This window comes from Microcoleus sp. BR0-C5, assembly GCF_036705045.1.
GTDB lineage: Bacteria > Cyanobacteriota > Cyanobacteriia > Cyanobacteriales > Microcoleaceae > Microcoleus.
In genome coordinates, this window is the sequence record NZ_JAUBTR010000014.1 from 1 (window position 1) to 115343 (window position 115343).

A 115343-nucleotide genomic window follows, 5' to 3' on the forward strand; every position below is an offset into this window, starting at 1 on the left:
GCAATATACACAGTTCATGGCTCTGTAACCTAAAGGACACAAACATTATACCAATCACGGTGATTCAGGGCAGTGCCCGAAGACCACACCAATTAAATTAAGTTCTAGTGGGGACTCGATTCGGGAAGTAATTATCAATTAATATCAAATCCGTTAGCATCGGAATAGTAAATTCGAGTTCACTGTTGACGGTTGACAGTGAACAGTCAACCGTCAACCGTCAACCGTCAACATTATTCCGGTGTAACCGGAAATGATATAAGATTAGCTATTTCTGTTTCATTTTTTTGAGGAACTCTTCTTTCTTATAAAAACTGGCATATCACCACAACTCCAGAAGACTTAACCTTCTTTGTGACATCCGTTATATCAGAAGAAAGCGAATCCGTTGGCGAACTTGCTTCTTCAACATCTGCTATATCCTTGAGGGTTGCAGGTTCGGGATGCTAAAATCGAGCCGTACCATTGATCTATTGGTATTTGCTTTCCGATCCGAAATCCTAAGTTTTCAATAATTTGTCGGGTTTCCGCGTGAGTGTGACCAGACCACAAGTGATATTCTAAAGAAAGGTTTTCCACAAGTTGCCAAGTATCTCGCTCTTCAAATAACAGCCATCCTGCAGCTTCGCAGTCTACTTTGGCTAAATCGACGCTACCATCAATTCGCTCGATCGCCCTGCGAAATGATACCATTGGTATTTCGCCGCTTTCGCTAACTGTCGATCGGGTTTTTCCCGAAACTTCCCGAATGTCGAGGACTACTTTACCATCTCGGTCTCCTACTGCTTCCAGAAAATAGGTAAAATTTGCGATTTGAGATTGATGTTTGAGGTAATTTTCCAGGTGGGGATTAGCTTCGTAGGCGTGAATCACGGCTTGGGGAAATCAGTTCCTCGCAGCAATCGGAAATAACCCGACATTGGCTCCAACATCAATAATTGTCATCAGGGATTCAGATAATTGCTCGACTCCGTAGCAGTCGTCTAAAAGCACTTCTATAAATTCTCCGTCTATGCCTTTCTCTGAAGGCACGTTTACTTGATGCAGTTTTCCTGGCAAAATTAATTGTTTTGGTAATTTGAAATTAGCAACTCTGTTAAATTTAATTCCTAACTTTTTGGCTCGAATTTGGCGCTGCACGAGTTGCTGAAGTTTATGGACAAGCATAGGGAGAGATGAGATTTTTTTTAATTTTAAAATAACGTTAGATGATGGAAAAGCCTCTAGGTAATAATTTACATTTTTACCGCTTGTAAATCGAGTTGAATTCTGCTGCAAATTTAACCTGAAAGCGAGAGTTTTAGTCAACAAATCCGGCTGATTACGAGTTTGTTGAGAATGAGCTATATCTCATTACATAGAGTTATTTTTGGGTTCATAAGAAGAGTAAATTGAGAGTAAATATGCTTGAATATATGTCAAAAGGCGCTTCAAAACACGGAATGGAAAAATGTTAGAGTTCGAGGGACTGCTCCCAACAATTGAAGAGTTAGCTAAAGCGCCGAAATCCCCACACTATACCTGTAATCAGGTTAGTGTGGGATGAATAGGCGGGTCAAGGTAGGTACGGAGTTGACCAATTAATTTTCTTCGTCACAGATCAATTTATCAACAAATTCTCTGAGACGTTCAGGCCAGTCGGGAACAGCCTTAAGTTTCTCTTTTTGTCCTTCGTAACCTTTGAATCCGATCGTTTCCTTGTCTAGAGGGCGTTTGAGCCGTTTCTTGGCGCCGAATGTATTATTTTTCTGGAATGGCATTGACACGCGAGTTGACAGTAAGTTAACTTACATATAGCATAATAAACAAAGTCTAGGGAATGAGAACCTCTTACCAGTATCGATTACGTCCAACAAAGTTACAAGCCATTGAGATTGACAGATGGCTGTCAATGATGTGTAGCCAGTATAACTATTTGTTGGCGGATAGGTTTAACTGGTATGAGCAAAACCGTTCTCCCATCAATGCTTGTCCTGTGGTTTGCCACTTACCCCAAATGCGGGACAATCCAGATTACTACAGTCAGAAGAAGACCTTACCTCAACTCAAAAAAACTCATCCTTGGTATTGTAAAACTTCATTGAGTTTATAAGCAATTATAAACAATAATGGTATTATGTTGTAAGTGTTGAATAAGGAATACGCACAGCCTGAAGAACGCAAGTCTCAAATGCAACTAACACAGAGGCACATCATTAAATCAACGTCACACCGTTTCGCCCAAATAGACGAACTAGCTTTCAAGTCCAAAAACCTCTACAATGCCGCCAATTACGTCATTCGTCAGAGCTTTATTTATGGATGGGGTTATGTCAACTACAACGAATTGAACCGATTGATGAAGTCTCATGAAGCATACAAGGATTTGCCTGCTAAAGTAAGCCAGCAACTTTTGATGGTGTTAGACAAAAATTGGAAATCGTTTTTTGAAGCCGTTAAAGCTTACAAAGTTGATTCTTCAAAATTCACGGGTAGCCCAACACTGCCGAAGTACAAAGATAAAGTTAAAGGGCGAAACCTTCTCGTTTACACGATTCAAGCGATTAGCAGCAAACAGTTGAAGAAAGGAATTATCAAGCTTTCCGGCACTGAACTTTCAATTAAAACCAAACTAAATCCCAACCAGATTTGTCAAGTTAGACTGGTTCCGAAATGTGATTCCTATGTAATTGAGGTGATTTATGATGAGCCGGATCCCACCGTCAATAACGCTACTTCTATAGCTAGTATTGATTTGGGACTGGATAATTTAGTGGCGTTAACTTCAAATCAGCCGGGATTTATCCCTTTGTTGATTAACGGGCGACCATTAAAATCGATTAACCAGTTCTATAACAAACGCAAATCCCGATTACAATCCCAGTTAAAAGGGCATCGTCAAACCTCACCCAGGATGCAGCGCTTAACTCGCTGTCGCCATCAAAAACTTGATAATTACTTACATCATGCTAGCCGTCTAATTATTAACCTTTTGCTCACCAAGCAGATTGGGACGCTAGTAATTGGCAAGAACGCGCAGTGGAAAACAGAAATCGAGTTAGGGAAGCAAACCAATCAAAACTTTGTTAGTATTCCTCACTCTCGATTAATTGAAATGTTGGAGTACAAAGCTCGGTTGGCGGGAATCACAGTAATTGTGCAGGAAGAATCCTACACATCCCGCTCCAGTTTTTTAGGTTTAGACCCCATTCCTGTTTATGGAAAAACAGAAAAAGAGCCTGTGTTTACTGGTAAGCGGATTAAGCGGGGTTTGTACAAAACGTCGAGTGGTCAGCTAATTAATTCCGATGTGAATGCAGCGTACAATATCCTCAGAAAAGCAATCCCAAATGCGTTCAGCTTTCTTGATAGGGAGCTGCGTAGTTGGGCCAATGCGGGTCGATCCGCTCAAAGTAAAAGTGAAGGGGGAGGGACTTAAAGCCTCCCATGTCTATAAATGACTATACTTTTGCCAGCTATGTCACCACCTGCTTATACGTCCGGTGAGGCTGGCCACCACCGCCACTAACTCGGCAGCATCTACGGGTTTGGTCAAATGCATCTGAAAACCTGCTAATAGTGCCTGCTGACGATCGTCATTCCGGGCATAAGCCGTCAGCGCGATTGCCGGTAGCCTACCGCCCCGCAGCGCTTCAAGTTGACGCAACTTGCGGATCAGGGAGTAGCCATCCTCATCCGGCATCCCAATATCGCTCACTAAAACATCGGGGGTGCGATCGGTTGCGGTTTCGATAATAGTCAAAGCCTCCTTTACCGAAGCTACAGCCATGACATGAGCACCATACTTTTCGAGAATCGTGCTCAGCAACTCTAGCGCGTCAGCCTCGTCCTCTACCACTAAGATTTGTAAGCCTTCAAGGGTCAGCGAGGCCTGCAACCTCCCATTCGCCTCGACTAGCGAGTTTAATGGCTCTGGATCGCTGGGTGGTAGATGGATAATCATCACCGGCAGTTTGACTGTAAAGGTCGTCCCCTGTCCTACCCCTGGACTGACTACCGTTACAGTCCCGCCATGTAATTCTACTAATTGACGCACAATGGCTAACCCTAAACCCAACCCCCCATAACTGCGAGTAGTCGTGCTGTCGTGCTGGCTGAAGCGATCGAAGACAAACGGTAGAAAGTCCGAGCTGATGCCTGCCCCAGTGTCGCTGACAGTAATTTCCACATGGGAATTAACCCGCTGCAAACGAATCTGGACTCGCCCGTCTTTAGGCGTAAATTTGAGGGCGTTAGAAAGTAGATTCCACACAACTTGCTGCAACCTATCGGCATCACCCAAGAGCGGGCCAACTTCAGAATCGAGCACGCTTTGCAGGCGAATTGACTTTGCCTCAGCCGCCAAGTTTACAGACTCAATCGCCGATTCAATCACCGGCACGAGGTTGACAGCACGGACTTGGAGGCGCAGTTTACCCGTGATGATGCGAGAAACATCGAGGATGTCTTCGATGAGCTGGGCTTGAGACTTCGCGTTTCGCTCGATCGTCTCCAAAGCCCTCGCCACCTTATCCTCACTCAGGGTTCGCTGCCGTAACATCGTTGACCATCCTAAGATGGCGTTGAGAGGAGTTCTGAGTTCATGAGAAAGAATCGAGAGAAACTCATCCTTGGCACGGTTGGCTGCCTCTGCCTCTGCCCGAATTATTTGTTCGCGCATCAATAATTCGTCTTTGGTGCGATTAGACGCTTCCAATTGGGCGGTGCGTTCCTGCACCCGTTGCTCTAGCTCGACATTAATCGCCTGGATACGGCGGCGACTCTCCTCTAGTTCCTGGTTTGTAAGGGCGAGTTGGGCTGGACTGGGCGAATCGAGTGCCACTGGAATTAAGGGAATCAGTAAAAAGGTGAACGTATAGAAAGACCAAGCACCAGTGACTGCTTTGATCAGTCCTGAAACCCAGTAGATAGGGTTCCAAAGTGTCACTACTTCCATCAGGTGGGTTGTGCCACATAGGGCAAAAATAAAAAAGAAACCCACCAGCAGCATCACCGTCTGGGCAGGCAGATCCTTACGCTGATTCGTAAAGTAAACAATGGCAAACGCCACCGAGTAATAAGCGAGGACAGTCACTGCATCTGACGTTATGTGCAGCCAGACCAACCCGGGTTTCCAGAGGTAACAATGCCCGTGAGGAATAAAATTAGTTGAAAAGAAGGTACTCAAGAGGTCAGGCATATTAGTTTACGGCATTGTCAAGTTAATTTAGGGTGTCTCATCAATTCAACCTGATGACTGCAGCAGCGAGAAGAATCGCACGCCGGAAAGTTCACCGTCTGGCGGGTGATAGCGCGTCGCGATTGCCCGATACTGCTTGATCTTGGCGAAAAATTTCTCCATCAAATGACGGGCTTTGTACAATTCCGTATCATAAATTCCCAGGGTCTTGCGGTGGCGAGGTGAAATTACCAGAAAGAATTGGTTTAAAGCCCCAAGCCTGATCGGGAAAAATTAAAAGAAGACTATTCATTACTCCAATCCTCTTCCTTCCAGGTAGAGGTCGCCCTCTTGCGGTCAACTGTCAACTGTCAACTGTCAACTGTCAACTGAAAGCGCTCTTCTCCTCGGCATTGAGGGGGTATATCACACCCCGATCTGGATCATAGCCCTTGTTAGCCAGCAGTGTATTCGCCACCAGCAACGGCTGCAGTTGGTCGGATACTTCTGGCGTCACCAGCTTGTCCGGGGGTGAGGTGAAACTCCAACGGATTGCCCAACGCATCCATGCGCTCGCATGAATCTTGTTACTCAATCCCCATTTGCTGTGTCCCATTGCTTCATCTCTAGGTTCCTCAAAAAGCTCAGCAAAAAGATGTTTCTTTCAAGTGGGAAAATGCCTGAATTAAAACTAACTGTACCGCTGGGGAAATAGAGAGTAAATCTGCTTTAATATATGTCAAAATTCGCTCCTAAAAACGAAATTCAAAAATGTTAGAGTTCGATCGCCTGTTCCAAACAATCGAAGAATTAGTAATGCTGCACTCACCCAGCGGTGCGGAATCGGAAATTAACCAGCGGTTGATGGAAAAATTCGCCGCCCTGGGAGTGAATGCTTGGATCGATCGCGCGGACAATGCGATCGCCCTAATTAAGGGTCGCAATCCCGAAAAGTCGATCGCCATTACCGCCCACAAAGACGAAATTGGCGCCCTAGTTAAAACAATAGGCGAGAGTGGCCGGGTGGAAGTCCGCAGATTGGGCGGCGCATTTCCTTGGGTTTACGGGGAAGGCGTGGTGGATTTGCTCGGAGACAAGCAAACAATTAGCGGCATTCTCAGCTTCGGTTCCCGCCATGTTTCTCACGAATCTCCTCAGAAAGCTCAGCAGGAAGATGTTTCTTTAAAGTGGGAAAATGCCTGGATCGAAACTAAGTGTACCGCCGAGGAATTAGCCGAGGCCGGAATTCGACCGGGCACGCGGATGGTGGTGGGAAAGCACCGCAAGCGCCCGCTGCGGTTGAAGGATTGGATCGCGAGCTACACTCTGGACAACAAGGCTTCAGTGGCGATTTTGCTGGCTCTGGCGGAATGTTTGAAAGAGCCTGCGGTGAATGTTTATTTGGTAGCGTCGGCGAAGGAGGAGGTTGGGGCGATCGGAGCTTTGTATTTCACCCAGCGCCAGCCGTTGGATGCGCTGATCGCTTTGGAAATTTGCCCTCTGGCACCGGAATACCCGATTCGTGACAGCGAAAACCCGGTTTTGCTGGTTCAGGACGGCTACGGAGTCTACGATGAAGGATTGAACGCCCAATTGCGCGCAGCAGCCACAGCAGCCGATGTAGAGGTGCAGTTGGCGGTAATTAGCGGTTTTGGGAGCGATGCTTCGATCGCCATGAAGTTCGGCCACGTAGCCCGCGCCGCTTGTTTGGCTTTCCCCACCCAGAACACCCACGGCTTTGAAATTGCTCATCTCGGGGCGATCGGCAATTGCGCCGCCATCCTCAAAGCCTACTGTGACGAGCTTTGGGACGAGTAGAAAAAAAAGTTTCGCAAAGTAGTTGACAGATTGGGAAAGATTAGTTAAGGTAATAAAGGTGCGGAACACAAGCAAACGCAACGACGCGCCCCCATCGTCTAGAGGCCTAGGACACATCCCTTTCACGGATGCGACGGGGATTCGAATTCCCCTGGGGGTATTGAAAATTTAACTCTGATATCAAAGTGATATCTAGTATGTAGGGTGGGCATTTTGCCCGCCCTTATTGCTTTAGGACTTACGCACGGGTAGCCAGAAACCGGTTTTTTGCTCAGAAGACGGGTGAGAACCCGCAGCAACCGGCTTTATTTAGTTTGGTTCCTGGTGCATCGTTGAGCGATTTACCCCGGATTATTGAGCGGATACATAGGCTCAATATAGTTGAACACTTAGACAGCCAATAGCAGCAAAGCGGAGTGCGATGTACATACCTGTTACTTTCGACGGCGGCATCCAAAGGAACGAAGCAGTAGAAATAAAAGTCAGAAACTTTAAAGACTTAAACTTACAGGAAAGACATATTGAAGAGTTCTTACGCAAAAACATTAATTTGCTCTTTGGGGATGACCAAACTCTTCTAGTTGTAGGTCAACAAGTTCGTAATGCGAGTAACGGGATTAGCGACCTGACTGCCATTGATGCAGATGGCAATATTGTTCTAATCGAGATTAAACGCGACGTACAAGACATCAAAGCCAGAAAAGAACCTTTTGAATTTCAAGCTATCAGGTATGCCGCGAGTTATGCCAAAATTTCTACACCTGAATCCCTTGTAGAGTTGGTCTATAGTTCGTATATCGAGATCCACAAATATGAGTATGAATTAGGTGATTTGACCTCTAGTGAAAAAGCGAGACGAGAGTTGAATAAATTCTTGTCAAGCAATGACGCACTCAAAACCTTTAACAAAAAACAACGAATAATACTTATAGCCTCATCCTTTGATGAGCAAACCCTTTCTGCTGTTGCTTGGTTGATTGCAAATGGGGTAGACGCAATCTGTCTTAATATCACTCCTGTTTTTATGGGAGAGCAAGGTTTTTTGAGGATTGAGAAAATTTTGCCTCCGGCACAACTGGATGATTTTTACGTGGGTTTAGCCGGAGAAGGTTCTACAATCAAGGAAGAAATTATATCCACTGATTCTGGCTTTAATAGAACTTGGCTACCTCGAATGGACAAGTTGTTTGAATGGGAATTAATCAAAGCTGGGGATAGCATTGAAATTAAAGAGTTTGAAAGCTCTGAAGCTATAATAATTGATGATACATTGGTCAGATTTAATGGGGAAGAAATCTCCTATAATAATTGGGGAAAGAAAGTTACTGGTTGGTCTTCTATAAATATTTATGAATGGGCAGTGCTTAGTTCGACTAATAGAACCTTACATGAACTAAGGAAGGAAAAAATGGCAGAGTTGGAAGCCAAAGGCAGTCCATGGGAAGAATGAGACTAGCGGTTGTAGAGCTATTTGCTTTCTTAAAGCAGCTCAAGGCTTTTTTCGGATATTGCAGTCGATAGAACGGACACGAGATCAGACTATTAATTAGATTAACAGCTTAAGGTGCGCCGCAGCGCACCCTAAAGAATTAGATCGCAGCTATCAATTCTGCGACTTCAGCAACGGTTCAATCTGCTGCCTTTGAAACTGCAATTCATCCGCCAAAGGCTGGTAAATTTCCCGATCGCCCGATTCATTGCAATAATCCCACAAACCATTGTAACAGTGCCTGTCGTCATCCCAACCCGGATGGTTAACAATCGGATACAAGCAGATTCCCTCTATCGGAACTCCTGCTTTCATCGCCGCCATTACCTCAGTGCACACATAATTAAACCAGACAGGTCTAAAATCGTCTTCAGTGCCTGTTTCTGCTACGAATAAGGGGCGGCCGTAGCGCTCAAACACTTCTTGCAGCAGTTCGCGAAACGGGCGGTACAGCGGATCTGTGTATTTCATCGGCTCTTCATTATGAATCCACTGATTGCGATCGTAATAATTTACCCCAATAATATCGAGATATTTTTCCTTACCGCCGAGCTCTGGGCGAAAACGTCCAGCCAACATATCCCAAGCTTGATATTGAGATAAGCGATAACCTTCCGCCGCGTCCCGATCCTCCGGTTTATCAGGATCGGCAATAATGTTAATTGTGGGATCGATTTGAACGATGCGGGTGCTGGGATTGACTTCCCAAACTGATTCTATCGCTGCGATCGCAGCTTTGATTAACTGGATTTTGAGCTCGTCTCCCCGCCCTTTTGCAAACGGATTGATGTAGGCGACATCGCCGCCTGCCCAAGCAATAAATGAAATTTCATTAACAGGTGTCACGAAAGGTGTTTGATCGGTTTCCTCAGTTAGCACTTCCATAAAAGCGCGCACCATGTTTGCAAACCTGGACACAAATTCGGGACTGAAAATATCAATATCGTCGGGCCAGCCGTAGTGAAACAAATCCCAAATTACCTGCATCTTCATGTCGCGGGCGGCACGAATGATGGGCAGGGAACTGGAAAAATCGTATTTTCCGGGCGACTGTTCAATTAAGTGCCAGCGGAGGCCTTCGCGGACTGTGTAAATGCCTTGCTGCTGCAAGCGTTGGTAGTCTGCTGCTGCAAATTTATCGTGACCGGTGGCGGCTGTGACATCGAGGCGTTTTCCAGATTGCACTCTGTGGGTGGAACATTCAAATCCGCCCATGAAAAAACTTTGAAACATCAATCGAATGGGTAATGGGTAATGGGGCATCGGGCATTGGGCATCGGGCATCGGGCATTGGGCATTGGGCATTGGGCATTGGGCATCGGGCATTAGGAATTTAGAAATTGGTAATTGTTAGCAATTAACTAATAACTAATAACTAATAACTAATAACCGATGCCCCATGCCCGATGCCCCATGCCTCATTCCCAATTAACACTGAGTAATAGCTTGGGGCTGTGAACTTTCTTCGGGAATATCCCAGCCGAGAGTTGCCGCAGCCATCACCTCTAGGGGAAACTTGGGAGTGCGATCGGCATACAGCAAACCGTTAGCTTCTTGGAAAGTATCGGTTAACTGCGTGTAACAAAATCCGCTGAACATTTCCACTCGGTTTACCACCTTCAACAGCGCGGTGTAGCGCTTTTGCAGTTCCTTCGTGTCCGACGCGCGCACGTAGCCCCAAACTCTGTAAAAATCAGGGTTTTCGCGACCGGCGCAGGCGATACCACCGAATTCTGTCAGCATCATCGGCTGTCCTTGGTGCGGGTGGCCGTCGAGGGTGAGGATGCGCCCTCCCGGACGCCCGCGATCGAACAAATCGGCTAGCTGGACTTCGGGCCCGTAGCGCTTGGCTAGGGTTTGCGGATTGTTGTCGTAGTCGTGAATCGCCAGGATGTCGGTATCGATGCTTTCCCAGCCGTCGTTACCGATGACGGGGCGAGTCGGATCGAGGGTTTTTGTCAAGAAATACAGCGCTTGCACGTAGTTGCGGTGGGCTGCGGCTTCGACTAAATTCGGAACTCCCCAAGATTCGTTGAACGGCACCCAGACTACGATACAGGGGTGGCTGGCGTCGCGGTCGATGACTTCCGTCCACTCCCGCGTCAGCCGTTGCACGGCTTTGGGAGTGAAGCGGTAGGCGCTGGGCATTTCTTCCCAAACTAGGAGCCCCAGCACGTCAGCCCAGTACAAAAATCGGGGGTCTTCGATTTTTTGGTGCTTGCGGACGCCGTTGAAACCCATTGCTTTGACTAATTCGACATCCTGCCGCAAAGCTTCGTCTGAAGGGGCAGTCATCATGGTGTCTGGCCAGTAACCTTGGTCGAGCACCAGTCGCAAATAGTAGGGGCGGCCGTTTAGCATGAAGCGATCGCGCTGGATGCTGACCGTCCGCATCGCGGTATAAGATTTAACCTCGTCGAGCAATTTGCCGTCCGCCCACAACTGTACTTGAGCGTTGATTAATGTCGGTTTTTCGGGACTCCACAGCAATTCGTTGCGGTAGTCATCGATACCAGGGTCTGAGAGGGCGATGCGGCGGTGGATTTCGCCGTTGATGACTTCGTAGGTGTCGTTGACCAGCAGCATACAGCCGATCGACAGTTTAACTTTAATCTGGATTCCCGACTGGCGATCGCCCGCGACAAACGCTTCAAAACCGATTTCCCAGCGTTCAAACTGGGGAGTCCAGCGGATGCGCTCGATATAAGTGTGAGGCACCAATTCTACCCAGACTGTCTGCCAAATGCCTGTCGTGCGCGGATACCAAATACTGTGCGGCTCTATTTGCCAGTCTTGCTTGCCGCGCGGTTGCTCCAAATCTTGCGGGTCGTCCTGGGCCCAGACTGTCACCCGCTGCGGCCCGTTGAGGTTCACAAGTGCTGTAATGTCTGCGGTGAAAGGAGTGTGTCCGCCTTCGTGTTCGATGACAAACTGACCGTTCACCCAGACGCGGGCGCGGTAGTCTACGGCCCCAAAGTGGAGGAGAACTCTGCCTTCTGTGTGGGGTACGTCAAATTCGCGTTCATACCAGCAGTTGGCGTGAAAATTCGTGTCGCCGATCCCGCTTTTTGCCGATTCTGGAGCAAACGGCACTTCTATAGTGTGAGTCCACTCAGAGATATCGATCGGCTGCACGCAGTGGCCTGCGTCATCGTAAGCAAATCTCCACTGACCGTTGAGACAAATCCAGTTGCTCCGGCGCAATTGGGGGCGCGGATAACCTGTTTTCCGTCCTTGAACTGTCACCTTACTATCAAGAGTTGCAGACTCTTCTATTTCACAATTTTCTAGTTCTCTACCTAACCAACTCATCGGCACATCTACCCAAAGTTATATTTATAGGTTAGCTACAATTACCCCGACTTTGACAAGTTTTTTGCTGATTAATTTGCAAAAGTTCTGCACCTTAAAACAGCCTCATCAGAAGGCTCTCTTGTGCTGAACTCATTAATCAGAAGAAAGAAGAAAAAACCAGGAAGATTTTTCCTATACCCCCCTCTCCCCCTCTCCCCCTCTCCCTCTAGCTAGCAAGACTTTGCAAACCTCCTAATGGTTCAGTTAGCTCACTTGTGAGAGAAAATTCTTCGGCAAACGGCAAACAATGAAATATTTGCTGTAGTCCCGTGAGTTCAAATAGAATTCTAACTTGTTCGCTCATGGCAGAGATCAAAAGTATACATTGGCTGTCTCTAACTAATTTCACGATCGCGACTATAGCCATTAACTCGGGATTTTTCAGGAAATTTATTTTAGAGAAATCCAGCATAATAATTTTGCCACCGCTGGCGATTAGGCGCTGTATTTCTTTCTGAAACTGAGCAAATTGAGAATTTTCCAAAACCTCATGAGACAAAACAATTTTCACTAGAACGTTCATTTTTACCTCAATGCTTGTTTGAATTATTAAATAACTTATGATGAAAACCGAGTAAGGTGCTCCGTCGGCACCTTACCTTTTTACCCGTAACTCGCAGCTTCCAGCTACTTGGTAGCAGATTTGCCGTTGCCGTTGCCGTTGCCGTTTTTGACAGCAGCGACTTCTAGAGAAGCTGCGCCGGGGCGATGGGCAACTCCATTGGAGGAGCTGACATTAGAGGCAGAAGCGTTAACATTTTCTACCAATTCAATCACCGGCTTGGTAGTAATTTGTGTGTAAGTTGTCAGAGCTTGAGCGACCACTTGATCCATGTTGTAATACCTGTAAGTCGCCAGCCTTCCCACGAAAGAAACTCCCGGAGTTGCATCAGCCAAAGCCTTATATTTCTTGTAAATTTCGGCATTTTCTGGACGTGGAACCGGGTAGTAAGGGTCTCCCTCCGCTTGGGGATATTCGTAGACAATGCTAGTTTTTAGATGCTCTTGTCCGGTGAGGTATTTAAACTCGGTGCAGCGAGTATATAAATGCTCGTTGGGGTAATTTACCACCGGTGCTTCTTGGTGTACGGGTACGTTCAGTGTTTCGTGCTTGAATTCCAAGGAACGGTAAGGCAGTTTGCCGTAGCAATAATTGAAATAGGAATCGACTGGCCCGGTGTAAATCATTTCTCCGTAAGGGATAAAACCCTCAATCTCTCGGTAGTCGGTATTCAGCATCACCTTAATGTTTGGGTGAGAGAGCATCTTTTCAAACATCCGAGTGTAGCCGTGCAGCGGCATTGCTTGATAGGTATCGGTAAAATAGCGATCGTCCCGGTTAATGCGAGTGGGAACGCGCGCAATCACTGACTTGTCGAGTTCTGAGGGGTCCATTCCCCACTGTTTGCGGGTGTAGTTACGGAAGAATTTCTCGTAAAGTTCGCGGCCGACTTTGCTGACAACTACATCTTCAGAAGTGCGAATGTAATCTTTTGGTTCTGCTACTTTCGCGAAGAAATCTTCTACTTCAAATGAGGTGAGATTCAGTCCGTAAAGTTTGTTTACGGTGTTGAGATTGATCGGAATTGGCAGCAGTTGACCGTCAACACTGGCGAGGACGCGGTGTTCGTAGGGTCGCCACTCGGTGAACCGCGAAAGATACTCGAAAACTTGGCGCGAATTGGTGTGAAAAATGTGGGGGCCGTATTTGTGTACGAGGATGCCATGATTGTCGTAGTGATCGTATGCGTTACCGCCGATGTGGTTGCGGGTATCAATTATCAGGACTGTTTTTCCGGCTTCATTTGCTAGTCTTTCGGCAATGACGCTACCTGCAAATCCGGCTCCGACGATTAAATAGTCAAACATTGAAACACCTCTAATTGTGGGTAAGGGTAAGGGTAAGGAATAATGGGTAATTGGACATAAAGCGAGGAGTGTTGAGTGTTAATTTTTGAATCCGTAACGTGTAACTCTTTAACTTCAACCTCAACATTCCTAACTTAAAACTTTCATCCTGCCTTCGGCTTTCTGCTTTTTATCGTCGATCGCACTTTCGATCAACGCCAGCATTTCGCCCCAGGTATTGTCCCAAGAATTGTCTGCTAAAAAGGCGTCTACTTCGCTCAGCCACTTCGTGCGAACGTCCGAACTTTCGCTGAGGATTTCTTCACCACAAGCAACGAATTCTTCAGAATTGCTAGCAATCCTAACCAAGCCGTTTTCTCCGTAGGGCCGCACCACGTCGCGGATAGGAGTAGAAATCACCGGTTTGCCGGCAGCGAGGTATTCTGGAGTTTTCGTGGGACTAATAAACTTAGTCGATTCGTTAATCGCAAAAGGCAGCGTGGCGATATCCCACCCGCCAAGATACGCTGGCAGTTCTTGATAAGATTTGCCACCGAGATAGTGGATATTTGGGTGAGTTGGCAGAGTTGCCGGATCGATTTTCACCACCGGGCCAATGATGACTAAATGCCAGTCCGGCTTTGCTTGGGCCATGCCCGCTAGCAGTTCGATATCCATGCGTTCGTCTATGACGCCATAAAATCCCAAACGCGGGTGAGGAATGTCTTTTTGATCCGCTGGTTCTTCTGAAAGATTCCTGGCTGTCGCAAAGTGTTCTTTTTCGATGCTGCTGGGGAAGGGGTGAATGTTTGGGTGCTGGTGCTGTTTGGCTTCGTAAAGGTTGTGTCCCCCGGTAAATACTACGCTAGCGCGCTTTAATAATTGGTTTTCATTTGCTTTTAAATCCGGGTGCGCGCCTTGGAATGCTGACAGTTCATCCATGCAGTCGTAGACTACAGCTAGCGGCTTTAAGTGGCTTGTGAAACTGACAGCCATTGGTGTGTAATACCAGAGGATGTACTGGCTAATGTCTGCAGCTCTAAACAAATCATCTAGCATGGCCTGCTGAGCAGTTTGTGCTGTTGCTTCGCTGGTTCCTTCGCTCAGGTGCGGTACTATTACCCAGACTCCGCTTTCGTGGATGCTGACATCAAGCCACCAATCTGTAGCCGCGGTAAACACAGGTTCTTCTACAAAGAATACGCGACGAGTTTTGGCACAGCGACTCAAGAGATGTTGCGGACGCTGATAGACAAAATTCCACCGCAAATGAGACACGCAAACTAAATCTGGTGCATCTAAAGCATCAGTTGTTGATAAGTTGGCGCGCAATGCGGCCGAGGGTGCGAATTGAGAGGGCGATTTTGCTGGATCTATAGAGGTAAATCGGATCTCCCATGCTGAATTTTTATTGCTATAATTATTGTTTACTGAGTTTTCTGGGGGCGACATATTAGCCTCTGAAATTTGTCAACGAAAATTTGTCAGTTAAAATCCGTCAGTAGGATATATTTCTCAGCAGTGTCTTACTGAAAGTCGCAAGCATCGATCAGAGAGACTTTATTGACGAGCAAGCGCCGCATTCATTAAACCAAACAAACAAAATGTTTAGCAGCGGAAAAATAGACTTATCTGCTTTTTTCAAAAGTGAAAGTTGGAGATAAGTTAATATGGTTAGACTTGCTATTGTTGTTAAATGTAACCCAGTTTTTCTGTGATTACTTCTATCTGAAGGATGAGTTTTATCTCAGAACGCGCTTAGCTTGCATACTGGGTTCAAAAGCCGTTAAAATGCCGATCGAACTTGTGAAATCACTCTTAACTGGCAGGTACGGGGTGAAAAAAGAGCGAGTTTTATTGCATTATTTGGAGATGATAGAAAATTTGCCATCAAGCTTATGTTGCTTTTTGATTTGACAAACCTTGCTGTGTTTTAACTCATCCGATCGCTAACTTGGTAAATTTGTATCCTAATATACCAAGTCGCGCTAGGGATTTCTGACTTCCGATAGATTAATAATTGACAGTTTATTGAGTGAGGTTAAACTCACCGAAAAGTACCTGTCTCAACAATACCACAGAAACTAGGCAACCACAACGATAAACCTAAGATTTTGGGCGAGTCTGTGGGAAGAAACCAAGATGATGACATTTGCGCTGTGGGCGTCAGTTTAACCTCGCGCCCACAGCACAAATGTCAATCATCCCTCTAAGGGCGGGTTCGCCGATATCTGCAATCAAAGGCAAAATATCTACCTAAATCCGCGACTAGAAAATAGCAGCAACTTTAGAGTCGGCGGCTGTCAATTTTGGCGATTCCTCCTCCAAAGGCAAAATCTTGCACCATCGAACTCTTTAAGAAATCGTGGGGGAAACCCAATTCAATAGCGCTTACTTTGTCTAACTGCTGCATTTGTTCGGGAGTTAATTCAAACTCCAAACAAGCGAGATTTTCCTGAAGTTGCGAGAGTTTGCGCGAACCCACAATCGGAATAACTTCGACTGGCTGTTGGATCAGCCAATTTAGGGCTACTTGAGAAGCAGGTTTGCCAATTTCGGCGGCTATTTTGCTAACTTCGTCAGCAATTTTGAGATCTCGTTCGTTAATTTTGCCCGATTCAGGTGAATTAAGCCGTTTAGCTTCGCTGGCGGTTTCTGAAGTGTTATATTTTCCAGTCAGCAAGCCGGCTGCTAAGGGGCTCCAAGCTGTGACGCTAATATCAAAGGCTTTTGCCATCGGTAGCAAATCCCGTTCGGGAGTTCGCTCTTTTAAGGAGTATTCTATTTGTAGGCCGATAAATGGTGTCCAACCGCGCAGGTGGGCGATCGTATTTGCTTGAGAAATAATCCAAGCCGGCGTATCGGAAATGCCGATGTAAAGAACTTTGCCGGCGCGTACCAAATCGTCAAAAGCGCGCATTACTTCTTCGACGGGTGTGGTAAAATCCCAAGCGTGCAGCCACAGCAAATCTATGTATTCAACTTGCAGCCGCTTCAAACTTGCTTCTACTGCTTGTACCATATTTTTGCGGTGGTTGCCGAAACCGTTGATTTCGCCATTCTTCATGTTGAGGCTATACTTAGTGGCAACTACCCATTTTTCGCGATCGGCTGCGATGAACTCACCGACATATTTTTCGCTAGTACCGTTGGTGTAGAGATTCGCGGTATCAATGAAATTGCCGCCCGCTTCTGCAAAGGCGTCGAACATTTTCCGACTTTCGTCGTAGGAACTCCCCCAACCCCACTCTTCGCCAAAAGTCATGGTTCCGAGGCAGATTTCGGAAACGCGAAGTCCGCTGTGACCTAGTAGTTTGTATCTCATGTCACCCGTCCGTTAGTTAATGGTTGTTAACAGTTTAGATCGGGATTTCCCAAACTGTTGCTCTCAGTCGGGGTGGCGGGTTTTTGTGATGTGTTAGCGCTGCGCTGGATGTTAAATGTTTGGCCAAGTTAATCAAAATGCCCTAGCAGGGGTGATGCTGTCTCGCCCCTGCGTTTACTTTCAACACCCTGCTGGGGCGAGCTTTTTACTAATGTATTGAGGATTACACTGCTCAACTAAAATACAGTAAAAGTGGAGAAGTTAAGTCTACCTTTAGATAGGTATTTTATGAAAGGAGTTAAATAAAAAAATCCTATGTTAATAATCAGAAAACCAGACAGAACTAGAGAAAAAATTAATGTAGCTAAATTAACTTTTTAGCGTTATAGTGATTTATAGATTACACAAACTAGGTGACTCACTTGGCTGATATCGTTGATACCGCCGTTTCGGCAGGCTCTTTTACAACCCTAGTTGCTGCCGTCCAAGCCGCTGGTTTAGTAGATACTCTCAAAGGCGCTGGCCCCTTCACAGTTTTCGCGCCTACTGACGAAGCTTTTGCTAAGCTTCCCGCAGGTACTGTAGAAGCACTGCTTAAGGACATTCCTAAGCTCACAAAAATCCTGACTTATCATGTCGTTTCTGGCAAAGTTCTTGCCGCTGATGTGGTGAAGCTAAAATCTGCCAAGACAGTGGAAGGTTCAGAAGTTAAAATTGATGCTTCCAATGGCGTCAAAATTAACGATTCTACCGTTACAACAGCCGATGTTGCTGCTGATAATGGTGTCATCCACATTATTGATTCAGTCTTGCTTCCTGCGTAAGCACAGACTTAGATAGCACAATACTATCTTGAGGGCGGTGGCTGTTGTTAGCCACCGCCCTGTTTTCGTTGATAGTTGAGATTTAAATATTTTACGCAGCTCGATCATTAAAATTATTATAGAGTAGCGGGAATTGGGCGATCGCACTCAGCTTGATTCTGCCCCAAATTTGTCGCTGCTGGATTTACCGGGAAAACTGGTTGCAGCCTAAGTGCGACATATACTCAGGACCAATAATTTATCAAAAAAATAAAAAAGTGCGATCGACCGCGTTAGCAATTGCCGATAATTAGCGGCCCACTTATTTTGCACTCTGGGGCTGATTCCCGGTTGATGCGTAGATATCATGCCACCAAACCCAACATTTATCAGAGAAACTGGGTTGACGAGGCCTTGTCCTAATTAAGATACAATAAGAACCACAAAGAAAGTGCGATCGACATTATTTGACAGTTAAGCTATGCAATCTACAACTCAGTCCGAGACAGAACTGGCGATGGACGTTCCCAAACACGGCTTACCCGTTACAATCATTACAGGATTTCTCGGCAGCGGCAAAACAACCCTGCTCAACCACATCCTGACCAACCAGCAGGGTTTGAAAACAGCAGTTTTGGTAAATGAATTTGGCGAAATCGGCATCGACAACGAACTGATTGTCACCACCGACGACAACATGGTTGAGCTGAACAACGGCTGCATCTGCTGCACAATTAATGAAGATTTAGTTAATGCAGTTTACAAAGTTCTGGAACGTCAAGAAAATCTCGATTATCTGGTAGTCGAAACAACCGGACTCGCCGACCCGCTGCCAGTAGCGATGACTTTTTTAGGCACAGAACTGCGCGACCTGACTCGTCTCGATTCGATAGTTACATTAGTAGACGCAGCTAACTACAGCTTAGATTTGTTCAACTCTCAAGCAGCTTACAGTCAAATAGCTTACGGCGATATAATTATCCTCAACAAAACTGATTTGGTTGAAGAAGCAGATTTAGATTTGTTGGAAGTTAAGATTCGGGATGTCAAAGAAGGTGCTCGAATTCTGCGAACAGTAAAATCGCAAGTTCCCCTACCCCTAGTCCTCAGCGTCGGATTGTTTGAATCGGACAAATATTTCCAATCTGAAGAAACTCCTAGCAGTCACGAACATCACGACCACGAACATCACGAACATCACGACCACGAACATCACGAACATCACGAACATCACGACCATCACGACCACAGCCATCACGACCATCACGGTCACGACCATCACGGTCACGACCACTCCGACCATTTAGAAAATGACGGATTTACCTCAATTTCTTTCCAGAGTGACAAGCCGTTTTCTCTGAGAAAATTTCAATATTTCTTAGACAAACAACTGCCAACAAATGTGTTTCGCGCCAAAGGAATTATGTGGTTTGAAGAAAGTCCCAAACGGCATATTTTTCACTTGAGCGGGAAGCGATTTACGATGGATGACGACGAGTGGAAAGGCGATCGCAAAAACCAGCTTGTTCTCATCGGTCAGGGTTTGGATACTGAGACTTTGCGATCGCAACTCGAAAACTGTCTTTGTATGCCTTCAATCAATCGCGGCAAAGGTTTTGGGAAAAACTAAAGGTTGAAAATTAAACAGAACACACATACGCTGGCTAGAAACCCGGTTTTTTCGTCGAGACTTCGCGGTTAAAACCAAGATTTATCCGAGAAACCGGGTTTCTTTTCATAATTCCTCTTAAAAAGGGAAGTTATAGCAATCCTAAATGATTTGCGTAATTATTGTAGGGGCAATCCGACCCCTACTCCCCGTGGTTGCCCCGATAGATAGGGGGTAGGCACGGGGAGTAGGGGTAGCACTACCCCTACAAATTTATCTGAATGATTTAGGATTGCTATAACCTTTTGATTTTTAGTTTTAAATTTAAGCATTTCTAATTTTCCATGCGAGTCATCATCCAGCGAGTCAAATCATCTCAAGTCGAAATAGACGATCGAATTATTGGCAAAATTGGCCGCGGACTTAACTTGCTTGTAGGTATTGCAGACACCGACACCGAAGCAGAACTCGATTGGATGGCTCGCAAATGCCTAGAATTGCGTTTGTTTCCCGACTCGGCCACGGATACCGGGCGCTGGAACAAGTCGGTACAAGACATCGGCGGCGAGTTGCTGGTTGTCAGTCAGTTTACGCTCTATGGGGACTGCCGCAAAGGTCGGCGGCCTTCCTTTGACCGAGCAGCGGCTCCTGAAAGAGCCGAAATTTTTTATGATAAATTTGTCGAAAAGTTGCGCCAGAGCGGCTTAAAAGTCGAAACAGGCTTGTTTGGAGCGATGATGCAAGTCTCGATCGAGAATGACGGGCCCGTGACTTTGGTATTAGAGAAAGAATCAGGGTGAATTGTTGGCAAACAAAGCTCTCTGTGCTTCTTTCTGATTCCTTCTTCCTTCTTGGATAAGATCAAATTTCCAAATTAACCGGGTTTCCTAACTGCTGTTGCGTAGCTTCTGAAGACATTGCAGTTAGCTACACTCTGCCAAGTCTCGATTCCACAATCTCTAACGGCCAAAACCCCCTCAAATAGCCAGTTATTAGATTGTCCACTCAGCGGCCTCGCAGCACCCTCAGTTTTCCTGGCGATCGCCCCACGCACATAACAGCTCAGAATGCTTGTAAAGTAAGGCTTTAACGGCAATAAAACCAATCTTCCACAGCCAGCGATTAGAATCAGATTCAGCAGCCAAAAACTGTTGCATGAGAGAGTGGAACACTGGCATAACTACGGTTATCTCTACTTCCGTAACATTCAATGTATAGAGAGTTGAATCAGCACAGCAAGCGAAACCGCCAGCAACTGCCGCCTCACTCTCTAACAAATGTCCTCGCACACCCGCTGTGCCCTACCACCAGATAAACGCCATGACTGTCAAAGCTGCCACCAACACCGTCAACTGCAACACCGCTTCTGACCTCAACAGCATTCCAGAACAAACCGCCGAAATCAATTCTCTTCCAAGCATCGATATCCTCGCTTTGGCTAACTTCGCCCTCAAAGAATTGCAAGCGGAAATGAAAACTTCCAGCCGCAGCGCTCAAGCAGTGGCGATGCGGATTGCTAAGGAAGTCGAACGGATTTGCCAAAAAAGCGATCGCATCCAAATTTCCGGCGAAGTTGAAGCTTGGCAAATCACCTTGGCTGAGCACCGGTTGCAAAAAACCCTGCAATACTACCGCCTCGGTTCCAAACAAGGCCGCGTCGAACTGCACTCTCACCTCGCGGCCATGATTTACCGCCATGTTGCTTCTTTCCGATCGAACTTGAACTTCCAAGCTCGCTACAACATGATTGAAGACTTTTTGCAAGGCTTTTACATCGAATCTTTGCGAGCTTTCCGCCGCGAACACCAACTCGATGTTACCTACCAGCCCCGCACGCAGCTAGAATTGGCTGAGTACATGGCTTTCACCGAACACTACGCCAAGCGCCAAATTGGCTTACCGGGCCGCAACCGCCAACGCCTGATCGTGTTGCGTGCTCAAGGATTTGCCAAGGGCCAGCCTCCCGAAACTGCGATCGACATTGAAATGGCTGTAGAATCGGGCAAGGGAGAAGATGCGGAAATTTACAGCCGCTCTCCGGCGCTGCAACAAGTGCGCGAGCAAATGGTATCGGAAACTGTCGATCCGGCTGATGCTGTGCTGCGCGATCGAGTAGTCTCGGAATTGATCGCCTATCTGGAAGCGCAAAATCAGCCAGAATGCGTGAATTACTTAACTTTAAAATTGCAAGACCTTTCGGCTTCGGAAATTGACCGCGTGCTCGGTTTGTCTTCCCGCCAGCGCGACTACTTGCAACAACGTTTCAAGTACCACGTCGAAAAATTTGCCCGCACTCAAAATTGGAAACTCGTGCACGAATGGCTGGGTGCTGATGTGGATCAAAAGCTGGGAATGACTTCCGACAAATGGGAAGCGTTTCGCGCTCAACTGTCGCCGGAAATGCAGCAACTGTTAGAAATGAAGCGGAATCAAGAAAGCGACAAGGCGATCGCCACCGCCCTCAAATGCACTCCCAAACAAGTCCAAAAACGCTGGGCGCAACTGTTGGAGCTGGCTAGCCAGACTCGCAACAGCAGCCAAGCTTAACTGGTACTCAAATATGAATGCAACTGTTTTCTTGAGACTGGAAAATGCGATCGGGTGCGGCATCTACACTGGACTGCCCGCCCCGGCGTCCGCTCTCAACTCAACAAGGGCTGCTACTAAATTATCGCCGCTTTTTGGCAAATTCAATTTATTAAAACAACATTACTTTTTTTAATATCTTTCCTTCCCTGGTTAGGCCGGGGAATTTGTTTTTATTAGTCATTAGTCATCAGTCATCAGTAATGAGGGGTCTGAATTGAGATTACAATCCCCCTGTTGCAGCAACAAGTCAAGCTGCTCCCAGTCCAGTGCCGGCAAAACAACGTCGAATAGCTAGGAATCGTTTGGTATTTCCCCTCGCCTCGACTATTTTGATGCAGCCGTTATTACCAGTATTATCGCGGTAGGCTTAGTCTACGCCTGCTAAAAGTGCTCCACCAACAACCGTAACAACTGCAAGTGCACCTTCTGGGAGTGCGGCATCAGAAGTTGTCAAATCCTATTATAAAGATGCCGACAAAATTCTTAAAGATGTGGTTGATGAAGTGGCCGCAGCGACAAAAGCAAATATCCCGGTCAACTATCTAGACCCCAGAGTTCTTAATCCAACCGAGTTGCTCAGTTGGGGGAGTGCTACGGCGCTAATTCATCAAGCTTTGGTTTATCAAGGTCAAGTCGAACCGCTGCCTAATAATGAGGAAGCTACGAAATATCTTGCTGGTAGTGCTGCTAAGCTGTCGCGCATTTAAATTGCATATTGAGGGCGGGCGGGACGCCCAACCCCTACTCCCCACAAGACTTTAATTTTTTTTGACATACAATTTAAAGGCAGAACAGCTTAACAGGAAGAATAGATTTTTGAAGCAGTATCAATCCTAAAAGCGATCGCATCTACATACTGATTTTCCACCATCAACTTTTTGTCAGGGCTGGCACTACTTTTTCGCCAAACACCTCAATAAACTGCTCTTGCGATCGGTTAACATTGTGCAAAATTAGTTGATCGAACCCCAATTCAATATCTTTTTGCAACCACTCAATATGCTGCTCTTGGTCGGCCGAGATGCGGACGTGTTGATATAACTCCTCTGGTTGCACAAACTCCCCGGCGGCATCAAATTGAGCCGGTGTTATCAGTTCTGTCAGCATTTTGCTTTTGAAGATGTTACTACGCCATTGATGATGAGCGCCTTGTAGTGCTTTCTCTGCATTACTGTCATAGGAAAGCTGCACTTTCAAAATCATTGGTTTCCCTTCTCCGCCACCGCGCCGAAACGCATCGACGACTTTTTTTAACTTTTCAGGTGGGCGAGAAGTAGTAATTAATCCATCGGCCCAACTGCCCAACCATTCTGCGGTTTCTGGGGTAACTGCGGCGCCGATAATTAATGGGAGAATTTCCGGGCGGGTATAGAGTTTTGCATCTTCTACGCACACTAAACCGCGATGGGTGACGGTTTCTCCTGCCCAAAGGGCGCGGATAATATCGACACATTCTTTGAGGCGCGCGTTGCGATCGCTTTTAGTAAGCCACTTATCCCCAGTAATATGTTCGTTCAACGCTTGACCGCTGCCAACCGTGAGCCAAAAACGATTGGGAAACATTTCTGCCAACGTTGCCGCAGCTTGGGCAATAATAGCCGGATGATACCGCTGTCCGGGAGCGCAAACCACTCGATAGGAAAGCGTCGGCGTTGCTTGCATTGCTGCACCCAACCAAGACCAAGCAAAACCACTTTGTCCTTGCGCTTCACTCCAAGGATGAAAGTGATCGGAAGAAAGGGCAAGGGTAAAGCCAGCTTGTTCTGCCATTTGGACATATTTCAGCAGTTCGCTGGGCTTAAACTGTTCGTGGGAAGCATGATAACCAATTTGTGCCATAAGTTTTTAGGAGTTTTGAGTTGAGTAGGGGCGGTGCGACCCCTACTCCCCGTGCCCGCCCTGAGTGTTGAGTTAAAATATCCAGAATTAAAAGCAGGTGATTTAATCAAAATGCCTTGTAAAAGTTATGACTTTTGAGTTAGAGAAGTAAAAAATATCTTGTACTCAAAATTCATAACTTTCTGCATAACGGGCAAGCTTATGAACCGAAAATTCGCCGATAGCGAGCTTCAATTACCGAGTAGATGCCATAGGCAATTAAACCCAAAGGTACTAGAGCCAAAATCACTGGACTAAAAGGCTGTTGTGCCACAATTCCCAACACATCGCCCAATCCTTTCGTTTGACTGGCATCCGATAGCCTTGCTGCTTGAATTAAGAAAAAACCGATTATAACGAAAACAACTCCACGGGCAGCAATTCCGAATCGACCCAACCGTGTCGCCCAATTTTGCTCGGTTTGGCTCATTTCATTTAGCTTGAAATGGCGGCGAAATTTGGCTTTATATGCTTGGTAGAAATAAGAAAAACCGACACCAATAACAATTGAGCCTGCCAATCCTACCAGCCATTCTCCAAACGGTTGCGCTAAAATTTGGGCTGTCAAATCTTCGGTTGTATCGCTCTTACCACCGCCCGAACCCATTATCAGTTTTACAGCCGTTAAAGCTAAACCTGCGTAAGCTAAAGCACTTAAGGCGTAGCCAATGCGTTGGGCAATTCGCTTGGCATCCATTTTCTGTCCTTGGTGTTCTGGGTCGAGAATTGCCTGAACGATACGCAAAAGGGCATAACCAATAATGCCAATTGTTACAAGAAATAGCAGAAATTTACCGAACGGTTGGTTAACAATTGCTGATAATGCACCGCTAGTATCTGTTGTCCTGCCGCCCATACTAAAGGCTGCTTGTGCTGCTAGAAAACCGACAATAAAGTAAACTAAGCCTTTGGAAGCATATCCCAATCTTGCCAGTCGCTCAAACCAGGGATGAGAAGCTGCCTGTCCAATTGAGTGTTTAATGCTGTCGGTGGGTGAGTTGTCCCGTTTCATATTTTTTGACAATTTAGTTGTTAACGACTGCTGCCATACCCAATAGTGCATTCCTGTCCAGCTAACTGAGTTCTTAAACAGATAATTTATGTGATTATTTATTAACTTAAAGATTAGCTTGTTTAGATTTTTTTTAAATCTGTCTTGAGCGGGAGTGTCATCGGTTGATTGAGTAATAAATTTCACATTTATTGGGCTTGACAAATATAGCTTTAGAGGCTATGAGATGGCTTCCATGATGGAGGAGTCTGCCAGCGGTATAGTAGATTTTTGATTAAATTTTATTTAACCAAAGTTAGAATAACAATTAGAATTGGCGACCCTAAAAATAATGTCAAAAAAAATCATAATGCTATCAAGAGCTAAGGTGTAAACGGAAAGCAAAAATACCTGCTTTTTCATAATGATATATCTGACAAATCTGCAATAACTGCCCTAACTAGCTTATGGAAGTTGCAAGAATGGATGCGCCCCAGTGCAGCTGTTGGGAATCAAGCATCGATCGCCAATAGTGCGATCGCACTTAACTCAAAGCTTTATCATAAATTTTTCCTCAATCATCTTCCATCAGGAGGATATTTTCTTATGGCATCAGACAGATGGCAAGGTTGGGCTAGTTAGATTAAATAGAGATTGAAGCAGCTTTTGAGATGGTAAACAGAAACAATAGACGTTTTGCCTAAGTCGATTTTTAAGACTATAAATTCCCATTGTCGCCAGAAGTTGATTGTTCAGAACCGGGAGGATTTTAGGAAAATCAAATCAACCACAACGGCAGTTGCTGTGTTGAGTTCAACCTTTTATTTACCGGAAATTGCGGAATTTGGTTCCCAAACATCCGGCATCCTGTCCTGCCCTTAACTGACTTTTCAGGAAAACTCTAATAGCTAACCACAAGGCGATCGCTTGCGACAGGAAGACAAGCAGAACCTATTTCTTACGTCGTTTGCTTTCACGATCAATTCAGCAATAAGGTGTATATAATGAATCAACTGAATCAACCAGAATCCTTGCCGCAACCGCTGACCCAAAGCGAATTCGTCGCAACTTTTCGCTTGTTTAGTAGATTTAGCTTCTGGATACAGTTATTCTTTGGTGCTGTTTCCGGCATTGTTTTATTATTTGCTATGTTGGGTCGCAACATGAGCGAACAAACTAATAATGCAGGTATTGGTTTCGGGGTATTTTTAGCAATAATTGGCCTGTTATTGCTGTGCTTTAGAATTTTTTGGGATTTTCGCTATAGGCTTTTAGGGCGACTTTTGCACGCCGAAAATTCCCAGGTATATCCCAGCAAAGAACATATTACTCACACCTTACGGATTGGATTAGTTTCTAGTTTGGTGGGGGTATTAATCGCGTTTGTCGCTTCTGAAGAAACAGTTGCTGTAGTGCTAGCGAAAACTCTTAGTCAGCCCCAAGCGATGGCAGCTTATGCGCCAGAAAATGTGATTCGTTCCCTAGATATTTTTGTGACGATGGCAAATGTCAATCTGATTGGCGCTCACTTTTTTGGAGCTGTTACTTCTCTTGGGTTACTCAATTGGGTAGAGGATTAGTTGGCAGCAGTGGCGATCGCTAAAGGCAAACACAACTCCTATGCCATCACGACTGACAAGGGCTGACCGATTTAACTAAGGTTGGTGGCGAAAGCACTGTCTTGGCGAAAGAGAGCGAAGACAGTGCAGCTACAAGCTAAACAAGGTGGCTATTAGGATGAACATCTAATCGGAAATTGGTAGCGATCGCTCCTGCTAATGGTAGTTAGCCTAATCAACCGTTTTTTTTTCGTAATTAATTTATTATATTGAGAGATATTTCATCTATTTTTAGATTGATAGATTTTGAATCAGGACAAACAAACAAAACTTAGGTTCATATTCCGAAAGATGAGCTATAGCCGTAGCATTCAGATTTCTAAATAACCCTGTTACCGGGTTTCTTAACACAGCCATGTTACACAGTTTCTCTATTAAGAAATAGACTGTTATGAAAGACCTCTGGTATAAAAACGCAATTGTTTACTCCCTCGATGTTGAAACCTTCATGGACTCGGACGGCAATGGTGTCGGCGACTTTCAGGGACTTATCAACCGCCTAGACTATTTATCCGCCCTAGGAATTACTTGTTTGTGGTTGCTGCCGTTTTATCCTTCCCCTAACCGGGACAATGGCTACGACGTGATGGATTACTACAACATTGATCCGCGACTGGGAACCCTGGGAGATTTTGTCGAGTTCATGCACCAAGCAAAGGAACGAGGAATTCGCGTGCTGATCGATCTGGTAGTAAATCATACGTCGAATCAGCATCCTTGGTTTGTTGCATCCAAAAGCGATAAAAACTCCAAGTATCGCGATTACTACGTCTGGTCAGAAAATCCACCCAAAACCGATCCAGAACAACTGATATTTCCCGATGTCGAGGACAGTATTTGGGAGTACGACGAACAAGCAAACGCTTACTATTTGCATCACTTCTATAAAGAACAGCCAGATTTAAATATTGCCAATCCGGCGGTACGAGAAGAAATCTGCAAAATTATGGGTTTCTGGCTAGAACTGGGTGTGTCTGGATTTCGCATTGATGCTGTTCCGTTTTTAATTAAAGGAATTGGCATCGAAGGTGCAGACCCCGAAAAGCTGCGAGGTTTCTTGGAAGAAATGAGAGAGTTTGTGTCATCGCGTCAGGGTGATGCAGTGTTGCTGGCCGAAGCAAATGTCGATCGCGATCAAATTCCTGTCTACTTTGCTAAGGGCGACAGAATGCACATCCTGTTCAACTTTTTGCTGAACCAGCATCTGTTTTTGGCCCTGGCGCGCCAAGAATCCACAGCATTGCGCGATGGACTAAAAACCTTACCGGATATTCCTGATATTTGTCAGTGGCTTAATTTTGTGCGCCACCATGATGAACTGACGCTAGACCGCATTACTTCATCGGAACGAGAGGAAATTTTTGCAGCATTTGCGCCTGATGAAACGATGCAAATTTTCGGGCGGGGGATTCGTCGTCGCTTACCACCGATGATGGGAGGATCTCGCCGCCGGATTGAACTAATCTACAGTTTGCTGTTCACCCTGCCTGGTACACCCATGCTGCGCTATGGCGAAGAAATTGGCATGGGCGATGACCTTTCGCTGGAAGGTCGAGACAGCGTTCGCACGGTGATGCAATGGTCAGATGCACCGAATGGTGGCTTCTCGACGGCTGCAACTGATGCCCTTGCCAGACCTGCGATCACGATCGGAGAATACGGTTACAAACAAGTCAATGTCGTCGCAGCGCAGCGCGATCCTGCCTCATTAATTAACTGGATGGAACGTGCAATCAGCATCCGCAAGCAATGTCCTGAGTTGGGTAGGGGCAAGTGGCAAATTCTGGAAACCGACTCTCCCTCGGTTTTAGCCCACTGCTGCGACTGGCAAGGCAGGAGGGTGATTGCTGTCCACAATCTAGCCGACAAAGCTTGTACCGCTACGCTGAAATCTCACGAATACACCCCTCTGTTCGATTTATTTGGCGATCGGCTTTATGAATCTCTCGATGCCGACTCACCCTCTATTCCCTTAGAACCCTACGGCTATCGCTGGTTTCGAGCCAATCGCATCCAGGGGTAAAAAAGTTAATGTTGATGGCAGAACTAGCGACTTGGGCTCTTAGGAATGTACTTAGCACTATCCTTGTCTGGAAGCGGTTCTATCTGACCTTGATTGACCAAAGCTTGATGAATTAGGGCAGTAGCACTACCCCGACTCAGCAACTCGTTGGGATTAAGAAGTCTGGGATCTGGATAGTTGACCACTATCTTTGCCTTTGTAGCTGCTGCCACTGGCTCAACCGCCTCTTTAGGAATTTTCCCGGCATCTTTATAATACGAATTGAGAAAATCTAATGCCGAATTTTTAGCAGGCGCAGTTGCAGCTTTTGTCGTTGTTGGTGGAACAGCCTTAGCCGATTTAGGTGCGGGCGCAGCCGCTGGCTGCTGCCTTGCCACTACAGGTAATAACGGCTGCATCAAAACAGTCGCTGCGAGGGGAAATGCCAAACGGTTCCTAGCCCTTCGACGTTGATTTACTGGAGTTGGCCTTGCTGGAGTTGCAGCAGCTTGATCATTTTTGACAACAGGGGGATTAAAATCCATATTTAAACCCCTCATTAACACAACTAATGCTTGTGCCTTAGTCAATGGCTGCTTCGGACGAAACTCCTTTCCGGGAAAATCATTCATAAATCCCGCTTCATAAGCTTCTTGAATTGGAGTTTCTGCCCAGTAGTTTTTAGGCACATCCTTAAAGTAACTTCCACTCGGTATCTTTCTAACGCTGGCTCGATTAAAAGCTTGGCGGATCATCGCCGAAAATTCATCCCGATCCACAGCCTGTTTTGGTCTAAAAGTTCCGTTTACATATCCGGTAACAATGTCTTTTTCAGCTAAGGACTGAATAAACGGACGCGCCCAGTAATTCTGCGGTACATCAGGAAATTTCGATTTAGCTTGTTGAGCAGCAACTTCCTGGGAACTTAGCACAAAGCCAGTGCCACTGACACTAATGGCTAGAGCTAAAAAGGCTACGCTGATTGACGGTAAATGCCTGCGATTAGACATGAGAAATCTCCTCCTAATTTTTTCATTTTTAACGAGACTATTTTGCTGATTTAAAGCGGATTACGTTTTTTTCGATCCGATTCCCATTCTGTTTTTACATCTAACTCTTCACGACGTACTGTGTCTGTTGCCTCAACCGTATCTTGCTCAAGGTTGTTTCCTGTAGTATCTACATCAAGCTTTGCACCTACTTTAGATAGATATCAGTTCTAATACTTCCTTCTTATGAAGGATTCAGCACATTGAAAATCATCAAGATAGCGATATTTTTTTATATTTTTCTATCTTTAGGTAGATGAATTTAGCTCTCCCGTACTAAAGGTGATAAATTTATCTAATCCTTCGTAGGTTGGGTTGAGCCAACCTACAACCTTTAGGCCAAAAGCTCTCACAAGGATTTCTCAGGTTTTATTATCACCTCAACTACGGGACATCCTACAACAACTACGGGAGATCCTACAAAATTAAGGACATCTCCAGTAGCGGCTGGGGTTTTTTCTGAATGAAATTTCGATTTATAAGCGCAATTACTACTTTTGATCATTAAAATAATCAAATTAAAAAATATTATGCCCCTCGGTAGATATTCTAGTAATACTTATTAAGTAAAATTAAGTTACCATCAACGGAAAACAAGCAACAACGTAACGCAGGGGTTAATCTTTTATGACTTATCCAGATCGATCGGGCAGTCAACTCACTGAGCCTACAATCGTCAATCCGCTGGTGGATTACCACGACCAAGTGAGGTGGGGGCCAATTTTGGCAGGAATTGCGATCGCTCTGGGCACTCAACTAATTTTAAGCGCTTTGGCAATGGCGATCGGATTAAGCGTCGGTGCAACAGGGGCGGATGCAGGTTCCGTTGGTATTGGGGTCGTAATTTGGTCGATTATCAGTTTGCTGATTTCCCTATTTTTGGGCGGTTGGGTGATGGCTCAAAGCTGCGGCCCTATGACCAAGAAAACAGCATTTTTGAATGCAGCAATTCTTTGGGGAACTACATTAGCACTTAGTGCTTGGTTATTAGGAAGCGGGATATCGGGTGCTGTTGGTGCTGCCGCTGCTAATGCTGGAGAAATTGCCAATCAAGTACAACAACAGGGCGGCGTTAATATACCCAATCAAGCGCCGAATGTAGACCCAAATCAAGTTCGCGATATAGCTGGTAATACAGCTAAAGCTACTTGGTCATTTCTACTTGGCTCTTTGCTGAGTTTGGCAGCGGCAATGATTGGTGCTGCTCTTGGCGCTCGCAAACCTCGCGTTTATGCTTGATTAGCGATGAGAAAACCTGAAAGTTTAACAACCACAGGAGCGAGTCGAATTATTTTATTATACCATTGGGATAATGATTCATTATTTCTTGGAGAAGATGAACGAGCTAAAAACCTTTTCTAAGGTTTTGGCAGAGAGATTTAAAAGGAGATAAAGCGATGCAATAGCAGAGGATAGGGCAAAAATATACAAGGTTAACAAGTTCGATCTTGTTAACGGCAACGGTTTTAGTGGCTCCCTCGTTCGCCGCTGATACAAAAAAACACAGATTCAAGGTGAATCTTTACTAGCGCAAGCTTCAGATAGCTGTCGCCAGGTTATTGCGAGGAATGGCCTTAATGTTCGGCGACAAGCGACGGCTAACAGCGAAGCGGTTGGCATCATCGATTCCGCACGAAATGTGACGATTCAAAGTCTTGATGAGAATGGCTGGATACCAATTACAGCCCCGCTATAGCAATCCGATCTGAGTCTCACAACACAACGCCATCTTGTCTTCCTAGACTTCTTGTATAGCAAGACTTTCAGATTTTCCCTATCTAGAAAATCACTTAGGATTGCTATAGAAGGCTACGTATTGTAGTTAATTCAAAAAACAGTGATGGATGACCAATCAAACCTAAAAAAAGAAACTAATTCACAGCAAAAGTCTGGTTTGTTAAATTTCATTGCCGAGACAACAGAATCTGCACTGAATACAGGCAAAACGGTTGTTGACACAGCAATTAATTGGGGGGAAGCTGCTGCTAAACAAACTTATCGATTGATTGGACAAGCGACGCAAGGAACCGGAGATGCGGTAACTTATGTTGGCAATCTTCCCTTTGTTAAACAAGTGGCAGGGGTACTCAGACTTGATTGGTTAGTTGGGGTCAGCGATCGCATCGACTTAGCCAAAGCCGAAGCTCAAGTCAAGGAACTCCAACAAAAGTATCCCAATGAATATCCCAGCGAAATTGCCCATCGCATTATGGTGGAAAAAGCGCTCCGCGCCGGTGGTGTCGGATTTGCTAGCAGCATTTTACCCGGTGTCGCGGCTGCACTGCTGGCGATCGATTTAGCCGCAACTACTGCGATTCAAACCGAAATGGTTTATGAAATTGCCGCCGCTTATGGGATGGATTTGCAACAGCCAGCCCGAAAAGGCGAGGTTTTGGCTATTTTTGGGTTAGCGCTAGGCGGTAGCAACGCCATGAGAGCTGGTTTGGGCTTTTTACGCAACGTACCGCTGGCTGGCGCGATGATTGGTGCGAGTACGAATGCTACGATGCTGTACGCGCTGGGATATGCGGCGCGCGAGTTTTACGAAGCCAAAGTGAGGGAAGAGACTGAAGAACCTGGAACCGAAACGCTGCAAGCGATTCAGCAACAAAGCGAGAAATATCTTGATGTGGCGATCGCCCAGCAAGCGGGCATGGATCAAATTATGGTTCACATGATTTTGGCAAGTTATCCCAACAAAAACTGGGAAGATATTCTGCCAGAATTGAAGGCATTGCAATTAAATGCCGATTCTCTCAAAAGGATTGCTGCTAACATCAAGTCTCCTAAACCATTGGGTGCATTGTTAGAGCAACTTAACCCCGACTTTGCAGTACCGCTATTAGCTCAATGCCGTCGCATTGCCGAAAGTAGCGGAGAGGTTTCCGAAGCAGAACAGAAGGTGCTTGATGCGATCGCACAAAAACTCAACGGTCAAGATGTGGCTTCGATATCCACTTAAAAAAAATTGTTGGTGGGTTAGCTTTCTGCATAACGCACTATCCCCAATATTTACTGTAGCTGTGTAAATCTTAAATTAGCCTCACGTTACAGTAATCTACAGCCTTCAGATAGAGTTTGACATGGCTAATTTTAATACTATCAATAATGACTGATGCAAGAGGAAGTTTTATGACAGCAGAAATATCCGGAGTCTGGGATAAGATTCAGAGCATGCTCAATGACTTCATTGTCCTGCTGCCTAATATGGTACTAGCGTTCATTGTTTTTGCAATCTTTTTCTTTGTTGGGAGGTCAATTAAGAGATCGGTCAGGCGGCTTACCCGCAACCACCGACAATCCCGGAATTTGGGACTGGTGTTAGGAAGGTTAGCGCAGGGTATTACTGTTCTGATTGGTCTGTTTATTGCCTTGTCGATTGTAATTCCCACATTTAAAGCAGGCGATTTGGTGCAACTCCTAGGAATTAGCGGGGTAGCGATTGGTTTTGCCTTTCGCGATATCTTACAAAACTTCCTAGCTGGTATCCTAATTCTTTTGACGGAACCGTTCCAAATCGATGACCAGATTGTGTTTAAAAACTTTGAGGGAACGGTAGAAAGTATTGAAACTCGCGCTACAACAATCCGAACCTATGATGGTCGCCGGATTGTAATTCCCAATGCCGAATTGTTCATTAATTCTGTTACTGTGAATACCGCCTTTGATAAACGCCGGATGGAATACGATGTTGGCATCGGCTACGGCGATGATATTCAGCGAGCCAAGCAGTTAATGATGGAAGCCCTGCACAGTGTGGAAGAGGTTTTGAAAGACCCTGCTCCTGACGTGCTGCTGATGGAACTTGCAGGAAGTAGCGTCAATATCCGCGCTCGATGGTGGATTGCTCCGCCGCGACGAATGGACGATCTGCGATCGCGGGACAAGGTACTTTCTGCGATTAAGGAAAAGCTGACTGCCAATGGCATCGACTTGCCCTTTCCTACGCAGCAAATTTTGTTTCACGACCAAACCGAAGAGACGGATGGCGATCGCAAACGTCAACGGGAAGGATGGCCCGCTGGTAATCGCGAAGTTCCCACACCCCGCAGCATCAGCGGTTCTCTGCGACAACTAATTGAACAGCGATCGCAACAAGACGGCAACGGACAATCTTAACCCCACTCCAACTCATGAAAAATGTCAAGTTAAGCAAACTTTGGGACTCGCTGCACTCTAGCTACTGGTTTATCCCAACGTTGATGGCGGTGGGGTCGATTATTTTAGCGATCGCAATGCTGGCACTTGACCGCGCGGGTAATATACCAAACTGGAGGTGGATTTACACGGGTGGAGCCGATGGTGCGCGAGCGGTTCTTTCATCGGTTGCCGGTTCAATGATCAGCGTTGTTGCTACAGCTTTTTCTATTACTATTGTGGCGCTTCAGTTGGCGAGCTCAAATTTTGGTCCCCGATTGCTGCGTAATTTTATGCAGGATACGGGCAATCAAATCGTCCTTGGCACTTTCATTGCCACGTTTATTTACTGTTTACTCGTCCTGCGAACCATTCATGAAGAAGGAGACGGATACAGTTTCTTTGTACCCCAACTCTCGGTTACAGTTGGTACCGGATTGGCAATTGCCAGTATCGGCGTACTGATTTACTTTATCCATCACGCATCAACCATTATTCAAGCGTCCCATGTAATTACTCAGGTTAGTGGCGATTTAGACCAAGCTCTAGATCGTCTGTTTCCCGAAAAAATCGGAGAAGGTAAGGCGAACAACTCGCGACCGGTGGTAGAAATTCCTGCAAATTTTGACTCGGAAACAAGTCCAATCAAAGCCACTGGCGAGGGCTATTTGCAAGCAATCGATGACGACGAATTAATGAAAATTGCCCGTCAGTACAATCTGCTTGTACATCTTACAACTCGACCGGGAAAGTTTATCGTCAAGGGCAGCGATTTAGCGATGGTTTTCCCGGAAAAACAGGTGAATCAAAGCCTGAAACAACAGATTAACGATGCTTTTATTCTGGGCAAAGAACGGACTGAATATCAAGATGTAGAATTTCCGATCGATCAGTTAGTTGAAATCGCCTTGCGTGCGATTTCTCCTGGTATCAACGATCCGTTTACTGCGATTCGGTGTATCGATCGACTCAGCGCCGGATTATCCCGCCTCGCTCAAAGGGATTTTCCCTCGCCGTATCGCTACGACGATGAACAAAATTTGCGCGTCATTATTAAAGGAGTGACGTTTGAAGGGTTAGTCGATGCTGCCTTTAACCAAATTCGCCAGTACAGTAAATCAGATGTGGCGGTAACAATTCGCTTATTGGAAGCTATAGATTGCATCGCCACTTACACCCACAATTCCAAACAACGAGAAGCTTTACGCCGTCAGGCGGAGATGATTTTAAATAGTAGCCGCGAACAAATCTCTCAGGAGCAAGACCAGAAAGATGTCCAAGAGCAGTATTACCAAGTCATCAAAGCTTTAGGACAGGATTAATTTTGTTGAGCAGAGTTATGGTAATAACAGCAGCTTTGCGATCGGCTCCTAATACTTTAGGTTTAACTGCGCTGATTGCCATTAGTTTAGCGCTGACACATTTATTTTCCGGCAAGTTGCGGTTTGCTCCTATTCCTCGCAGTGGCTGGCTTTCAGCGGCGAGTGGGGTTTCGGTAGCTTATGTTTTTGTGCATATTTTACCGGAATTAAATCTGCACCAAGCGGTATTAGAGCAAGTAGAAGCAGGAGTTATTTCCTATCTAGAACACCACGTTTATTTAATAGCTTTGTTAGGATTGACTGTATTTTACGGCTTGGAGCAAATTGCAAATTTATCTCGTCAGCGTGGCGAAGAGGATGTGACCAGTCCTGGTGTTTTTTGGTTGCACATTGGCTCTTTTGCAATCTACAACGCTCTGATTGGCTATCTGCTGGTGCATCGGGAAGAACCGGGTATTACCAATCTGCTGTTGTTTTCTTGTGCAATGGGACTGCACTTTGCAGTGAACGACTCTGGTTTGCGGGAACACCACAAGCATATTTACGATCGCATCGGACGCTGGATACTAGCAGCAGCTATTATTGTGGGGTGGGTGTTGGGTAGCGCTACTGAAATTGGAAAAACTACGATCGCAGTTTTATTTGCTTTTTTAGCCGGAGGAATTGTTCTCAACGTCCTCAAAGAAGAATTGCCAGAAGAACGAGAAAGTCGGTTTTGGGCATTTGCTCTTGGTGCTGGAATTTACACCGCTCTTTTATTGGCGTAGACGGGCATAAAAAATTTTCCTCTGAGGTAGGGCTGATGTTTCCAGTGTGGTTGCAGGCAGGATTTTGGGGTTTAGTGGGGGGTTCGGCGCTGCTACTGGGAGCGGCGGTGGGTTACTTTGTGAGCATTCCTCAGCGGGCGATCGCAACAATTATGGCTTTTGGCGCTGGTGTGCTGATTTCAGCGCTATCCTTTGAACTGATGGATGAAGCTTACAAGCGCGGCGGTTTCGACTCTACGGCGATCGGCTTTTTGGGGGGCGCTGCTGTCTACACAGCCGCCAATTGGTTTTTGAGTCAACAGGGAGCAAAACACCGCAAGCGATCGGGCGCTTTGCACCCAGCTAAAACAGAGTCAGGCGATGGCGGATTAGCCATCGCCCTCGGCGCGCTGTTAGACGGGATACCGGAGTCGATCGTCGTTGGTGTCAGCATGATTTCTGGAGGCGCTGTCAGTTGGGTGACAGTAGCGGCAATTTTCCTCTCCAATATTCCCGAAGGGCTCTCTAGCGCCGCCGGCATGAAAAAAGCAGGGAGATCGATCGGTTATGTTTTTGGAGTTTGGGGCGCGATCGCAGTTATTTCCGGTATAGCAGCATTGTTAGGATATACGCTTTTTAGCCACTTTTCTGTGGAAGTAATAGCCGCAACTACCGCCGTAGCAGCAGGGGGTATTTTAGCCATGATCTCAGATACTATGATTCCCGAAGCATTCGAGGAAACTCACGATTTTGCTGGACTAATTACTGTCTGCGGATTTTTAGCTGCTTTTGTACTCAGCAAGTTAGCAGAAAGATAATTGATAATTAGTCCTCAGTCTTAACTAATATATAATTGGTAATTGCTGAGAGTTATAGTGTTTTGGATATAGACACAGAGGAATTTGATATGTTGCCAAGCTGTATCTGGACATAAAAAAGTTTATAATTAACATGAAAGGCCGCAGCCTGTCAAGAGGTGTTGGAAGATTTATGTGTGTCAACTTAGGGCATATCCTGCATGAAAGCTACGAAATTATCGCTTTGTTGGGAGAGGGAGGGTTTGCTAGAACCTACACGGCTGTACAAATAAACAAACCTAATAATCCTCTGTGCGTTGTTAAGGAAATTCCTTTTCCCCCATCGAACGATCCGCGCGTCTTGGAGAGGGCAAGGCAGCGATTTGAAAGGGAGGCTAGCGCTTTGTGCCGTCTCGGCAACAACTCGCGCATTCCCGAATTATTCGATCGCTTTGAAGAAAACGATTATTTTTACTTAGTACAAGAATACGTTAAAGGACACCCGCTTATTCAAGAACTCGCTCCAGGCGATCGGTGGAATGAGAAAAAAACTGTTGCTTTGTTGCGGGAAGTTCTGGAAATATTAAAATCGGTTCACCAAGAAAAAATTATTCACCGCGATATTACACCTTCTAACTTAATTCGGCGCGAAACAGATAAACAAATTGTTTTAATTGATTTTGGGGCGGTCAAAGAAATCAGCACTTTTACCTCTAACTCTACAGGTGAAATATTCACATCGCAGGCGATCGGCACCAGCGGTTATATGCCTGCCGAACAATACAAGCCGCAGTCTCTCCCGCAACCCTACAACGACATTTACGCTCTCGGAATCATCGCCATCCAAGCTCTCACCGGGCAACGTCCCACCACTCTACCGCAAGACCCCGAAACTGGTGAAATTGTCTGGGATTACTCGACGCCCGATCGCCCTGCAGTACAAGTTAGCGACAAGCTCAAGAATATTTTAACCAAGATGGTGCGTTTCCACTTTCAAGACCGCTACCAATCTGTTGATGAAGTTTTGCAAGATTTGGATTTGTCGATCGTCCCAGGGCCCCAGGTACCCAAAACTTCGCGGAAGTTGCGATCGGGCTTTCGCTGGCTACTCTTAGGGGTTGCGGGAATTGCGGCTTTTGGGGCAATCGTACTTTTAATCCCCAGAATTTCCCCGCTAATCCCCAGAATTTCCCCGCAACCAACGCTGGCTACACCCTCCGCAGATGGTGTAAGTTCCGGCGAAAAACTCCTCGTGCAAACCTCCGCCTTGTGGTCAAAACAAAGGGGAATTAATGAGTTTGCCGATTCTAATTATCCCGAAGCTTTAAAATTGCTCAAACAGTCCTGGCGGGAAGACCGCAGAGATCCAGAAACTTTAATTTACATCAACAATGCTTTACTGAAGGCAATCAATGCAGAATATTATACGATCGCAATTGTTGTCCCTATCCGCCGCAATCAGGACGGCAGCATCCTCAACGCAAATTTAGCCGAAGAACTGCTCCGCGGCATTGCTCAAGCTCAAACCGAAGTTAATTTAGGTCTTCTGGCTGCAAATGAGAACAATAAAGATTTTCCCGGTCAAGGCTTTCTCGAACCAAAAGCTCTTAAAGGAAAAGGTCTCAAGGTCATCATTGCTGATGATGGCAATATCAAATCCTACGCGGTTCAAAGGGCTAATTATCTGGCCGCTCAGCCCGATATTCTAGCAGTTATCGGACACTACACCAGCGACATGACTGTGGAAACAGTAGATATTTACAATCGAAATCAACTCGTCGCCATTTCTCCGGGAAGCACCACAGAAGAACTGACGCGAAAACCTCGAAAATTTTTCTTTCGGACGGCTCCGACAACTAGCATAGAAGCTGAAGCTTTAGTAAATCAACTGCTCTTGGTCGGTGAGAAAAAAGCCGCAGTATTTTACAATCCCAACAGTCCGTTTAGCGCTTCTTTGTGGGAAGAATTCAAAAAGCAATTTGAAGCCAAAGGAGGCTCGACTTTTAGAATCAGGAATTATTACGATTTATCTAAAAATAAGTTAGACGCCGAAGCAGCAATCACAGAAGTTGAGAAATCCGGAAAAACAGCCTTACTTGTCATTCCCGATGGTCAAGTCACTACAGCCCTAGAAAATGCGATCGAAATGATTAAAGCTAATGGCGATCGCAATTGGATTGTCGGGCCCTGGACTCTGTACGAGCCGAGAACATTAGAAGTAGCCAAAGAGCTAAAGTCTGTTGAAAAACTGGGCATATCCGTGTTTTGGCATCCGTTAATAAGTTTTGACAAAAAATTTCCGCAAAACGCTCAAAAATTGTGGGGAGGCCCGGTCAATACTCGATCGGCTTTAACCTACGATGCCGCCCGGACGCTGATTAAAGCCATAGAAATGCAGCCAGAACCCAGCCGCGAAGGAATGCAAAAAACCTTAGCCGATCCTAACTTTAAAGCCGAGGGAGCCTCCGGTATAATTGAGTTTGACTCGAAGACTGGAAATCGGAAAAACCCTCCTAAACGAGTGGCGCATATTGTACCGTGTTCTAGAGAACAGTTTGGAGTTACATTTGTGCCGATCGAATTTCCCACAGCCGCAGCGGCTGGTTTAAAGTGCGATTGAATTGATATCTTGTGGCATTTTCCACAAACCTTTGAAGGGCGGGCTCTCCTGCCCAACCCCTACTCCCCACAATAAAATTTACTCTTTAAGGGCGGGCTCTCCTGCCCAACCCCTACTCCCCACAATAAAATTTACTCTTTGTGGAACAGGCCGGAAAGCCTGTTGCTGAGAATGATGCAATAGGTGCGAGTCAATTGATATCTTGCGGCATTCTCTCCAAACCTGTAGAGGCGAGTTTTACCAACTATAAATTGCCTAAAATCAATAATCTCATAAACCCACCCCACCCGACGATAAAATGCTGGATAGAGAATTATGCAAGATGTGCGAGTGAATTGAGATATTGTGTCGAACGCAACAATCCGCCAGATATTTCAATCCCACAGCAGACTATTGCCACAGGTGCAACATATCAATTTATTAGATATATTAAACAAGGTTAGTTTTTTTTATAATAACGCTTATGGCTGTCAATTTCGCTGCCTCCCCCGCTTCTAGTCTCAAACCAGAAGCCCAGAATATCTCAGCACTCAAACAAGTCTTCCAGACAATTGATGCCGATAGCTGTCCGGGTTCCTATAATTTTCATATGCACACAGTCTACTCCGACGGCCGATTGCAGCCAGAGAAATTGATGGAACAAGCCATAGCCCGCGGTCTCAAGGGCTTAGCTATCACCGACCACCACAGCACCGAAGGCTACGTTAAAGCTCAAATTTGGCTGGATAATTGGAAATTAAACCATCCTGACAAAAATAGTGAAGCACCTAGTCTCTGGACAGGCGCTGAAATTAATGCCGAATTACTCAACAATGAGGTACACATTCTCGGTTACGCCTTCGATCCGCAACATCCCAGTATTCAACCTTACTTGCGAGGTAAAGGTACTGAAGACACGGCTTTTTATCCAGCAGCCAGGGTAATTGAAGCTATTCAGGAAGCAGGAGGTTTAGCAGTTCTAGCACATCCTTGCCGGTATCGATCGACTGCAGATAAACTAATCCCAGAAGCAGCCCGTTTCGGCATTGACGGTGTAGAAATTTACTATGCTTACGGTAATCCCAATCCTTGGAAACCCAGCCCCAAACAAACTGCTTTAGTCAAAGATTTAGCAGAAACTTATGGTTTGCTGGGAACTTGTGGCACGGACTCTCACGGCCTGAGTCTTCTCGTCCGAATCTAAATAGTTCGGAAATAAGAAGTGCTTTATCCTGTCCTTACCAGTCTAAGCGTTAGCGGATATATCTCTTATGAAAGCAATCACAAAGAGCCGAAAACAAACAGTTTATCTGGTCATATTATGTCCGCTAAAATGCCTACCCTAAAATTGTTTGGTAGTGAGGACTTCAGTCCTCATAAAAGTCTGTGGACTGAAGTTTTTACTACTTGCCTTATAACGGCTATTTTACGGGACGTGATATCATTGCGATCGCCAGGATGAGCTTTCGCCCTCCAAAAGAAAGCAATTGCTTTCTTCAGGTAATATTGTTGCAACTCCGAGAGACATTTCGCCCTAAAAACCAGTCGCCATTCTACCGTTCCGGGAACAACTGACAGGCCCGGTTAGTTGGCTGATTTGCCCAATCCAAGCGAGAATTCCCAAATCGATCCATCCAACCTTCCAAATAAGCCCGATTAGCCTTTCTTTCCTCTGGATCGAAGGTATTCATGGGATGAGGTGCTAAACCCAAAATAGTCGCCGTCGTCACGCAAAACATCGACTTTTGAAAACTCTGACAAATTTGCACCCGCACATCGTCTTCACCGCGACAGCTAGTGCGATAAACTTCGTGCAAATACTCCGGCAAATAATGACGCATATCTTGCATCAATTGAGTTGGCGGAATCCCTGCACCTCCAATCGGTAAAGGGTCAGCAAACAAAGCCCCGTAGGCAAAATCTTTTTGTTTTTCCGGGATTTGATGGGCTTGAGCGTTGTAGGAAACTGTGCCAAAAAAAGCTGTGCCCCGAAAGAAAACAGCCTCTACATAAGGCACGGCTACATCTGGTAAAAATGTTAAGTTAGCCGAGGCCGGAATGATATCGTAGACTTGACCGTGAATCTTGACGCTGTAAGTAATTGGCAGACTGGCGGCGGCTACTAAACCGGCTTTAACAAAATTAACAACGTCAGAAATAGACTTAGTTTCCCCTCGATCGTAGGAATCAGATAAGTCGATAAACAAATCGCTCATTACCCGCCAAAACTGACCGAGACCGGTGTAATAAGCCAGCATCCGCACTTGTTCAGGCAAAAAATCAGGAAAGGTTTTGTTGAGTCCCTGCATGAAAAAATTGCCTTTCAATTTAGCAGCGATCGCCTTTTCGACCAAACTGCTAAATTCCGGGGAATCCAAATAACTATCCAAACCACCGCCGCCGTGCCAAAGCATTGTTCTCATGCAATACTCAGCATACTCAAAATTAATGCGATCGTGCCACAAATAGCGAATTAATTTCGGCAGCGTCACCTCTCCATTGAAATATTTAAAAAACGGAAAAAGCACTAAAAACTGTTCTTCTGCAATATAATTGAGATTGCGAGAATAGGCATCTAAAACAATAGCATAACTTTTCAGGACGCCGACAACTTCAACTACATTTTCCGTAGATTCAGGCAGTAAAGCTTGGCCTGATTCCAAGATGTCAATGTATGCGGATAGGGGATGGGAAGATGGTTTTAATACGGTACTTGTCATTTTAATTAAGCCTGAATAGAAGGAAGAACGAAGAAATAAGTTTGTAGTAAGGACTTTAGTCCTTTAATGATGGGCTAAAAGCTGTTAAGAGAGGACTTGCACTCCTAACTACGAACCTATGGGCTAAAAGCTGTTAAGAGAGGATTTGCATTCCTCACTACGAACCTAGGTCATATTTTATTTCAAGTTTTGAGCAATCACTTTAACTTGCGGTGGCACATTAGCAACCATTCCGATCGCAGTTTTTTCGCTCAAAGCAACTAAAACTCCCGGCTGCACTCCCATGATGGCGATAATTACTGCTAAAACCAGCGAAGGAATGCGATCGCGCCAGCGGACTTGCGGCAAATTTACCACCACATCCGAAAGGCGGCCGAAAAAGGCGCGGTTGACCATAATTAAAAAGTAAACTGAAGTTAAACCAGTGCCGATCATGCAGAGCAAAGTTTGCAGGGGAAACACTGGCAAACTGCCCCGAAATATCAAAAATTCAGCAATAAATCCAGCCAAACCCGGAATGCCGGCACTAGCCATCACGCCGAGGATCATTAAACTGCCAATCATCGGCAAACCGCGATCGGGATTGAACAAACCTTTGAGCACATCGATGTTGCGGGTGCCGGATTTTTTGTAAACAACGCCGACACTCAAAAATAGCAGCCCCGAAATTAAACCGTGGCTAACCATTTGCAAAACTGTTCCCAGCATACTAATCGGAGTAGCTGCGGCGCTAGCTAACAAAATGTAGCCCATGTGAGCGATCGAACTGTAAGCTACAATTTTTTTCATATCTTTTTGGGCGATCGCGCAACTCGCCCCGTAAAGCACGCTTACCACCGCCCAACTCGCCAACCAAGGTGCCGCCACCGCCCACGCATCTGGAAACAAACCCAAACCAAAACGCAGCATCCCATAAGTTCCCAGCTTCAAAAGCACCCCCGCCAGCAGCACCGAAACCGGCGTCGAAGCTTCTACGTGAGCATCCGGCAGCCAAGTATGAAAAGGCACCAAAGGCATCTTAATTCCAAAAGCCAGCAACACCCCAGCCAGCAACACAATTTGCCTTACCAAAGGCAATGGCAATCCTCCTTGCAAATGCGATGCGCCCGCTGCACCAACCATATCGAAACTCGAAGCACCGCTAAGCCAACCAGTACCCAAGAAAGCAGCCAGGAGCACAATTCCCGAAAATGCAGTATAGATTAAAAACTTAGTAGCAGCATAACCCCGGCGCTCGCCTCCCCAAATCGCAATTAACAGGTAAAGCGGAATCAATTCTACCTCAAAAAACAGGAAAAACAGCAGCAAATTTTGAGATAAAAAAGCCCCTGTTACGCCGCCGGTAATTAACAGAATCAAAGAATAATAAAGTCGAGGTCTGCGGATCGACTCATCCGTAGCGTAAATAGCTATCCCTGTCAGCAGAGTATTTAAAATTACCAAAGGCAGAGCCAGACCATCAACACCGAGATTGTAATTCAATCCCAAAACATCTATCCAAGGAATGAATTCCGCAAACTGCAACTGAGTGGTACTGGCATCAAACTGAAATGCCAAAATCACCGAGAGAATAAAAGTTATACCCGCAATGGCGATCGCGACATTCCGAACTATTTTAGAACTCACTGAACCAGGCCAGAGCCCAATCAGGGCAGCAGCCAACATAGGTATCCAGATTAAAGCACTGAGCATCAATTAAAACTTTCCTTTGTTACACAGTATTTAGAGCTATAGCAATCCTAAATCATTGGTGAATTTCTTACTCCCTCCCCGATGCCTTGGGGAGGGTTGGGGTGGGGCAAAAAAATTACGACTCCTGCAAGGATTGCTATATATTTAACATTAACGCAAAGCAACTACATATAAAAGCGATCGGCCCATTTTCTTGTTAACATAGATTCAAATGTCTCTGGAATCCTCCTATGACCTCAAGTCTTACAGAGCCAGAAGATTTGCAAATTAAATCCGGTTCTCCTTCCACCCGCCTCACCGTTGCCGACTTGGAACAACTGCAAAGTATACTCTCGGAAGCGCATCTAGACTACCAATTAGAACTGGTAGACGGGAAGATGATCATTATGGGCCCATCAGACATTGTATCGAGCGAAATGGGGGCAGAGTTTGGCAGACTTTTACTTAACTGGGTCAAACCCCGCAAACTCGGACGGGTATTTGAATCTAGCGGCGGGTTTATCCTCCCCAATTCCGATCAGAGATCTCCCGATGTTTCGTTTGTGACAGCCGATCGCCTTAAACAAAGTAACAGGTATTTTGCCGAACTCGTTCCCGACTTAGTTGTAGAAATCAAATCTCAGTGCGATCGCCTCAAACCCCTGCGAGAAAAAATTTTATCATTTATCGAACTCGGAGCAACAGTAGGAATATTAATCGACCCAGCCAAGCGCACAGTAACAATTTACACTCCGACAGCCGAGCCAGTGGTATTGAGAGACGGCGACATGATTTCAATTCCCGAACTTTTGCCCGGTTGGGAAGTTCCAGTGACCAGGAATTTCAAAGGTGGTACTCGCCACGTGATTTATCCGTGGAATCAATCCAAAATCTAAAATCCTCAAGAAAGAGCATTTATCTCGCGCAAGTCAATCTAAAATCTAAAATCTAAAATCTAAAATCGATTGACCGAATTGTGGCCGATCGAGTTTGAATAAAATTATATAAAAAAGCAGACAAACCCAGAATAAAATCATCTGCGTTCATCTGCGTTCATCTGCGGTTGAAAATTAAATAAAACTAGATCAAAAGCAGACAAACCCCGAAAAATTCATCTGCCAACCTCTGCAGTTTAAAACTGCCAAATAATCAACGCCAGCAACACAGCCACCCCCCCCGCAATAGTCAACACATAAAACTGCGACTGACCGGTGCCGCTGTACTTCAACCCTTCGCCGCTGAAAATTGTGGCAAAACCGAACAAATTCACCGCCCCATCCACCACATACCTATCAGTCCAAGCGCTGATTTTAGAAATAGAAGCCACAGCCCAAACCACAGTCAGGCGGTAAACTCGATCGATATAAAAATCGTAAGCAAACAAATCCTGCAACGCCGGCACCGGCAGCCGTACCGGTCGAGGTAACACCCCGTACCAATAAATCGCCACCCCAACCGCAACGCCAATCAACCCAGATAACAACAACAGCGGCGTATCCAGCGTCTTCAAAAGCAAATTTAAAGCATCAAAATCCCCCGTTTGCGCCCAAGGGCCAGTCCAACTAATTAACAGTTGCCACCGCTGCAACATCCAAGGCACTAATAGCCCCATCACTGTCAAAATTACCATCGGCAAAGCCATCTGCCAACCAACTTCTGGAGCTCTGCGAGTTTTCGGCTGCGGTTTTCCAGCAAACACTAAACCGAATATGCGAGTTAAATTTAGCGCTGTCAAACCGTTAACTAAAAGCAGCACTATTACCAGCCACAAAGGCACAGTCCAAAAACCGTTGAGCCAGCGTCGCATCGCCCAAAAGTTGCCCAGAGGTAACAGCGCTACCATCCCCGCAGCGCCTACTAAATAAGCCGTAGTGGTAGCAGGCATCTTCGACCACAACCCACCCATTTCTGTTAAATCTTGAGTGTTCGTTGTGGTAATAATTGACCCTACGCTCATGAATAATAGGCCTTTGGCGATCGAGTGCGCGAACAGCAACAGCAAAGCAATGTCAACTTGATTTAGCCCCACGGCGATAAACACCAAACCCAAAGAGGCGCTGGTAGAATGCGATAGTGCTCTTTTGATGTCGATTTGGGCGATCGCCACCAAGGAAGCGCCAACAGCCGTCACCGCCCCCAAAACCACCAGCACCGCATCCGTCACGGGCGACAGCGCTAAAACAGGCTGAAGTTTAATCAAAACATAAGCCCCAGCGCCCACAACTACCGTATTCCGCATAATCGAAGCCGGGTTGGGCCCTTCCATCGCCTCGTCGAGCCATAGATGGAAGGGAAATTGAGCGCACTTGGCCGTAGGTGCGGAGATTAAAGCCAAACCTAAAAGAGTAGCCACTACAGGAGACAAAGTTGCAGTTTCAGCCCATGTTTCCAAATCGGAAAAATTCAAACTTCCTGCTAAAGTTGAAAGCGTCACTACTCCCATCAGCAGTGGCACGTCTCCTACACGCTTGGTTAAAAACGCATCACGAGCGGCTGTTACTACCAGCGGTTGAGCGTACCAAAACCCGACTAGCAAGTAAGTTGAAAGCGTCAGCATTTCCAACAAAGCGTAAGTTAGAAGCAGTGAGTCGCTAATAGCAATGCCGCTAATTGCTGCTTCAAAAAAACCCAGCAGCCCAAAAAATCTAGCTAGCGCCCAGTCTTTTTCCATGTAGCCTAGAGCGTAAATTTGTGATAGCAAACTCAGAACACTAACTAACTCCATTGCTCCCACGCTGACCGTGGAGATTTCTATTGCAAAAGACAAATCTAAATCGGCTGCTTGCACCCAGTGCACGAGCAACTGTTGGGGCGGTTGATCCCAAGTCGCTGTAAAAATAACTGACCCGTGCAGGAAAGCCAACACCGTCATCAGCAAATTGAAGTAAGCTGCAGGTCTTGGGCCTGTTCTGCGAACGGTGCCGGTAGACCACGGCAAAGTTAAAATTGCGCCTATTAAGCCATATAAAGGTACCCACCAACAGGCTTGGAGGAGAAATTGAGTCATTTAATTTATCCCTTAAACTTGAAATTACTGGCTGCCTTTATACAAAAACAGTCGCGGGCGATCGCGCGAGACCCTAAAACTTTGACTAAACCCGATCGTATAGCTGTGGCAAAATAATTTGCACTCCAGATTCACTATACATTAAAGCATCAAAACTGATAATTCTCTCAATAGAAAATTACTGACTGAGCAGAGGAGGCACTCAAATAAAAAAATGCCTGCCAATGGGCCAAGACTGCCTTTTTTGCCGATTTCCCTGCGATCCCCTTTGGGAATCCCCCAGTTTCCCGACAGTGACTCAGCTCCGGCTTCACATACCGAACTCTACTTTATGAGTATTATTACTTACTTTAATCCCCCCTGGTCGTCGGCATCTACCCTTCTCTATATTAAGATTATTAAATAAATATTAAATTATTTTAAGTAACATAAAAAATTTTAATTTTTGTTATTAAACATTATGATGTTAGTTTATATTGTCAAGGTGGACAGCTTCCCCTATTCTTATAGGATAGGAAGCTTTACACTGCCTTACTAAAAAATGTGGGCCTACCCGTCCAAATTTTTAGATTTCTCAAAGATTTGTAACGGTAATTTCGCTCATCCTCAAAGGAGATTCAAAAATGTCAATTGCCGTGGGAATGATTGAGACAAAAGGTTTTCCCGCTGTTGTGGAAGCTGCCGATGCTATGGTCAAAGCTGCCCGCGTTACCCTCGTGGGCTATGAAAAAATCGGCAGCGCCCGCGTCACCGTAATTGTGCGCGGCAACGTGTCGGAAGTCCAAGCCTCAGTCGCAGCAGGAGTGGAATCAGTCAAGCGGGTGAACGGCGGAGAAGTCGTCTCTACCCACATCATCGCTCGCCCCCACGAAAACCTAGAATACGTTCTGCCGATTCGATATACAGAAGCAGTAGAACAGTTCCGAGGCTACTAAGTTCTTAGCGCACAAAAATTTCGTTAAAGAAAAATTTGTGCGATCGTCAAAAATTAACTGTTTAGTTCCCCAAATATTCAATCAGGAGTAAAACCAATGGCAATTGCAGTTGGCATGATCGAAACCCTAGGCTTCCCCGCAGTGGTAGAAGCCGCTGACGCGATGGTCAAAGCAGCCCGCGTCACCTTGGTAGGCTACGAAAAAATCGGTAGCGCTCGGGTTACGGTCATTGTAAGAGGAGATGTCTCGGAAGTGCAAGCTTCTGTCGCAGCCGGAGTAGAGTCAGTGAAGCGCGTTAACGGCGGACAAGTGATGTCCACCCACATTATCGCCCGCCCTCATGAAAACTTAGAGTACGTGCTGCCGATTCGCTACACCGAAGCTGTAGAACAGTTCCGTGAAGGCGTGAGTGGCATTCGCCCTCTCAACAGATCATAAGATAGGCGATTCCCTACGGGATAGCTTCGCTTCACGGCTGTTAGGGGCGTTTGGTAATTAAAAATTAAAAATCGCGATGTTTTTGATTTAGCATTTTTAATTTTTAATTGAGGTGGGCATGGGATATTGGTTATTAGTCATGAGTCATGAGTCATTAGTCATTAGTTACTAGACGAAGCTCTAAAATGCGGACACCGGACATCGGACAGAGCTAATAAAAAAAAAACAAGTGACCCTGTAAAAATGACAATTACCAATTACCAATTACCTATTACCTAAAATGCAAATGGCCAAAGTTCTCGGCACAGTTGTCAGTACCCAAAAAGAGCCGACACTGAGAGGATCGAAATTTCTACTGCTGCAATTCATCGATGAGGAAGGTTCGCCAGTTCCCGGCTATGAGGTAGCCGCTGACTGTGTGGGCGCTGGTATAGATGAATGGGTTTTAGTAACCCGAGGCAGCGCAGCCCGGATCGCGCCCGGAAGCGAAAACCGTCCGATCGATGCTCTAGTAGTAGGCATTATAGATACTGTCAATGTAGAAAACCGCCTCATTTACAGTAAAAAAGACGACCCGTACGGCTAGTTGCAACCGTTAGCAGTTAGCAGTTAGTGGAAAAATAACTAACAACTAACAACTAACAACTAACAACTAACAACTAACAACTAACAAAAAGATTTTTCAGCTTAGGAGAACTTAATTTATGGCAGTCCGCAACGTTGCGGCTCCCCCGACGCCTTGGTCGAAAAACTTGGCTGAGCCGAAAATTCACGATACCGCCTTCGTACATTCCTTTTCTAACATTATTGGGGATGTGCAGATCGGTTCTAATGTGATGATTGCCCCCGGGACATCTATCCGCGCCGATGAAGGCACTCCTTTTTATATCGGACAAAGCAGCAACATTCAAGACGGAGTAGTGATTCACGGCCTAGAACAAGGCCGAGTCACAGGAGACGACGGCAAGCCCTATTCTGTGTGGGTGGGGAAAAATACTTCCCTCACCCACATGAGTTTAATTCACGGCCCTGCCTACGTGGGCGAGAACTGCTTTATCGGCTTTCGCTCTACGGTGTTCAATGCCAGAGTGGGCAACGGCTGCATTGTCATGATGCACGTACTAATTAAAGATGTGGAGATTCCCCCCGGTAAGTACGTACCTTCGGGAGCCATCATCACTAATCAGAAGCAAGCCGATCGCTTGCCTGACGTTCAAGATTCTGACGTTCAATTTGCGACCCATGTCATCGGCATCAATGACGCTCTGAGAACGGGTTATCGCTGCGCTGAGAACATCGCCTGTCTAGCACCAATTCGCAACGAGCAAACTAAAAACCCAAATATGACTCAAACCAAATATTCTACCCCTGCCGGCACCCAATTGAGTTCAACTCTTGCCGATAGCATCCGCAATTTACTAGCTCAAGGATACAGCGTGGGAGCCGAACACGCCGACGTGCGACACTTCCGTACCGGTTCTTGGCGCACTTGTGGCCCGATTACCTCAAAGCGTGACTCTGAAGTAATCGCGGCTTTGTCAGCTTGCATGGCCGACCACCAAGGAGAATACGTCCGCTTGATCGGGATTGACACCAAAGCCAAGCGCCGCGTACTAGAAGAAATCGTCCAAAGACCGGGAGACAACGGCTCTAACGGTTCTAACGGTGCGAAAACTCACCAATCTAACGGTAAAGTTGCACAACAAGCTTCACACCACAATAGCGGTTCCGTGTCAAGCGGAAAATTGAGTGCCGAAACAGTGGCTCAGGTTCGCGGCTTGCTAGCTCAAGGCTACAAGGTGGGGACGGAACACGCCGACGCGCGCCGCTTCCGCACCAGTTCTTGGCAAAGCGGGGCTTCGCTGCAAGTGAGAAACGAATCTGAGGCGATCGCCGCTTTGGAAGCTGTGATGAACGAGTACCCGGGCGAATACGTGCGCTTGATCGGGATTGACCCGAAAGCTAAGCGACGCATAGTTGAAGAAATTATTCAGCGTCCCGACGGCCCGGTTGCTCAATCGGCTAAGCCTGCAGCAACCTCTAAGTCGGCAGCAACATCGGGATACAAAGCAGCTTCGACTGGTTCGGCCAGCAGCGGAAGTTTGACCGGCAAGACGATCGACCAAATCCGCAACCTGCTTTCCCAAGGCTACAAAATTGGCACGGAACACGCCGACGCGCGCCGTTTCCGCACCGGTTCTTGGAGCAGTTGCGCGTCGATCTCATCCAACCGCGAATCCGAAGTGATTTCTGCCCTCGAAAGCTGTCTCAAAGAACACAGCGGCGAGTACGTCCGTTTGCTGGGCATCGACTCCAAGGCGAAGCGCCGGGTACTAGAAGAAATTATCCAGCGTCCTTAATTTGCTAGGTAATTAGCTTGTTTCTTCCGTTAAGCCCTCGCACTGGGGCCAACGGGAGAAACCCCAGCGGATTGAAGTTGAATTTGAGATAGTTAAAAAGCTCGATTGACAAATGTTGGTCAAAATCTAGAATCTTCGGAAAGTTTCTATAAAACGTTAAAGCATCAAGCTTCTCAGTATTAGTAAATTATCGTTTCTTAGATTGACATGGTTAAATTTATCAGTCGAGAAAACCCATAATTTAAAGTCGTTTTATCGAAAAAAATAGCTCCTTTCATGGTGAAGTCGAATGTATTTATCGCCCCTGCAATTAAGTAGCAACTCTCAGATTTTGATGAGTGGCGATGTAGTTGTTCATGAGGGTGCGGCGATCGCCCCTGGAGCAATCCTGCAAGCAGAGCCCGGAAGCCGGATCTCGATCGCCGCCGGTGCCTGTATCGGTATGGGAGTTATCCTTCACGCCCGTGAAGGTACTCTGGAAATCGCGGCGGGCGTTATTCTGGGTGCAGGGGTGCTGGTGGTAGGTGCGGGAACGATCGGGGAAAATGCCTGTATTGGCGCCGCGACGACCCTAATCAATCCTTGTATCGACAAAATGCAAATTATGCCAGCAGGTTCTCTAATGGGAGATACCAGCCGCCAAGTCGCCGCAGAACCAACAGCAGCAGCGCCAACAGCAGCGCCAACCTCACCAGAACCCCCCGAAGCCACTACGCCACCAGTCGATCAACCGATCGAGCCGATCGAGCCGCCACAACCCGCCCCAACACCGCCTCAAACAGCGCCGGAGACTGCCCCAGACCCGCCGGAATCCACCGCCGCAGAGCCTCCCCAACCAGGGGAAACGCCAACTATTCTGTACGGTCAAGCTCACATCAATCGACTGTTGGGGACGCTGTTTCCGCACCGGCAAGCTTTTAATCGCTCGGAGGAAAACGGCCAAACTCTATCGGGCGGTTCCGGGTAGCCGTCATTTCGGCAAAAGCCAGCTATGCTAAAGGCAGAAAGATCAAATATAAATAGGTAATCTCATATTATTGGTAGCTCAGCAATTTGTCAGGCCTTGCAGCAGCAATCAGTGTTTTGTAGCTCGTGCAGTCTGTCTTCTCATCTGAGAAACTATAAACTATCAACAAATTTTTATTTTGGGAAGTTTCTAAGGGTAATAGAAGATGGACGGACAAACAGATCGTAACAGTCACGAAGAGCGATCGCAGCGCCAGGAATACTTCAAAGACACTGCTTTGGGTTTGGTATCCACCAAGAGTTTTCCGGCAATTGTGGGGACTGCTGACATGATGCTGAAGTCGGCAGGAGTGATTTTAGTAGGATACGAAAAAATTGGTTCCGGTCACTGTACTGCGATCGTCCGGGGCAGAATTTCGGATGTGCGTTTGGCTGTGGAAGCTGGAGCTCAAACGGCCGAACAGTTCGGGCAGTTTGTTTCTAAGTTAGTGATTGCTAGACCTTTGGCTAATTTGGAAGTGGTTTTGCCGATCGGCTTTCGGCTGACTGAACTTTCGGAAAAAGGCAGTTATTCTCGGCTTAGCAATCAGGCGATCGGTTTGCTCGAAACCCGGGGATTTCCGGCAATGGTCGGTGCTTGCGATGCTATGCTCAAATCCGCAGACGTACACTTGGCAGCTTACGAGAAAATTGGCGCCGGTTTGTGCACGGCAATTATTCGCGGTGCAGTTGCAGATGTAGCAGTAGCCGTAGAAGCGGGGATGTACGAAGCTGAGAGAATTGGCGAGTTGAACGCGGTGATGGTAATTCCGAGGCCTTTGGAAGATTTGGAACAAACTTTACCGCTGGCGAGTTGCTGGATCGAGCAGCGTAAACCTGTGATGATGCCCGTGTCGGTTAAGGAAAAGGAACAAGAATTGATCGAACTTCCAGATTTGGAGAAATTGACTGTTTATGTGGAAGAGGAAATCAATCGGTAATTGGTAATCGGTAATTGGTAATTGTTGGGCTATATGTTAATAGATAGAGCTAGTAAGGTGCTTGTGGTATCATACATAATAGAGTTTCTGAACAAATCATGACATTGTTTGCAACTCTTGGTGATATTAAATAGCGGACAATATCATGCACTTTAAGTTTTCACCAAGCATTCTCAACCGTCTGGGGGAGGAACTGATTCCTAACCCGGATCAAGGTATTATCGAGTTAGTTAAGAATGCTTATGATGCTGATGCTACAAAATGCACGGTAGAGCTGATCGATACTAACAATATAGGTGGTTCAATAATTATTTCAGATAACGGCACTGGTATGGATACCGATGCCATTAGTGATGGATGGTTGGTACTGGGGCGGTCAAAAAAAGCAGCCCGCGAACCTACACAGTTGGGCCGTCTACCTGTTGGGGATAAAGGGTTAGGCAGGCTAGCAGCTCTGCGGCAAGGTTCTCAAGTTAACCTCAAAACCAGGCCGAAAAATGAGCCGGGAGTTGAGTACAGTCTCACAATTAACTGGGATGTTTTTGAAGGCGCTGATGTTGTAGAAGATGTCTCTTTTGATACTCAAACAAATCCCACTCAGAAAGCTCACGGAACTGACATTATAATTCACCAAGTAAAAATGCAGTTGGGAAGAGCTGAGGTTAAAAGACTGGCCAGAGAAATTTTACTTTTAGCGGATCCATTTGACAATACTTTAGCTTTCCGTCCTCGGCTGATAGCTCCGGGATTTGAGGATCTTGAAAAAAAAGTAAACGAGGCTTACTTTGAGGCGGCTGAATATCATTTGAAAGCTAGCTTGAACCCGGAGGGAACTGCTGAAGCGTGGCTATTAGACTGGAAGGGAGATTTACTTTTTAGTGCCAAGCATGAAAATATTTCTAAAGCAGTTTACAGAAGTGTGCCAGCGGAATTAGAGATGTGGGTTTTTTTGCTAAATCCTCAAAATTTCTCAGCTAAAAAAGTTTCTTCCGCAGAAGTCCGAAGTTGGCTGAGTGAGGTAGGAGGTGTTCATCTTTACCACCGAGGTTTGCGGGTTAAGCCTTACGGCGATCGCGCTGATGATTGGCTCAATATAAATTTAGCACGGGCTAGGAACCCTGAAGTGCGTCCTTCTACAAGCACGGTTATTGGTAGGGTAATTGCGATCGATCGTGATGACTTCCTAATTCAAAAAACCGATCGGCTCGGTTTCATAGAAAATGAAGCTTTTTTGGAGCTGAGACGCTTTGCTATCGATGTGTTGGAATGGATGGCTAAAGAGCGGTTGAAAGAAACAGAAAAGAAACGAGAGGACATCAAGCAAGAATCTAGTCAAGATGTTCAGGATGTCAAAATACGTCTTGAAAAAGCGATCGAAGAAGCAGTACCGCAAGAAAATCTGGCGATCGTGCAGAATGTAGTTAAAGAGTATGAAACTGCAAAAGAGCGAGAAATAAAAGCATTGCGCGATGACCTTCATCTCTATCGCAGTTTGGCTACAGCGGGAACAACGGCAGCAGTTTTTGCTCACGAATCTAGTAAACCTGTCACTCTAATCCAGAAATTAGCTCAGAGAATAGAAAGTAAAGGAAAACAACTACTGAGTGACGAGGCATATATAGAGTCTCTGAAAGAACCTGTAGAAATGCTTTATCGAGCCAGTAGTTCTTGGAAGCGTTTTGCTAATTTTCCGCTGCATTTATTAAAACGAGAAAAGCGTCGCTCTGGTGTGATAGATGTCCACAGGGTTATTGACGATACAGTTGAACTGTTCCAACCTTTTTTTGAAGAATCTAAAATAGAAATAAAAACAATAAAAGTTAATCAAATACCCCACATCAGGGGCAGCATTGCTCTGGTAGAAGCCATTCTGACAAATCTGCTGACAAATACTATTAATGCTTTCCAGGTTGAGGGCGCACGCAATCAAGGACGGCAAATAATTATCAGCACTGAAATTTTAGGGAATAACGTGCGGCTAAAAGTCTTAGATAATGGTTTGGGAATCAAGGATATTGAACTAGATGAAATTTGGTTGCCCGGTATCACGACTACAACTGGTGGTACAGGTTTTGGCTTGACAATTGTCAAAGATTCTGTTAAAGATATGAGAGGGAAAGTACGCGCGATCGCGAATGGCGAATTGGGAGGAGCTGAGTTTGCTGTAGAATTACCGCTTTCTGGGAGTTAACTGTAATGAATGCACAAATTTTACTTAAGAAAATAGCAATAGTTGATGATGAACAAGACTTAGCTAAGGTGACTGGGTGGGATGTAGAGGAGGCGGGTTTTGAATCTTTTATAGTCGATGACTTTTTCAGAGAAGTCGATGTACTTGCATCGCATATTGAGAAAAATGCTCAAGGTGCCTTGTGCGACCATCGCTTGGCTAATTATGGGCGGACTAATTTTTCTGGAGCGACATTAGTAGCCGAATTGTACGATCGAAAAATTCCATCTATTCTCATCACTCAGTACACTGCAATAGATGCCAATGTCTCTATTAGAAAGTCGCGGCGCAAAATTCCCGTGCTTTTGAGTCGGGATGAAGCCAATGCTGCGACTATAAAACAAGGAATTGAAAACTGTGTTTTAGAACTTAGGGGTCAAGTCCCCAGTAACAGAAAACCTCATAGAACGCTAGTAAGAATCACCAATACTGATACAGAATCTGGGGAAGATGTTCTAGATGCAATAGTTCCTGGTTGGAATCCCCATGAGGCTGTTCGTTTTCCGGCTGTGCTTATTCCCGAAGAAATTCGACAGGACGCCCTAAAAGGAGGTGTCCGTTTATTTGCTCATGTTAATATAGGAGCTGATAAATCTGAGGATATTTATTTTGAGAAATTCCAGTTAGCACCTGAGCTAGATGATAATGATGAGCTTACCTGAACTTATAATTTTAGATGTTGGTCATGGAAATTGTGCTATTTTGCGAGATACAAATGGCGTAATAATTATTGACTGTCCGCAGGGCGTTACTTTGATAGAAACACTGGAAAATCTATCTATTAAAGAAATTTCACACATTTTAATTTCCCATGCTGATGCTGACCACATTGCAGGGATAATTAACCTACTTTCAAATGAAACAATAAAAATTAACAATGTACATTTAAACCCAGATTTATGCAGAGAAACTGAAATTTGGAATGACTTACTTATTGCTTTAAAAGATGCACGACTACGTTTAGGCACAGTAGTTTCAACTGAACTGACAACAACAAAAACAGGTCAGTTGAATGTGGGTCAAGTTCTGGTAGAAATTCTTGCCCCAACTCCTGAATTAGCTCTGGTTGGTGGGGTAGGTAGAACTGTGGACGAGCGTCGGTTGAATCCAAACTCGACATCGGCTGTTGTTGGTCTGGTTCACGATTCTCATAGGGTGGCTATATTAGGTGCTGATATTGACCAAGTTGGATTAGATCAACTTCTAAAGGAAAGAAGTGATTTGAAAGCTGACATCTTGGTTTTTCCACATCATGGAGGTAAACCGGGCGGTGCAGATGGCAAAGCATTTGCTCAGCAGTTGTGCGATTTAGTCAAACCTAATCTAGTAGTATTCTCGATCGCTCGGGGGAGATTTGGAAATCCCCGCGAAGACATAGTAGAAGGTGTAGTTTCTTCTGTGCCAATGGCTCATATTTTATGTACTCAACTATCAAAAAAATGTGCGGACAGCGTTCCTGATTTAGAGCATACACACTTAAACACTCTGCCTGCTAGGGGGCGCACAAGCAACAGTTGTTGTGGAGGAACTGTATCAATCAAGATTGCAGGCAACAAAACGACTTATGCTGCCGGCATTGCTGCACACCAACAATTTATCGATCGAGTTTCTAATCCACTATGTCGGCGTTTTAGAGTTTGATGTTGGTTATTCATAGCGAGTTTGTTAAAAATATCTAAAGTTTACACTTAGAAAATAAGTGCAACAATTGATACCAAGTTGTACTATCGCTTCGATCGCAGCCCGAGAATGGGAAACAGGGGCTCGACTAAAATCAGACTTTTTACTGAAACTCAAGATAGTCAATAATCGAACTGGTAAAGTAAATCAAGCCGACGTAGTGATGGTCTCCAGAAGCTCGAAGAGCTGTTAAAATGAACCTAAAATCCTGTTTCCGGTAGATAGGCTACAATCAATTTGAGGGTAATCTAATAACGGGTGGCAAAAAAAGAGAAGTTTAACAGTTGTTCAACGAAAAACTGACTGCAAAGGAATCAACCCCCAGAATCAAGCACTCCTGAAAGTTGACCTATGAACCTCAAACAATTTTACAAGCGCGGTTTGCACAGCGCCAAGAAAGGAAACTATGAAGCGGCACTTGAGGACTTCGATCAGATACTGCAAGTCAATCCCGCCGATGCCAAAGCCTATAACAATCGCGGCTTGGTTTACTATTACATGAAAGACTACCAAAAAGCGATCGCAGACCTCAGCCAAGCCCTAGATATCAATCCTAATTTCTTCGAGGCTTACTTGAATCGAGGCAATGCTTGGCGTCATCTCGGAGAACACGAAAAAGCCATTGACGATCTAAACTGTGCTTTAGCAAATAAGCCTAACAGCCACGCTATCTACAACAACCGGGGACTTGTACTTGCTAATTTAGGAAACTACGAAGAAGCAATAGAAGACTACAATCGAGCTCTATCTATCAATTCCAACAATTATAAAACCTATTACAACCGGGGGCGCGCTTACTACCTTTTGGGAGAAAAAGAGGCAGCAACGGAAAACTTTAACGAAACGCTGCGGTTGAATCCTAAATATATCAAAGCTTACATAAATCGAGGTCTCTGTTACCACCAACTAGGAGACAATACGCAGGCGATGGCCGATTACAACATTGCACTCGCCATCGATCCACAAAATGTTTATGCGTATTATAACAGAGGTTGCGTTCGCTATAAATTAAAACAAATGCAGCTTGCAATTGAAGACTTTGACCAAGCAGTAAGACTCGATCCGAACTATGTTAAAGCTTATCTCAACCGGGGTTTAGCGCTGTATAAACTTGGAGATGTTGCGGCAGCAAATAAGGATTTTTACCACGTAATGTGCATTAATGCTGAAGCTTATGTATACTACCAAGCCCAGCGGTGCACGCCTGATATTAATTCATACTTCAAGGAAGCGCCGCAGGTAGAACTTAATAATGCTGCCGAATACTACAACACAACATTAAATACGATGTCAACTTCCTTAAGTTCCGCAGCATTAAACGCGGTATGGAATCAAGAAGATTTGGAGAACAGAGAATCGATTATCTGTGAAGGTGAATTTATTAATGATTGATTTAGGAAGAAGGAAGAACAGGACTTACGCAATGAGTCAATTTTTACACTATCTATAGCAATCCTAAATGATTCAGATAAATTTGTAGGGGTAGTGCTACCCCTACTCCCCGTGCCTACCCCCCTATCTATCGGGCAACCGGGCGTGGGATTGCCCCTACAATAATTATGCAAATGATTTAGGATTGCTATATACTTGTAAGGCAGGGCTATTTCATTCTAAACAGCTTCTTCAAAACGTCTAGACCATAGCCCGCGAGCCGTTGTGCCTGTGCCATATTTGTTTCTCCAGCTTCTCGATAAAGATTGAGTGCTAAATTACGAGCAATTGCAAAAATGGCCGGGAGCTCGCCGACTCGAACTCTAGAAGCATCTTCTCTTTGAGTCACATCTCGGACATAGTGAACCTTATTTTCAACGCCCCAGTAATCGCGAATTCTAGTTGCAAATTGTTCCACCGTTTCATCCAATGAACTAATGTAGTACCTGGTTTCAGGCTTCTTAATTTGAATATATTCACCTTTTAATAGGTGTCGATAACTCGTGACTCGAATGATACTTCGTAGTCCGGCCCAGTCTTCGCTCTCCGATAGTCCATGCCAGCCTGTCCACAAACTCACACTTCGTCGTTCCACTCGTCCGTGGCCCGTTTCAACGGTATTAATATGGGATTCTGATTGAAATTTCTCCTTAATTTGCTTATGAAAATGGCTGTGATTCCCTTTTAAGGCACCGAGATAGTCATTCCCAGACTCAATAATTAGCTCACAAGTTTTTTTTGAGTATTCAAGGCATCTTCGTCAAAAACGACTCCCCGTTGGGCCAAGGCTTCCAAAACGGGTGGAATCGCTTTGATTTCATTGGTTTTACAATCCACTTGTTGGGGAGTTAAAATCAGTCCTCGTTCGACCAAGTAGACCGTCACCAATTGAATCGCTGGATGGGATGGGGTCCGATTATCACCCGTTTCAATGTTGTAAGAGCCACGGAGGACTTTTCCATCTAAGGCCATGGTTTCACCTCTTTTCGGTTCAATTTTGCAGAAAGAAGCGACGCAAGCGCCATAGGATTGATAATCCAAGTCCAGTAACGTCCGACGAAGCGTACTGTAGGAAGGAATCCCATGCTTCGGGAACCCAAACAGCGCAATCAGAGGTTCGCGGTAAGCCTTTAACCAATCCCCGATGGCTAGAAAACCACCACATCCTGCGCTAATCGCCAGGGTAAATAACGCTAAACAGACCGCATACTCATGACGACAGCCCGCTCCACGCCGTGGGTCGGGTAATTCCGAAAATGCTTCTACAATTGCTAGCGAACTCATAAATCATAAGTTAGGGTGAATCCGACTTCTAAACTCTAAACCTAAACCCGGCCTACTGTCTAGAACGAAATAGCCCTGACTTGTAAGGTGCTTATGGGCGCACCCTACAAGTAGAGTCTTTGCATTCAGGACTAAAGAAGAAAAAAGGAGCAATATAAAAGGCTGTTGCCAGTGCTGAGTGCAAGATGTCTCATTAGATTGATGCCTCACTTGCGTGAGATTTGAGAGTGTGAAAAAGTTGGTAGAACTCTTTATAACTAACTTGTCCATCACCGTCGGTATCTGCTCGCTTTAGCATATCGTTAATCTCAGCACTCGTGACCAAAGAATCAAGGCTGCGAATGCAAATTTTCAACTCCTCTAGATTAATCTCACCAGAACCATCTACATCAAACAGTTTAAAACGTTCTAAAAGGCGTTTATCCCCATCGTCCATTAGATCCGATTGCAGCAAGGTAGCAAACTCCTCAAAGCTGATGCTGTTACTATTGGAACGACCTGTAATGATGTCCATCGCTTCTTGAACTCGTTCGGGAGAATAGGGGCGACCAACGGTTTTCAATACAGCACCCAGTTCTTTAGAAGACATGGTATTGCTGCCGTCTTTATCAAATTTTCTAAAGGTGTCTTTACAAAAAGCCATTTGCTCATCGCTCATCCAGTCAATATTGAGGGAGTTCGCGACACCAGCTTGGCGCTGAGTGGAGAGATAATCTAACCGTTCGAGGACATCGAAAACATGCCCTGTCGCTTTCCAAAGCCGACTTGAATCGGTACCAAACCGCACACTGCCGTTTTCGGCAATCAGAGGTAAATCAAAGCGCAGCGTTGAATCTTCCATCAGCATCCGTCCTGCTTCGGAGGTTTCTCGTCCATAATAGTGATCCCGATGCGGGAAGACACCGCAAATGTTGATGATTTTCAGATGCTCCTCAAAGATGGTGCGGAAGATACGGAATTCTGAGTGCAAATGCGGCTCAATTTTCTCGTAATAGCTCACACACTGTTTCTGAGCATCAAGATTTTCCTGGTGGGTCAGAATCAAACAGGGAACAAACAGGCACTCTTCTGGGGTTAGCGACTCTTGCCAGTTATGCCCCTGAGCGACAATTTGCATTGCTTTTTTGTCCCCATCGTACATATGGACAGTATGGCGGTAGAGATTACGAGGAAACTGATCCAGTAGGATCATCAAGGCAACGCAACCGCGAGGGGTTTCCATCCAATGGTCGAGTTTACCTGCGATCGCGCTCGATACTAAGTCTCCATATTGTTTGCGGATTTGGTTATCAGTATCTTGACTTTTCCCAAACCACAATGTCAGACACCTCATTCCATCGAGCTTTCCTGCATCATCGCGACGGAACATGTAGTTGATTAAATCTTGCTGGATTTCTTGATGGTTAACCATACTTTTTTATTTCCCCTTGCTAACTTTCAAATGAATGTGAGGGATGCAGATGGCTGAAACCACTAATTTCTCTCGACTCTACCACCCCTTAAACAGGGTGGAGCTTTTTTAGAAAGAAACTTAACACTCTCTATTTTTAGGCGTCGTTTTCACCTGAACTCCGCCGTCTGCACTCAGTCCGGGAGGTAATATTACTACAGAATAATCGGACAAAACTCAAGCAAACTAAGATGGTAGATTTGCCGGACATCATATCAGAAAGAAAAATTAAAGTCCTTACTGCAAAAAACAGCAAGGACTTTAACCGTTCATCCCTAAGTTTTAAGGACTCAAGTGCTGACTACGAACTAAACTGGTTGAGTCGAGGGGGGATATTATTCCCCGCCCCTCTCAGTTAGATCTGGGCGTGCGACTTTCACCGCACCCAGCTCCCGATGTCCTTGGCTTGCGCCTTTGCTCATGTGGATATAGTCGTGGCAGCTTTCGTGAACCGCTAGAAGGTTGTTTATTTTCCAATTACTATGGTTTCTGTCTACATGATGTAGATGCACCTTTTCATCGCCTAGCATTTTTAAGCCACATTTTCCACATTTATGGTTTTGCCGTTTTAAAGCTTTAGAGGTTTCGCCGTTATAGAGCTTGCTGTTACGTTCACTCCAGTAGGCTATATCTCCGTCATAGGGAGATTTCTCCCCTTTGACATTGACAAATTTGTTTTCGGAGTAAGGAACCGTCGGGAATGCTTTATCAAGCAGTTTCTTGCTGGTGTCGCGAGATTGTTTCGATTCCTTGTTGAATACCTTGAAGGCTCTATTTTGGATGAACCACAGTGATAACCGTGACCCTTCCAACTTACAGTAGCGGTGGTAATTTCTCCAGCCTCTAACCACGGGGGCTAATTTCTCAGCTTTGACCGTAGCACCATAATTCGAGTTGTTAACGATGTGTTTTACCTTCTGACGGAACGCTTTAAAGTTGTCCGCTGATGGAACGCATCTAAATTTCCCGTTGTTCTGCACTTTGAAATGCCAACCGAGGAAGTCAAACCCATCTGTCGTAGCCGTTAGCTTAGTTTTCTTTTCACTAACCTTCATGCCTCGTTCTGCCAGAAATTCGCTGACTTTCTCAAGTATTGCCTTCCCATCATCTTTAGGTTTCAGAATTATTACCATGTCATCCGCATAGCGAACTGATTGATGTATTTCCTCAATCCCATTGAGAGCGATATTGGCTAGTAATGGACTTACCACGCCCCCTTGCGGGGTTCCTTGTTCTGGGAATTCTGGATTGACTCCTGCTTTCAGACAGCGGAAGATTCCGGTCTTGATGCCTCTTGGGGCGATGAGTCGTTCCATTATGCTGGCGTGGCTTATCCTGTCAAAGCATTTTTCGATATCGAGCTCGATAACCCGTTTTTCTATTCCATTGCAGAAGGAGCGTAGATTGTTGAACAGAATTTTTTGTGCGTCGTGCGCCGACCTTCCTGTTCTAAATCCATAACTCATGGCGTGGAAAGTTGCTTCATGTGCTGGCTCTAGCGCGTATTTCGCGAGGCATTGCCACGCTCTATCGGCGATAGTCGGTATCTTGAGGAGGCGGGTACTCCCATCCTTTTTTGGGATTGGTATTGAGCGTAACTTCTGATGTTTCCAGTTGTTACTTTTGACTTTGAGTTCTTCACTCAGAGCGAACCTTTCCTCAAATGTGAGTGAGGCTTTTCCATCGATTCCCGCAGTCTTTTTGCCAGCATTTAGTTGAGTTACTTGACGTATTGCCAACATTCTTGCAGCCCGAGATTTCAGAATTAGCTTTTGAAGGGACTTCGCTTTCTGCTTGTCTCCAACCTGAATCGCTTTAAACACTCGTTTTTGTAGGCGAAATAAGTCCCTTCGGAATTTCTTCCAAGGTAACGTCTTCCAAGATTCACTAACATTGCTGTTGTGTCTAATCATGCTCTGCTCTAACTTATGTTTTCTGAACACCGAACGACCAATTACGGTCTGTCCTACCCGAACGGAGGGGGTTCCGCTGCTCGTCTAGCCTACTTGGGGTTCGACTTCCCCTTGACCCTCAATTCGTTTTTCTTCGTTCCCTCGGTTAGATTGATTGTTCCTTTAGGTGGAGCCAATTTAACTACTGGATTCCCTAGACTCTTGCCGATACTGTATCTGGATTCGGCGGGAATGAACTCCAGTGGAGTCGAGGATTTGGTATGCGTCCCGCTCTGGCATAAGTTACTTTTTCAGGCTCTGTTTTCACCGTCGGAACTCCCCATTAACGCCAGTGTCACCTCACATTAAGTGTCTGATTGCGTCCTGTTCCCAGCTTCACTCTCCAAGAATCGAGCTTGGTCGGTGTGGGCAGGTAGGGAGTCATACCTGAGTCTGGCAGAAGGGGCTTACACCCTTATCAGACCGAGAGTTCAGCCTTGTGGCTGGAAACGCTATGTACGGATTGTTTACCGTGATTCACGTTTCAACGAATCGCACAAATACTTGCCATCACTTCACGCGCAGCAGCCAAAGTTCGATCGACATCTTCTTCAGTATGAGCCAAAGAAGTAAATCCCGCCTCAAACTGCGAAGGAGCAAGATAAATTCCGTGCTCCAACATTCCCCGGTGAAAGCGGCTGAACTTCGTCAAATCCGACTTCTTCGCATCCTCGTAATTGTGAACCGGGCCAGCCGCAAAAAACAAGCCAAACATCCCGCTAATTTGCCCGCCCCAAACCGCGTGTCCCGCTTCCTTAGCAATTTTTAGCAATCCGTCAGACAGTTTTTTAGTAATCTTATCCAACTGTTCGTAAGTGCCGGGTTTTTGCAGCAATTCCAAAGTCTTAATCCCAGCAGTCATCGCCAAAGGATTTCCCGAAAGCGTACCCGCTTGATACATCGGCCCAGCAGGAGCCACCATCCCCATAATATCCCGCCTTCCCCCGTAAGCACCCACCGGCAAACCGCCACCGATAACTTTACCCAAAGTAGTCAAATCCGGGGTGACACCGAATCTTTCCTGAGCTCCGCCGTAGGCGATGCGGAAACCGGTCATTACTTCATCAAAAACTAACAAAGCACCGTTATCTTTAGTAATTTCCCGCAAACCTTCGAGAAAACCTGCATCCGGGGTAATAAAACCGGCATTCCCCACCACTGGTTCGAGAATTACGCCTGCTATCTCGCCGGGATTTTCGGCAAATAAAGCTTTTACTGCTTCTAAGTCATTGTAGGGAGCGTTGAGGGTATTGGCAGTAACGGATTTCGGGACGCCCGGAGAGTCAGGAAGGCCCAGAGTTGCGACGCCGGAACCGGCTTTTACCAAGAACATATCGGCGTGTCCGTGATAGCAGCCTTCAAATTTAATCAGTTTATCGCGTCCGGTGAAAGCTCGCATCAGCCGCAAAACGGCCATACAGGCTTCGGTGCCGGAGTTGACAAATCGCACCATTTCAATGCTGGGAACGGCATCGATGACCATTTCGGCGAGTACGTTTTCCAACAGCGATGGTGCGCCGAAACTCGTACCTTTTTCTAAAGATTCGTGCAGGGCTTTGATGACTTCCGGGTGGGCGTGGCCACAGATGGCTGGGCCCCAAGTGCCTACATAGTCAATGTATTGGTTTTCGTCAACATCCCAAATGTAGGCTCCTTTTACCCTGTCAAAGACGATGGGCTGTCCGCCTACGGATTTGAAGGCGCGCACGGGGGAACTGACGCCACCTGGCATCAACTTCTGGGCGGCGGCGAAAATTTCTTCTGATTTGGTCGTTTTCAAGGTTGTGGAAACCAATGTTTTCTCCTTAGTGAACGTCTGTTGTTGGTAGAATAATTTTATAGCCAGTTCAACATAAAGGTTAGGTCGATTCAAGGAAACTATTCTAGTAAATTTTAGGGTACAAACCAATCAGTAGCAATACTAGCTTGGGTTTTTCGGGCTTTGTCGCACTAGCACCGTGAAGCGAAGCTATCCCGTAGGGAATCGCCCTAAAATGTAATTTTTTGTAAAATAGTTCTTGACAATTTAGCCATCAGTTGCTCAATCTTCTCTCTTCCTCTCCCTCCTCTGCGTTCTCTGCGGTTAATAAAAAAAATCTCCGACAGGAAAGCGTTAATCTATCTTACCAAGTTGAAATAAAATTATGTCTACTACTGATTTATCAAGTTTGAGCCGATCGATCCCAATTGAAAAGATTCGTTACGACGATCGCGGTTTAGTGCCTGCGATCGTCCAAGATTATTTGGACGGTACGGTGTTAATGATGGCCTGGATGAATCGGGAGTCGCTGCAAAAAACGCTCTCTACCGGGCAAACTTGGTTCTGGAGTCGATCGCGTTCCGAATTGTGGCCAAAAGGCGCGACTTCGGGACACGTTCAAAATGTCAAAGGGCTGCGTTACGACTGCGATAGTGATGCTTTGCTAGTCACTGTCGAACAAGTTGGAGATATTGCTTGTCACACAGGAGAAAGAAGTTGTTTTCACCAAGTTGATGGGGAAATTTCACCGCCGCCGGGGGATATGTTATCTCAATTATTTGCGGTAATTTGCGATCGCCGCGACCATCCTAACGAAAGTTCTTATACTTGCAAGTTGTTCGAGGGCGGCGACAACAAGATTCTCAAAAAGATTGGCGAAGAATCGGCGGAAGTTGTAATGGCTTGCAAAGATGACGACAAAGATGGAATTGCTGGAGAAGTTGCGGATTTATTTTATCACGCTTTGGTTGCGATCGCTCACCATCAAGTTGATTTGAGAGAAGTTTACCGCAAATTGGGCGATCGACGAAAATAAATTAGTTATTGGTTATTGGGCATTGGGCATTGGGCATTGGGCATTGGGCATTGGGCATTGGGCATTGGGCATTGGGCATTGGGCATTGGGCATTGGTAGCAGCAACAAATGACTAATGACTAATAACTAATGACTAATAACTAATGACTGCTATTTTTCAACATTCGATCGAGCTTTTGCAAAATAAAAATAGCCGCGCCTACACTCAAAGCCAAACCCAACCAAAAATTATCCGCCGCCCATTTACCTCTATCCAAAGCCAAACCGCCCAGCGGCGGCCCGATTAAATAGCCGATCGCCCAACACTGAGAATTAACCGCTAAATACACGCCACGCAAAGACTCTGGTGCTAAATCCACCACCAAAGCCGAAGCAAAAGGCGTATAAGCAACAGTCGCAACTGACAAAAAACTCAAGCCTAAAACAGCTAAAAATAGATTGCCAGTTGTAGCCATTCCCGTCAAGCCGATCGCAATAAATCCCATTCCCCACAGCAGCGCAGAAATCATCAAAGCTTTCGGATAGGAAAACCGTTTCAAAGCTTTAACAATTGGCAGTTGCAAAGCAACAGTTAAAAACGTGCTAAAAGCAAACAAAACCGTAATTGTACCTGTTGAAAAGCCTGTTCCCGCCCCCACGGCGACAAACTTGCTAAAGTACAGCGGCATTGTGGTTTGGATTTGGGAAATATATAATGTGAACAGGGTATTTACTAAAGCATAAACTAGAAGACTTGGATCGCTCAGCGCCACAATCCAGCCATTTTCCCGATGTTTTTTGCCTCTATTCGCTGGATTAGCTGGTTTGTAGGTTTCGGCGATCGCGATCGCCACCACCGCAAACAGCACTAAAAACGAGATACCATCAATAATAAAGAGCGATCGATAATTCCCCGTTACCGCAATCAACAAACCACCTAAAATAATCCCAACTTGCAAACCCAAATTATCAGCCAGCCGCGTCAAAGCAAAAGCTTCCTGTCGCTGTTCGCCCTCAGTTAAATCCGCCACCATCGTCTCGGTTGGAGGCCAATACAAACCCACGCCAAAACCCATCAGTAAATTACCCGCAACTAAGCCAACGAAATCATTAGTCGCCGCCAGTACAAAAGAAGCCGCCGCCGCTATTATTGCCGCCAGCAGTAAAGTTCGTCGCCTTCCCCAAAATTTGGAATCACAAAAAGAACCGCCCAAAATTCTGCCGAATATTCCCGAAACTGAACCGCTACCCAAACCAATCCCAACAGCAGTAGCAGATAAACCCACGCGATCGACAAAAAATATCGGCGCGTAAAATAAAGTAAAACCGGTGCCGGTTTGTGAGAGGAATCTGCCTGCGGCAAGAATCCAGACTTGAGGGGGAAGACGGGGCCACCAAGATGATAATTGAAGTTTAGGCATATACACTTAAATTAGGAGTTAGTCCTTGACGCAGAAACCCGGTTTTTTTTATGAACATACGTTATCGCCTTTAATCATGGTCAAAAACCGATGTCTTTTGTCGCAGTGCGTAAGTCCTGTGAGTAATTCTTAATTTATTCCGTACTTTTTCGGAATTAGTATTAGTTAGTTAACGGAGGTGATGAAAAACATAAGTTAGCTTAACAATTCTTCAGGGTCTGTTACACAAAAGTTACCATTAATTTAAAAATACTTAACAGAATTTTAGAAAAAAGTTAGTTAAACTCTAGAAAAGGCAGAAGAAAATTTTAGAGGGTCTAATTATATGACAGCTATTACAACATCGAGAGTGGAATCAATCAAACCCCGCTGGCAAGCAATTGTCATGGTGGCCTTAATTTTCTGGCTCAGCGGTAGCCTGATTTTGGATCTAGTAATTATGCCCAGTCTCTACGTATCTGGCATGACGACATCTCCCGAGTTTGCAACGGCCGGAAATTTAATGTTCTGGGGATTCAACCGCGTTGAGTTAATCTGTGCGGGTCTGGTGGCAACGGGTGTGATGGTTTTGAGCAATTTAGTCGGTGACTTCGGCAAACGCAGCCGCACAGCAATCATATTATCATTGGTACTTCTGGCGATCGCCCTGATTGACACCTACGCCCTGACGCCCCAAATGAGCGCCTTGGGAATGCACCTAAATCTGTTCGCGGACGCAGCAGAAGTACCCGCCGGGATGAATCTACTGCACCAAGGGTATTTTGGCTTGGAAGCGCTGAAGTTGGCTGTCGCCGGTACGCTGCTGGGCTGGTGCTACCAAAACCAAGTTTAATCGACACAAGGCTCAGAGGTTGAGTTGAGAAAAAAAACTCAACCTGCAGCGGCGGGGGGCGTGAATTCACGCCCCCCGCTAATTTTTTAAATTTTAGCGATCGCAAACACCGGATTTGATATTCATCGGCGTTAATCTGTGTTGATCTGCCCTCATCTGCGGTTAAAAAAAGATAATTTCTGAACCGCAGATGAGAATGGATTGACGCTGATTCACGCAGATAAAGAGAAGAGAGAGCGGAATAATATAGACTGAGGGCACGCCCTACTCGGATGCTTCGGGTAAATCTGCTTTTGGCCACAGCAGGCGCAAGCCCATCACCGCAAATCCGATCGCCGCGACAGCCTTTACCAGTCGCTCAGGCAACACCTCTGCCGTGCCCAAGCCGATCGCGACGCCGATTAAACTCGCCAGCAGCAGCGCCGACGCCGTACCGAAAAATACAGCCCGCGGCGAGTTACAACTACTGCCCAGGGCGATCGCAGCTAATTGACTTTTGTCTCCCAATTCTGACAAAAAAACTGTAATAAAACTTAGTCCCAAAAGTTGCCAGTCCATGTTTTTTTAGTTCTTAGTTAGCTATTGTAGAAATCTAGGACATACCGACAGGCAGACAATTAACCCAGCACTTCCCACAGCAGAACCGCCGAAATCGCCAGCAAAATCACTCCTGCTGCTCTCTCCAAAGTTCTCGGAGCAATCCGACTAGCCAGCCACCTTCCCAGCAACACTCCCAGCAAACTGGTTGCTATCAAAGCCGAACCCGCACCCGCAAAAACGATCCAAGGATTTCGAGATTCAGCCGTCATCAGCAAAATTGCAAGCTGAGTTTTGTCTCCAATTTCAGCCAAAAAAATAGTTGCAAAAGTCGAAGCAAAAATTGCCCACTGCTTCGACTTCAGTTTCTTTTCTTCCTGACAAATATCGGGATTTACAGTCACTGAGAGTTCAGCGGGCTCCGGCGTTAAAGCAGCACAAATCTCAGTAACCTCTTTTATTTGTAGTTGTACCTGTTGTGGCAAATCATAATTGAGGTTTACGGAGTCAGAAGCAGACAAGCTTGGCGGAACAGAATCAAGTTTCACGGGCAATGAGTGCTAAACGCTATTGATTTTTGACTTGTACTTTTGATTCTAACTCTCTCTGTGCCTGCTTTTACCAAACCAGGGTCATCTTTTTCCCCCGAGCTTTCAGCAACTGATTCCTGGAACAACTCACGGCACCCAAAAAGGGATACCAGCCCTCGGATTTATCTGTCGAGTCAATCTAAGATCTAAAATCTAAAATTGACTGACTGACGGGTTCATGTGCCGTAAGTTCGATCGCCCGCATCTCCCAAACCAGGTACAATAAAGCCCTGTTCGTTAACTATTTCGTCGATCGTTGCCGTGTAAATCATCAAACTCGGGTACTCTGCACTCAGCCTCTTCAAAGCCGGAGGAGCAGCCACCACAGAGATAATCCGAATCAAGTTGGGGTCAATTCCCCGCTTCGTCAATTCCTGCATTGTCGCTATAATCGTGCCGCCAGTCGCCAGCATCGGCTCGCTAATTATCACCCGCGTTTCCGGGTTAAACTGCGCCGGCAACTTGTTCAAATAACAAGTCGGTTCCAGCGTCTCTTCATTCCTTGCCATGCCGAGGTGGTAAACCGAAGCCAGCGGCACAACCGTCTGAATTCCTTCCAGCAGTGACAAACCCGCCCGCAAAATCGGTACCACAACTAACGGAGCTTCCGGGTTGATAAAAGTCGCCGGACATTGTGCCAAAGGCGTCTGCACCGTTGTTTCCACTGTCGGCAGCCATTCTCGAATTGCCTCGTAAGCCAGCCACCTTCCCAATTCTGTCATCGCAGAACGAAAAAGTACCGAGGGGGTGGCGGCGTCGCGGGCTACAGCCAGCCAGTGTTTAATTAACGGATGCGGAGGAACGTAAACGCGCAGTTGCAGGGACATTAGAAAATTGGGGAAATTGCTAGGTTTGAGGGATTTTAGGCGGTGCGGTCGATCGTCCTTGAGGGCTTCGCCAACGGGCGATCGATCGCTCTGTGCAACTTATCACATCCTTGAGGGCGCATACAAGCCAGAGATTGAGTTAGAACCCATTCGCCGATCGACCTCCATCAGCTTATTGAAATATATTTCTAATAGTATTGATATTAATTAGCAACAAGGCTATAGTAATTTTTAGTGTTCTCCTCTCAAAGGATCTGCAGACGGGGGCAGTCGGCAATGGTAGACTGTTCCCGCATTTTTTTTTAAGCTGGGGCATCGGGTGTTGGGATAAGAGAGAGGGAATAGGGAAGAAGGAATGACGAATGCCTGACGATGAATAATTAATCCGTGTATCGGTGTCAAAATCAGTGTCGTGCCTTCTTTCTTCTAGAGCGATCGACTGTAATATTATAGAAATTATTAAGATTTTTCAGCTAATGTCAGCTCCTACCCAATCCCAGTTATTTTCTCCCAACTCCCGCCCTACACAGCAAGAGTTTGATGTGATTGTCATCGGTTCCGGCATTGGTGGACTCGTGACAGCCACCCAGCTAGCCGCTAAGAAAGCCAAAGTTTTAGTGCTCGAAAGCTATACAATTCCGGGGGGTAGCGCTGGATATTTCGATCGAGAAGGCTACAGATTCGATGTCGGCGCCTCCATGATTTTTGGTTTCGGACAGCGTGGCACCACCAACCTCCTCACCCGCGCTCTGAAAGCAGTCAACGTCACCTTAGAAACGATTCCCGACCCCGTACAGCTTCACTATCACTTACCCAGCGGCTTGGAACTTGAAGTTCCCCAGGCTTATGACAAATACTTGCAAGAATTAACTGACAGGTTCCCTCACGAACGCGAAGGAATCCACAAATTTTACGGCGAATGCTGGAGCGTCTTCAACTGCCTCAACGGCATGGAATTGCTATCTCTAGAAGAACCCGGATATCTGGTTCGAGTCTTTTTTCAGAATCCTTTAGCCTGTTTGGGATTAGTAAAATATCTGCCTCAAAATACTGGCGACATTGCGCGGCGCTACATCAAAGACCCTACTTTGCTGAAATTTATCGACATGGAATGCTACTACTGGTCTGTAGTACCTGCCGACTTAACACCGATGATTAACGCCGGAATGGTATTTTCCGACAGACATTACGGTGGCATAAATTATCCCAAAGGCGGAGTCGGTCAAATCGCCCAAAAATTAGTAGAAGGATTAGAAAAATGTGGCGGGCAAATTCAATACAAAGCTAAAGCGAAAAAAATTATCACAGAAAACGGCCGCGCTGTCGGAGTTGAGCTAGCAACCGGCGAAGTTTACCGCGCCAAGCGCATAGTTTCTAACGCCACGCGCTGGGATACTTTTGAGAAATTGCTGCCCGCAGAAGAGATGCCAGCTAGCGAAAAGAAATGGCAGCAGCGCTATCAAAAAGCCCCCAGTTTCTTGAGTTTGCATTTGGGAGTGGAAGCAAGCGTAATCCCTGCTGGTACTGCCTGCCACCACATTTTGTTAGAAGATTGGGACAAAATGGAAGCGCCGGAGGGAACTGTTTTGGTGTCAATTCCGACCGCGCTCGACCCAGATTTAGCTCCCGCAGGATATCACATCGTTCACGCTTTTACCTCTAGTTGGATAGAAGAGTGGGAAGGACTTTCGCAGCAGGAATACGAGGAGAAAAAGGAAGAGGCGGCAGGGAGAATTATTGAAAGATTAGAAAAGATTTTTCCCGGTTTAGATGCCGGTTTGGATTATATGGAAGTTGGGACAGCGCGCTCTCACCGCCGCTTTTTGGGGCGCGAAGACGGAACTTATGGGCCGATTCCGCGACAGAAGCTAATGGGTTTGCTGGGAATGCCGTTTAATCGAACTTCTATGCCTGGTTTATATTGTGTGGGTGACAGCACGTTTCCCGGACAGGGTTTAAATGCGGTGGCGTTTTCTGGGTTTGCTTGCGCGCACCGAATTGCGGTTGATTTGGGTTTTTAGCGGTAGTAGTAGGGTGCGTCAGATTGTTCGCTTGAAATAGGACATAAAATGTGAGGCTCCGGGGTATCCTACAAAAAGACTAAAAACCCGGTTTCTGGAGAGAAACCGGGTTTTTAGCCTCAAAATTGGTGTTTTCCATTCTTTTAACGAGTTTACTGGTCGTAGCTGCCGCCGACGCCGATTTGGGTATTGTAGATTTTGGCCTCAGTGATGGTCATATCTTCCATTGATGCGCCGGATACGTCAGTGGTGTTAATGATGGCGGCGGTCAGATTTGCTCGATCGAGGTCTGCGTCATTTAAACTGGCATTAGTCAGGAAAACTTGGGTTAAGTTAGCACCCGTCAAGTTAGCACCCGTCAAGTCAGCACCTTCGAGGTTGGCCTGATATAGGTTTGCTCCTCGTAAATTTGCTTCTCTCAAATCAGCACCAATTAAATGGGCTCCCATTAAATCTGCTCCTGACAAGTCGCACTGAAAACATTGCCCTGTTGACAATAACTGTTGGACGTGAGCGGGATTTTCAGCGCGAGCCGGGCCTGCCAACAGTAGGGGAGTAATTAAAAAAGTAGCGGCTAATAGATTGCGTTTCATAATCCCTTTTCCTCACAGACTCTGTATTCAAGTTCTTGTCTTGATATCTACAATCTTACCACGGTTGTTTTCGCAAGTTGCGATCTAATTCACAGCTTGGCTGTGATATCGATTGCCCTCAACAACGCATACATGGTCTCGACCAGCTCGCAAAACATAATTTCGCAAAACTTAACACTGCCGAACTTAATACAGTGCCTTTTTGTAGTAACCTTTTCTAGGTTAGCTAGGATCGCCAACAGATGCGTCTTTCTGAAGATGGATATGATTCGCAATGCTATGGATGATTTTAGCTGCGATCTTATCGCAAAAAGTTTACAAAAAATACCTTGTTTTTAGTAAAAGTGTCACGAGACAGAAAATTTAATTTAAAATAAAGATAAGCTTATAACTTTATAGGTAGACGAAAAGCAGTCACAAGACCGATCCCCAGCCCAAGCTCGGCTGCATTTTTAACAATAAATTTTAATTAGGTCTCAGCAGCGCCGTAAAAATCCACCTAGTGCTTGGAAATCAGCACTTTTTTGGAATGTCGCAGAGTCCACGCGATCGCAAAACTCAATTAAATATGCTCAAAAACGATTCATCCAAGTATTTGCCAACCTTAGCTCAAGTAATTGACCGCTACCCCTTGACAGTGGCGCCTGATACCCCACTAGCAGAAGTAATTACCCTGATGGGCCAACGGCGCCCAAGTTGCTCTCTAAACGCAGCCATTCCACCAACCGATATCTATCAGCAACTAACAGAAATCGCAAATCTCCCCACTAAGAGTGCATTCAGAGACGCGACAGGTGTCTGCGTCTTTGTCGTGGAAAAATCACTCTTAAAATTATCCTCGCCCTCGGCTCCACATTCTCAATTGCAAGGAATCTTCACAGAAAGGGATCTTGTAGATTTGATTGCCTCGGGCAAAAACTTAAAAGGTGTCACCATCGCAGAAGTGATGAGGCAGCCGGCAGCAACTCTGACACAGTCGGAGACTCAAGACATTTTCAGCGCCATAATTCTGCTGGGGCAACGAAGAATTAAGCATTTGCCAATATTGGATAGTGAAGGTCAACTCTTAGGAGTAATTACGCCGGAAAGCATTCGCCAAGCCATGCTGAAACCGGCAAATATCTTAAAAATGCGCCGCGTGAAAGAAGTAATGACCGCACAAGTCATTCAAGCACCTCGCTCCGCGTCAGTTAGGAGTTTAGCTGAGTTGATGGCCCAGCACCGCGTTAGCTGCGTAGTAATTACTGAATCAACAGAATTATCGAGGGATTCACCGTTCCCTATTCCAGTAGGTATAGTCACAGAACGGGATATTGTCGAATTTCAAGCTTTAGATATAGATTTGTCGCAAACGATCGCCCAAACTGTGATGAGTACCCCCTTATTTAGCCTCAAGCAAGAAGACTCGCTGTGGGTAGCTCATCAGGAAATGCACCAGCGTTTAGTCCGCAGGTTAGTAGTAACGGGGGAACAGGGAGAACTCCTGGGAATAGTTACTCAAACCAACATACTTCGCGTACTTGACCCGATGGAAATGTCCGGGGCGATAGATGTTCTGCACGATTCAGTGGCAGAAAGAACTAGGGAATTGCAAAAAGCGATCGCATCCCTCAGCTTGACTAACGCCAGACTAGAAAGCGAAATTGCTACCCGCGTTAGGGCCGAGGCCAGACTCCACCTTTTAGAATCTGCTGTAGTGAACGCTAACGACGCAATCGTGATTATGGATGCCGGAGATAGCGATATCTCCGACCCCACCATCATCTATACCAACGAAGCTTTTACCCAAATGACGGGCTACCTACCCGAAGAAATCATCGGACAAACCCCCAGTTGCTTGCGCGGCCCAGAAAGCGACCTCACCCAAGTCGATAAAATTCGCCGTGCTTTCTCTCGCCGAGAACCCCTACGCCTAGAATTGATTAACTACCGCAAAGACGGTTCAACATATTGGGTGGAACTCAACAGCGTACCCATTGCCGACAACTCCGGGAACGTTACCCACTGGGTGTCGGTGCAGCGAGATATTACCGATCGCAAGCGCATGGAACAAGCATTTTTTGAAGAAAAAGAACTCGCGTTTGTTACTCTACAATCGATCGGCGATGCCGTAATCGCTACTGACGCCGACGGCTGTATTTCCACCCTGAATCCAGTTGCCGAAACACTCACGGGTTGGTCTACCTCGGAAGCTAAAGGTTTGCCCCTCGCCAGCGTGCTGAGAATAGTTGACGAAACTACCAGGCTGCCGATCGAAAATATCGCCGAAATCGCTTTGTCCGAAGGTCGGATTGTTGACCAAGGACGCAACAATTTGCTGATTGCCCACAACAACACCGAATTTGCGATCGACCACTGCGTCGCCCCCATCCACGCTAGCAGCGGCGAAATTGTCGGGGCCGTCGTTGTGTTCCGAGATGTCACCCAAGTGCGAACTCAAGCGCGGCAACTCACCTGGCAGGCAACTCATGACCCCCTGACGCAATTAGTCAACCGCCGGGAATTTGAGTACCAGCTAGAGCACGCCCTACACGGCGCTCAAGGTTACGGGCAAGAACACGTAATGCTTTACCTGGATCTCGATCGCTTCAAAATAGTTAACGACACCTCCGGTCATGCTGCAGGGGACGAACTGCTTCGCCAAGTCAGCCAGCTATTTAAAAGCAATATCCACAAAACCGATATTTTGGCGCGTCTCGGCGGCGATGAATTTGCCGTACTCCTGTACAATCGTCCCGTCGAACGAGGATTGAATGTTGCTGAAACGCTGCTGCGAAGCATTCAGGGCTTCCGCTTTGCCTGGCAGGACAAAACTTTTTCGATCGGCGTCAGTATCGGTTTGGTAGCAATCAATCCCAAAACAGTCTCGACATCTGTGATTTTGAGCGCGGCCGATATGGCCTGCTACGCTGCTAAAAATAAAGGTCGCAACCGGGTACAGGTTTATCAAGCCGGCGATCAAGAATTAATCAAACAGCACGGTGAAACCGAGTGGGTGGTGCAAATTAATCAAGCATTAGAAGAGAATCGCTTTTGCTTGTTCTCTCAGCCGATCGTACCTTTGCTCAATTCTCCAACCACCGGAACCCACTGCGAAATCCTCCTGCGCCTCCAGTTGGAAACTGGTGAGTTAGTGTCGCCGATGGCGTTTATTCCGGCTGCAGAACGCTACAACTTGATGCACGCGATCGACCGCTGGGTAATTCATACTTTATTTAGCAATTTATCTAAAATTTTCACGGCAAATTTATTAGTCCAAAACCCCGCGGTAGACAGCGATAAAATAGTTACCTTCCCTGCTTGCTCTCTTTTGTCTGATCTGCCATCGTCATTTGGCAAATATCCCAACCTTTATTCAATCAACCTTTCTGGAGACAGCCTCAACGAAGAAAAGTTTATCGAGTTTATTCAGGAACAGTTTTCTATCCATCAAATACCGCCCCAAATAATTTGTTTTGAAATTACCGAAACCGTGGCGATCGGTAATCTCAGCAAGGCAGCCAGCTTGATTTGGCAACTCAAAGAACTAGGCTGCCAGTTTGCCTTGGACGACTTCGGCAGCGGGATGTCTTCCTTTGCTTACCTGAAAAGCTTGCCGGTTGATTATCTCAAAATTGACGGCAATTTTATTAAGAATATTGCCGACAATCCTATTGATGTCGCCATGGTGGAAGCTATTACCAAAATTGCTCACGTCATGGGAATTAAAACTATTGCCGAGTATGTTGAAAATCAAACAATTATGGATAAACTCAATGAACTTGGAGTTGATTACGCTCAAGGTTATCATTTGGGCAAGCCTCAACCTTGTAACTTCACATCTCCGATTTTAGAGGAAGTTTTGGGGGAGTTTCCTGTTAATTCTTTGGCTTTTGAGGCGAAGCTGGCTTGTTGAAGAGTTGACAGTTGACAGAAGGAAGAAGGAAGAAGGAAGAGGGAAGAAGGAAGAAGGAATAAGGAAGAAGGAAGAGGGAAGAGGGAAGAAGGAATAAGGAAGAGGGAATAAGGAAGAGGGAATAAGGAAGAGGGAAGAAGGAAGAGGGAAGAGGGAGAATTGCCCAATTCCCAATTCCCAATGACAACTGCCCACTGTCCACTGCCCACTTCCCAATGAAAACAGTCAACAGTCAACAGTCAACAGTCAACAGTCAACAGTCAACAGTCAACAGTCAACAGTCAACTGATAGCAGCTTCAATGTACTGACTGTCTAACAGAAAAGCACCTTTTTCAAAGCGAATTCCCCAATAATTGCCGGGACGCCGATCGATCACAACGCCTTCAGCGCCGATCGCAATTAAATTCGCAGGCCGCAGCATCGGCATCGGTTCGGCAGTTTTGACGTAAGGCGGCATCGCCACAACTCGGACTTTTTGACCGATTGTAAATTCTTTTTCCATGAGTTTTATTCCTTTTGGGCGCTCTTTCTCCCCCATTATTAAGGCAATACGCTTGGGCCCGTGGAAAATTGTAGGGAAAATGTTGGGTGGAGTGAAACGGAGGGTTCGTTCACTCGGGCCCAACCCTAGCGCGAGCGGTTTTTTAATCACTAACTGAACCGTATTGCATTATTAAGGGGGGCTGGGGGGATCTCTATATTCTATTGTTTTAGATCGTCGGCTTACTGATCTTTCAAGCGTTTAGCCAGCAGACAATCCTCAAAACTAAAGGATTCTTCATCTAAAAAGCTGGAGATTGCCATTTCGTAGGCGTAAGCCGGGGCGTAGCCATCGCGGCTTCGAGAGAACATTCAAGTTCAGTGGACTTGGACAAGAGGGCAGCTTTTATGTAGTCAGGCAAATAATCGACCAACTGATGAATAGCTTCTGGAGAAAGGTGTTGCATGTCGATTGTTTGATTCATAACTCTCTGGGGATTTTAACGTTGTAGGGAGAGTTGCTGGCTTGGAGGATGAGGGTTTCTAATTCATATGATAACCCCGGTCTTTGCCATTGGTTGAGAGTGACGAAGGCAATCCTTACTTCGTCTGGATTGTAGCGTTCGAGCCAGCCCCACAGAAAGGCTTTATGTCCGTTGCGAAGTCTGTCTCGCAAGTTTTTGGCTTTGCCAATGTAAAGCAATCCTTCGGAGGAATGCCGAAATGCGTATAAACCTACTCTGGTAGGAATGGTATTAAAGTTGTGGCTGAGGGGTTGGCATTGCTCGAATGGGGTGAAGGCGAGGGTGTCGAGAATTTGGCGCGCTTCTTGTTGGATAGAATTGGGCATGATGACAAGCGATCGTATTTGCCAGATTTTATATTGAACGATCGCCCATTAATTACCGACATTAACTTCAAGTTCAGAGTCTTTAGTTGCCGCGCCCCGGTTTGCAATCGGCAAAACCAAGTGCTTCGCTATCGAGGAAATTAGCAATTGCCATGGACACAACAATTTCGATCGGATATTCAATCTCAGCAGCACGGGCGATGAGGGCGGCACGAATTCGTTATGGAAGGTATTTTAGGATGGCTTCGGCTTCGGCAGCAGATAGTTGTTCCAGAGTTGTCGATCGCATGAGTCTAGTTTTTCGGTGGGATTTGAACGTTGTAGGGCGGCTCAGTTGCTCTGTGAATAATGGCTTCTAGCTCTAATAATAACGCAGGGTTGCTCCATGTTTCAGTCCCAGCACAGGAAAAATATTGTGTATGACTTTTTATTTTAAATATTCCTGCAAGAATTTCCAAGCCATTTGAGTACCCTCGCCTGCGTTGACTTTCCCAAAATCTACATCTTTTCTCAAAACTACAAAACCCACACCTTCTTTGATTTCTATTTGCTCACAATTCCTAATCCTAGCCAAAAACAAGTGATTTTCCTGTATAACTTTTTGATTGTTTTGGGTTTTTTGGTGTATAAAAGTTGTGATAAATTCTATTGTGTAATTGGTTTCGAGGCAAGTTTCTTCCTCCAGTTCTCGCACCGCTGCCTGCTTTGGACTTTCTCCAACGTCCACGCCACCACCAAAAGTAGAAAGCATCCCTTGACTTGCAATACCTAGAATATTATCTCGCAGTTGTGCCACAATCTGACCGTTTGGGAGAATTAGAAAAATGCGAACAATTGACTTAGGAATATTCATATTAGATATTTTAAAATCTATAGTTTAGTTAAACTTGGTCTACTTTGTTTCAGTCCCCTCGCCGGGAAAAAGTAGAGCATAACACGGATGAACACGGATACACGGATGACTTGAGTCATCTGACTGTTTGCACAATTGGCTAACTTGACTATCCTCCGTGTATTCGTGTTCATCCGTGTCGTGCTGATTCTCATTTTTTCCCTCGATCGCACATAACACCCGATACCGATCGCGCTACAATTGTCAATCGGGATGAAAATGGCTGATCTAAAAGTAGGGGATAGTTTCTATGGCTACAAGTCGTCGCATTGAGCGTGTAGCTTCAATGATTAAACGGGAAGTCAGCCTGATGTTGCTGAATGGAATCAAGGACGACCGGGTAGGTGCCGGTATGGTTAGCGTTACCGATGTAATTGTTTCGGGAGACCTTCAGCATACAAAAATTTTTGTCAGCATCTACGGTACTGATGAGGCAAAGGCTGAAACTATGGAAGGTTTGAAATCTGCTACTAGCTACGTCCGCAACCAGTTGGGCCAACGATTGCAACTGCGCCGGACGCCGGGAGTGATTTTTCTCGAAGACAATTCTTTGGAACGGGGCGATAAAATGTTGATACTGCTGAATCAGCTTTCTGCCGATCGCAAACCGGATATTTTAGATCCCGATGAAGAATTCGCTGAGGATGAAAGTCCCGAAACAGACGAGAATTAGTTTGTGAAGCCAGTCAACAGTCAACAGTCAACAGTCAACAGTCAACAATTTCCCATGATTGACAATCTTTCCTTACCAGAACTGGTGGCCCAGATGTTCGTGGTGCGCGCTTCTGGCTGCTTGTTCGACCACCAAATTCGCTATCGGGAATGGGAACCAACTGCTAGCAAACTCCGCTATTATCTGGAAAAGTTGGGCGTCGGCGGGGTGATTTTGGTCGGGGGAAGTGCTGCGGAGTTGGCAGTTCGATCGCACCAATTGCAGTCTTGGGCTAAGTTTCCGCTGCTGCTGGCGGCTGATATTGAGGAAGGTGTCGGCCAGCGGTTCGCGGGGGCGACTTGGTTCGGGCCGCCGATGGCAATTGCCGAAGTGGCGCGGCAGGATGCAGGTAAAGCCGATCGATATGCTGAACAAATGGGCGCTGTCACGGCGATCGAAGCTAGGGCGATCGGTCTCAATTGGATTCTCGCACCAGTGGTTGATGTTAACAACAATCCCGACAATCCTGTGATTAACGTCCGCGCTTTTGGCGAGACACCGGAAATTGTCGGGAAATTAGCCGCTGCTTTTATTCGCGGCGCAGGTGAACACCCGATTTTGACTACTGCTAAGCATTTTCCCGGCCACGGAGACACGGCGGTTGATTCTCACTTGGAATTGCCGGTTTTGCCGCATTCCCCAGCGAGATTGGCCCAGGTTGAGTTGCCTCCTTTTGTTGAGGCGATGGCTGCTGGGGTCGATGCTGTGATGAGTGCTCACTTGCTGATTCCGGCTTGGGATGCCGAGTGTCCTGCTACTCTTTCTCGCAAAATTTTGATCGGGAAGCTGCGAGAAGAGTTGGGATTTGAAGGTTTGATTGTGACGGATGCTTTGGTGATGGGTGCGATCGCCAATAAGTACGGCGCTAATGAAGCTGCTGTTTTGGCTGCTGAGGCTGGTGCTGATGTTTTGCTGATGCCGCTTGACCCGGAAGGGGCGATTCTCGCGGTCTGCGAAGCGGTCACTCAAGGGCGACTTTCTGTATCACAAATCAAGGAATCTGTCAAGCGAATTTGGAAAGCGAAAATAAAGGTGGGTTTGCCGATTTCTGACCCCCCCCAACCCCCCCTTGCTAAGGGGGGGAGCAAGAATTTAGAATCCATCGACTCAATCGACTTAAGTTTGCTGGCAACTCCCCAGGCAAGGGCAACTGCTGCCGATATTTTGCGAGATTCTTTGAAATTTGGCGGCAATCTACCTTTGCAGGTTGCAAAACCCCCAGAAAACCAGCTTTTGCGGAATTTGATTGTTGTAGATGATGTTTTGGGGTGCGAGTTTTTGGGCAACCACACTCCGGCGATCGCCCTTCCCGAACAGTTTGGTTACGAATTGCAACTGATTGACGATCGCACAGGGGCGATCGCTGATAATACAGGTGCAGAGCATTTTTCTCCGACACTGCTGCAAATTTTCATTCGCGGCAATTGCTTCCGAGGCAGTGCTGGTTTGACCCAAGCAGCTCAAGATTGGTTTAAGAAATTATTAAAAACGGGAGAACTGCAAGCTGTGTTAATTTACGGCAGTCCCTACGTTTTAGAGCAATTTTTGCCACACTTGCCTCCGAGTATTCCTTATGTATTTTGTTTTGGGCAGATGCCGGCAGCGCAATCTCTCGTTCTAGAAGTGCTATTCGGCATTGACGGAACTGGTAATGCTTGAGTTGCCTGACTTCTGAATCTTTCCTTTGCTGCTTGCTGGGTTAGGAGTTAAATTCATCAACCCGGTTTCTCGCGACAAATTCTGCCTTTGGTGGCGCAGTCTCCAGAAACCGGGAATTGGACGCGGGTTCCTAAGTTCTAAATGGAGCTTTCCAGCAGATCCGCCTGCTTGTGGGGAAAATGTGCTGCTTCTGGACATCCTCAGACTGATCTCATCACTTATTGATAATTCGTATAACTTATTTTTATTTACGGCAGTGAATTGTATAGCTGTATACGGACAAAATTTAACTTCCATATTCGTAAGTTTGGACTATATTATTACCAGGGCCATAAAATTTTTTAGTAAAACATTGAGGGCGCATTATGATTCACTCCACTATTCCCCAAATCCAATACTCTTTAGATGTGATCCAAGATGAAGCGCGTCACCTCGTCCACGAGGGCGTGCTGAGCCGCCAACAGCCTATCTACACGCTTTGCCAATTCATTCCGCCTCGGGAATGGGCTTGTGTAGAGTGCGAATTAGAAAAATGCGACTTCTTGCTGCGCGATCGGATCGCCGACCTCATCGGTTCTGAAAAATGGGACAATGACTAAAGTTTTGTTCTCTTAAATTAAGTTGGCAAGTAAACTCCGGCTGTGTTAAAGACTCTTAATTCTTTAATACTGGGAATTTTCGGCGCGCAAATTTTCCAACTCGGCCCTCAGCGCTGCCATGTGTGCAGTTAATTCTTGAATCTCTAGCTGTACGTTAGGCTGTACAACCGACTCGGGAGGAGCATCAGTCGCTGCATCTGATTGCTTGGGCGAGACAGATTCACTGTCTGCATTCTCCCGATCGCCCGGTTGAGAGAAAATAGTATCTACAAAATTCCGGGCTTCTCGCTCAGTCATTTCTCCTTTTTCCAGCAGCTCATCGGCTAGCTGACCAAAATCTGACTTCAGTTTGTCCAGATTTTCTTCTCGCTTCAGAGGATCTTGCAATGTCTCAATTAAAAAGGAAGTGGCACCTAAAGTTAGGTGAAATCCTGTTTGCAGCATTTGAGGCAGGTTGTCGGGATTCATCTAAAAATGCCGCTAGAACGTTTTTCTGAGTTTTTGGTTCGCTAGTTGCTCCCAAGTCGGGGCGTAAAGCCGCTTCTTAGCGGGAAGATACTGGCGTTGTGGGTCGCGATCGCCCGGAGTCAGGAAATATCAGCTTTTGGGGGGGACGTTTTGCCGTTGTGCCAATACTAATCGTATCATTACTTGGTAAATTAATAAATGTCAAGTGTAAATTTTTGTAACTACGAATCGAGACTTTCCCACAGGAAGGCTCAGTCGATTTTAGATTTTAGATTTTAGATTTTAGATTGAACAGGACTTAGGCACTGCGACTAAAAAAACCCCGGCGGCTGATTACCGGTGCGTAAGTCCTGTTCAAGCCCGTTAAGGATAGAGCGCCTCACCGGTGGAGGGGTCAAAGATAAATAGTCGATCGAAGTCAAGCTGTACCTTCAGCCGATCGCCCGATCGCAAGCGAACACTCGCAGGTATTTGTAACTGTACAGTAGTTTCAGCGCTCAGCAAAGGCAAACTCGCCCGAATTAAAGTTTCTCGCCCCAGAGGTTCCACTACTTTTACCTCTACATCGAGAGGGACTTTTTCTAGTGCCCAAACATCGGTTTTCAAATCATCATCATCATCTTCTACTGTTTGTGGGGTAAAGATTTCTATATTTTCTGGACGGATGCCCAAATCAAATCCTTGTCCTTCTCTCGCCTGCAATTTTTTCTGAATCGAGGGCGGACAGACTAAAGCTTGATTTCCTACTTGAAAGGATTCGTTAGTATAAATTGCCGGCAAAATGTTCATGGCGGGATTGCCTAAAAATGTGGCAACCATGCGGTTAGCTGGTTTGGCATAAATGCTTTGCGGGTCTCCAATTTGTTGAATTTTCCCCCCATTTAAGACTACAATCTTATCAGCTAAAGTCATCGCTTCCACTTGGTCGTGGGTGACGTAAATTGTGGTAATTCCCAGCCGTTGATGCAGTTGTTTAAGCTCCGCTCTAGTGTCATCTCGCAGTTGAGCATCGAGGTTAGAAAGCGGTTCATCTAAAAGAAATACTTTCGGTTCGCGGGCGATCGCCCTTCCGAGTGCTACCCGCTGCTGCTGTCCGCCTGATAGCTGTTTGGGCTTACGCTTGAGGAGGTGGTCGATCGAGAGCGATCGGGCTACGGTTTCGACTCGTTCTTGAATTTTAGTCGGGTCAACATTCCGCATCCGCAATCCAAAAGCCAGATTTTCCGCGACAGTCATGTGCGGATAAAGCGCGTAATTTTGAAACACCATTGCTACATCGCGCTGTCTCGCCGGAATGTTGTTAACTAAATTATCTCCGATGTAAATATTGCCGGAAGTTGCGGTTTCTAAACCTGCAATTGTCCGCATAATTGTCGATTTTCCGCAGCCGGATGGGCCGACTAATACCCAAAATTCCCCGTCCGGGATTTTGAAGCTGATGTTTTCGATCGCGGTGACGTTTTGGTAGCGTCTGGTAATATTTTCTAAGCGAACATTTGCCATTTTTTAATTGTAATTGGTAATTGATAATTAGTGCTTTTTACCTTCAGCATTCAGCGTTCAGAAAACTGTTCTAATTCTAAAACTGTGCGATCCAATTCTTCAACTATAGGCGTTAACTCAGCTTTGCGGAATACTTCTACTAAAGAACGATAATACCAGAGAGAACCCTCTTTGCCACCTTTGAAGCGTTCCCAAACAACGTCACCCAATTGACGGGAATCTTTCAGGATCGATCGAACATTATAAAGTTTATCAGCAGCCGAGACTAATCTCACTGAGGCAGAAGCTGTAGAAATGCGATCGATATAAGCTTGTTTTCGCTGTCGCCAAGGGGGTTTCGGCGTCGCGTCACTGTCGGTACAGCCGTCTACAATCGCTGTGACGGTATCGCCAAAGCGGCGGCGGATGGCTTCGCGGGTGGTGGCGCCGCCTTGATCTTCGATCGCATCGTGAAGCAAAGCTGCGATCGCCTCATCTTCATTTGCCCCATATTCTAAAGCTATACTAGCAGTACCCAACAAATGGGCAATGTAGGGAACGCCGGAACCTTTGCGAACTTGGGTAGCGTGCAATTCGGCGGCATAGGTGAGGGCTTCAGAAAAACGGTTTGAGAGAATCATGAAAGTCACCTTTCTGAATTGCTATGATATATAAATTGTCGGGCTAAGTTGAAAAGACAAAATCTACCAAGTTCAATCATGTCATCGAATGCGATCGAGAGCGATCGCTTGTAAATTTATAATCTTTAAACCGAGGTTGCGAGCATGACAGCTACTATAATTATACCAAAAAATGCCGACCAAAACTCTGAGCCAAAATTACCGCAAAAATCAGAAAATATAGCAGAAATTCCGCCAGAATTTGAGTCCAAAAAAGTCATATCTCTCGAAGAGTTTTTAGTCAAGCCTCCTGATAGAATGGAATGGGTTGACGGCAACTTAGTGGAGAAAACAGGAATGACATTCAAGCACAGTCTAGCTCAATCTAAATTAGCCCGTTTCTGGGGAAATTATAAAGACTCCAGCGGACAGGGAGGAGAAGTTCTTACCGAAATACTTTGCCCCACTAACAAACAGGGTCGCCGTCCCGATGTTGCTTACATTACTCCTGAACAGTTGCCACAATCCGGCAATTTTACAGCATTTTCCCAAAGTTTTCCTTTGATAGCGGAAGTTGCTTCCCCCGAAGACAGTGCCGAAGACTTATTTGCGAAAGCTCAGGAATATTTGGAATCGGGATGTTTAGAAGTTTGGTTGCTATTTCCTGAAGCTAGATTAATATTTGTCAATGCAGGGCAACGCTGGCGGTTGTTTAATGCGGATGAAGTTGTGAACACTCAAAGTGTGCTTGCAGGTTTTAGCGTAGCCGTCAGTGAATTGTTGGCTTGAGGAATTTGTTAAAACAAAATTATCAAATATTCTGCAGTATTGATATAGTAGTACGCGGTGCAAAAAACGGTAAACCATGACAGCCACAAATCTCGTCAATAAATTTGAGTACAAACCCCTATACAAACCAAATCAATTAATTTGCGGAACGGGGCAAACAGCCATTGTCAGTGGCTGGACAGTAAAAAGTGCGATCCTTTCCAAGGGCTGCGCTAACGGCAAAAAATTACAACCCAATGAATTTGCTGTCATCGGACAACTGTACTCGCCCACCCGCGGCATCAACTTCTTAATTAGAAACTTGCTGTGCAATCCCCACGTCCGCTTTTTAGTAATTCTCAACGCTACCAAAGAAGACAGCAACTCCGGTGCTGCCGCGTGCCTAATCGACTTTTTTCGCAACGGCTTTGAAGCCGGAAAAAGCGATACGGGTAGAGATTGCTGGTTAATTAAATCTTCAATATTTGGCTACATTGATATTGAAATAGCAGCAGAAGCCTTAGAACTATTGCGTCATTCAATAGAATGGAAAGAAGCCAGTAATTTATCAGAAACAGTGACTCTTGTCAAGTTTTTTTCCGAAAAAGAATCTGTGGAACCTTGGGGAGAACCCGTAACTTTTCCGTTAGTCGAAATCGTCCCCACCGTACTCCCCGGCCAGAAATACGGACACAGAATCGAAGGCAAAACTATCGCCGAAACTTGGGTAAAAATAATCCACCGAATTAAGACCACCGGCACCTTACGGCCGACTGGTTATGACGGACAGTGGCAAGAATTAATCGACTTAATGGCAGTGATTACAGATGAACCTGCGGAGTTCTATTTTCCTGAACCGAATTACTTACCAATAGACCGTGATTTTCTCGAACAGTACAAACCACAAATGCTCGAAGATGCCCCATATAACGAAGGCATTAAATATACCTACGCACAGCGGATGAGGTCGTGGTTTGGACGAGATCAAATTGAAGAAGTTATTGCCAAACTAATTAAGGAAATTGACGCGGCAAGTGCTGTAATTAGTTTGTGGGATGCAGGCGGAAATATTAACAGAAGACCTGACGGTTCCTCCGACCACCAGCACAGCGGCAGTCCTTGTTTAAATCACATTTGGGTTCGAGTTGTGGATGAAGAAATATCGCTAACTGCAACTCTCCGCAGTAACGATATGTTTGCGGCTTGGCCGGCTAATGCAATGGGTTTGCGGGCTTTGCAGCAGCACATTCGAGATGAAATTGCGAGGCGTTCCGATTATAATTTGACAATGGGCCCGTTGGTAACGCTGAGTCAATCGGCTCACTTGTATGACGACACCTTTGAAAATGCCGATCGACTAATTCAAACCCAATATGCTAAAATCTGCGAAGATCGAGACTTTTTCGATGCAGCGGGCAATTTTTTAGTTGAAGTAGCCGACAATCAAATAGTCGTCACGCAAACCACTCCCGGCAGCGGCGAAGTTGTCACCTGTTATTCTGGAACAAACCCTCTCAAGTTAGTGCGAGAAATTTGTGCGGCTTCCCCGGCTATCAAAGGCGAGCATATTGGTTATTTGGGAATAGAATTGCAAAAGGCGGCCGAGTGTCTGAAAACCAGCAACCAATACATCCAGGATAGACGATGAATTTAGAAGAAGAAAGACCGAGTTGGGACGAATACTTCTTAATGTTAGCAAAATTGGCCGCTACTCGATCGACTTGTTTGGCTTTTCCTGTAGGCGCGGTGATAACTAAAAACAGGCAAGTTTTAGCAACGGGTTACAACGGTTCGCCGTCAGGTTCGGCACACTGTACTACTCAAGGCTTCTGCTATCCTGGTTTGAGTAGTTGCGACGCCAGCAAAACTTTGCCATCAAGGGCGGTTCACGCGGAAGCAAATGCGATCGCCAAAGCTGCTAAACACGGTATATCTACTGCTGGCGCTAGTATTTACGTCACTTTAGAACCCTGCATCTATTGTTTGAAATTAGTCATTGCGGCTGGAATTCGAGAAGTGTTTTACGAAACGAGTTTTAACAGCGGAGAAAAAGCTGCTTTGAGAGATACTTTTATCAGTGAAGGTATTGTTGAGTTAAAACAAATTCAGCTATCTGAAGATACAGCAAAAAAGGCGGCTTTGTTTTTGTTGCATCCTACATCTGTGGCCAAAAATTTAGTATAGGCTCAATCCTTCCCGTGGTTGTGGCAGCCACAGGAAATAACTGTGCTGTGTCGCTATAAATGATATTTATTTGCTGGCAATTTGTAGGGATACGGCAGTGCCGTATCCTAAATACCGCGTGATACAAAGGATATTTATTGTACGTCTTGTAAAGACACGGCACTGCCGTGCCCTTACAACAAATAGAGATGGCAATTAACCAAAAAACGGCCTGACAAATTGTGAATACCGTGTAGTTCAATCAATCAAACTCATTCACAGCTTGCAAATAGTCGATCGCCGCATCTATCCTCGAAGAATACTTAAAAGCAAACTGATCGAACCAATATCCCTCATCGGAATTTTTATCCAACTTTTTCAGCCAAACCTGAGCTTGCCTAACTTTCTGTCTGTGCGTTTGTACGTCCAACTGCGGCACCGCGACTTGTTCTGCTGGTTGCGGTTGCAGTGAAGCCACTTCCTGAGCTTTATTTTGTGCTTCGTGCTCAGCCTTAAGCGGTTGCTGTGAAGCGACTGCCTGAGCTTTATTTTGCGCTTCGTACTCAGCCTTAATTTGAGCTAAATCCTTATCCAAAGAACCAGCATACAAATTTATATCTGATGTTTTAAATGTTTGATTTGACGGCACTGCTGCTTGTGGCAAAGGCGCTTGTGCTTGCACCGGCGCCTGACTTTTCAACTCAGCATTTTTTTGAGATGCTTGATACTCTGCCTTAAGTTCACCTAACAGGCGATCGATAGATTCCATAACTTAAACCCCCCTAAAAAATGCTGCTGGGCTAACTGGCCCGAATATAATCCCGTGAACTTCGCCCGCCTCCTCAATCAGTTATTGCATTCAGCAATACCTCTGTCAGGGTCATTCCTTCAATATCATCCATCGTGACAGTATCAACGATATCGAATTTAGCCCCGGCGCTTTGCAGTTCGTCATCCAATATCTTGAGAAACTTAGTAGCTTCCGGCGCATTTCCTACTTGAATGAAAGAAATCGCCAACTCTTCATCTCGATCGAGCTTCCGAGAAGCCTCTATAATCGTTTTCATCACTTCTTTGCGATCGTCCGGTTCCCCATCCGTCACCACTAATATTGTTTCCCCATTTTGCTTGGTCTTACCGGATGCTTTGCGCTGAAAATAACTGTCCAGAGCGTCTTGCAGAACAGCAGCTAAATTAGTAGTTCCCGAAGGTTCGTTTTCTTGGAAAATTTGCACGACTTTAGCTGCTGTTACGTTGTCATAGCGCTTGAAGCGACCGGAAAACACATAAACTGTTATGCCATCAGGATCGAGTTCTTCGCATTTATTCGCCAATGCGATCGTCGATTCTTGCATGAGCGCCCACCGACTTTTACCGCCCATCTGGTCTTTTGTGTACATACTGCCGCTTTTGTCAATAATGATGGTATAATCGCGGTTCTGAAGCATAAGATTTTTCCTGTTAATTAAGTTTTTCTCAAAAAGATCAAAACCAGCGAGCAGAAGCTGTTGAGCTTTAGTTGCTCGCTGCGTTTTTTAGTTGATTTGCGATCGCAAATACCGGAATTTAAGCTGCAACTAAAGCATCTTTAAGTGGCTTCCAGCTAAAAGCTCGATCGCCCCCCATCTCCACTGCTATTTTAACTCGTGGTTCTAACGTCGGCAAAACAGTCAAATACTCAATCTCCTGACTCGACAAAATCTGCCCTTCAATAATCCACAGCACCAGTCCTTTTGCTTTAGGTGGCAAATTGTCTAATTGAGTTTTCAACATCGGCGGCACGTAGTACGTATAACCCACAGCCCCTTCATTGCCAGTAGTTTTCTTGCCCAAATGCGGCGGCCGCACCCCGTGAACCCCCGTTAAATACATCGCCAAATCACCCAAACCCCGCGCCGAAATCGTGTACGCACCGTAGCCCGCAGCCCTCAGCCTGCGGAGGTAGCGCCCCTCAAATCCTCCTTCTAAAGGAACGTACAGGGCCAGCGACCCCGACTTTTCCAAATCCCGAATCAGATCAGATCCCGTCGTAATCAGTCCCATAAATTTGTGTTTCCTGCTGTATCAAAATTTGGTCGATCGCTGCTTGCGAGCTGGAAATATTATAAATGCTAAAGTTGAGGCGAAAAATTCTCATCGCGGCCTTGACAAACGGCAAACACTTCATGTACTATTGTGAATTGTCGCCGTAAAGGATACTGAGTGGTTTTCTGCTCAAGTCCTGGCACAAACAAGCAAGACCGAGGCAAAACTCGGAGATCGAACAGGTGAAAAGCCTCGAATCTCAAACCTTGCAAGACTTCCACAAGCTCGCTCCCAAATTTAAAACTCAAATTTTAAACACCGAGGAAGGCTGTTGGTTGATAACAGTTAATTGCAGGAACACTGAAATAAATGTTTCTGCACAAGAGCAAGCGGATTGACGTAAATTTCGCAATCCGAAACCTCTTGCGTAAATAAAAGGAAAAAAATCCGTGTCTGTAGGCATTCTTGGCACTAAACTAGGCATGACTCAAGTGTTTGACGCCGAAGGGAGAGCCATCCCCGTCACCGTCATACAAGCAGGGCCTTGTACAGTAACTCAAATCAAAACAAAACAAACTGACGGCTACGGTGCCGTTCAAATCGGATACGGCGACGTGAAGCCGAAGGCTCTCAACAAACCAGAATTGGGACACCTCGCCAAGTCGGCAGCGACACCATTGCGCCACTTGCAGGAATACCGATTGGAAGATACCAGTTCCTTTGAATTAGGTCAACAACTAAAAGCCGATGCTTTTGCAGCCGGACAAATAGTAGATGTCATCGGTACGAGCATCGGTAAAGGTTTTGCAGGCTTCCAAAAGCGCCACAACTTTAAACGAGGCCCCATGTCTCACGGTTCCAAAAATCACCGCGAGCCTGGATCGATCGGGCCTGGAACTACTCCTGGTCGCGTTTATCCCGGGAAAAGAATGGCAGGACGTATGGGCAACGTTCAAGTCACCGTCCGCAAACTAACAATTGTCCGGGTGGATACAGAGCAGAATTTGCTGCTAATTAAGGGAGCAGTTCCCGGCAAAGCTGGCGCCTTAGTCAATGTTGTGCCTGAGAAAAAAGTAGGACGTTAGTCAGTAGTAAGTAGTCAGTAGTCAGCAGTCAGTAGATAGTGGTTGGCCTAGTAGCAAGCAATAACTAAGAACTAAAAGCTGAAAACTAAGAGCTGAAAACTAAGACCTGAGAACAGACAACAGACGACAGACAACAGACAACAGACAACTAACAACAGACAACTAACAACAGACAAAGGACAAAAGATATGGTTAACTGTGTAGTACGAAATTGGCAAGGCGAAGAAGTTGGGGAAACAACTTTAGAACTGCGCGTAGCCAAAGAAGAAAATGCGTCTCACATCGTTCACAGAGCATTGACGCGGCAACTGAATAACGCTCGTCAAGGAAATGCTTGCACCAAAACTCGATCGGAAGTCCGAGGCGGTGGCCGCAAACCCTGGCGTCAAAAAGGCACCGGCCGAGCCAGAGCAGGTTCAATCCGTTCTCCGCTGTGGCGGGGCGGCGGTGTCATCTTCGGGCCAAAACCGAGAGACTTTGAAGTCAAAATGAACAAAAAGGAACGCCGTCTCGCTTTGCGGACAGCATTCCAAAGTCGCACCGAAGACATCATTGTGGTTGAAGAATTTGCAGAGCAATTTCCGAGACCCAAAAGCAAAGAATTGCTGAGTGCGATCGCCCGCTGGGGTATCGAACCCGATACAAAAGTTCTGTTAATCTTGCCAGAACCGCAACCAAACGTCTACTTATCAGGACGCAACATCGAATTAGTAAACGTCATCTTGGCAACTTCCCTGAATGTTTACGACGTTCTCGCGGCTGACAAAATTATCGTCACATCTACAGCCATAGCTAAAATTCAGGAGATTTACGGTGAGTAAAATCGACCCCCGCGACTACGCAGATTTGATCCAGCGTCCGATTCTCACCGAGAAAGCTACCCGAATGATGGAATTAAATCAATTCACATTCGACGTAGCCCCCAAAGCGACAAAGCCTCAAATCAAAGCTGCAATCGAAGAACTATTTAAGGTCAAAGTCATCGGCGTCAACACCCAAAACCCGCCGCGCAAAAAGCGTCGAGTTGGCAAATTCGTCGGCTTTAAACCTTGTTACAAGCGAGCAACCGTAACTCTGACAGACGGAGACTCGATCCGCAAACTCCTATTCCCAGAAGTCTAGACGATTTTGGATTTTAGATTTTAGATTTTAGATTTTAAATTGCGGTTAACTGGTGGAAATTCTCGAACCAGAAAACTCGTAAGTTAACCAAAGATCGCCAATCTTCAACCTAAAATCTAAAATCGATAAACGTCAAATCCAAAATCCAAAATCCAAAATCTAAAATAGATCGATTATGGGCATCCGTTCTTACCGACCTTATACCTCCAGCACCCGAGAACAGACCGTCTCGGACTTCGCTGAAATTACCAGATCAGAGCCAGAAAAGTCTCTAACCAGTAATAAGCACACCAAACAAGGCCGCAACAACCGAGGCGTCATCACCTGCCGCCACCGGGGAGGCGGTCACAAACGGCTTTATAGAGACATCGACTTCCGCCGCGACAAACACAGCATTCCCGCTACTGTCAAGGCGATCGAATATGACCCCAATCGCAACGCCCGCATCGCCCTCCTGTTCTACAAAGACGGCGAAAAACGGTACATCCTGCACCCGCTCAACTTAAACGTCGGTACAGTAATTGTCTCAGGCCCAGACGCGCCGATCGAAATCGGCAACGCCCTCCCCCTGAAGAACATTCCCCTCGGTACCAGCATCCACAACGTCGAGCTAGTACCCGGAAAAGGCGGACAAATCGTTCGCTCCGCCGGCTCCAGCGCTCAGCTAATGGCAAAAGAAGGTAGCTACGTCACCCTCAAACTGCCATCCGGCGAACAGCGCAAAGTCCGCGCCGACTGCTACGCCACCATCGGTCAAGTCGGCAACACCGACGCCAGAAACATCAGCCTCGGCAAAGCAGGTCGCACCCGCTGGAAAGGTCGCAGACCCACCGTTCGCGGTAGCGTCATGAACCCGGTAGACCACCCGCACGGCGGTGGCGAAGGCAGAGCTCCTATTGGGCGTCCGGGGCCTGTCACTCCTTGGGGTAAACCAGCATTGGGTGCAAAAACTCGACGCAAAAACAAGCGCAGCGACGCTTTAATCGTCCGGCGCCGCCGCAAAGCTTCCAAGCGCGGCAAGGGCGGCAGACAAAGTTAAGGAAGAAGGAAGAAGGAAGAAGGAAGAAGGAAGAAGGAATAAGGAACAACAAAAAAGTTTTCCGCGCTCTTTTATTCCTCCGACTTTCTTCCCAATTCAATTCCAACTGCTAATTACTAATTACCAAAATCATGTCTCGATCGCTAAAAAAAGGCCCGTTTGTCGCAGATCATCTGATGACAAAAATCGAAAAGCTCAACGCCGCCGGCCAAAAACAAGTAATTAAAACTTGGTCGCGCTCTTCCACAATCCTGCCCCAAATGGTAGGCCACACGATCGCCGTTCACAACGGCAGACAGCACGTACCCGTCTACCTCACCGACCAAATGGTAGGTCACAAACTCGGAGAATTTTCCCCCACTCGCACCTTTAGAGGTCACGCGAAAAGTGGTGATAAAAAGGCGAAAAGATAGCCGAATTAGGTGACAGGTAATAGGTAGTCGGAAAAAAAATTACCAATTACCAATTACCTTTTGCCCAATTACCAATTACCAATTACCGAAATCGAAATGGCTATAGATACCACATCCGAAATTAAGGCGATCGCCCGTTACATCAGAACATCCCCCTTCAAAGTGCGCCGAGTCCTCGACCAAATTCGTGGCAAAAGCTATCAAGAAGCGCTGATTTTACTCGAATTCATGCCCTACCGCGCCTGCGAACCAATCGTCAAAGTTTTGCGATCGGCAGTAGCCAACGCCGAACACAACGCAGGATTGGATAAATCCAAGCTGGTAGTTTCTCAAGCTTACGCAGACCAAGGCCCAGTCCTCAAACGGTTTAGACCCCGCGCTCAAGGTCGCGCCTACCAAATCCGCAAGCCAACCTGTCACATTACCGTAGTAGTAGCTCCGCTCGTAGAAAACTAAACCAGGGAAAAACGTAAGAGGTAATAAACAGCTTAAAGTTGAAAAAAATGGGTAATCACCAATTACCAATTACCAATTACCAATTACCAATTACCAATTAACTCCTCAACTATTATGGGCCAAAAAATACATCCAATTGGTTTTCGCCTCGGCATTACCCAAGAGCACCGCTCTCGCTGGTTTGCTGATCCCAAAAACTATCCAGAACTCTTGCAAGAAGACTATAAAATTCGCAAGTACGTTCGTAAAACCCTCAGCAATGCTGGGATTTCCTCGGTCAAAATTGAGCGGAAAGCCGATCAAATCGACCTAGAAGTGTTCACCGCCAGACCAGGCGTTGTCGTAGGCCGCGGCGGAGCAGGCATCGAAACCTTGCGCGTCGGTTTGCAGCAGCAACTCGGTAGCAACCGCCAAATCCGCATCAACGTCGTCGAAGTCCAGCGAGTAGATGCCGATGCCACACTGATCGCGGAATACATCGCTCAGCAACTAGAACGGCGCGTATCCTTCCGCCGAGTAGTCCGCCAAGCAATCACCCGCGCCCAAAAAGTAGGCATCCAAGGCATCAAAATTCAAGTCAGCGGACGCCTCAACGGTGCAGAAATTGCCCGTACCGAATGGACCCGCGAAGGCAGAGTCCCCTTGCACACGCTGCGGGCAGACATCGACTACTCCTACTGCACTGCTCAAACCATCTACGGTATTCTGGGCATTAAAGTTTGGGTTTTCAAAGGCGAAATTATTCCCGGACAGGAACAAGAGGCTGCACCAAATGCAGCAGTGCCCCGTACCAAACAAAAGCGCCGCCGCCAGAACTTTGAAGATCGATCGAACGAAGGCTAGCTAATTGTTAAGTGTTAGTTGTCACTTGTTAAGTGTCAGTGGTTCCAAACCAATTACCAACTACCTATTACCAATTACCAATTACCCAACTCCCTTTCGCCATGTTAAGCCCTAAAAGAACCAAATTCCGCAAACAACAGCGCGGGCGAATGAGCGGTATTGCCACCCGCGGCAATACAGTTAGCTTTGGCGACTTCGCGCTCCAAGCCATCGAACCCGCCTGGATTACTTCCCGCCAAATAGAAGCCGGACGGCGTGCCATGACCCGCTATATCCGTCGGGGTGGCAAAATCTGGATTCGCATTTTTCCCGACAAACCTGTCACCGAGCGCGCCGCAGAAACCCGGATGGGTTCTGGTAAAGGCTCACCAGAGTTTTGGGTTGCCGTGGTCAAACCAGGCAGGGTAATGTTTGAAATTGGCGGCGTAACTGAAGAAACTGCCCGCGAAGCAATGCGTTTGGCATCTTTCAAATTACCAATAAAAACCAAGTTCATCACTCGCGAAGAAGGCCAGTCATAGCGATAATCGAAGGTAGAAGTAGGTCGGCATTGGTCAAAATTTTAAACGGCTACAGCAATTTAAAATCGGTCATTCATAACTTTTCTTTCCTTCGACATTCAGCATCTAGACAATTCTGTCTTCTGTCATACCGATCGCTAACGAGAAAGCACACAATTATGTCTTTGCCCAAGATTAAAGAAGCTAGAGAATTAAGCGATGCAGCACTAGCAGAGCAAATTTTAGCTGCCAAGCGCCAACTAATGGAATTGCGGCTCCAGCAAGCTACCGGCCGCATGGACAAGCCTCACCTGTTCAAGCACGCCAAACACCGCGTCGCTCAATTGATGACAGTTGAACGCGAGCGCCAAATCGCTGCTGATGCAGAAGCAGCAGAAAAATCAGCCCCAGCTAAAGAAACAGCAGATTCTGCTCCCAGCCCAGAAGTCAGCCAAGAGTGAGCAGCAGCCTAGCCTCGGCTCGCACAGTAGCTAAAAAAAACTCAATTGCACAACAAAAATAGGTAGCTATGGCAATTAAAGAACGAGTTGGCGTAGTAGTCAGCGACAAGATGGATAAAACCGTCGTGGTAGCAATCGAAAACCGCTCCTCCCACACCAAATACGGCAAAATCGTAGTCCGCACCAAGCGGTACAAAGCTCATGACGAAGAAAATCAGTGCAAATCCGGCGATCGTGTCCGCATCACTGAAACTCGCCCCCTGAGCAAAACCAAACGCTGGACGGTTGCTGAGATTTTTGGGACAAAAAACGGCTAACAGTTAATTGCCACATCGCGATCTCCCGATCAAAAATTAACAATCAACTAGCAGTCAACAGTCAACAGTCAACAGTTAACAGTCAACAGTTAACACTCAACAATCACCATGATTCAACCCCAGACATACCTCAATGTCGCCGACAATAGCGGAGCCCGCAAACTGATGTGCATCCGCGTATTGGGAGGCGGCAACCGCCGCTACGGCGGAGTCGGCGATGTCATCATTGCCGTCGTCAAAGACGCCATCCCCAATATGGCCGTCAAAAAATCAGATGTCGTCCGGGCCGTCATTGTCAGAACCCGCAAAGGCCTGCGCCGCGACAGTGGCATGAGCATTCGTTTTGACGATAACGCCGCCGTTATTATCAACGTAGACGGTAACCCCAAAGGCACGCGCGTCTTCGGTCCCGTCGCCCGCGAACTGCGCGACAAAAACTTTACTAAAATCGTTTCCTTAGCCCCGGAGGTACTTTAAAATGTACGGAAAAAAGGGTAAACCAACTAGCGAGCCGCAGCGCTACAGAATGCACGTCAAAGCAGGCGACACCGTGCAAATAATTACTGGCAAAGAGAAAGGAAAAGTCGGAGAAATCTTAAAGACATATCCTAAAGTCAGCAAAGTAGTTGTTAAAGGTGTAAACATCAGAACCAAGCACGTCAAGCCCCAGCAAGAGGGAGAGTCCGGGAAAATACTTACGTTTGAGGCTCCCATTCACAGCTCAAATGTCATGCACTATTCCGAAAAAGAGAAAATTGCCAGCCGCGTCTGCTATACATTTAGCGAAGATGGCCGCAAACTCCGACAGCTCAAAAAAACAGGAGAAATCCTCGATAATTAGTCATTAGTCATTAGTCATTAACTGACAACTGTCAACTGACAACCGTCAACTGACAACTGACAAAGAACAATTCCCTGACCAAGCCCAGGGACAGTTAACGAAACACAAAAACTATGCCGGACAAACTCAAGGTTCTTTATCAAGGAAAAATCGTTCCCACACTGATGGATCAGTTTAAATATACTAATATCCATCAGGTTCCCAAACTGGTCAAAGTCACAGTGAACCGCGGTTTGGGAGAAGCATCTCAAAACGCTAAGGCACTGGATTCGTCGATCAACGAAATTGGCATCATCACCGGTCAAAAACCAGTGGTGACGCGGGCGAAAAAAGCGATCGCAGGCTTCAAAATCCGCAAAGGAGTACCCGTCGGCGTTATGGTGACGCTGCGCGGCGATCGGATGTACGATTTTCTCGATCGGCTGATCAACCTCGCACTCCCCCGAATCCGCGACTTCCGCGGCATCAGCCCCAAAAGCTTCGACGGGCGCGGCAACTACAGCTTGGGTCTGAGAGAACAGCTAATTTTTCCAGAAATAGAATATGACCGCATCGATCAAATTCGAGGCATGGACATTTCAATTATCACCACAGCAAACACCGACGAAGAAGGACGCGCCTTGCTTAAAGAAATGGGAATGCCGTTCCGGGACAACTAAGCACTAGAGTAAGAAGCAAAAGATGGCAGCTAACGATACCATAGCAGATATGTTGACGCGCATTCGCAATTCTTGCATGGCGCGCCACCAAACAACGCAAATTCCAGCTACAAAAATGACCCGCAGCATCGCCCAAGTCCTCAAAAGTGAAGGCTTTATCAGCGAATTTGAAGAAGCAGAACCAGAAGGGATCAAGCGACATTTAGTGCTTTCTCTAAAGTACAAAGGTAAAACTCGCAAGCCCATTATCACGGCACTTAAGCGAGTCAGCAAACCAGGACTTCGCGTTTACTCGAACCGTAAAGAATTGCCCAGAGTCTTAGGCGGAATTGGCATTGCCATTATTTCCACCTCCAGCGGCATTATGACCGATCGAGAAGCTCGACGCCAAGGTTTGGGCGGTGAAGTGCTTTGTTATGTTTGGTAGTCATTAGTCATTAGTCATTAGTCACTGGTCGTTGGCAACAGACTCCAAAATCAATTACTAAAGACTAATAACTAAAGACTAATAATCAAGGACTAATAACTAAAAACAAAGGACAAAAAACTATGTCGCGAATTGGCAAGCGTCCGATTAGCATTCCCACTAAAGTCACCATCACCCTAGACGGTCAAAAAGTAGCCGTCAAAGGCCCTAAAGGTGAACTTTCCCGAGTAATCCCAGCGGAAATCCTCATGGGAATTGAAGGCGAGACTTTACTCGTTACCCGCCGAGACGAATCTCGCGTCGCCAGACAACTGCACGGCTTGTGCCGCACCCTAGTCGCCAACATGGTCGAAGGTGTATCCCAAGGTTTTCAGCGGCGTCTCGAAATTATCGGTACAGGTTATCGGGCACAGGTTCAAGGACGGAACCTGATTTTAAACGTCGGTTACAGCAAACCCGTTGAAATGCCCCCTCCAGAAGGCATCACAATGGCAGTTGAAGGCAACACCAACGTCATTGTCTCCGGCATTGACAAAGAACTCGTAGGCAACACAGCAGCCCGCATCCGCGCGGTGCGTCCGCCCGAAGTCTATAAGGGCAAAGGCATTCGCTACAGCGGCGAAGTCGTCCGGCGCAAAGCTGGTAAAACAGGCAAAACAGGTAAGAAGTAACAATGAAGCTTACTCGCAAAGAATCAGTCCAGCGCAGACACCGCCGGGTGCGGCGCAAGGTGTTCGGCACCGCCGAACGTCCCAGACTAGCGGTATTTCGCTCGGATCAGCACATCTACGCTCAAGTAATCGACGACACGGCACAGCACACTTTGGCTGCTGCGTCAACCCTCGATCCCGAATTGAAGTCAAATCTCAGTTCTGGCGGCAACTGCTCCGCGAGCGTGCAAGTCGGTCAGTTGATTGCCAAACGCTGTTCCAGCGCTGGCATAGTCAAAGTCGTATTTGATCGCGGGGGCAACCTCTATCACGGTCGTGTCAAAGCCCTCGCAGAAGCAGCTCGCGAAGCCGGGTTAGACTTTTAGGAAGAAGGAAGAAGGAAGAAGGAAGAAGGAAGAAGGAAAAAAGAATATACAACAAAATTCTTAATTCCTAATTGTTAATTTCTCATTTCCAACTACCAGTTACTAATCCCCAATTCCCAAAAAACAAAACTATGGCAGAACAAAAAGAACAGCGCAACAAGAAAAAAAGCAGCAGCAACAACAAAGGGCGCGAAAAAGAATCCGAATGGCAAGAACGGGTTGTTCAGATTCGTCGCGTTACCAAAGTAGTTAAAGGCGGTAAAAAACTTAGCTTCCGCGCCATAGTCATTATCGGCAACGAACGCGGTCAAGTTGGAGTTGGAGTCGGCAAAGCTAGTGACGTAATCGGTGCCGTTAAAAAAGGCGTCGCTGACGGCAAAAAGCACCTAATTGAAGTCCCCCTCACCAAATCTAACTCCATCCCTCACCCCATCAACGGTGACGGTGGCGGAGCTAAAGTCATGATGCGGCCAGCCGCTCCGGGAACCGGGGTAATTGCAGGGGGAGCAGTGCGAACTGTTCTCGAACTAGCAGGAGTCCGCAATATCTTAGCCAAACAGCTAGGTTCTGGAAATCCCTTAAACAACGCCCGAGCCGCAGTCAATGCCCTCTCCACCCTCCGCACCTTGTCCGAAGTTGCTCAAGAGCGCGGAATTCCAGTAGAAAATCTCTACGGTTAGGGCACGCGAGAATGGGAAACTGTAAGTTTTGAGTGTTAAGTGCTTGCGGTGAAAATAAAAAAATCCGCAACTTAAAACTCACGCACTCAAAACTACTGCGTACCCGCTCTCTAAATACCAATTACCAATTACCAATTACTAAAACTATGAGATTGCAAGACGCCCGACCCAAAGCAGGCTCCCAAAAGCGCCCCCGACGCTTGGGCAGAGGTATTTCTGCCGGTCAAGGCGCGAGCTCCGGCAAAGGGATGCGCGGTCAAAAATCTAGAGCCGGTAGCGGCACTAGACCCGGTTTTGAAGGAGGTCAAAATCCTCTCTACCGCCGTCTCCCCAAGTTGAAAAGCTTCCCTCTAGTGAACCGGAAAGAGTACACTACCATTAATGTAAGTAAATTAGCATCGCTGCCAGCAAACACCGAAGTTACTCTCACCTCTTTGATCCAAGCAAAAATTGTCACCACAGACGATGGGCCGCTGAAAATCTTAGGAGATGGTGAACTGAATGTACCCTTGCAAGTGCGCGCCTCGGCTTTTACCGCAGGTGCTCGCGCCAAAATTGAAGCTGCAGGCGGAAGTTGCGAATTAGTTGCGTGAAGATTTTGAGGTTTGAGAGTCTGTCCAAATCTCAAATCCTCAAGCTTGCTATCAGAAAATGATTTAGTCGAAAATCCCAAATCTAAAATCCAAAATCGTAACTATGGACGTTAGTAGAGAAAAAGCGCCAACTGCACAAGAGACGTTCATGCAGATGGCTCAAGCTGCTGGTTTACGAGGCCGCATCCTCGTAACCCTTGGCTTACTGATTTTAGTACGCCTGGGTGTCCACTTGCCAGTCCCCGGCATCGATCGAGTCGCCTTTGCCCAAAACGTCCAAAATAGCCCTTTAATTGGCTTTTTGGATTTGTTCTCAGGAGGCGGCTTGTCAGCTTTGGGGATTTTCGCGCTGGGGATTTTGCCCTACATTAATGCTTCAATTATTGTGCAACTTCTAACGGCGGCTCTGCCCAGCTTAGAAGACTTGCAGAAAAATGAAGGAGAAGCAGGGCGACGCAAGATTTCTCAAATTACTCGCTACGTTTCTTTGGGCTGGGCAATTCTGCAAAGTATTGGCATTGCGATTTGGGTCAGCCCTTTTGCTCAATCTCCATCGCCTTTATTCATAGCACAAACTGCTTTGGCTCTGACAGCCGGCTCAATGTTTGTGATGTGGATATCGGAAGTGGTGACGGAGCGAGGTATCGGGAACGGAGCGTCGCTGCTGATTTTTATCAATATTGTGTCGGTATTGCCGCGCTCTTTGGGACAAACTTTTGAATTGGCTCAAAGTGGGGACACGCAAGTTGTCGGCCGTGTAGTCGTTCTGCTGCTGGTCTTTTTGGTGACGATTGTCGGGATTGTTTTTGTTCAGGAAGGTACTCGCCGCATTCCGATTATTTCGGCTCGTCGCCAAGTCGGCCGCAAAGTTTATCGGGAGAGCCGGAGCTATCTGCCCCTGCGCTTGAATCAAGGCGGAGTGATGCCGATTATTTTTGCATCTTCGGTGTTGATTGTGCCTTCTTTCCTCGCTCAGTCTCTCAATAACCCGTTTTTGGTTCAAGTTGCTAATGTTTTGAGTCCGAACGGCCCTGCCCCTTGGGCTTACGCGCTGTTTTATCTAACTTTGATTCTGTTCTTCAGCTATTTCTACGCTTCGTTGATTGTCAACCCCGTAGATATGTCTCAGAATTTGAAAAAAATGGGCGCCAGCATTCCTGGAATTCGTCCGGGTCAGAAAACGAGTGATTATGTGGAGAAGGTTTTGAACCGTTTGACTTTCTTGGGAGCGATTTTTCTCGGTCTGGTGGCCATTGTACCAACTGCTGTAGAAAGCGCGATCGGCGTGCAAACTTTTAGAGGTTTTGGCGCAACTTCCCTACTGATTCTAGTAGGTGTGGCGATCGAAACTGCTAAGCAAATTCAAACTTACGTCATCTCCCAGCGATATGAAGGAATGGTGAAGTAATCGTAATGCAATTTATTTTCATGGGGCCTCCAGGGGCGGGAAAGGGAACTCAGGCTCAGATATTAGCCGCTCTCTGGAAAATACCCCACATTTCTACGGGCGAAATCCTGCGCGCCTGCGTGGTGGCGAAAACTGCCTTGGGTCTAAAGGCGCAAGCCTACATGGACAGGGGTGAGTTGGTTCCCGACCAATTGCTGATGGATATCGTGCAGGAACGCTTGAATGAACCGGACGCTAATGCTGGCTGGATTCTTGACGGCTTTCCTCGCACAGTTGCCCAGGCAACTTTTTTAGACAAACTGCTGCAGGAGCGATTCGGTGCCGAGGGGAGTACATCGAACCCCAAATTTGGTCTCAAAGCTGTTAATCTCGACGTGCCTGACGACATTTTGGTGTCTCGCCTGCTGTCGCGGGGCCGGCAGGATGACAATGAGGAGACGATCCGGCGTCGGTTGCAAGTTTATCGCGAGCAAACTGAGCCTTTGATTGATTTTTACAGCGGCCGTCAACAGTTAGTTGCGGTTGATGGCGATCGAGCAATGGAATTAGTCACCGCAGAACTGCAACAATCTCTCTCTGGCGACTCTTGAACCCTCTCAATACAGCTTGTTACTCACAAGCTTTTGCTAAGATATGTTAACTAGGAGCTTTTTGTGCTATCAGGTTTTGTGAGGGTTGCTAGAGACCGGATTGAACTCCATACTAATTGCCACAACTTTACTCAAGTAAAGCTAAAACAAGTGGTTGGTTGAGTATTAAAGTCGATCAAGTCGCCCGAATTCTTGCCCCCCTTCCCGTTTGACTCCTACCACTAAATAGGTTTTAAGGCAAACAGCGGGACACTCCTAGTTAATCAAATGTAGAGTTGAGGTAAATACCAAATTGTCTAAGCAAGATTTAATTGAAATGGAAGGGACAGTGACGGAATCCCTGCCCAATGCGATGTTTCGCGTTGACCTAGATAATGGGTTTAACGTGCTGGCTCACATTTCCGGCAAGATCCGCCGCAACTACATCAAAATTCTGCCTGGCGATCGCGTCAAAGTCGAATTGACTCCCTATGACTTGACCAAAGGCAGGATTACTTATCGCCTTCGGAAAAAATAGGCTTAGATAAAACTTTCTAAAAACTAATTCTAAGTTTAATTTAGAGAGAATTTGGTAAAAAGCTTCAAATTTATGCTATAATGCTACGTTTGTAGTGTTGCCGAGAAGGGCGTCAACAACCCACCGGTGTACCGGGTTAAGTCATTGTTACACCGTAAAAGTATCGCTCGCCAACACTCTGGCGCAGGCGAACTTTACCCAGCAATGGGAGTGGGTGCAAGCGGGCTCCTTCATGAAACAACCCGCACTTTATACAATTTAATCGAGGAGAGGCCTACACCTTGCCCAGCCTCTCCTCCCACCGCTCTACGGGCAGTCCCAGCGTGCCTGCTCTCCGGTAGAGCGGGGTTCTCCAGGCAGGAAGAAAGATGAAAGTTCGAGCATCTGTCAAAAAAATTTGTGAGAAATGTCGCGTCATCCGCCGTCGCGGTCGAGTGATGGTGATATGCACTAACCCGAAACACAAACAACGCCAAGGTTAGAAAAAAGCAAGATTGGGCACTGCACGCAGGTGCATCCTAATTGAACATTGTAGCCAAACAGGAAAACTAGGGAGACAAAAAGTGTGGCACGGATTGCCGGGGTAGACCTTCCACGCGATAAGCGCGTCGAAATAGGTCTGACATACATTTACGGAATAGGCTTGTCGCGGGCCCAAAAAATTATCGCTGCAACAGGCGTAAATCCTGACACTCGCGTCAAGGATTTAACAGAGGCCGACGTGACAGCTCTGCGGGCTCATGTAGAAACAACATACCAAATCGAAGGAGACCTCCGGCGCTGGGAGTCAATGAACATCAAGCGCCTGATGGACATCGGAACTTATCGCGGTCGGCGTCACCGTTTGGGTCTGCCGGTGCGGGGACAACGAACCCGTACCAACGCCAGAACCCGTCGTGGCGTCCGCCGAACAGTTGCGGGCAAGAAAAAGGCACCTTCCAAGAAGTAACATCTTTTTTGGAAAAATACGCTGGGGGCTGCTGGCTCCTAGCGCTTCGGGACATTAGTTGAGAGAAACGTTAAAGAGACTAATATGGCGCGACCACAAACAGGCAAGAAATCTGGTGCAAAAAAGCAGAAACGGAATGTACCCAATGGGGTAGGCTACATCCAGTCTACCTTTAACAACACGATTGTAACTATTACCGACCTCAACGGCGAAGTGATATCCTGGGCATCGGCAGGTTCCAGCGGTTTTAAAGGAGCTAAAAAGGGAACTCCCTTTGCCGCTCAAACAGCAGCAGAAAGTGCTGCCCGCAGAGCCAACGACCAAGGAATGCGCCAAATAGAAGTAATGGTGAGCGGGCCTGGAGCAGGTAGAGAAACTGCAATCCGGGCGCTGCAAGGGGCGGGACTGGAAATCACCCTGATTAGAGATGTTACCCCAATTCCTCACAACGGCTGTCGCCCTCCCAAGCGGCGTAGAGTCTAAAACGATTTGAGATTTTAGATTTTAGATTTTGGATAATGGCTAACTGCTTAAAGTCACAAACTAATGGTTCTAACTGTTGCCCCGTCCATCCAAAATCCGAAATCCGTTCAGGGGTATGCTCTGCAATCTAAAATCCAAAATCAAAAATCCAAAGTGGAAAAGGGAGGTCACTCCGTGGCGCAGTTTCAAATTGAATGTATAGAGTCTAACACTGACAAAGACCGCAGTCAGTACGGAAAATTTGTCCTGGAACCGCTCGATCGCGGTCAAGGAACAACTGTTGGGAATGCGCTTCGGCGAGTTCTGCTGTCAAACTTGGAAGGAACGGCAGTAACTTCAGTCCGAATCGCGGGCGTCAATCACGAGTTTGCCACGATCGAAGGGGTACGTGAGGATGTTCTAGAAATTCTCCTGAACATGAAAGAGGTCGTCCTCAAAACTCATTCTCAGCAGCCGCAAATCGGCAGGTTGCGGATTGAGGGGCCCGTCACCGTTACGGCGGATCGATTCGATTTGCCCTCAGAGGTGGAATTGATCGATCGCTCCCAGTACATTGCAACTCTCTCCCCAGGCTCAGTTCTGGAAATGGAATTCAGAATAGAAAAAGGCATCGGATACCGAGCAGTAGACCGCAGTCGCGATGATGGATCGGCTTTGGATTTTCTCCAAATTGACGCCATCTTTATGCCGATTCGCAGAGTCAACTACAGCGTTGAAGATGCTCGGGTAGGCGGTACAGTCGAGAAAGACCGGCTGATTATGGAAATCTGGACTGATGGCAGCGTGACTCCTCAAGAAGCTTTGAGTCAATCTGCCAACATCCTGGTAGATTTATTTTCACCTCTCAAAGACATCACCCAAGATTCTCTCAAACCAGAGTATCCAGGTGAAGCCGATCCTACTAGCCAAATTCCGATCGAAGAATTGCAGTTGTCCGTCCGGGCTTACAACTGTCTCAAGCGGGCTCAGATCAACTCAGTCGCAGACTTATTGGATTATACCCAAGAAGACTTGCTCGAGATCAAGAATTTCGGGCAGAAGTCCGCAGAAGAAGTGATTGAAGCTTTACAAAAACGCTTGGGCATTACCTTGCCCCAGGAAAAATCAGCTAAAAGTTAATCAACGGGTAACGGGTAAAAAAGTTCTGAATTTTAAGTAGGTGAGTTTTTAAGTTAAAGAATTCACCGCTCAAAACTCGCGCACTATCCCCACGCCCAATTACCAATTACCAATTACCAACTGCCATGCGTCACCGCTGTCGCGTTCCCCAACTCAGCAAACCGGCTGACCAGCGCCGCGCCCTACTGCGCTCGCTGACCACCGAATTAATCCGCCACGGTAAAATCACTACCACTCTAGCCCGCGCCAAAGCGCTGCGCTCAGAGGCGGACAGGATGATTACCCTGGCAAAAGATGGCTCCTTGGCCGCTCGCCGCCAAGCTATGGGCTATATCTACGATAAACAGTTAGTACACGCCTTGTTTGAGGCGGCACAAGAACGGTACGGCTCGCGCAACGGCGGCTACACCCGCGTAGTACGAACAGTCCCCCGTCAGGGAGACAATTCCGAAATGGCGATCGTTGAACTGGTTTAATTCTATTTTGGGTTGGAGATTTGTGATTTATGACTGACAATCCAAAATCCCCAACCGACAATCCCCAATCGATACAGCGCGTTGCTCTAGTAATCCAATACCTCGGCACTAACTTTCACGGTTGGCAGCGACAGCCGAACCAGCGTACAGTACAAGAAGAAATTGAAACAGCAATATCGACTGTTCTGGAACGCCCGGTAACGCTGCACGCTGCTGGGAGAACCGATGCGGGAGTTCACGCCGCTGCTCAAGTAGCCCATTTTGATGCCCACGGCCCAATTCCGGCTCACCGCTGGGCAAGTGTTCTCAACTCTCGACTGGCAAAAGATATTTTAATTCGAGCTTCGGCAAAGGTGGAACCTACCTGGCACGCTCGGTTCTCAGCCAGTTGGCGGCGCTATCGCTACACCCTTTATACAGACCCGACCCCTAATTTGTTTGTGCGTCCTTTTGCTTGGCACTGCTATCACGCCCCTGTGGATGAATCTTTGATTCAGACAGCTTTGACACCGCTAATCGGGCGGCATCACCTAGCTGCTTTCCACCGCGCGGGCTCTGCCCGCCCCCATTCCTGGGTGGACGTACAAGCGGCAGAGTGTCAGCGTTCTGGGCCTCTTATCTATATTGAGGTTCAGGCGAGCGGGTTTCTGTACGGGATGATGCGGCTGCTGGTGGGGTTGCTGGTGCAGGTGGGTCGCGGGGAAAGGCCGATCGACAATTTCACAGATATCTGGGTCAACGAACGCCGGGAAATGGTAAAATATGCCGCTCCCGCTCAAGGTTTGTGCCTGCTGCGGGTTGGCTATTCAGAATTTCCCTTTCCCCCAGATGTCTGGTACGACACTCAGCCAAAATTAGTCATTAGTCATTAGTCATTAGTCATTAGTCATTAGTCATTAGGTAACTACTAATAAAAAACTAAGGACAACTAACAATTAAAAACTGACAACTGACAACTGACAACTGACAACTAACAACAGTTAACAGTTAATAGACAACTAACAACAAACAATGAACAAAACTTACGTCCCTACTCAAGACTCCCTAGAGCACAAGTGGTACGTGGTCGATGCCGCCGACCAGCGGCTGGGCCGTCTGGCAACTGAAGTTGCCATGTACCTCCGGGGAAAACACAAACCGACTTACACTCCTTCTATGGATACCGGCGACTTCGTAATTGTCATCAATGCGGACAAAATCGCTGTTACTGGCAAAAAACGCACCCAGAAAATCTACCGCCGCCATTCTGGAAGACCGGGCGGCATGAAAACAGAAACTTTTGCCAAATTGCAAGCACGTTTGCCAGAAAGAATTGTCGAAGAAGCTATTCGGGGAATGCTTCCTCACACTTCTCTGGGCAGACAACTGTTTACTAAACTGAAGGTGTACGCTGGCCCCAACCACCCGCACCAAGCTCAAAAACCAGAAGAATTAATTGTTCACACGATTCCGGGAGGAAATGAGTAATGCAAGCAACAGATACATCGGGTCGCGCTGTGTACTGGGGTACCGGCCGCCGCAAGTGTTCCGTAGCGCGGGTGCGCTTGGTTCCCGGCACTGGCATACTGACAGTCAATGGTAAAGAGGGGGATTTGTACCTGCAATTCAATCCTACTTATTTGGCTCTGGCTAAGGCCCCTCTGGAAACTTTGGGTCTGGAAAATGAGTACGACATTTTGGTAAAAGTCGAAGGCGGTGGCTTGACAGGTCAGGCTGACTCGATTCGCTTGGGTGTCGCTAGAGCACTTTGTCAATTAGACCCGGACAACCGCAAGCCTCTGAAGACTGAGGGCTATTTGACTCGCGACCCGCGGGCCAAAGAACGGAAAAAGTACGGTTTGCGGAAAGCTCGCAAAGCTCCTCAATACTCGAAGCGGTAATCCAGGGAAGAAGGAAGAGGGAAGAGGGAAGAAGGCAAAATTATCCAGATTCTATCTTCCTTTTTTTTTCAAGTCTATTTCCTACGATCGATCGCTGGTTCCAACAGATATAAGGCAAAATTCGTGCTGTTGTTGGTGTACAAGTCCTGCGGCAGCTAAAATGGTTGTAAAGTCAAAAATTAGAGAGTAAAAAACAATGGCAAAAGAAGGCATTCACCCTGAGTGGTATCCCGAATCTCAGGTTTATTGCAACGGGGAACTTGTGATGACTGTGGGATCAACTAGACCAAAGCTTCAAGTTGATGTCTGGTCGGGAAATCATCCTTTCTATACTGGCACTCAGAAGATTATTGATACTGAAGGTCGTGTGGAGCGCTTTATGCGGAAATACGGCATGACCGAGGTAGAAATGCCGAAGGCAGATGCTTCCTCTGGGCCGCTGAAAATGGAAGAGCCGAAAGCAGATGCTGCTAAGGCTGCTGGTAAAGGCAAAAAGAAGAAGTAGCCGGATTGTCATTTGTCCGCAGTTTTTTGAGAGTAGTTTTTGCTACCGACAACTTACCGCCCTCGGATTTTAGATTTTAGATTGAAGACTTCGCTAGGCAGGCAGTGGAGTTCGATCGAGTAGAGATTGATCGACATTCTATCCTAACTGCTCTTGATTTCTAAAATCTAAAATCTAAAATCTAAAATCTAAAATCGATCCGCCCTCGGATGGGAGAGTTTAGATTGAAGACTTCGCTATGCAGGCAGTTGAGTTCGATAGAGTTGAGTTAGATCGAGATTCTATCCCAACTGTTCTTCAAATCTAAAATCTAAAATCTAAAATCTAAAATTTAAAATCGATTGACAAAGGACAACTGACAATGGCTGAATCTTATTTGCTGGATAAATTGAAGTCGGTAGAGCAAACTTTTAATGAGTTGACTCGCCGCATGGCTGACCCGGATGTGGCTAGGGACAATCAAGAGTTTCAACGGGTAGCGAAAGCTCGATCGTCCTTGGAGGAAGTGGTCGATACTTTTGCTCTGTGGAAAACGACTCAGGAAGATTTAGTAGGTACGCGACAGGTTCTCAAGGAAGCCGCGGGCGATCGAGATATGCAAGAAATGGCTGCGCTGGAAGTTCAGGAACTTGAGTCGAAGCTGGAGAATTTGGAAAGTCGTTTGAAGGTTTTGTTGCTCCCCCGCGACCCGAACGATGACAAGAATATTATGCTGGAAATTCGGGCGGGTACGGGCGGAGATGAGGCTAGTATTTGGGCGGGAGATTTGCTGCGGCTGTATTCGCGCTACGCTCAAACTCAAGGCTGGCAGGTGAAGTTGGTGAGCGAGTCGCTGGCGGAAATGGGCGGCTTTAAAGAGGTGATTCTGGAAATTACAGGCGACAGCGTTTACAGTAAGCTGAAGTTTGAGGCTGGCGTACACCGGGTGCAGCGAGTGCCTGTGACTGAGGCTGGCGGTCGGGTGCATACTTCGACGGCGACGGTGGCTGTGATGCCGGAGGTTGATGATGTGGAGATTCACATCGATCCGAAGGATATTGAGATGAGTACGGCTCGATCGGGCGGCGCTGGCGGTCAAAACGTCAACAAGGTGGAAACTGCTGCGGATTTGTTTCACAAGCCGACGGGAATTCGGATTTTCTGTACTGAGGAGCGCAGTCAGTTGCAGAATAAGGAGCGGGCGATGCAGATTTTGCGGGCTAAGCTCTATGAGATGAAGTTGCGGGAGCAGCAGGATGAGGTGAAGTCGCGGCGTTTGGCTCAGGTTGGTACTGGTTCGCGATCGGAAAAGATTCGCACTTACAACTATAAGGACAATCGGGCTACGGACCACCGTTTGGGGGAAAATTTCTCGCTCAATAGTGTTTTGGAAGGGGATATTGAGGAGATTATTCAAACTTGCATTTCTCAGGATCAGCAGGAACGTTTGGTTGAGTTGGCTGCTTCTACTAATTGATGGAGTGATGGGGGGCTAGGCGCATTGTTTGCTCAGCCTCAGTCCCCTTGTGACGCGGGAGATATGGTTGAGTAGGGCTTCCCAAATTGCATCGGCGATCGCCACTGGATATTTGAAATGTTCGAGGTCGTATTGTACAATGACTTCTAGGGGTGCTAGGATTTGCTGGTTTCGACAACTGGCAATTGCTGCGATCGCCTCTTGTTGCCATCTGGCAAATAGTCTGTAGCTGAAAAAGGAACTGCATTTTTGTCCTTTCTTGTTCAGGTAAACGACTATCACTTGATGTTGTTTGGGGTAGACTTTGACTATGTGTTTTACGGGCATTCTCAGGGCTTCGGCGGCTTCCGTTTTGGAAATTTGCCAGCACTGGGGTTTTAGCCAACCGGAGGCTGTGAGGCTTTGACGGTTGCGACGTGAGTTGTGGGTGTTTTGGCTGCGTCTTTTGGTCATTTTTCGAGATTCCAGGATCGTGAGGGCTACTGCCATTCACTAAAACTATATTTATACTTTTCATTTTATACTCAACTGACTGGTATGTCAATAATTACAAGTTAAAATTTAAATGAGAATGATTTATAAATTGATCGGTTTACTTGCAGGTAAAGCCTAGTCGCTTTTAAGTCGTGAACAACATCCAAAATAGAGAAAAACTTAGTGAAATTATCAAAACAGCGCGCGGAACAATGAGTCAGCGAGCGTTTGGTAAGCTTTTGGGCGTTTCCGCTACCGCTGTTCAGCTTTGGGAAAGGGGCGATACTGTTCCCGATACTGAAAACTTGGCTAAGCTCGCCGCGCGATCGGGTTATACGCTGGAAGAATTTCTGAGATTGTTGGACGGAAAACCTGTCTCAGATCCGTTAGATATCCAACAGATTGTTACTAAAATCAAGTTCTTGCCTTTAACTCAGGTGGCGGCGATTGTTCGAGCTGGTGTGGAGCGCTTGGCGGCGGCTGCTGAGGTTTCTGGAGATTAAGGCTGGAATCAAAATCAATTGGATATTACACTGAGTTATGTGTGATTAAGTGGTGGCTGATATCGTGGACGCAGAAGCTAAGAAAAAACTGAGTGAGGTTGTTAAATTAGCGCGGGGCTCGATGAGTCTGACTGCTTTTGGCAAGCTGTTGGGAGTTTCTGCTGCTTCTGTCTTGTATTGGGAAAAGGGGCAGGTACTTCCAGATACGAAAAATTTGACTCAGATTGCGACAAGAGCAGGCTTTACGATGGAAGAGCTCATGGCTCACCTCGAAGGCAAGCCGGTCCAGGAACCTCTGGATACCAACGAGCTGCTTAAGAAAATTCAATGTATGCCACTGAGTGACTTAGCAGTGATTGTTCGAGCTGGTATGGAGCGACTGGCTGCTGCTGCTGTAGCTTCTGGAAAGTATGGTTGATGTTCTGTAAACTGGGAATTGTGGTTATCTGGTGGCTGATACCGTGAACGCAGAAGCTAAGAAAAAATTGATCGAGATTGTCAAACTAGCTCGCGGTTCGATGAGTCAGCGGGCATTCGGCAAGCTTCTGGGCGTCTCTGCGACTGCGGTTCAGTTGTGGGAAAAAGGTCAGAGCATCCCAGATACAGAAAATTTGGCTCAGATTGCTGTGAGGGCCGGGTTTACACTTGAAGAGCTGCTCGCTCATCTGGAAGGCAAACCCATGCGTGAACCGGTAGATACTAACGATCTGCTGAAAAAAATTCAATGTATACCAATTAGTGAGTTAGCCGTGGTTGGTAGAGCTGTGATGGATAGACTCGCGGCGGCGGCTGAGTCGTCTGGGAAATATAGTTGATGTATCACTTCGTAAGTAGACTGGTAGATACGGTTGAGTAACCTTCGAGTCGTGAACATCCAAAATAGACAAAAACTTAGCGAAATCATCAAAACTGCTCGCGGAACAATGAGTCAGCGAGCGTTTGGTAAGCTTTTGGGCGTTTCCGCTACCGCTGTTCAGCTTTGGGAAAGGGGCGATACGGTTCCTGATACTGAAAACTTGGCTAAGCTCGCTGCCAGAGCTGGTTATTCGCTGGAAGAACTTCTGAGATTTTTGGATGGGAAGCCAGTTTCAGAGCCGTTAGATATTCAAGATATTGTCAAAAAAATTCAGTTTTTGCCTCTGAGCCAGGTGGCGCTAATTGGCAAAGCTGTAGCGGATAGATTCGCTGCATCGGCTGAAGCTGCTGGGGAATGAGTATTAGCCAGATTTATCGGTAAACTAGGAGTTGTGTTTATCTGGTGACTAATACTGTGGACGCAGAAGCTAAGAAAAAACTGAGCGAAGTTGTGAAGCTAGCCCGTGGCGACCTGAGTTTTAGCGCTTTTGGTAGGCTATTGGGCGTCTCTGGGGCTGCTGTTCAGTATTGGGAAAAGGGTCAGGTGCTCCCGGATACGAAAAATTTGACTCAGATTGCGGCAAGAGCGGGCTTTACGATGGAAGAGTTAATAGCTCATCTCGAAGGCAAGCCAATGCCAGAACCTGTCAATACCAACGACTTGCTTAAAAAAATTCAATGTATGCCGATCGCACATTTGGCGGTAATTGTCCGAGCGGGCGTGGAGCGGCTGGCTAATGCTGCTGAGTCTTCAGGCAAGTACAGTTGAGCGGGTACGAGCCGATCGCCCTTAAAAATTTCCACCACTCGTGCATATCACAAATTGAGTAATTTGTCAAGGCAAAATCTACTTTGTTAGGGAGTGCGATCGCCCTTATGCACTTACGCACTCCAAGCAAAGAAACCGGGTTTTTTACCGAATCTGCGGGATACAACGCGTCTTATCGTAAAAAACCCGGTTTCTGGACCCCTATGCGATCGCCCTTATGGAAAAACCACTCGCCCTATCCCTGACTCAATATGTCTAAAAACTCTTGGACAATGTGATCGGGTTCTTCTGTGCATCTTTGGGCGTCGCAATAGTGGATGATGCTGATACCGTGAGATGCAAACAGGCGATCGCGCGTTTCATCTTTTTCTGTGTCGGGATGCCATATTTCCAGAATACCCCATTTGCCTTGGTGGAATATGAGGAAATCTGGTTCTTGGTTTTGTCGGCCTGCGGGTGTGGTGAGGCGGGCTTTGGAGTTGGGGAAAAAGAGCGTGTTTGTGCGATCGAGGGCTTCGGCAATTTTTACTTGTTCTTGGCTGTGAAAGCGCAAATCATTCCAGTGATAAATCCGTTCTTTTATGGTAGACAAAATTCCTTGGTTATCTGTGTTTTCAACCTTGATAATTTCATCTGATACCGTTTTATTATCAGATATATTTGCACCCTGTAAATCTGTTGACGAATCAGACTCACTTAAGTTTGCGAATGATACTCTGGCTCCGCTTAAGTCAGCACCGCTGAGATTAACTCCAATAACTTGAGTTCGATGTAAAGTCACTTGATGTCGCCGCAAGTATCGTTTGATAACTGCTTTAATATTACTTTTTTTTACTTTTTCCTCAAATGCTTCTGAGAGTAACTTCCAGAGTTTATAGCCAGCGGCTTTAATATATTCATCATCATATTTAGAAAATTTAGCAATTTCCTCATAAGACTGTCTGCCTTCCCAGCACTGTTTGAAAATTAGCTCTTGCACGTCGTTCAACTGTTCGTCGTCATCTAGGACTGTTTCGACAATGGCGAGAGCTTCATCCACAGTCATGAGTTAAATCCTCTTAAAGGTAGTGTCCGAGTTGAGGTGGCGATCGTAGGATGCGTGGAATTTTGCCCATCCTTGCACCTTTGTGTGAATAGATTTTAGCACATCAGAGCCGATGTCGCTACTTTTTATCACTTTTTGTCACTTTTAATCGCTGCAAAGCTGAGGTCGTGTTGGTAGAGTGATATGAAATAGTTGTTTTTCCTGTAACTACCTCAAGCAATCTGTCCAATTTAATTTCAGTATATTTACTCAATTACTAGGATTGAAACAGGAGGATTTAGTTGAAGTTTCAAAAGGCTACTGTACAAATATACTTTTTGGAAGTGCCACTTAAGCAAACAAAAGAATTCCTCACTGACTGGGAGCAACTGGCCACATCTCTCAAAAAAAATCCCGATCTAATTTCTATCCATCTTCATAAAGAGTTTGGTAAATCACCTAGATGGTTTATATATGCTTCCTGGAAATCTTCTAAAGACAGGCACCAAGCAACAGCTAGAGAAAAAATTAACTCTTTGCTTTCCGACTGGGTAATTCAAGAGATGCCTACCCTATATGAATTAATCAGAAAAGATGATAACCCTAAAAAAAACAGTTTCACACTCTCAACTAATTTACTTTTTTTTATTATTTGGATTGCAGCCATAATAGCTGTAGGAATTATTTTGGCTTTAAGATAGAGGAGCAAATAAATGTCATCATTAGAAACGTTCGGCTGGATACTTCTAGCAGGAGTATTTTGGGATTTTGTCACAAGCTTACTCGGTATAGTTGGTATTTTAGGAGTGACTGATTTAAAAATAGAATATTTTTTGGTTTACATAAGTGCCATAGTAGGAAGTGGGTTGATTTTGTGGCTGAGTGCAAATTCAAGGGCAATTTGGTCAAAATCTGCTGATGACTTTCAGAGAGATGTGCTGCGACCATTTCACATAGTAGCTGTAATTTTTGATGCTTATACTTCTTACTTAGGAACTGCACAAACCATTTTACTAAGGAATAGCAGAACAGCTTTTATTACTATTGGTTTTGGCGAGGTCTGGCAGAAAACTACTTTTGAGCAGAAAATGATACTGCTGTTAATAACAGCCCTTGTAACCCTGAGTCCTATTGCCTGGTCTAGATTGCGCCGATAATGCAAATATATAAAACCCGATCAAATAATTATTTTTTATTTATGAGTGGTTGGCAACGTGGGGAAAAATTAAATAATAGTAAATACACCATAGAAGGAGAGCTAGGAAAGGGGGGGTTTGGTATCACCTATCTAGCCAAAGACAGCACAGGAAAAGAAGTAGTTATTAAAACCCTCAATGCTAATGTGCAAAAGCGTCCAGACTTTAATGAATTTCAAAAGCGTTTTCTGGATGAAGCACAACGGCTTAGGAAATGCCAGCACAAGAATATCGTCAAGTTTTATGATTTATTTCTAGAGGGGCGACTATGGTGCATAGCTATGGAGTATATTAAGGGTGAAAATTTAGCAGATATTGTTAGAAAAAAAGGCGTTTTATCGCTATCTGTTGCCTTAGAATATATTCGGCAGGTTGGTGATGCGTTAGCATTTGCTCACTCACAAGGTATGCTACATAGAGACGTAAAACCAGAAAATATTGTTTTAAAAAATCAGTTAGAAGTTGTACTAATCGATTTTGGGATTGCCCGTGAATTTACTCCTAACCAAACGAATAGTCTGACTCAGTTTTTGTCAGAGGGTTATGCACCACTTGAGCAGTATTATCGCCGACACAGACCAGGAAATTATACCGATGTTTATGCTTTGGCTGCAACACTTTATGTACTCTTAACTGGTTATATCCAGGGAGGATATGAGCATCGATTACCACGATCGATAGATAGAGATGATTCCATAAAAAACTTTAAAAAAGATCCTTTAATACCACCAAATCAGATCAATAAAAATCTTAGCAATTATATAAATCTAGCCATCCTTAAGGGGCTGGAAATTCATCCAAAAAATAGACCACAAACTGTAGAGGAGTGGTTAGGATTTCTTCAACCGAACTTGACGATATCTCAACAGGTCCAATTATCTTATACAGGAGTAAAGTTACTTTCACAAACAGCCGGAACTAACTTTATACAAAATCCTAGTATATCTCAAATTGCAACCAAATGTGTTGTTGGTATCAAATCATTTTCACAAGCAAATGCCAGCAATTTAAAACAATATATACAACTCCATCCATTATTTATATGCGTTATTTTTGTGTGTGTCACAGTCATTTATTTTTATTCACCTTATCTCACTTTTTGTTGTCAACCTGACTATCCTCCTGAAGCGCCTCCTTCTACTGAATTATCCCCTCAAAAAACCGAAACCTCGCCTACGCCTACAAGAAAAGATACTCCACCCATTTTAGATCCTAAAAAATCATCAGAAACAAATGCACAAACTTTTGATGCACAGTACCTACCACTACAAAAGCTACTAGCATCTAAAAATTTCAAAGAAGCCGATCGAGAAACTCTACAGGTTATGCTTGTGGTCGCTAAGCGAGAGAGAGAAGGCTGGCTTGATGTGAAAAATATTGATAATTTTCCTTGCGAGACTCTCCGAACAATTAATCAATTATGGGTAAATTATAGTAATGGACATTTTGGGTTTAGCGCTCAAAAGCAGATCTGGGTTAGTGTAGGTGGTCAAACAGGTGTTTATGATGTAGTAGTTGCCGATCGTTTCATTGGGCGCGTAGGATGGGTAGACCAAAAATACAATAGTGTTACTTATAAACTTTCTGAACCTTCAGGACACTTGCCTTTTGAAATTAATACTCGTGTTTGGAACTTTGGTGCCCCTTATATAGCTAATAGACTTGAAAGTTGTAATATTTCTGAGTAGATATCAAAAGGTTTTTGAAGTTCGATCGCACTTAACAAATAAGAAAAAGCAATCTTGCTCTAAAAATCATCAGCTTGATACAGCAAGTCTAGCTTTTCGTGCCTGAAGTTTTGCCCAAGCTGCCTGTCGATCGGGCTTTGGCGGCATTCCTGCAATCTGAGCGAGTCGATCGCGATTGCGCTCTTCCCAATACTGCCGGATTTCTTCTGCCTGTTGCAAAACTATTTGATACTCTGCCTCTACTTCAGTACGATTTGTTTCAATATAGGACATTGCTGCGTTGAATTGTTCCTCGGTTATGTAAAACTGATTGTGGATTAGCTTGGGTGGATAGCCAGCGCAGATGTAATCCATGAGTTGATAAAGTGTAATCCGCGTACCTGCGATCGTGAGTCCGCGCTCAGTGCGAATAATGGTTGATTTTCCGCTTGATACCGAAGTCATAGTTCTAACCTTTAAGCGATTATCTTCATTTTACCTTACTGTATCGACTCATAAATTCTCGCCCTCCAATTCAAATCGCTTCCACTCCA

General features: G+C 46.2%; 119 protein-coding genes, 1 tRNA gene and 2 pseudogenes. 83 read left to right on the plus strand and 39 right to left on the minus strand.

The window, feature by feature from the left end; translation table 11 throughout:
- Positions 1-405 precede the first annotated feature (405 nt).
- The 3 genes from QUB08_RS09125 to QUB08_RS09135 all read right to left on the minus strand — a co-directional run bounded on the left by QUB08_RS09125 (position 406) and on the right by QUB08_RS09135 (position 1760).
- Complete coding sequence (locus QUB08_RS09125) at positions 406-873, minus strand: hypothetical protein (RefSeq protein ID WP_333224446.1); 468 nt, start codon at positions 871-873, stop codon at positions 406-408.
- Between the two features lie 12 nt (positions 874-885).
- On the minus strand, positions 886-1167 hold the full coding sequence (locus QUB08_RS09130) for a hypothetical protein (RefSeq protein WP_333157796.1): 282 nt from the start codon (positions 1165-1167) through the stop codon (positions 886-888).
- A gap of 413 nt (positions 1168-1580) precedes the next feature.
- Positions 1581-1760, minus strand: a complete 180-nt coding sequence (locus tag QUB08_RS09135; protein ID WP_333109038.1) for a hypothetical protein — start codon at positions 1758-1760, stop codon at positions 1581-1583.
- Positions 1761-1819: 59 nt separating this feature from the next.
- Here QUB08_RS09135 and QUB08_RS09140 point away from each other — a divergent pair, with 59 nt between their 5' ends.
- Both QUB08_RS09140 and QUB08_RS09145 read left to right on the plus strand, forming a co-directional pair.
- Positions 1820-2092 (plus strand): helix-turn-helix domain-containing protein, encoded by a 273-nt coding sequence (locus tag QUB08_RS09140; protein ID WP_445300904.1) that lies wholly within the window; start codon positions 1820-1822, stop codon positions 2090-2092.
- Positions 2093-2170: 78 nt separating this feature from the next.
- Positions 2171-3440 (plus strand): annotated as a pseudogene (locus QUB08_RS09145) (RNA-guided endonuclease InsQ/TnpB family protein).
- Between the two features lie 20 nt (positions 3441-3460).
- On the opposite strand, the gene QUB08_RS09150 reads toward QUB08_RS09145, so the two are convergent.
- A complete protein-coding gene (locus QUB08_RS09150) occupies positions 3461-5179 on the minus strand; it encodes a hybrid sensor histidine kinase/response regulator (protein ID WP_445300905.1) in 1719 nt (572 codons plus the stop codon).
- 750 nt (positions 5180-5929) lie between these two features.
- Between QUB08_RS09150 and QUB08_RS09160 the strand changes: the two genes are divergently transcribed.
- The 3 genes from QUB08_RS09160 (at position 5930) to QUB08_RS09170 (ending at position 8426) form a co-directional block, all read left to right on the plus strand.
- Positions 5930-6976, plus strand: coding sequence for a M42 family peptidase (locus QUB08_RS09160; RefSeq protein WP_333224448.1), 1047 nt, complete (start codon positions 5930-5932; stop codon positions 6974-6976).
- Between the two features lie 87 nt (positions 6977-7063).
- Positions 7064-7136: transfer RNA gene (locus QUB08_RS09165), tRNA-Glu, on the plus strand.
- Between the two features lie 261 nt (positions 7137-7397).
- On the plus strand, positions 7398-8426 hold the full coding sequence (locus tag QUB08_RS09170) for a hypothetical protein (protein ID WP_333224450.1): 1029 nt from the start codon (positions 7398-7400) through the stop codon (positions 8424-8426).
- Positions 8427-8579: 153 nt separating this feature from the next.
- Here the strand turns inward: QUB08_RS09170 and QUB08_RS09175 are convergent, their stop codons facing one another.
- The 6 genes from QUB08_RS09175 to QUB08_RS09200 all read right to left on the minus strand — a co-directional run bounded on the left by QUB08_RS09175 (position 8580) and on the right by QUB08_RS09200 (position 16992).
- Entirely contained in the window at positions 8580-9770 is a 1191-nt protein-coding gene (locus tag QUB08_RS09175; protein ID WP_333224451.1) for a beta-glucosidase, read from the minus strand.
- Positions 9771-9893: 123 nt separating this feature from the next.
- On the minus strand, positions 9894-11777 hold the full coding sequence (locus QUB08_RS09180; protein WP_333224453.1) for a glycoside hydrolase family 2 TIM barrel-domain containing protein: 1884 nt from the start codon (positions 11775-11777) through the stop codon (positions 9894-9896).
- 208 nt (positions 11778-11985) lie between these two features.
- Positions 11986-12342, minus strand: coding sequence for an STAS domain-containing protein (locus tag QUB08_RS09185; protein WP_333224455.1), 357 nt, complete (start codon positions 12340-12342; stop codon positions 11986-11988).
- Between the two features lie 104 nt (positions 12343-12446).
- Positions 12447-13688, minus strand: a complete 1242-nt coding sequence (glf, locus tag QUB08_RS09190) for a UDP-galactopyranose mutase (RefSeq protein WP_333224456.1) — start codon at positions 13686-13688, stop codon at positions 12447-12449.
- A 129-nt stretch (positions 13689-13817) separates the two neighbouring features.
- Entirely contained in the window at positions 13818-15119 is a 1302-nt protein-coding gene (locus QUB08_RS09195) for a glycosyltransferase family 1 protein (RefSeq protein WP_333224457.1), read from the minus strand.
- A gap of 835 nt (positions 15120-15954) precedes the next feature.
- Entirely contained in the window at positions 15955-16992 is a 1038-nt protein-coding gene (locus QUB08_RS09200) for an aldo/keto reductase (protein WP_333224458.1), read from the minus strand.
- 422 nt (positions 16993-17414) lie between these two features.
- On the opposite strand from QUB08_RS09200, the gene QUB08_RS09205 reads away from it, so the two are divergent.
- The 3 genes from QUB08_RS09205 to dtd all read left to right on the plus strand — a co-directional run bounded on the left by QUB08_RS09205 (position 17415) and on the right by dtd (position 20204).
- Positions 17415-17816: a fasciclin domain-containing protein gene (locus QUB08_RS09205; RefSeq protein ID WP_333121095.1), complete on the plus strand. Its 402-nt coding sequence runs from the start codon at positions 17415-17417 to the stop codon at positions 17814-17816.
- A gap of 460 nt (positions 17817-18276) precedes the next feature.
- Positions 18277-19425: a GTP-binding protein gene (locus QUB08_RS09210; protein WP_333224459.1), complete on the plus strand. Its 1149-nt coding sequence runs from the start codon at positions 18277-18279 to the stop codon at positions 19423-19425.
- Positions 19426-19748: 323 nt separating this feature from the next.
- Positions 19749-20204 (plus strand): D-aminoacyl-tRNA deacylase, encoded by a 456-nt coding sequence (dtd, locus tag QUB08_RS09215; RefSeq protein ID WP_333224460.1) that lies wholly within the window; start codon positions 19749-19751, stop codon positions 20202-20204.
- Positions 20205-20429: 225 nt separating this feature from the next.
- Here the strand turns inward: dtd and QUB08_RS09220 are convergent, their stop codons facing one another.
- A complete protein-coding gene (locus tag QUB08_RS09220) occupies positions 20430-20693 on the minus strand; it encodes a hypothetical protein (RefSeq protein ID WP_333224462.1) in 264 nt (87 codons plus the stop codon).
- A gap of 31 nt (positions 20694-20724) precedes the next feature.
- On the opposite strand from QUB08_RS09220, the gene QUB08_RS09225 reads away from it, so the two are divergent.
- Positions 20725-21951: a HetZ-related protein gene (locus tag QUB08_RS09225; protein WP_333224463.1), complete on the plus strand. Its 1227-nt coding sequence runs from the start codon at positions 20725-20727 to the stop codon at positions 21949-21951.
- A 533-nt stretch (positions 21952-22484) separates the two neighbouring features.
- A complete protein-coding gene (locus QUB08_RS09230; protein WP_333224465.1) occupies positions 22485-22700 on the plus strand; it encodes a hypothetical protein in 216 nt (71 codons plus the stop codon).
- A 163-nt stretch (positions 22701-22863) separates the two neighbouring features.
- On the opposite strand, the gene QUB08_RS09235 is transcribed toward QUB08_RS09230, so the two are convergent.
- Both QUB08_RS09235 and QUB08_RS09240 read right to left on the minus strand, forming a co-directional pair.
- On the minus strand, positions 22864-23832 hold the full coding sequence (locus QUB08_RS09235) for a TIGR03885 family FMN-dependent LLM class oxidoreductase (protein ID WP_333224466.1): 969 nt from the start codon (positions 23830-23832) through the stop codon (positions 22864-22866).
- 199 nt (positions 23833-24031) lie between these two features.
- Positions 24032-24883 carry a DUF1206 domain-containing protein gene (locus QUB08_RS09240; RefSeq protein ID WP_333224468.1) on the minus strand — a complete coding sequence of 284 codons (852 nt, stop codon included), beginning with the start codon at positions 24881-24883 and terminating at the stop codon, positions 24032-24034.
- Between the two features lie 465 nt (positions 24884-25348).
- Here QUB08_RS09240 and QUB08_RS09245 point away from each other — a divergent pair, with 465 nt between their 5' ends.
- The 3 genes from QUB08_RS09245 (at position 25349) to QUB08_RS09255 (ending at position 28504) form a co-directional block, all read left to right on the plus strand.
- Positions 25349-25504 (plus strand): hypothetical protein, encoded by a 156-nt coding sequence (locus QUB08_RS09245; protein ID WP_333224470.1) that lies wholly within the window; start codon positions 25349-25351, stop codon positions 25502-25504.
- A gap of 362 nt (positions 25505-25866) precedes the next feature.
- The gene (locus QUB08_RS09250; RefSeq protein ID WP_333224472.1) at positions 25867-26442 is read left to right on the plus strand and encodes a DUF3611 family protein; all 576 of its coding nucleotides are present in this window, start codon (positions 25867-25869) and stop codon (positions 26440-26442) included.
- 430 nt (positions 26443-26872) lie between these two features.
- Positions 26873-28504, plus strand: coding sequence for an alpha-amylase family protein (locus QUB08_RS09255; RefSeq protein ID WP_333224473.1), 1632 nt, complete (start codon positions 26873-26875; stop codon positions 28502-28504).
- A 23-nt stretch (positions 28505-28527) separates the two neighbouring features.
- On the opposite strand, the gene QUB08_RS09260 is transcribed toward QUB08_RS09255, so the two are convergent.
- Complete coding sequence (locus tag QUB08_RS09260; RefSeq protein ID WP_333224474.1) at positions 28528-29493, minus strand: S-layer homology domain-containing protein; 966 nt, start codon at positions 29491-29493, stop codon at positions 28528-28530.
- A 666-nt stretch (positions 29494-30159) separates the two neighbouring features.
- Here QUB08_RS09260 and QUB08_RS09265 point away from each other — a divergent pair.
- The 8 genes from QUB08_RS09265 (at position 30160) to QUB08_RS09300 (ending at position 40337) form a co-directional block, all read left to right on the plus strand.
- Complete coding sequence (locus QUB08_RS09265; RefSeq protein WP_333224475.1) at positions 30160-30771, plus strand: hypothetical protein; 612 nt, start codon at positions 30160-30162, stop codon at positions 30769-30771.
- Between the two features lie 601 nt (positions 30772-31372).
- Positions 31373-32494 carry a hypothetical protein gene (locus QUB08_RS09270; protein WP_333224477.1) on the plus strand — a complete coding sequence of 374 codons (1122 nt, stop codon included), beginning with the start codon at positions 31373-31375 and terminating at the stop codon, positions 32492-32494.
- 212 nt (positions 32495-32706) lie between these two features.
- Complete coding sequence (locus QUB08_RS09275; protein WP_333224478.1) at positions 32707-33651, plus strand: mechanosensitive ion channel family protein; 945 nt, start codon at positions 32707-32709, stop codon at positions 33649-33651.
- Between the two features lie 14 nt (positions 33652-33665).
- On the plus strand, positions 33666-34991 hold the full coding sequence (locus QUB08_RS09280) for a DUF2254 domain-containing protein (protein WP_333224480.1): 1326 nt from the start codon (positions 33666-33668) through the stop codon (positions 34989-34991).
- Between the two features lie 17 nt (positions 34992-35008).
- On the plus strand, positions 35009-35758 hold the full coding sequence (locus QUB08_RS09285) for a hypothetical protein (RefSeq protein WP_333224481.1): 750 nt from the start codon (positions 35009-35011) through the stop codon (positions 35756-35758).
- A gap of 35 nt (positions 35759-35793) precedes the next feature.
- Positions 35794-36555 (plus strand): ZIP family zinc transporter, encoded by a 762-nt coding sequence (locus tag QUB08_RS09290; protein WP_333224482.1) that lies wholly within the window; start codon positions 35794-35796, stop codon positions 36553-36555.
- Between the two features lie 172 nt (positions 36556-36727).
- Positions 36728-39154 (plus strand): bifunctional serine/threonine-protein kinase/ABC transporter substrate-binding protein, encoded by a 2427-nt coding sequence (locus QUB08_RS09295; protein WP_333224484.1) that lies wholly within the window; start codon positions 36728-36730, stop codon positions 39152-39154.
- A gap of 463 nt (positions 39155-39617) precedes the next feature.
- The gene (locus QUB08_RS09300; protein WP_333224485.1) at positions 39618-40337 is read left to right on the plus strand and encodes a PHP domain-containing protein; all 720 of its coding nucleotides are present in this window, start codon (positions 39618-39620) and stop codon (positions 40335-40337) included.
- 349 nt (positions 40338-40686) lie between these two features.
- Here the strand turns inward: QUB08_RS09300 and QUB08_RS09305 are convergent, their stop codons facing one another.
- Both QUB08_RS09305 and QUB08_RS09310 read right to left on the minus strand, forming a co-directional pair.
- Positions 40687-41853 (minus strand): CO2 hydration protein, encoded by a 1167-nt coding sequence (locus QUB08_RS09305; RefSeq protein WP_333224486.1) that lies wholly within the window; start codon positions 41851-41853, stop codon positions 40687-40689.
- Positions 41854-42030: 177 nt separating this feature from the next.
- On the minus strand, positions 42031-43545 hold the full coding sequence (locus tag QUB08_RS09310; protein WP_333224487.1) for an NADH-quinone oxidoreductase subunit M: 1515 nt from the start codon (positions 43543-43545) through the stop codon (positions 42031-42033).
- A 230-nt stretch (positions 43546-43775) separates the two neighbouring features.
- On the opposite strand from QUB08_RS09310, the gene QUB08_RS09315 reads away from it, so the two are divergent.
- Complete coding sequence (locus QUB08_RS09315; RefSeq protein WP_333224488.1) at positions 43776-44420, plus strand: Uma2 family endonuclease; 645 nt, start codon at positions 43776-43778, stop codon at positions 44418-44420.
- Positions 44421-44656: 236 nt separating this feature from the next.
- On the opposite strand, the gene QUB08_RS09320 is transcribed toward QUB08_RS09315, so the two are convergent.
- Positions 44657-46531 (minus strand): NAD(P)H-quinone oxidoreductase subunit F, encoded by a 1875-nt coding sequence (locus QUB08_RS09320; protein WP_333224489.1) that lies wholly within the window; start codon positions 46529-46531, stop codon positions 44657-44659.
- A 623-nt stretch (positions 46532-47154) separates the two neighbouring features.
- Between QUB08_RS09320 and QUB08_RS09325 the strand changes: the two genes are divergently transcribed.
- From QUB08_RS09325 to QUB08_RS09370, 10 genes are all read left to right on the plus strand, one after another.
- Entirely contained in the window at positions 47155-47466 is a 312-nt protein-coding gene (locus tag QUB08_RS09325; RefSeq protein ID WP_006635059.1) for a carbon dioxide-concentrating mechanism protein CcmK, read from the plus strand.
- A gap of 96 nt (positions 47467-47562) precedes the next feature.
- Positions 47563-47904, plus strand: a complete 342-nt coding sequence (locus tag QUB08_RS09330; protein ID WP_006635058.1) for a carbon dioxide-concentrating mechanism protein CcmK — start codon at positions 47563-47565, stop codon at positions 47902-47904.
- A 280-nt stretch (positions 47905-48184) separates the two neighbouring features.
- Positions 48185-48490, plus strand: coding sequence for a EutN/CcmL family microcompartment protein (locus QUB08_RS09335; RefSeq protein ID WP_006635057.1), 306 nt, complete (start codon positions 48185-48187; stop codon positions 48488-48490).
- Between the two features lie 118 nt (positions 48491-48608).
- Entirely contained in the window at positions 48609-50264 is a 1656-nt protein-coding gene (locus tag QUB08_RS09340; RefSeq protein ID WP_333224490.1) for a ribulose bisphosphate carboxylase small subunit, read from the plus strand.
- A gap of 289 nt (positions 50265-50553) precedes the next feature.
- Positions 50554-51231, plus strand: coding sequence for a carbon dioxide concentrating mechanism protein (locus QUB08_RS09345; protein ID WP_333224491.1), 678 nt, complete (start codon positions 50554-50556; stop codon positions 51229-51231).
- A gap of 205 nt (positions 51232-51436) precedes the next feature.
- Complete coding sequence (locus tag QUB08_RS09350; RefSeq protein ID WP_333224493.1) at positions 51437-52210, plus strand: BMC domain-containing protein; 774 nt, start codon at positions 51437-51439, stop codon at positions 52208-52210.
- 145 nt (positions 52211-52355) lie between these two features.
- Entirely contained in the window at positions 52356-54401 is a 2046-nt protein-coding gene (locus tag QUB08_RS09355; RefSeq protein WP_333224494.1) for an ATP-binding protein, read from the plus strand.
- Positions 54402-54406: 5 nt separating this feature from the next.
- Positions 54407-55102, plus strand: coding sequence for a hypothetical protein (locus tag QUB08_RS09360; RefSeq protein WP_333224495.1), 696 nt, complete (start codon positions 54407-54409; stop codon positions 55100-55102).
- Entirely contained in the window at positions 55086-56081 is a 996-nt protein-coding gene (locus QUB08_RS09365) for an MBL fold metallo-hydrolase (RefSeq protein WP_333224497.1), read from the plus strand. Before QUB08_RS09360 ends, QUB08_RS09365 begins: the two co-directional genes overlap by 17 nt.
- A gap of 390 nt (positions 56082-56471) precedes the next feature.
- Positions 56472-57512 carry a tetratricopeptide repeat protein gene (locus QUB08_RS09370; protein WP_333224498.1) on the plus strand — a complete coding sequence of 347 codons (1041 nt, stop codon included), beginning with the start codon at positions 56472-56474 and terminating at the stop codon, positions 57510-57512.
- A 208-nt stretch (positions 57513-57720) separates the two neighbouring features.
- Here the strand turns inward: QUB08_RS09370 and QUB08_RS32135 are convergent.
- The 4 genes and pseudogenes from QUB08_RS32135 to hemL all read right to left on the minus strand — a co-directional run bounded on the left by QUB08_RS32135 (position 57721) and on the right by hemL (position 64032).
- Positions 57721-58835 (minus strand): annotated as a pseudogene (locus tag QUB08_RS32135) (ISAs1 family transposase).
- A 193-nt stretch (positions 58836-59028) separates the two neighbouring features.
- On the minus strand, positions 59029-60246 hold the full coding sequence (locus QUB08_RS09385) for a DUF924 family protein (protein WP_333224501.1): 1218 nt from the start codon (positions 60244-60246) through the stop codon (positions 59029-59031).
- Positions 60247-60620: 374 nt separating this feature from the next.
- Positions 60621-62198, minus strand: coding sequence for a reverse transcriptase domain-containing protein (locus tag QUB08_RS09390; protein WP_333224502.1), 1578 nt, complete (start codon positions 62196-62198; stop codon positions 60621-60623).
- A gap of 523 nt (positions 62199-62721) precedes the next feature.
- A complete protein-coding gene (gene hemL, locus QUB08_RS09395) occupies positions 62722-64032 on the minus strand; it encodes a glutamate-1-semialdehyde 2,1-aminomutase (RefSeq protein WP_333224503.1) in 1311 nt (436 codons plus the stop codon).
- A gap of 349 nt (positions 64033-64381) precedes the next feature.
- Here hemL and hisIE point away from each other — a divergent pair, with 349 nt between their 5' ends.
- Positions 64382-65032, plus strand: a complete 651-nt coding sequence (gene hisIE, locus QUB08_RS09400) for a bifunctional phosphoribosyl-AMP cyclohydrolase/phosphoribosyl-ATP diphosphatase HisIE (protein ID WP_333121128.1) — start codon at positions 64382-64384, stop codon at positions 65030-65032.
- A gap of 140 nt (positions 65033-65172) precedes the next feature.
- Here the strand turns inward: hisIE and QUB08_RS09405 are convergent, their stop codons facing one another.
- Positions 65173-66432, minus strand: a complete 1260-nt coding sequence (locus tag QUB08_RS09405; protein WP_333224504.1) for an MFS transporter — start codon at positions 66430-66432, stop codon at positions 65173-65175.
- Between the two features lie 325 nt (positions 66433-66757).
- Here QUB08_RS09405 and QUB08_RS09410 point away from each other — a divergent pair, with 325 nt between their 5' ends.
- The gene (locus tag QUB08_RS09410) at positions 66758-67264 is read left to right on the plus strand and encodes a hypothetical protein (RefSeq protein WP_333224505.1); all 507 of its coding nucleotides are present in this window, start codon (positions 66758-66760) and stop codon (positions 67262-67264) included.
- Between the two features lie 264 nt (positions 67265-67528).
- Here the strand turns inward: QUB08_RS09410 and QUB08_RS09415 are convergent, their stop codons facing one another.
- The 3 genes from QUB08_RS09415 to upp all read right to left on the minus strand — a co-directional run bounded on the left by QUB08_RS09415 (position 67529) and on the right by upp (position 69218).
- Entirely contained in the window at positions 67529-67822 is a 294-nt protein-coding gene (locus tag QUB08_RS09415) for a TMEM165/GDT1 family protein (protein WP_333224507.1), read from the minus strand.
- 59 nt (positions 67823-67881) lie between these two features.
- Positions 67882-68349, minus strand: coding sequence for a TMEM165/GDT1 family protein (locus tag QUB08_RS09420; protein WP_333224508.1), 468 nt, complete (start codon positions 68347-68349; stop codon positions 67882-67884).
- Between the two features lie 218 nt (positions 68350-68567).
- Positions 68568-69218, minus strand: coding sequence for a uracil phosphoribosyltransferase (gene upp / locus QUB08_RS09425; RefSeq protein WP_333224509.1), 651 nt, complete (start codon positions 69216-69218; stop codon positions 68568-68570).
- A 7-nt stretch (positions 69219-69225) separates the two neighbouring features.
- Between upp and QUB08_RS09430 the strand changes: the two genes are divergently transcribed.
- Both QUB08_RS09430 and crtH read left to right on the plus strand, forming a co-directional pair.
- The gene (locus QUB08_RS09430) at positions 69226-69429 is read left to right on the plus strand and encodes a hypothetical protein (protein WP_333224510.1); all 204 of its coding nucleotides are present in this window, start codon (positions 69226-69228) and stop codon (positions 69427-69429) included.
- A gap of 265 nt (positions 69430-69694) precedes the next feature.
- The gene (crtH, locus tag QUB08_RS09435) at positions 69695-71239 is read left to right on the plus strand and encodes a carotenoid isomerase (RefSeq protein ID WP_333224511.1); all 1545 of its coding nucleotides are present in this window, start codon (positions 69695-69697) and stop codon (positions 71237-71239) included.
- Positions 71240-71391: 152 nt separating this feature from the next.
- Here crtH and QUB08_RS09440 read toward each other — a convergent pair whose 3' ends face one another.
- On the minus strand, positions 71392-71832 hold the full coding sequence (locus QUB08_RS09440) for a pentapeptide repeat-containing protein (protein ID WP_333224513.1): 441 nt from the start codon (positions 71830-71832) through the stop codon (positions 71392-71394).
- A 529-nt stretch (positions 71833-72361) separates the two neighbouring features.
- Between QUB08_RS09440 and QUB08_RS09445 the strand changes: the two genes are divergently transcribed.
- Positions 72362-75727 carry an EAL domain-containing protein gene (locus QUB08_RS09445; RefSeq protein ID WP_333224515.1) on the plus strand — a complete coding sequence of 1122 codons (3366 nt, stop codon included), beginning with the start codon at positions 72362-72364 and terminating at the stop codon, positions 75725-75727.
- Positions 75728-76008: 281 nt separating this feature from the next.
- Here QUB08_RS09445 and sipA read toward each other — a convergent pair whose 3' ends face one another.
- The 3 genes from sipA to QUB08_RS09460 all read right to left on the minus strand — a co-directional run bounded on the left by sipA (position 76009) and on the right by QUB08_RS09460 (position 77058).
- Complete coding sequence (gene sipA / locus QUB08_RS09450) at positions 76009-76230, minus strand: regulatory protein SipA (protein ID WP_333121141.1); 222 nt, start codon at positions 76228-76230, stop codon at positions 76009-76011.
- 221 nt (positions 76231-76451) lie between these two features.
- A complete protein-coding gene (locus QUB08_RS09455; RefSeq protein ID WP_333224516.1) occupies positions 76452-76580 on the minus strand; it encodes a hypothetical protein in 129 nt (42 codons plus the stop codon).
- 109 nt (positions 76581-76689) lie between these two features.
- Positions 76690-77058 (minus strand): GIY-YIG nuclease family protein, encoded by a 369-nt coding sequence (locus QUB08_RS09460; RefSeq protein WP_333224518.1) that lies wholly within the window; start codon positions 77056-77058, stop codon positions 76690-76692.
- A gap of 152 nt (positions 77059-77210) precedes the next feature.
- On the opposite strand from QUB08_RS09460, the gene QUB08_RS09465 reads away from it, so the two are divergent.
- Complete coding sequence (locus QUB08_RS09465) at positions 77211-77417, plus strand: hypothetical protein (protein ID WP_333224520.1); 207 nt, start codon at positions 77211-77213, stop codon at positions 77415-77417.
- 68 nt (positions 77418-77485) lie between these two features.
- Here QUB08_RS09465 and QUB08_RS09470 read toward each other — a convergent pair whose 3' ends face one another.
- Positions 77486-77911, minus strand: coding sequence for an NUDIX domain-containing protein (locus QUB08_RS09470; RefSeq protein ID WP_333224522.1), 426 nt, complete (start codon positions 77909-77911; stop codon positions 77486-77488).
- Positions 77912-78200: 289 nt separating this feature from the next.
- Here QUB08_RS09470 and rbfA point away from each other — a divergent pair, with 289 nt between their 5' ends.
- The 3 genes from rbfA (at position 78201) to QUB08_RS09485 (ending at position 80920) form a co-directional block, all read left to right on the plus strand.
- Positions 78201-78623 (plus strand): 30S ribosome-binding factor RbfA, encoded by a 423-nt coding sequence (gene rbfA / locus QUB08_RS09475; protein WP_333224524.1) that lies wholly within the window; start codon positions 78201-78203, stop codon positions 78621-78623.
- 54 nt (positions 78624-78677) lie between these two features.
- A complete protein-coding gene (locus QUB08_RS09480; protein ID WP_333224566.1) occupies positions 78678-80321 on the plus strand; it encodes a glycoside hydrolase family 3 N-terminal domain-containing protein in 1644 nt (547 codons plus the stop codon).
- A 365-nt stretch (positions 80322-80686) separates the two neighbouring features.
- Entirely contained in the window at positions 80687-80920 is a 234-nt protein-coding gene (locus QUB08_RS09485; RefSeq protein ID WP_333057778.1) for a DUF4327 family protein, read from the plus strand.
- A 63-nt stretch (positions 80921-80983) separates the two neighbouring features.
- Here QUB08_RS09485 and QUB08_RS09490 read toward each other — a convergent pair whose 3' ends face one another.
- The 3 genes from QUB08_RS09490 to QUB08_RS09500 form a co-directional block, all read right to left on the minus strand.
- Positions 80984-81388: a hypothetical protein gene (locus QUB08_RS09490; protein WP_333155757.1), complete on the minus strand. Its 405-nt coding sequence runs from the start codon at positions 81386-81388 to the stop codon at positions 80984-80986.
- 363 nt (positions 81389-81751) lie between these two features.
- Positions 81752-82891: an ABC transporter ATP-binding protein gene (locus tag QUB08_RS09495; protein ID WP_333224525.1), complete on the minus strand. Its 1140-nt coding sequence runs from the start codon at positions 82889-82891 to the stop codon at positions 81752-81754.
- 50 nt (positions 82892-82941) lie between these two features.
- Positions 82942-83511: an HD domain-containing protein gene (locus tag QUB08_RS09500; protein WP_333224527.1), complete on the minus strand. Its 570-nt coding sequence runs from the start codon at positions 83509-83511 to the stop codon at positions 82942-82944.
- Positions 83512-83655: 144 nt separating this feature from the next.
- On the opposite strand from QUB08_RS09500, the gene QUB08_RS09505 reads away from it, so the two are divergent.
- The 3 genes from QUB08_RS09505 (at position 83656) to QUB08_RS09515 (ending at position 86442) form a co-directional block, all read left to right on the plus strand.
- A complete protein-coding gene (locus tag QUB08_RS09505; RefSeq protein WP_333224528.1) occupies positions 83656-84279 on the plus strand; it encodes a Uma2 family endonuclease in 624 nt (207 codons plus the stop codon).
- A 76-nt stretch (positions 84280-84355) separates the two neighbouring features.
- On the plus strand, positions 84356-85906 hold the full coding sequence (locus tag QUB08_RS09510; protein WP_333224530.1) for a thymidylate synthase: 1551 nt from the start codon (positions 84356-84358) through the stop codon (positions 85904-85906).
- Positions 85903-86442, plus strand: coding sequence for a dCMP deaminase family protein (locus QUB08_RS09515; protein WP_333224532.1), 540 nt, complete (start codon positions 85903-85905; stop codon positions 86440-86442). Before QUB08_RS09510 ends, QUB08_RS09515 begins: the two co-directional genes overlap by 4 nt.
- A 241-nt stretch (positions 86443-86683) precedes the next feature.
- Here QUB08_RS09515 and QUB08_RS09520 read toward each other — a convergent pair whose 3' ends face one another.
- The 3 genes from QUB08_RS09520 to QUB08_RS09530 form a co-directional block, all read right to left on the minus strand.
- Entirely contained in the window at positions 86684-87190 is a 507-nt protein-coding gene (locus tag QUB08_RS09520; RefSeq protein WP_333224534.1) for a salt stress protein, Slr1339 family, read from the minus strand.
- 73 nt (positions 87191-87263) lie between these two features.
- Positions 87264-87869, minus strand: a complete 606-nt coding sequence (locus QUB08_RS09525) for a VWA domain-containing protein (protein WP_333224535.1) — start codon at positions 87867-87869, stop codon at positions 87264-87266.
- Positions 87870-87987: 118 nt separating this feature from the next.
- Positions 87988-88464, minus strand: a complete 477-nt coding sequence (locus QUB08_RS09530) for an NAD(P)H-quinone oxidoreductase subunit N (protein ID WP_332978150.1) — start codon at positions 88462-88464, stop codon at positions 87988-87990.
- A 431-nt stretch (positions 88465-88895) separates the two neighbouring features.
- Between QUB08_RS09530 and rplC the strand changes: the two genes are divergently transcribed.
- From rplC to prfA, 31 genes are all read left to right on the plus strand, one after another.
- On the plus strand, positions 88896-89531 hold the full coding sequence (rplC, locus tag QUB08_RS09535; protein ID WP_333224537.1) for a 50S ribosomal protein L3: 636 nt from the start codon (positions 88896-88898) through the stop codon (positions 89529-89531).
- Between the two features lie 188 nt (positions 89532-89719).
- Complete coding sequence (gene rplD, locus QUB08_RS09540) at positions 89720-90352, plus strand: 50S ribosomal protein L4 (RefSeq protein ID WP_190657994.1); 633 nt, start codon at positions 89720-89722, stop codon at positions 90350-90352.
- The gene (locus QUB08_RS09545; protein WP_006634999.1) at positions 90345-90653 is read left to right on the plus strand and encodes a 50S ribosomal protein L23; all 309 of its coding nucleotides are present in this window, start codon (positions 90345-90347) and stop codon (positions 90651-90653) included. Before rplD ends, QUB08_RS09545 begins: the two co-directional genes overlap by 8 nt.
- 175 nt (positions 90654-90828) lie before the next feature.
- Positions 90829-91692 carry a 50S ribosomal protein L2 gene (gene rplB / locus QUB08_RS09550; protein WP_333057787.1) on the plus strand — a complete coding sequence of 288 codons (864 nt, stop codon included), beginning with the start codon at positions 90829-90831 and terminating at the stop codon, positions 91690-91692.
- A 131-nt stretch (positions 91693-91823) separates the two neighbouring features.
- Positions 91824-92105, plus strand: coding sequence for a 30S ribosomal protein S19 (gene rpsS, locus QUB08_RS09555; RefSeq protein WP_041623488.1), 282 nt, complete (start codon positions 91824-91826; stop codon positions 92103-92105).
- A 96-nt stretch (positions 92106-92201) separates the two neighbouring features.
- The gene (rplV, locus tag QUB08_RS09560) at positions 92202-92561 is read left to right on the plus strand and encodes a 50S ribosomal protein L22 (RefSeq protein WP_190657986.1); all 360 of its coding nucleotides are present in this window, start codon (positions 92202-92204) and stop codon (positions 92559-92561) included.
- Positions 92562-92675: 114 nt separating this feature from the next.
- A complete protein-coding gene (gene rpsC, locus QUB08_RS09565; RefSeq protein WP_006634995.1) occupies positions 92676-93404 on the plus strand; it encodes a 30S ribosomal protein S3 in 729 nt (242 codons plus the stop codon).
- Positions 93405-93505: 101 nt separating this feature from the next.
- Entirely contained in the window at positions 93506-93925 is a 420-nt protein-coding gene (rplP, locus tag QUB08_RS09570) for a 50S ribosomal protein L16 (protein WP_333157138.1), read from the plus strand.
- 158 nt (positions 93926-94083) lie between these two features.
- Positions 94084-94365: a 50S ribosomal protein L29 gene (rpmC, locus tag QUB08_RS09575; protein WP_333224539.1), complete on the plus strand. Its 282-nt coding sequence runs from the start codon at positions 94084-94086 to the stop codon at positions 94363-94365.
- A 68-nt stretch (positions 94366-94433) separates the two neighbouring features.
- Positions 94434-94682 (plus strand): 30S ribosomal protein S17, encoded by a 249-nt coding sequence (gene rpsQ / locus QUB08_RS09580; RefSeq protein WP_006634992.1) that lies wholly within the window; start codon positions 94434-94436, stop codon positions 94680-94682.
- A gap of 108 nt (positions 94683-94790) precedes the next feature.
- Positions 94791-95159, plus strand: coding sequence for a 50S ribosomal protein L14 (gene rplN / locus QUB08_RS09585; protein ID WP_006634991.1), 369 nt, complete (start codon positions 94791-94793; stop codon positions 95157-95159).
- Between the two features lies 1 nt (position 95160).
- A complete protein-coding gene (rplX, locus tag QUB08_RS09590; protein WP_333045759.1) occupies positions 95161-95523 on the plus strand; it encodes a 50S ribosomal protein L24 in 363 nt (120 codons plus the stop codon).
- A gap of 113 nt (positions 95524-95636) precedes the next feature.
- Entirely contained in the window at positions 95637-96182 is a 546-nt protein-coding gene (gene rplE / locus QUB08_RS09595) for a 50S ribosomal protein L5 (RefSeq protein ID WP_006634989.1), read from the plus strand.
- 22 nt (positions 96183-96204) lie between these two features.
- Positions 96205-96609 carry a 30S ribosomal protein S8 gene (rpsH, locus tag QUB08_RS09600; RefSeq protein WP_332978141.1) on the plus strand — a complete coding sequence of 135 codons (405 nt, stop codon included), beginning with the start codon at positions 96205-96207 and terminating at the stop codon, positions 96607-96609.
- 122 nt (positions 96610-96731) lie between these two features.
- Positions 96732-97280, plus strand: a complete 549-nt coding sequence (gene rplF / locus QUB08_RS09605; RefSeq protein ID WP_333074731.1) for a 50S ribosomal protein L6 — start codon at positions 96732-96734, stop codon at positions 97278-97280.
- Between the two features lie 2 nt (positions 97281-97282).
- On the plus strand, positions 97283-97645 hold the full coding sequence (rplR, locus tag QUB08_RS09610) for a 50S ribosomal protein L18 (RefSeq protein ID WP_333121173.1): 363 nt from the start codon (positions 97283-97285) through the stop codon (positions 97643-97645).
- Positions 97646-97776: 131 nt separating this feature from the next.
- Positions 97777-98325: a 30S ribosomal protein S5 gene (gene rpsE, locus QUB08_RS09615; RefSeq protein ID WP_190745441.1), complete on the plus strand. Its 549-nt coding sequence runs from the start codon at positions 97777-97779 to the stop codon at positions 98323-98325.
- Positions 98326-98471: 146 nt separating this feature from the next.
- The gene (gene rplO, locus QUB08_RS09620; protein ID WP_333082088.1) at positions 98472-98918 is read left to right on the plus strand and encodes a 50S ribosomal protein L15; all 447 of its coding nucleotides are present in this window, start codon (positions 98472-98474) and stop codon (positions 98916-98918) included.
- A gap of 103 nt (positions 98919-99021) precedes the next feature.
- Entirely contained in the window at positions 99022-100326 is a 1305-nt protein-coding gene (gene secY / locus QUB08_RS09625) for a preprotein translocase subunit SecY (RefSeq protein WP_333074732.1), read from the plus strand.
- Between the two features lie 5 nt (positions 100327-100331).
- Positions 100332-100916 carry an adenylate kinase gene (locus QUB08_RS09630; protein WP_333224542.1) on the plus strand — a complete coding sequence of 195 codons (585 nt, stop codon included), beginning with the start codon at positions 100332-100334 and terminating at the stop codon, positions 100914-100916.
- 292 nt (positions 100917-101208) lie between these two features.
- Positions 101209-101433, plus strand: coding sequence for a translation initiation factor IF-1 (gene infA, locus QUB08_RS09635; RefSeq protein WP_006276978.1), 225 nt, complete (start codon positions 101209-101211; stop codon positions 101431-101433).
- 368 nt (positions 101434-101801) lie between these two features.
- Entirely contained in the window at positions 101802-101915 is a 114-nt protein-coding gene (gene rpmJ, locus QUB08_RS09640; RefSeq protein ID WP_015178722.1) for a 50S ribosomal protein L36, read from the plus strand.
- An 83-nt stretch (positions 101916-101998) separates the two neighbouring features.
- Positions 101999-102382 (plus strand): 30S ribosomal protein S13, encoded by a 384-nt coding sequence (gene rpsM / locus QUB08_RS09645; protein ID WP_006634981.1) that lies wholly within the window; start codon positions 101999-102001, stop codon positions 102380-102382.
- Positions 102383-102466: 84 nt separating this feature from the next.
- Positions 102467-102865, plus strand: coding sequence for a 30S ribosomal protein S11 (gene rpsK / locus QUB08_RS09650; RefSeq protein ID WP_332978136.1), 399 nt, complete (start codon positions 102467-102469; stop codon positions 102863-102865).
- Positions 102866-103039: 174 nt separating this feature from the next.
- Positions 103040-103984: a DNA-directed RNA polymerase subunit alpha gene (locus QUB08_RS09655; protein ID WP_333057810.1), complete on the plus strand. Its 945-nt coding sequence runs from the start codon at positions 103040-103042 to the stop codon at positions 103982-103984.
- Between the two features lie 125 nt (positions 103985-104109).
- On the plus strand, positions 104110-104460 hold the full coding sequence (gene rplQ, locus QUB08_RS09660) for a 50S ribosomal protein L17 (RefSeq protein ID WP_242719721.1): 351 nt from the start codon (positions 104110-104112) through the stop codon (positions 104458-104460).
- A 29-nt stretch (positions 104461-104489) separates the two neighbouring features.
- Positions 104490-105332: a tRNA pseudouridine(38-40) synthase TruA gene (truA, locus tag QUB08_RS09665; RefSeq protein ID WP_333224544.1), complete on the plus strand. Its 843-nt coding sequence runs from the start codon at positions 104490-104492 to the stop codon at positions 105330-105332.
- 139 nt (positions 105333-105471) lie between these two features.
- A complete protein-coding gene (gene rplM / locus QUB08_RS09670; RefSeq protein WP_015178725.1) occupies positions 105472-105927 on the plus strand; it encodes a 50S ribosomal protein L13 in 456 nt (151 codons plus the stop codon).
- Positions 105927-106340, plus strand: coding sequence for a 30S ribosomal protein S9 (gene rpsI, locus QUB08_RS09675; protein ID WP_194067224.1), 414 nt, complete (start codon positions 105927-105929; stop codon positions 106338-106340). The genes rplM and rpsI overlap by 1 nt, the downstream gene beginning before the upstream one ends.
- A 196-nt stretch (positions 106341-106536) precedes the next feature.
- Positions 106537-106845 carry a 50S ribosomal protein L31 gene (gene rpmE / locus QUB08_RS09680; RefSeq protein ID WP_333224546.1) on the plus strand — a complete coding sequence of 103 codons (309 nt, stop codon included), beginning with the start codon at positions 106537-106539 and terminating at the stop codon, positions 106843-106845.
- Between the two features lie 361 nt (positions 106846-107206).
- The gene (gene prfA / locus QUB08_RS09685) at positions 107207-108301 is read left to right on the plus strand and encodes a peptide chain release factor 1 (RefSeq protein WP_333224548.1); all 1095 of its coding nucleotides are present in this window, start codon (positions 107207-107209) and stop codon (positions 108299-108301) included.
- 15 nt (positions 108302-108316) lie between these two features.
- On the opposite strand, the gene QUB08_RS09690 is transcribed toward prfA, so the two are convergent.
- The gene (locus QUB08_RS09690; protein ID WP_333224550.1) at positions 108317-108754 is read right to left on the minus strand and encodes a hypothetical protein; all 438 of its coding nucleotides are present in this window, start codon (positions 108752-108754) and stop codon (positions 108317-108319) included.
- Positions 108755-108987: 233 nt separating this feature from the next.
- Between QUB08_RS09690 and QUB08_RS09695 the strand changes: the two genes are divergently transcribed.
- The 5 genes from QUB08_RS09695 to QUB08_RS09715 all read left to right on the plus strand — a co-directional run bounded on the left by QUB08_RS09695 (position 108988) and on the right by QUB08_RS09715 (position 110902).
- Positions 108988-109278: a helix-turn-helix transcriptional regulator gene (locus QUB08_RS09695; protein WP_333224551.1), complete on the plus strand. Its 291-nt coding sequence runs from the start codon at positions 108988-108990 to the stop codon at positions 109276-109278.
- Between the two features lie 52 nt (positions 109279-109330).
- Positions 109331-109696, plus strand: a complete 366-nt coding sequence (locus QUB08_RS09700) for a helix-turn-helix domain-containing protein (RefSeq protein ID WP_333224552.1) — start codon at positions 109331-109333, stop codon at positions 109694-109696.
- 31 nt (positions 109697-109727) lie between these two features.
- Positions 109728-110093 carry a helix-turn-helix transcriptional regulator gene (locus QUB08_RS09705; RefSeq protein WP_333130221.1) on the plus strand — a complete coding sequence of 122 codons (366 nt, stop codon included), beginning with the start codon at positions 109728-109730 and terminating at the stop codon, positions 110091-110093.
- A 108-nt stretch (positions 110094-110201) separates the two neighbouring features.
- Positions 110202-110492 carry a helix-turn-helix transcriptional regulator gene (locus tag QUB08_RS09710; RefSeq protein WP_333224553.1) on the plus strand — a complete coding sequence of 97 codons (291 nt, stop codon included), beginning with the start codon at positions 110202-110204 and terminating at the stop codon, positions 110490-110492.
- Positions 110493-110536: 44 nt separating this feature from the next.
- Positions 110537-110902 carry a helix-turn-helix transcriptional regulator gene (locus tag QUB08_RS09715; RefSeq protein ID WP_333224554.1) on the plus strand — a complete coding sequence of 122 codons (366 nt, stop codon included), beginning with the start codon at positions 110537-110539 and terminating at the stop codon, positions 110900-110902.
- A 235-nt stretch (positions 110903-111137) separates the two neighbouring features.
- Here QUB08_RS09715 and QUB08_RS09720 read toward each other — a convergent pair whose 3' ends face one another.
- Entirely contained in the window at positions 111138-111947 is an 810-nt protein-coding gene (locus QUB08_RS09720) for a pentapeptide repeat-containing protein (protein WP_333224555.1), read from the minus strand.
- A gap of 281 nt (positions 111948-112228) precedes the next feature.
- Here QUB08_RS09720 and QUB08_RS09725 point away from each other — a divergent pair, with 281 nt between their 5' ends.
- Genes QUB08_RS09725 through QUB08_RS09735 form a run of 3 tightly spaced genes read left to right on the plus strand, consistent with a single transcriptional unit; the run spans position 112229 to position 114810 of the window.
- Entirely contained in the window at positions 112229-112627 is a 399-nt protein-coding gene (locus QUB08_RS09725; protein WP_333224556.1) for a hypothetical protein, read from the plus strand.
- Between the two features lie 12 nt (positions 112628-112639).
- Positions 112640-113083 (plus strand): hypothetical protein, encoded by a 444-nt coding sequence (locus tag QUB08_RS09730; RefSeq protein ID WP_333224557.1) that lies wholly within the window; start codon positions 112640-112642, stop codon positions 113081-113083.
- Positions 113084-113124: 41 nt separating this feature from the next.
- Entirely contained in the window at positions 113125-114810 is a 1686-nt protein-coding gene (locus QUB08_RS09735; RefSeq protein WP_333224558.1) for a serine/threonine-protein kinase, read from the plus strand.
- Positions 114811-114879: 69 nt separating this feature from the next.
- On the opposite strand, the gene QUB08_RS09740 is transcribed toward QUB08_RS09735, so the two are convergent.
- Positions 114880-115254, minus strand: coding sequence for a DUF433 domain-containing protein (locus QUB08_RS09740; RefSeq protein ID WP_333224559.1), 375 nt, complete (start codon positions 115252-115254; stop codon positions 114880-114882).
- Positions 115255-115343 lie beyond the last annotated feature (89 nt).

Coding starts and splice junctions, on each gene's coding strand:
- QUB08_RS09690 (WP_333224550.1), bottom strand. CDS start 108,754: ATGACCAAAAGACGCAGCCAAAACACCCACAACTCACGTCGCAACCGT.
- QUB08_RS09735 (WP_333224558.1), top strand. CDS start 113,125: ATGAGTGGTTGGCAACGTGGGGAAAAATTAAATAATAGTAAATACACC.
- QUB08_RS09505 (WP_333224528.1), top strand. CDS start 83,656: ATGACAGCTACTATAATTATACCAAAAAATGCCGACCAAAACTCTGAG.
- QUB08_RS09180 (WP_333224453.1), bottom strand. CDS start 11,777: ATGAGTTGGTTAGGTAGAGAACTAGAAAATTGTGAAATAGAAGAGTCT.
- QUB08_RS09325 (WP_006635059.1), top strand. CDS start 47,155: ATGTCAATTGCCGTGGGAATGATTGAGACAAAAGGTTTTCCCGCTGTT.
- QUB08_RS09345 (WP_333224491.1), top strand. CDS start 50,554: ATGTATTTATCGCCCCTGCAATTAAGTAGCAACTCTCAGATTTTGATG.
- QUB08_RS09315 (WP_333224488.1), top strand. CDS start 43,776: ATGACCTCAAGTCTTACAGAGCCAGAAGATTTGCAAATTAAATCCGGT.
- rplM (WP_015178725.1), top strand. CDS start 105,472: ATGAACAAAACTTACGTCCCTACTCAAGACTCCCTAGAGCACAAGTGG.
- rplQ (WP_242719721.1), top strand. CDS start 104,110: ATGCGTCACCGCTGTCGCGTTCCCCAACTCAGCAAACCGGCTGACCAG.
- hisIE (WP_333121128.1), top strand. CDS start 64,382: ATGTCTACTACTGATTTATCAAGTTTGAGCCGATCGATCCCAATTGAA.
- QUB08_RS09160 (WP_333224448.1), top strand. CDS start 5,930: ATGTTAGAGTTCGATCGCCTGTTCCAAACAATCGAAGAATTAGTAATG.
- QUB08_RS09525 (WP_333224535.1), bottom strand. CDS start 87,869: ATGCTTCAGAACCGCGATTATACCATCATTATTGACAAAAGCGGCAGT.
- QUB08_RS09495 (WP_333224525.1), bottom strand. CDS start 82,891: ATGGCAAATGTTCGCTTAGAAAATATTACCAGACGCTACCAAAACGTC.
- QUB08_RS09305 (WP_333224486.1), bottom strand. CDS start 41,853: ATGACAAGTACCGTATTAAAACCATCTTCCCATCCCCTATCCGCATAC.
- secY (WP_333074732.1), top strand. CDS start 99,022: ATGGACGTTAGTAGAGAAAAAGCGCCAACTGCACAAGAGACGTTCATG.
- QUB08_RS09415 (WP_333224507.1), bottom strand. CDS start 67,822: ATGGACTGGCAACTTTTGGGACTAAGTTTTATTACAGTTTTTTTGTCA.
- truA (WP_333224544.1), top strand. CDS start 104,490: ATGACTGACAATCCAAAATCCCCAACCGACAATCCCCAATCGATACAG.
- QUB08_RS09320 (WP_333224489.1), bottom strand. CDS start 46,531: ATGACTCAATTTCTCCTCCAAGCCTGTTGGTGGGTACCTTTATATGGC.
- rpsC (WP_006634995.1), top strand. CDS start 92,676: ATGGGCCAAAAAATACATCCAATTGGTTTTCGCCTCGGCATTACCCAA.
- rplX (WP_333045759.1), top strand. CDS start 95,161: ATGTACGGAAAAAAGGGTAAACCAACTAGCGAGCCGCAGCGCTACAGA.
- rplN (WP_006634991.1), top strand. CDS start 94,791: ATGATTCAACCCCAGACATACCTCAATGTCGCCGACAATAGCGGAGCC.
- QUB08_RS09210 (WP_333224459.1), top strand. CDS start 18,277: ATGCAATCTACAACTCAGTCCGAGACAGAACTGGCGATGGACGTTCCC.
- rplV (WP_190657986.1), top strand. CDS start 92,202: ATGGCTATAGATACCACATCCGAAATTAAGGCGATCGCCCGTTACATC.
- rpsQ (WP_006634992.1), top strand. CDS start 94,434: ATGGCAATTAAAGAACGAGTTGGCGTAGTAGTCAGCGACAAGATGGAT.
- QUB08_RS09465 (WP_333224520.1), top strand. CDS start 77,211: ATGGACACAACAATTTCGATCGGATATTCAATCTCAGCAGCACGGGCG.
- rbfA (WP_333224524.1), top strand. CDS start 78,201: ATGGCTACAAGTCGTCGCATTGAGCGTGTAGCTTCAATGATTAAACGG.
- QUB08_RS09270 (WP_333224477.1), top strand. CDS start 31,373: ATGGATGACCAATCAAACCTAAAAAAAGAAACTAATTCACAGCAAAAG.
- QUB08_RS09260 (WP_333224474.1), bottom strand. CDS start 29,493: ATGTCTAATCGCAGGCATTTACCGTCAATCAGCGTAGCCTTTTTAGCT.
- QUB08_RS09710 (WP_333224553.1), top strand. CDS start 110,202: ATGAGTCAGCGAGCGTTTGGTAAGCTTTTGGGCGTTTCCGCTACCGCT.
- rplO (WP_333082088.1), top strand. CDS start 98,472: ATGAGATTGCAAGACGCCCGACCCAAAGCAGGCTCCCAAAAGCGCCCC.
- QUB08_RS09445 (WP_333224515.1), top strand. CDS start 72,362: ATGTCGCAGAGTCCACGCGATCGCAAAACTCAATTAAATATGCTCAAA.
- QUB08_RS09740 (WP_333224559.1), bottom strand. CDS start 115,254: ATGACTTCGGTATCAAGCGGAAAATCAACCATTATTCGCACTGAGCGC.
- QUB08_RS09175 (WP_333224451.1), bottom strand. CDS start 9,770: ATGCCCAATGCCCAATGCCCGATGCCCGATGCCCAATGCCCGATGCCC.
- rplR (WP_333121173.1), top strand. CDS start 97,283: ATGAAGCTTACTCGCAAAGAATCAGTCCAGCGCAGACACCGCCGGGTG.
- QUB08_RS09300 (WP_333224485.1), top strand. CDS start 39,618: ATGGCTGTCAATTTCGCTGCCTCCCCCGCTTCTAGTCTCAAACCAGAA.
- QUB08_RS09185 (WP_333224455.1), bottom strand. CDS start 12,342: ATGAACGTTCTAGTGAAAATTGTTTTGTCTCATGAGGTTTTGGAAAAT.
- QUB08_RS09490 (WP_333155757.1), bottom strand. CDS start 81,388: ATGAATCCCGACAACCTGCCTCAAATGCTGCAAACAGGATTTCACCTA.
- rpmE (WP_333224546.1), top strand. CDS start 106,537: ATGGCAAAAGAAGGCATTCACCCTGAGTGGTATCCCGAATCTCAGGTT.
- QUB08_RS09195 (WP_333224457.1), bottom strand. CDS start 15,119: ATGTCGCCCCCAGAAAACTCAGTAAACAATAATTATAGCAATAAAAAT.
- QUB08_RS09250 (WP_333224472.1), top strand. CDS start 25,867: ATGAATCAACTGAATCAACCAGAATCCTTGCCGCAACCGCTGACCCAA.
- QUB08_RS09130 (WP_333157796.1), bottom strand. CDS start 1,167: ATGCTTGTCCATAAACTTCAGCAACTCGTGCAGCGCCAAATTCGAGCC.
- QUB08_RS09440 (WP_333224513.1), bottom strand. CDS start 71,832: ATGAAACGCAATCTATTAGCCGCTACTTTTTTAATTACTCCCCTACTG.
- QUB08_RS09200 (WP_333224458.1), bottom strand. CDS start 16,992: ATGAGATACAAACTACTAGGTCACAGCGGACTTCGCGTTTCCGAAATC.
- sipA (WP_333121141.1), bottom strand. CDS start 76,230: ATGGAAAAAGAATTTACAATCGGTCAAAAAGTCCGAGTTGTGGCGATG.
- QUB08_RS09275 (WP_333224478.1), top strand. CDS start 32,707: ATGCTCAATGACTTCATTGTCCTGCTGCCTAATATGGTACTAGCGTTC.
- QUB08_RS09265 (WP_333224475.1), top strand. CDS start 30,160: ATGACTTATCCAGATCGATCGGGCAGTCAACTCACTGAGCCTACAATC.
- QUB08_RS09510 (WP_333224530.1), top strand. CDS start 84,356: ATGACAGCCACAAATCTCGTCAATAAATTTGAGTACAAACCCCTATAC.
- QUB08_RS09225 (WP_333224463.1), top strand. CDS start 20,725: ATGACTGTCAAAGCTGCCACCAACACCGTCAACTGCAACACCGCTTCT.
- QUB08_RS09150 (WP_445300905.1), bottom strand. CDS start 5,179: ATGCCTGACCTCTTGAGTACCTTCTTTTCAACTAATTTTATTCCTCAC.
- rplP (WP_333157138.1), top strand. CDS start 93,506: ATGTTAAGCCCTAAAAGAACCAAATTCCGCAAACAACAGCGCGGGCGA.
- QUB08_RS09280 (WP_333224480.1), top strand. CDS start 33,666: ATGAAAAATGTCAAGTTAAGCAAACTTTGGGACTCGCTGCACTCTAGC.
- rplE (WP_006634989.1), top strand. CDS start 95,637: ATGCCGGACAAACTCAAGGTTCTTTATCAAGGAAAAATCGTTCCCACA.
- QUB08_RS09530 (WP_332978150.1), bottom strand. CDS start 88,464: ATGGGACTGATTACGACGGGATCTGATCTGATTCGGGATTTGGAAAAG.
- QUB08_RS09390 (WP_333224502.1), bottom strand. CDS start 62,198: ATGATTAGACACAACAGCAATGTTAGTGAATCTTGGAAGACGTTACCT.
- QUB08_RS09135 (WP_333109038.1), bottom strand. CDS start 1,760: ATGCCATTCCAGAAAAATAATACATTCGGCGCCAAGAAACGGCTCAAA.
- rplB (WP_333057787.1), top strand. CDS start 90,829: ATGGGCATCCGTTCTTACCGACCTTATACCTCCAGCACCCGAGAACAG.
- QUB08_RS09365 (WP_333224497.1), top strand. CDS start 55,086: ATGATGAGCTTACCTGAACTTATAATTTTAGATGTTGGTCATGGAAAT.
- crtH (WP_333224511.1), top strand. CDS start 69,695: ATGTCAGCTCCTACCCAATCCCAGTTATTTTCTCCCAACTCCCGCCCT.
- QUB08_RS09405 (WP_333224504.1), bottom strand. CDS start 66,432: ATGCCTAAACTTCAATTATCATCTTGGTGGCCCCGTCTTCCCCCTCAA.
- dtd (WP_333224460.1), top strand. CDS start 19,749: ATGCGAGTCATCATCCAGCGAGTCAAATCATCTCAAGTCGAAATAGAC.
- rpsS (WP_041623488.1), top strand. CDS start 91,824: ATGTCTCGATCGCTAAAAAAAGGCCCGTTTGTCGCAGATCATCTGATG.
- QUB08_RS09385 (WP_333224501.1), bottom strand. CDS start 60,246: ATGGTTAACCATCAAGAAATCCAGCAAGATTTAATCAACTACATGTTC.
- QUB08_RS09695 (WP_333224551.1), top strand. CDS start 108,988: ATGAGTCAGCGAGCGTTTGGTAAGCTTTTGGGCGTTTCCGCTACCGCT.
- QUB08_RS09340 (WP_333224490.1), top strand. CDS start 48,609: ATGGCAGTCCGCAACGTTGCGGCTCCCCCGACGCCTTGGTCGAAAAAC.
- QUB08_RS09360 (WP_333224495.1), top strand. CDS start 54,407: ATGAATGCACAAATTTTACTTAAGAAAATAGCAATAGTTGATGATGAA.
- QUB08_RS09730 (WP_333224557.1), top strand. CDS start 112,640: ATGTCATCATTAGAAACGTTCGGCTGGATACTTCTAGCAGGAGTATTT.
- QUB08_RS09350 (WP_333224493.1), top strand. CDS start 51,437: ATGGACGGACAAACAGATCGTAACAGTCACGAAGAGCGATCGCAGCGC.
- QUB08_RS09370 (WP_333224498.1), top strand. CDS start 56,472: ATGAACCTCAAACAATTTTACAAGCGCGGTTTGCACAGCGCCAAGAAA.
- rplF (WP_333074731.1), top strand. CDS start 96,732: ATGTCGCGAATTGGCAAGCGTCCGATTAGCATTCCCACTAAAGTCACC.
- QUB08_RS09470 (WP_333224522.1), bottom strand. CDS start 77,911: ATGAATATTCCTAAGTCAATTGTTCGCATTTTTCTAATTCTCCCAAAC.
- QUB08_RS09235 (WP_333224466.1), bottom strand. CDS start 23,832: ATGGCACAAATTGGTTATCATGCTTCCCACGAACAGTTTAAGCCCAGC.
- QUB08_RS09245 (WP_333224470.1), top strand. CDS start 25,349: ATGCGCCCCAGTGCAGCTGTTGGGAATCAAGCATCGATCGCCAATAGT.
- QUB08_RS09720 (WP_333224555.1), bottom strand. CDS start 111,947: ATGACTGTGGATGAAGCTCTCGCCATTGTCGAAACAGTCCTAGATGAC.
- QUB08_RS09480 (WP_333224566.1), top strand. CDS start 78,678: ATGATTGACAATCTTTCCTTACCAGAACTGGTGGCCCAGATGTTCGTG.
- QUB08_RS09410 (WP_333224505.1), top strand. CDS start 66,758: ATGACAGCTATTACAACATCGAGAGTGGAATCAATCAAACCCCGCTGG.
- rpmJ (WP_015178722.1), top strand. CDS start 101,802: ATGAAAGTTCGAGCATCTGTCAAAAAAATTTGTGAGAAATGTCGCGTC.
- QUB08_RS09255 (WP_333224473.1), top strand. CDS start 26,873: ATGAAAGACCTCTGGTATAAAAACGCAATTGTTTACTCCCTCGATGTT.
- QUB08_RS09330 (WP_006635058.1), top strand. CDS start 47,563: ATGGCAATTGCAGTTGGCATGATCGAAACCCTAGGCTTCCCCGCAGTG.
- QUB08_RS09630 (WP_333224542.1), top strand. CDS start 100,332: ATGCAATTTATTTTCATGGGGCCTCCAGGGGCGGGAAAGGGAACTCAG.
- upp (WP_333224509.1), bottom strand. CDS start 69,218: ATGTCCCTGCAACTGCGCGTTTACGTTCCTCCGCATCCGTTAATTAAA.
- QUB08_RS09455 (WP_333224516.1), bottom strand. CDS start 76,580: ATGTTCTCTCGAAGCCGCGATGGCTACGCCCCGGCTTACGCCTACGAA.
- QUB08_RS09140 (WP_445300904.1), top strand. CDS start 1,820: ATGAGAACCTCTTACCAGTATCGATTACGTCCAACAAAGTTACAAGCC.
- QUB08_RS09500 (WP_333224527.1), bottom strand. CDS start 83,511: ATGATTCTCTCAAACCGTTTTTCTGAAGCCCTCACCTATGCCGCCGAA.
- QUB08_RS09240 (WP_333224468.1), bottom strand. CDS start 24,883: ATGAAACGGGACAACTCACCCACCGACAGCATTAAACACTCAATTGGA.
- QUB08_RS09460 (WP_333224518.1), bottom strand. CDS start 77,058: ATGCCCAATTCTATCCAACAAGAAGCGCGCCAAATTCTCGACACCCTC.
- glf (WP_333224456.1), bottom strand. CDS start 13,688: ATGTTTGACTATTTAATCGTCGGAGCCGGATTTGCAGGTAGCGTCATT.
- prfA (WP_333224548.1), top strand. CDS start 107,207: ATGGCTGAATCTTATTTGCTGGATAAATTGAAGTCGGTAGAGCAAACT.
- QUB08_RS09515 (WP_333224532.1), top strand. CDS start 85,903: ATGAATTTAGAAGAAGAAAGACCGAGTTGGGACGAATACTTCTTAATG.
- rpsI (WP_194067224.1), top strand. CDS start 105,927: ATGCAAGCAACAGATACATCGGGTCGCGCTGTGTACTGGGGTACCGGC.
- rplD (WP_190657994.1), top strand. CDS start 89,720: ATGGTTAACTGTGTAGTACGAAATTGGCAAGGCGAAGAAGTTGGGGAA.
- rpsE (WP_190745441.1), top strand. CDS start 97,777: ATGGCAGAACAAAAAGAACAGCGCAACAAGAAAAAAAGCAGCAGCAAC.
- rpsH (WP_332978141.1), top strand. CDS start 96,205: ATGGCAGCTAACGATACCATAGCAGATATGTTGACGCGCATTCGCAAT.
- QUB08_RS09290 (WP_333224482.1), top strand. CDS start 35,794: ATGTTTCCAGTGTGGTTGCAGGCAGGATTTTGGGGTTTAGTGGGGGGT.
- QUB08_RS09285 (WP_333224481.1), top strand. CDS start 35,009: ATGGTAATAACAGCAGCTTTGCGATCGGCTCCTAATACTTTAGGTTTA.
- QUB08_RS09310 (WP_333224487.1), bottom strand. CDS start 43,545: ATGCTCAGTGCTTTAATCTGGATACCTATGTTGGCTGCTGCCCTGATT.
- QUB08_RS09170 (WP_333224450.1), top strand. CDS start 7,398: ATGTACATACCTGTTACTTTCGACGGCGGCATCCAAAGGAACGAAGCA.
- QUB08_RS09295 (WP_333224484.1), top strand. CDS start 36,728: ATGTGTGTCAACTTAGGGCATATCCTGCATGAAAGCTACGAAATTATC.
- QUB08_RS09520 (WP_333224534.1), bottom strand. CDS start 87,190: ATGGAATCTATCGATCGCCTGTTAGGTGAACTTAAGGCAGAGTATCAA.
- QUB08_RS09335 (WP_006635057.1), top strand. CDS start 48,185: ATGCAAATGGCCAAAGTTCTCGGCACAGTTGTCAGTACCCAAAAAGAG.
- rpsK (WP_332978136.1), top strand. CDS start 102,467: ATGGCGCGACCACAAACAGGCAAGAAATCTGGTGCAAAAAAGCAGAAA.
- QUB08_RS09355 (WP_333224494.1), top strand. CDS start 52,356: ATGCACTTTAAGTTTTCACCAAGCATTCTCAACCGTCTGGGGGAGGAA.
- QUB08_RS09485 (WP_333057778.1), top strand. CDS start 80,687: ATGATTCACTCCACTATTCCCCAAATCCAATACTCTTTAGATGTGATC.
- rpmC (WP_333224539.1), top strand. CDS start 94,084: ATGTCTTTGCCCAAGATTAAAGAAGCTAGAGAATTAAGCGATGCAGCA.